104 protein-coding genes, 1 tRNA gene and 1 pseudogene (2 of these 106 running past the window's edge) are annotated in these 112940 nt (G+C 65.6%); 59 read left to right on the top strand and 47 right to left on the bottom strand.

The window, feature by feature from the left end:
- The 4 genes from P0Y43_RS26315 to rsd all read left to right on the top strand — a co-directional run.
- Window positions 1–560: the 3' portion of a uroporphyrinogen-III C-methyltransferase gene (locus P0Y43_RS26315; protein WP_275640169.1), read on the top strand. 556 nt of this gene lie to the left of the window's left edge; the window shows 560 of its 1116 coding nt (coding positions 557–1116); the start codon falls outside the window, past its left edge; the stop codon is at window positions 558–560.
- Complete coding sequence (locus P0Y43_RS26310; RefSeq protein ID WP_275640168.1) at window positions 557–1795, top strand: heme biosynthesis HemY N-terminal domain-containing protein; 1239 nt, start codon at window positions 557–559, stop codon at window positions 1793–1795. Before P0Y43_RS26315 ends, P0Y43_RS26310 begins: the two co-directional genes overlap by 4 nt.
- 239 nt (window positions 1796–2034) lie before the next feature.
- Window positions 2035–2541 carry a disulfide bond formation protein B gene (locus P0Y43_RS26305; RefSeq protein WP_275640167.1) on the top strand — a complete coding sequence of 169 codons (507 nt, stop codon included), beginning with the start codon at window positions 2035–2037 and terminating at the stop codon, window positions 2539–2541.
- A 235-nt stretch (window positions 2542–2776) separates the two neighbouring features.
- Window positions 2777–3247 carry a sigma D regulator gene (rsd, locus tag P0Y43_RS26300; RefSeq protein ID WP_275640166.1) on the top strand — a complete coding sequence of 157 codons (471 nt, stop codon included), beginning with the start codon at window positions 2777–2779 and terminating at the stop codon, window positions 3245–3247.
- A 2-nt stretch (window positions 3248–3249) separates the two neighbouring features.
- Here the strand turns inward: rsd and P0Y43_RS26295 are convergent, their stop codons facing one another.
- On the bottom strand, window positions 3250–3915 hold the full coding sequence (locus tag P0Y43_RS26295; RefSeq protein WP_275640165.1) for an FKBP-type peptidyl-prolyl cis-trans isomerase: 666 nt from the start codon (window positions 3913–3915) through the stop codon (window positions 3250–3252).
- 224 nt (window positions 3916–4139) lie between these two features.
- On the opposite strand from P0Y43_RS26295, the gene P0Y43_RS26290 reads away from it, so the two are divergent.
- On the top strand, window positions 4140–5234 hold the full coding sequence (locus P0Y43_RS26290) for an AlgP family protein (protein ID WP_275640164.1): 1095 nt from the start codon (window positions 4140–4142) through the stop codon (window positions 5232–5234).
- On the opposite strand, the gene P0Y43_RS26285 is transcribed toward P0Y43_RS26290, so the two are convergent.
- Window positions 5210–5692, bottom strand: a complete 483-nt coding sequence (locus P0Y43_RS26285; RefSeq protein WP_275640163.1) for a TIGR02444 family protein — start codon at window positions 5690–5692, stop codon at window positions 5210–5212. The two genes, P0Y43_RS26290 and P0Y43_RS26285, sit on opposite strands and share 25 nt — an antisense overlap.
- Window positions 5693–5761: 69 nt before the next feature.
- Here P0Y43_RS26285 and P0Y43_RS26280 point away from each other — a divergent pair, with 69 nt between their 5' ends.
- The 3 genes from P0Y43_RS26280 to P0Y43_RS26270 all read left to right on the top strand — a co-directional run bounded on the left by P0Y43_RS26280 (window position 5762) and on the right by P0Y43_RS26270 (window position 9040).
- Window positions 5762–7672, top strand: coding sequence for an ATP-binding cassette domain-containing protein (locus P0Y43_RS26280; RefSeq protein ID WP_275640162.1), 1911 nt, complete (start codon window positions 5762–5764; stop codon window positions 7670–7672).
- On the top strand, window positions 7672–8259 hold the full coding sequence (locus tag P0Y43_RS26275) for a mechanosensitive ion channel domain-containing protein (RefSeq protein WP_275640161.1): 588 nt from the start codon (window positions 7672–7674) through the stop codon (window positions 8257–8259). Before P0Y43_RS26280 ends, P0Y43_RS26275 begins: the two co-directional genes overlap by 1 nt.
- A 148-nt stretch (window positions 8260–8407) precedes the next feature.
- Window positions 8408–9040 carry a LysE family transporter gene (locus P0Y43_RS26270; RefSeq protein ID WP_275640160.1) on the top strand — a complete coding sequence of 211 codons (633 nt, stop codon included), beginning with the start codon at window positions 8408–8410 and terminating at the stop codon, window positions 9038–9040.
- 16 nt (window positions 9041–9056) lie between these two features.
- On the opposite strand, the gene P0Y43_RS26265 is transcribed toward P0Y43_RS26270, so the two are convergent.
- Both P0Y43_RS26265 and P0Y43_RS26260 read right to left on the bottom strand, forming a co-directional pair.
- The gene (locus P0Y43_RS26265) at window positions 9057–9809 is read right to left on the bottom strand and encodes a slipin family protein (RefSeq protein WP_275640159.1); all 753 of its coding nucleotides are present in this window, start codon (window positions 9807–9809) and stop codon (window positions 9057–9059) included.
- 2 nt (window positions 9810–9811) lie between these two features.
- Window positions 9812–11152: an NfeD family protein gene (locus tag P0Y43_RS26260; protein WP_275640158.1), complete on the bottom strand. Its 1341-nt coding sequence runs from the start codon at window positions 11150–11152 to the stop codon at window positions 9812–9814.
- 151 nt (window positions 11153–11303) lie between these two features.
- On the opposite strand from P0Y43_RS26260, the gene P0Y43_RS26255 reads away from it, so the two are divergent.
- Both P0Y43_RS26255 and P0Y43_RS26250 read left to right on the top strand, forming a co-directional pair.
- The gene (locus tag P0Y43_RS26255; RefSeq protein WP_275640157.1) at window positions 11304–11546 is read left to right on the top strand and encodes a DUF2789 domain-containing protein; all 243 of its coding nucleotides are present in this window, start codon (window positions 11304–11306) and stop codon (window positions 11544–11546) included.
- Between the two features lie 70 nt (window positions 11547–11616).
- Complete coding sequence (locus tag P0Y43_RS26250) at window positions 11617–12255, top strand: NADH:ubiquinone oxidoreductase subunit N (RefSeq protein ID WP_275640156.1); 639 nt, start codon at window positions 11617–11619, stop codon at window positions 12253–12255.
- 6 nt (window positions 12256–12261) lie between these two features.
- Here the strand turns inward: P0Y43_RS26250 and P0Y43_RS26245 are convergent, their stop codons facing one another.
- The 4 genes from P0Y43_RS26245 to P0Y43_RS26230 all read right to left on the bottom strand — a co-directional run bounded on the left by P0Y43_RS26245 (window position 12262) and on the right by P0Y43_RS26230 (window position 15769).
- Entirely contained in the window at window positions 12262–12699 is a 438-nt protein-coding gene (locus P0Y43_RS26245; RefSeq protein WP_275640235.1) for a CBS domain-containing protein, read from the bottom strand.
- A 200-nt stretch (window positions 12700–12899) separates the two neighbouring features.
- On the bottom strand, window positions 12900–13358 hold the full coding sequence (locus tag P0Y43_RS26240) for a DUF805 domain-containing protein (RefSeq protein ID WP_430540282.1): 459 nt from the start codon (window positions 13356–13358) through the stop codon (window positions 12900–12902).
- Window positions 13359–13368: 10 nt separating this feature from the next.
- On the bottom strand, window positions 13369–13728 hold the full coding sequence (locus P0Y43_RS26235; RefSeq protein WP_275640155.1) for a DUF4190 domain-containing protein: 360 nt from the start codon (window positions 13726–13728) through the stop codon (window positions 13369–13371).
- Window positions 13729–14038: 310 nt separating this feature from the next.
- Window positions 14039–15769 (bottom strand): dipeptidase, encoded by a 1731-nt coding sequence (locus tag P0Y43_RS26230; protein WP_275640154.1) that lies wholly within the window; start codon window positions 15767–15769, stop codon window positions 14039–14041.
- 332 nt (window positions 15770–16101) lie between these two features.
- Here P0Y43_RS26230 and P0Y43_RS26225 point away from each other — a divergent pair, with 332 nt between their 5' ends.
- Window positions 16102–17313, top strand: coding sequence for a tyrosine-type recombinase/integrase (locus P0Y43_RS26225; RefSeq protein WP_275640153.1), 1212 nt, complete (start codon window positions 16102–16104; stop codon window positions 17311–17313).
- Here the strand turns inward: P0Y43_RS26225 and P0Y43_RS26220 are convergent, their stop codons facing one another.
- Window positions 17314–17865, bottom strand: coding sequence for a hypothetical protein (locus tag P0Y43_RS26220; RefSeq protein ID WP_275640152.1), 552 nt, complete (start codon window positions 17863–17865; stop codon window positions 17314–17316).
- 177 nt (window positions 17866–18042) lie between these two features.
- Here P0Y43_RS26220 and P0Y43_RS26215 point away from each other — a divergent pair, with 177 nt between their 5' ends.
- The 10 genes from P0Y43_RS26215 (at window position 18043) to P0Y43_RS26170 (ending at window position 25511) form a co-directional block, all read left to right on the top strand.
- A complete protein-coding gene (locus P0Y43_RS26215; protein ID WP_275640151.1) occupies window positions 18043–18243 on the top strand; it encodes a helix-turn-helix domain-containing protein in 201 nt (66 codons plus the stop codon).
- Window positions 18240–18686, top strand: coding sequence for a hypothetical protein (locus tag P0Y43_RS26210; protein WP_275640150.1), 447 nt, complete (start codon window positions 18240–18242; stop codon window positions 18684–18686). The genes P0Y43_RS26215 and P0Y43_RS26210 overlap by 4 nt, the downstream gene beginning before the upstream one ends.
- The gene (locus tag P0Y43_RS26205) at window positions 18683–19000 is read left to right on the top strand and encodes a hypothetical protein (RefSeq protein WP_275640149.1); all 318 of its coding nucleotides are present in this window, start codon (window positions 18683–18685) and stop codon (window positions 18998–19000) included. Before P0Y43_RS26210 ends, P0Y43_RS26205 begins: the two co-directional genes overlap by 4 nt.
- Complete coding sequence (locus P0Y43_RS26200) at window positions 19000–19404, top strand: hypothetical protein (protein WP_275640148.1); 405 nt, start codon at window positions 19000–19002, stop codon at window positions 19402–19404. Before P0Y43_RS26205 ends, P0Y43_RS26200 begins: the two co-directional genes overlap by 1 nt.
- Before the next feature lie 908 nt (window positions 19405–20312).
- Entirely contained in the window at window positions 20313–20576 is a 264-nt protein-coding gene (locus tag P0Y43_RS26195) for a helix-turn-helix domain-containing protein (protein WP_275640147.1), read from the top strand.
- 77 nt (window positions 20577–20653) lie between these two features.
- Window positions 20654–21625: a phage major capsid protein gene (locus tag P0Y43_RS26190; protein WP_275640146.1), complete on the top strand. Its 972-nt coding sequence runs from the start codon at window positions 20654–20656 to the stop codon at window positions 21623–21625.
- 5 nt (window positions 21626–21630) lie between these two features.
- Window positions 21631–21798 (top strand): hypothetical protein, encoded by a 168-nt coding sequence (locus tag P0Y43_RS26185; protein ID WP_275640145.1) that lies wholly within the window; start codon window positions 21631–21633, stop codon window positions 21796–21798.
- Between the two features lie 367 nt (window positions 21799–22165).
- On the top strand, window positions 22166–22897 hold the full coding sequence (locus tag P0Y43_RS26180; RefSeq protein WP_275640144.1) for a phage tail length tape measure family protein: 732 nt from the start codon (window positions 22166–22168) through the stop codon (window positions 22895–22897).
- 14 nt (window positions 22898–22911) lie between these two features.
- The gene (locus tag P0Y43_RS26175) at window positions 22912–25233 is read left to right on the top strand and encodes a phage tail tape measure protein (protein ID WP_275640143.1); all 2322 of its coding nucleotides are present in this window, start codon (window positions 22912–22914) and stop codon (window positions 25231–25233) included.
- Complete coding sequence (locus P0Y43_RS26170; protein WP_275640142.1) at window positions 25233–25511, top strand: hypothetical protein; 279 nt, start codon at window positions 25233–25235, stop codon at window positions 25509–25511. Before P0Y43_RS26175 ends, P0Y43_RS26170 begins: the two co-directional genes overlap by 1 nt.
- 185 nt (window positions 25512–25696) lie before the next feature.
- Here P0Y43_RS26170 and P0Y43_RS26165 read toward each other — a convergent pair.
- Window positions 25697–25773 (bottom strand) — tRNA-Arg (locus P0Y43_RS26165).
- 183 nt (window positions 25774–25956) lie between these two features.
- Here P0Y43_RS26165 and P0Y43_RS26160 point away from each other — a divergent pair.
- The 8 genes from P0Y43_RS26160 to P0Y43_RS26125 all read left to right on the top strand — a co-directional run bounded on the left by P0Y43_RS26160 (window position 25957) and on the right by P0Y43_RS26125 (window position 33228).
- Complete coding sequence (locus P0Y43_RS26160; RefSeq protein ID WP_275640141.1) at window positions 25957–26706, top strand: GntR family transcriptional regulator; 750 nt, start codon at window positions 25957–25959, stop codon at window positions 26704–26706.
- The gene (locus tag P0Y43_RS26155; RefSeq protein ID WP_275640140.1) at window positions 26703–28427 is read left to right on the top strand and encodes a fumarate reductase/succinate dehydrogenase flavoprotein subunit; all 1725 of its coding nucleotides are present in this window, start codon (window positions 26703–26705) and stop codon (window positions 28425–28427) included. Before P0Y43_RS26160 ends, P0Y43_RS26155 begins: the two co-directional genes overlap by 4 nt.
- Window positions 28428–28553: 126 nt before the next feature.
- Complete coding sequence (locus P0Y43_RS26150; protein WP_008096634.1) at window positions 28554–28799, top strand: 4Fe-4S dicluster domain-containing protein; 246 nt, start codon at window positions 28554–28556, stop codon at window positions 28797–28799.
- A 122-nt stretch (window positions 28800–28921) separates the two neighbouring features.
- Entirely contained in the window at window positions 28922–30328 is a 1407-nt protein-coding gene (locus P0Y43_RS26145; RefSeq protein ID WP_275640139.1) for an ABC transporter substrate-binding protein, read from the top strand.
- 23 nt (window positions 30329–30351) lie between these two features.
- Complete coding sequence (locus tag P0Y43_RS26140; protein WP_275640138.1) at window positions 30352–31134, top strand: ABC transporter permease; 783 nt, start codon at window positions 30352–30354, stop codon at window positions 31132–31134.
- A complete protein-coding gene (locus P0Y43_RS26135) occupies window positions 31134–31991 on the top strand; it encodes an ABC transporter ATP-binding protein (RefSeq protein WP_275640233.1) in 858 nt (285 codons plus the stop codon). Before P0Y43_RS26140 ends, P0Y43_RS26135 begins: the two co-directional genes overlap by 1 nt.
- Entirely contained in the window at window positions 31988–32953 is a 966-nt protein-coding gene (locus P0Y43_RS26130; RefSeq protein WP_275640137.1) for a HEAT repeat domain-containing protein, read from the top strand. The genes P0Y43_RS26135 and P0Y43_RS26130 overlap by 4 nt, the downstream gene beginning before the upstream one ends.
- Window positions 32953–33228 (top strand): DUF971 domain-containing protein, encoded by a 276-nt coding sequence (locus P0Y43_RS26125; RefSeq protein ID WP_275640136.1) that lies wholly within the window; start codon window positions 32953–32955, stop codon window positions 33226–33228. The genes P0Y43_RS26130 and P0Y43_RS26125 overlap by 1 nt, the downstream gene beginning before the upstream one ends.
- Window positions 33229–33287: 59 nt before the next feature.
- Here P0Y43_RS26125 and P0Y43_RS26120 read toward each other — a convergent pair whose 3' ends face one another.
- Window positions 33288–34151 carry an ABC transporter ATP-binding protein gene (locus P0Y43_RS26120; RefSeq protein WP_275640135.1) on the bottom strand — a complete coding sequence of 288 codons (864 nt, stop codon included), beginning with the start codon at window positions 34149–34151 and terminating at the stop codon, window positions 33288–33290.
- The gene (locus P0Y43_RS26115) at window positions 34148–35746 is read right to left on the bottom strand and encodes an ABC transporter permease (RefSeq protein WP_275640134.1); all 1599 of its coding nucleotides are present in this window, start codon (window positions 35744–35746) and stop codon (window positions 34148–34150) included. Before P0Y43_RS26115 ends, P0Y43_RS26120 begins: the two co-directional genes overlap by 4 nt.
- A 298-nt stretch (window positions 35747–36044) precedes the next feature.
- Here P0Y43_RS26115 and P0Y43_RS26110 point away from each other — a divergent pair, with 298 nt between their 5' ends.
- Both P0Y43_RS26110 and P0Y43_RS26105 read left to right on the top strand, forming a co-directional pair.
- Complete coding sequence (locus P0Y43_RS26110; RefSeq protein WP_275640133.1) at window positions 36045–37097, top strand: ABC transporter substrate-binding protein; 1053 nt, start codon at window positions 36045–36047, stop codon at window positions 37095–37097.
- Window positions 37098–37123: 26 nt separating this feature from the next.
- Window positions 37124–38029: a TauD/TfdA dioxygenase family protein gene (locus P0Y43_RS26105; RefSeq protein WP_275640132.1), complete on the top strand. Its 906-nt coding sequence runs from the start codon at window positions 37124–37126 to the stop codon at window positions 38027–38029.
- A gap of 85 nt (window positions 38030–38114) precedes the next feature.
- Here the strand turns inward: P0Y43_RS26105 and P0Y43_RS26100 are convergent, their stop codons facing one another.
- On the bottom strand, window positions 38115–39029 hold the full coding sequence (locus tag P0Y43_RS26100) for a LysR family transcriptional regulator (protein ID WP_275640131.1): 915 nt from the start codon (window positions 39027–39029) through the stop codon (window positions 38115–38117).
- A 192-nt stretch (window positions 39030–39221) separates the two neighbouring features.
- Here P0Y43_RS26100 and P0Y43_RS26095 point away from each other — a divergent pair, with 192 nt between their 5' ends.
- The 7 genes from P0Y43_RS26095 to P0Y43_RS26065 all read left to right on the top strand — a co-directional run bounded on the left by P0Y43_RS26095 (window position 39222) and on the right by P0Y43_RS26065 (window position 48918).
- Window positions 39222–41558, top strand: coding sequence for a TonB-dependent receptor (locus tag P0Y43_RS26095; RefSeq protein ID WP_275640130.1), 2337 nt, complete (start codon window positions 39222–39224; stop codon window positions 41556–41558).
- A gap of 17 nt (window positions 41559–41575) precedes the next feature.
- On the top strand, window positions 41576–43252 hold the full coding sequence (locus P0Y43_RS26090) for an aryl-sulfate sulfotransferase (protein ID WP_275640129.1): 1677 nt from the start codon (window positions 41576–41578) through the stop codon (window positions 43250–43252).
- A 345-nt stretch (window positions 43253–43597) separates the two neighbouring features.
- Entirely contained in the window at window positions 43598–45040 is a 1443-nt protein-coding gene (gabD, locus tag P0Y43_RS26085; protein ID WP_275640128.1) for an NADP-dependent succinate-semialdehyde dehydrogenase, read from the top strand.
- 180 nt (window positions 45041–45220) lie between these two features.
- Window positions 45221–46498, top strand: coding sequence for a 4-aminobutyrate--2-oxoglutarate transaminase (gene gabT, locus P0Y43_RS26080; protein WP_275640127.1), 1278 nt, complete (start codon window positions 45221–45223; stop codon window positions 46496–46498).
- A gap of 141 nt (window positions 46499–46639) precedes the next feature.
- Entirely contained in the window at window positions 46640–47965 is a 1326-nt protein-coding gene (locus P0Y43_RS26075) for a response regulator (RefSeq protein WP_275640126.1), read from the top strand.
- 423 nt (window positions 47966–48388) lie between these two features.
- Window positions 48389–48637: a hypothetical protein gene (locus P0Y43_RS26070; protein ID WP_275640125.1), complete on the top strand. Its 249-nt coding sequence runs from the start codon at window positions 48389–48391 to the stop codon at window positions 48635–48637.
- A gap of 26 nt (window positions 48638–48663) precedes the next feature.
- Window positions 48664–48918: a DUF3077 domain-containing protein gene (locus tag P0Y43_RS26065; protein WP_275640124.1), complete on the top strand. Its 255-nt coding sequence runs from the start codon at window positions 48664–48666 to the stop codon at window positions 48916–48918.
- A gap of 60 nt (window positions 48919–48978) precedes the next feature.
- Here P0Y43_RS26065 and P0Y43_RS26060 read toward each other — a convergent pair whose 3' ends face one another.
- Together P0Y43_RS26060 and desA are read right to left on the bottom strand one after the other, a co-directional pair.
- Complete coding sequence (locus P0Y43_RS26060) at window positions 48979–49974, bottom strand: GGDEF domain-containing protein (protein WP_275640123.1); 996 nt, start codon at window positions 49972–49974, stop codon at window positions 48979–48981.
- Window positions 49975–50107: 133 nt separating this feature from the next.
- Window positions 50108–51292, bottom strand: a complete 1185-nt coding sequence (desA, locus tag P0Y43_RS26055; protein ID WP_275640122.1) for a delta-9 fatty acid desaturase DesA — start codon at window positions 51290–51292, stop codon at window positions 50108–50110.
- 148 nt (window positions 51293–51440) lie between these two features.
- On the opposite strand from desA, the gene dibA reads away from it, so the two are divergent.
- Window positions 51441–53336, top strand: coding sequence for a phosphodiesterase DibA (gene dibA / locus P0Y43_RS26050; RefSeq protein WP_275640121.1), 1896 nt, complete (start codon window positions 51441–51443; stop codon window positions 53334–53336).
- Between the two features lie 5 nt (window positions 53337–53341).
- On the opposite strand, the gene P0Y43_RS26045 is transcribed toward dibA, so the two are convergent.
- The 11 genes from P0Y43_RS26045 to tcyJ form a co-directional block, all read right to left on the bottom strand.
- Window positions 53342–54595 carry a HipA domain-containing protein gene (locus P0Y43_RS26045; protein ID WP_275640120.1) on the bottom strand — a complete coding sequence of 418 codons (1254 nt, stop codon included), beginning with the start codon at window positions 54593–54595 and terminating at the stop codon, window positions 53342–53344.
- Window positions 54592–54762 (bottom strand): helix-turn-helix domain-containing protein, encoded by a 171-nt coding sequence (locus P0Y43_RS26040; protein WP_275640119.1) that lies wholly within the window; start codon window positions 54760–54762, stop codon window positions 54592–54594. The genes P0Y43_RS26045 and P0Y43_RS26040 overlap by 4 nt, the downstream gene beginning before the upstream one ends.
- A gap of 387 nt (window positions 54763–55149) precedes the next feature.
- On the bottom strand, window positions 55150–55794 hold the full coding sequence (locus P0Y43_RS26035) for a methionine ABC transporter permease (RefSeq protein ID WP_275640118.1): 645 nt from the start codon (window positions 55792–55794) through the stop codon (window positions 55150–55152).
- Entirely contained in the window at window positions 55784–56893 is a 1110-nt protein-coding gene (locus P0Y43_RS26030; protein WP_275640117.1) for a methionine ABC transporter ATP-binding protein, read from the bottom strand. Before P0Y43_RS26030 ends, P0Y43_RS26035 begins: the two co-directional genes overlap by 11 nt.
- A gap of 1 nt (window position 56894) precedes the next feature.
- Window positions 56895–57695 (bottom strand): MetQ/NlpA family ABC transporter substrate-binding protein, encoded by an 801-nt coding sequence (locus P0Y43_RS26025; RefSeq protein WP_275640116.1) that lies wholly within the window; start codon window positions 57693–57695, stop codon window positions 56895–56897.
- On the bottom strand, window positions 57688–59079 hold the full coding sequence (locus tag P0Y43_RS26020) for an LLM class flavin-dependent oxidoreductase (RefSeq protein ID WP_275640115.1): 1392 nt from the start codon (window positions 59077–59079) through the stop codon (window positions 57688–57690). Before P0Y43_RS26020 ends, P0Y43_RS26025 begins: the two co-directional genes overlap by 8 nt.
- Window positions 59079–60260 (bottom strand): SfnB family sulfur acquisition oxidoreductase, encoded by a 1182-nt coding sequence (locus tag P0Y43_RS26015; protein ID WP_275640114.1) that lies wholly within the window; start codon window positions 60258–60260, stop codon window positions 59079–59081. The genes P0Y43_RS26020 and P0Y43_RS26015 overlap by 1 nt, the downstream gene beginning before the upstream one ends.
- A 130-nt stretch (window positions 60261–60390) precedes the next feature.
- Window positions 60391–61632, bottom strand: a complete 1242-nt coding sequence (locus P0Y43_RS26010) for an SfnB family sulfur acquisition oxidoreductase (protein WP_275640113.1) — start codon at window positions 61630–61632, stop codon at window positions 60391–60393.
- 320 nt (window positions 61633–61952) lie between these two features.
- Window positions 61953–62714, bottom strand: a complete 762-nt coding sequence (gene tcyN / locus P0Y43_RS26005) for an L-cystine ABC transporter ATP-binding protein TcyN (protein ID WP_275640112.1) — start codon at window positions 62712–62714, stop codon at window positions 61953–61955.
- Window positions 62715–62716: 2 nt separating this feature from the next.
- On the bottom strand, window positions 62717–63385 hold the full coding sequence (gene tcyL, locus P0Y43_RS26000) for a cystine ABC transporter permease (protein ID WP_275640111.1): 669 nt from the start codon (window positions 63383–63385) through the stop codon (window positions 62717–62719).
- Entirely contained in the window at window positions 63382–64176 is a 795-nt protein-coding gene (gene tcyJ / locus P0Y43_RS25995) for a cystine ABC transporter substrate-binding protein (protein ID WP_275640110.1), read from the bottom strand. The genes tcyL and tcyJ overlap by 4 nt, the downstream gene beginning before the upstream one ends.
- A 284-nt stretch (window positions 64177–64460) precedes the next feature.
- On the opposite strand from tcyJ, the gene epsC reads away from it, so the two are divergent.
- Window positions 64461–65393 (top strand): serine O-acetyltransferase EpsC, encoded by a 933-nt coding sequence (gene epsC / locus P0Y43_RS25990; RefSeq protein WP_275640109.1) that lies wholly within the window; start codon window positions 64461–64463, stop codon window positions 65391–65393.
- A gap of 345 nt (window positions 65394–65738) precedes the next feature.
- Complete coding sequence (gene betT, locus P0Y43_RS25985) at window positions 65739–67700, top strand: choline transporter BetT (RefSeq protein WP_275640232.1); 1962 nt, start codon at window positions 65739–65741, stop codon at window positions 67698–67700.
- A 132-nt stretch (window positions 67701–67832) separates the two neighbouring features.
- On the opposite strand, the gene tauD is transcribed toward betT, so the two are convergent.
- The 4 genes from tauD to tauA all read right to left on the bottom strand — a co-directional run bounded on the left by tauD (window position 67833) and on the right by tauA (window position 71429).
- Window positions 67833–68666 (bottom strand): taurine dioxygenase, encoded by an 834-nt coding sequence (gene tauD / locus P0Y43_RS25980; protein WP_275640108.1) that lies wholly within the window; start codon window positions 68664–68666, stop codon window positions 67833–67835.
- Window positions 68667–68742: 76 nt separating this feature from the next.
- Window positions 68743–69585 carry a taurine ABC transporter permease TauC gene (gene tauC, locus P0Y43_RS25975; protein WP_275640107.1) on the bottom strand — a complete coding sequence of 281 codons (843 nt, stop codon included), beginning with the start codon at window positions 69583–69585 and terminating at the stop codon, window positions 68743–68745.
- Window positions 69582–70376: a taurine ABC transporter ATP-binding subunit gene (gene tauB / locus P0Y43_RS25970; RefSeq protein ID WP_275640106.1), complete on the bottom strand. Its 795-nt coding sequence runs from the start codon at window positions 70374–70376 to the stop codon at window positions 69582–69584. Before tauB ends, tauC begins: the two co-directional genes overlap by 4 nt.
- A gap of 81 nt (window positions 70377–70457) precedes the next feature.
- On the bottom strand, window positions 70458–71429 hold the full coding sequence (gene tauA, locus P0Y43_RS25965; protein ID WP_275640105.1) for a taurine ABC transporter substrate-binding protein: 972 nt from the start codon (window positions 71427–71429) through the stop codon (window positions 70458–70460).
- Window positions 71430–71918: 489 nt separating this feature from the next.
- On the opposite strand from tauA, the gene P0Y43_RS25960 reads away from it, so the two are divergent.
- From P0Y43_RS25960 to P0Y43_RS25925, 8 genes and pseudogenes are all read left to right on the top strand, one after another.
- Window positions 71919–73241 (top strand): OprD family porin, encoded by a 1323-nt coding sequence (locus P0Y43_RS25960; RefSeq protein WP_275640104.1) that lies wholly within the window; start codon window positions 71919–71921, stop codon window positions 73239–73241.
- A 179-nt stretch (window positions 73242–73420) separates the two neighbouring features.
- Window positions 73421–74059, top strand: a complete 639-nt coding sequence (locus P0Y43_RS25955) for a peroxiredoxin (RefSeq protein WP_275640103.1) — start codon at window positions 73421–73423, stop codon at window positions 74057–74059.
- 256 nt (window positions 74060–74315) lie between these two features.
- The gene (gene ssuE, locus P0Y43_RS25950; protein ID WP_275640102.1) at window positions 74316–74909 is read left to right on the top strand and encodes an NADPH-dependent FMN reductase; all 594 of its coding nucleotides are present in this window, start codon (window positions 74316–74318) and stop codon (window positions 74907–74909) included.
- Between the two features lie 93 nt (window positions 74910–75002).
- Entirely contained in the window at window positions 75003–75968 is a 966-nt protein-coding gene (locus tag P0Y43_RS25945; protein ID WP_275640101.1) for a sulfonate ABC transporter substrate-binding protein, read from the top strand.
- A gap of 59 nt (window positions 75969–76027) precedes the next feature.
- On the top strand, window positions 76028–77176 hold the full coding sequence (gene ssuD, locus P0Y43_RS25940) for an FMNH2-dependent alkanesulfonate monooxygenase (protein WP_275640100.1): 1149 nt from the start codon (window positions 76028–76030) through the stop codon (window positions 77174–77176).
- Window positions 77177–77186: 10 nt separating this feature from the next.
- A complete protein-coding gene (ssuC, locus tag P0Y43_RS25935; protein WP_275640099.1) occupies window positions 77187–77984 on the top strand; it encodes an aliphatic sulfonate ABC transporter permease SsuC in 798 nt (265 codons plus the stop codon).
- Window positions 77971–78793 (top strand): annotated as a pseudogene (gene ssuB / locus P0Y43_RS25930) (aliphatic sulfonates ABC transporter ATP-binding protein); the annotation flags it as partial. The gene ssuC and the pseudogene ssuB, both read left to right, overlap by 14 nt.
- A 25-nt stretch (window positions 78794–78818) precedes the next feature.
- On the top strand, window positions 78819–79034 hold the full coding sequence (locus tag P0Y43_RS25925) for a TOBE domain-containing protein (protein WP_008095172.1): 216 nt from the start codon (window positions 78819–78821) through the stop codon (window positions 79032–79034).
- A 49-nt stretch (window positions 79035–79083) separates the two neighbouring features.
- On the opposite strand, the gene P0Y43_RS25920 is transcribed toward P0Y43_RS25925, so the two are convergent.
- From P0Y43_RS25920 to P0Y43_RS25900, 5 genes are all read right to left on the bottom strand, one after another.
- The gene (locus P0Y43_RS25920; protein WP_275640097.1) at window positions 79084–84228 is read right to left on the bottom strand and encodes a dermonecrotic toxin domain-containing protein; all 5145 of its coding nucleotides are present in this window, start codon (window positions 84226–84228) and stop codon (window positions 79084–79086) included.
- 86 nt (window positions 84229–84314) lie between these two features.
- Complete coding sequence (locus tag P0Y43_RS25915) at window positions 84315–84950, bottom strand: TetR/AcrR family transcriptional regulator (protein WP_275640096.1); 636 nt, start codon at window positions 84948–84950, stop codon at window positions 84315–84317.
- The gene (gene gshA, locus P0Y43_RS25910) at window positions 84950–86527 is read right to left on the bottom strand and encodes a glutamate--cysteine ligase (RefSeq protein ID WP_275640095.1); all 1578 of its coding nucleotides are present in this window, start codon (window positions 86525–86527) and stop codon (window positions 84950–84952) included. Before gshA ends, P0Y43_RS25915 begins: the two co-directional genes overlap by 1 nt.
- A 271-nt stretch (window positions 86528–86798) precedes the next feature.
- Window positions 86799–87182, bottom strand: a complete 384-nt coding sequence (locus tag P0Y43_RS25905; protein WP_275640094.1) for a PaaI family thioesterase — start codon at window positions 87180–87182, stop codon at window positions 86799–86801.
- A complete protein-coding gene (locus P0Y43_RS25900; protein ID WP_275640093.1) occupies window positions 87182–89506 on the bottom strand; it encodes a Tex family protein in 2325 nt (774 codons plus the stop codon). Before P0Y43_RS25900 ends, P0Y43_RS25905 begins: the two co-directional genes overlap by 1 nt.
- Before the next feature lie 228 nt (window positions 89507–89734).
- Between P0Y43_RS25900 and ompR the strand changes: the two genes are divergently transcribed.
- Both ompR and P0Y43_RS25890 read left to right on the top strand, forming a co-directional pair.
- Window positions 89735–90475 carry a two-component system response regulator OmpR gene (gene ompR / locus P0Y43_RS25895; RefSeq protein ID WP_275640092.1) on the top strand — a complete coding sequence of 247 codons (741 nt, stop codon included), beginning with the start codon at window positions 89735–89737 and terminating at the stop codon, window positions 90473–90475.
- Window positions 90476–90578: 103 nt separating this feature from the next.
- Complete coding sequence (locus P0Y43_RS25890) at window positions 90579–91892, top strand: ATP-binding protein (RefSeq protein ID WP_275640091.1); 1314 nt, start codon at window positions 90579–90581, stop codon at window positions 91890–91892.
- Between the two features lie 42 nt (window positions 91893–91934).
- Here the strand turns inward: P0Y43_RS25890 and rimK are convergent, their stop codons facing one another.
- Window positions 91935–92840, bottom strand: coding sequence for a 30S ribosomal protein S6--L-glutamate ligase (rimK, locus tag P0Y43_RS25885; protein WP_275640090.1), 906 nt, complete (start codon window positions 92838–92840; stop codon window positions 91935–91937).
- Window positions 92837–93319, bottom strand: coding sequence for an ATP-dependent zinc protease family protein (locus P0Y43_RS25880; protein WP_275640089.1), 483 nt, complete (start codon window positions 93317–93319; stop codon window positions 92837–92839). Before P0Y43_RS25880 ends, rimK begins: the two co-directional genes overlap by 4 nt.
- Before the next feature lie 109 nt (window positions 93320–93428).
- Between P0Y43_RS25880 and P0Y43_RS25875 the strand changes: the two genes are divergently transcribed.
- Window positions 93429–93833, top strand: a complete 405-nt coding sequence (locus P0Y43_RS25875; RefSeq protein WP_275640088.1) for an RNA-binding S4 domain-containing protein — start codon at window positions 93429–93431, stop codon at window positions 93831–93833.
- A 25-nt stretch (window positions 93834–93858) separates the two neighbouring features.
- Here P0Y43_RS25875 and P0Y43_RS25870 read toward each other — a convergent pair whose 3' ends face one another.
- Window positions 93859–94659: a phosphatase PAP2 family protein gene (locus P0Y43_RS25870; protein WP_275640087.1), complete on the bottom strand. Its 801-nt coding sequence runs from the start codon at window positions 94657–94659 to the stop codon at window positions 93859–93861.
- Between the two features lie 117 nt (window positions 94660–94776).
- Between P0Y43_RS25870 and hslO the strand changes: the two genes are divergently transcribed.
- From hslO to P0Y43_RS25855, 3 genes are all read left to right on the top strand, one after another.
- Window positions 94777–95676: an Hsp33 family molecular chaperone HslO gene (hslO, locus tag P0Y43_RS25865; protein ID WP_275640086.1), complete on the top strand. Its 900-nt coding sequence runs from the start codon at window positions 94777–94779 to the stop codon at window positions 95674–95676.
- A gap of 179 nt (window positions 95677–95855) precedes the next feature.
- Window positions 95856–97403, top strand: a complete 1548-nt coding sequence (locus P0Y43_RS25860) for a phosphoenolpyruvate carboxykinase (protein ID WP_275640085.1) — start codon at window positions 95856–95858, stop codon at window positions 97401–97403.
- Window positions 97404–97569: 166 nt separating this feature from the next.
- On the top strand, window positions 97570–98004 hold the full coding sequence (locus P0Y43_RS25855) for an acyl-CoA thioesterase (protein WP_275640084.1): 435 nt from the start codon (window positions 97570–97572) through the stop codon (window positions 98002–98004).
- Here the strand turns inward: P0Y43_RS25855 and P0Y43_RS25850 are convergent.
- From P0Y43_RS25850 to fdhD, 5 genes are all read right to left on the bottom strand, one after another.
- Window positions 97994–98650: a response regulator gene (locus P0Y43_RS25850; RefSeq protein ID WP_275640083.1), complete on the bottom strand. Its 657-nt coding sequence runs from the start codon at window positions 98648–98650 to the stop codon at window positions 97994–97996. The two genes, P0Y43_RS25855 and P0Y43_RS25850, sit on opposite strands and share 11 nt — an antisense overlap.
- A gap of 118 nt (window positions 98651–98768) precedes the next feature.
- Window positions 98769–99581: a CheR family methyltransferase gene (locus P0Y43_RS25845; protein ID WP_275640082.1), complete on the bottom strand. Its 813-nt coding sequence runs from the start codon at window positions 99579–99581 to the stop codon at window positions 98769–98771.
- Window positions 99582–99798: 217 nt separating this feature from the next.
- The gene (locus tag P0Y43_RS25840) at window positions 99799–100275 is read right to left on the bottom strand and encodes a glycine zipper domain-containing protein (protein ID WP_275640081.1); all 477 of its coding nucleotides are present in this window, start codon (window positions 100273–100275) and stop codon (window positions 99799–99801) included.
- 225 nt (window positions 100276–100500) lie between these two features.
- Window positions 100501–102846, bottom strand: coding sequence for an FdhF/YdeP family oxidoreductase (locus P0Y43_RS25835; RefSeq protein WP_275640080.1), 2346 nt, complete (start codon window positions 102844–102846; stop codon window positions 100501–100503).
- 7 nt (window positions 102847–102853) lie between these two features.
- On the bottom strand, window positions 102854–103681 hold the full coding sequence (fdhD, locus tag P0Y43_RS25830; RefSeq protein WP_275640079.1) for a formate dehydrogenase accessory sulfurtransferase FdhD: 828 nt from the start codon (window positions 103679–103681) through the stop codon (window positions 102854–102856).
- A 173-nt stretch (window positions 103682–103854) separates the two neighbouring features.
- Here fdhD and lysM point away from each other — a divergent pair, with 173 nt between their 5' ends.
- The gene (gene lysM / locus P0Y43_RS25825) at window positions 103855–104295 is read left to right on the top strand and encodes a peptidoglycan-binding protein LysM (protein ID WP_275640078.1); all 441 of its coding nucleotides are present in this window, start codon (window positions 103855–103857) and stop codon (window positions 104293–104295) included.
- A 42-nt stretch (window positions 104296–104337) separates the two neighbouring features.
- Here lysM and P0Y43_RS25820 read toward each other — a convergent pair whose 3' ends face one another.
- Together P0Y43_RS25820 and P0Y43_RS25815 are read right to left on the bottom strand one after the other, a co-directional pair.
- Window positions 104338–105702, bottom strand: coding sequence for a GTPase/DUF3482 domain-containing protein (locus P0Y43_RS25820; protein ID WP_275640077.1), 1365 nt, complete (start codon window positions 105700–105702; stop codon window positions 104338–104340).
- Window positions 105695–107086, bottom strand: coding sequence for a DUF2868 domain-containing protein (locus P0Y43_RS25815; protein ID WP_275640076.1), 1392 nt, complete (start codon window positions 107084–107086; stop codon window positions 105695–105697). The genes P0Y43_RS25820 and P0Y43_RS25815 overlap by 8 nt, the downstream gene beginning before the upstream one ends.
- Before the next feature lie 54 nt (window positions 107087–107140).
- Between P0Y43_RS25815 and P0Y43_RS25810 the strand changes: the two genes are divergently transcribed.
- Window positions 107141–107659, top strand: coding sequence for a dihydrofolate reductase (locus P0Y43_RS25810; RefSeq protein ID WP_275640075.1), 519 nt, complete (start codon window positions 107141–107143; stop codon window positions 107657–107659).
- A gap of 36 nt (window positions 107660–107695) precedes the next feature.
- Here the strand turns inward: P0Y43_RS25810 and P0Y43_RS25805 are convergent, their stop codons facing one another.
- Window positions 107696–109087, bottom strand: coding sequence for an L-cystine transporter (locus tag P0Y43_RS25805; protein WP_275640074.1), 1392 nt, complete (start codon window positions 109085–109087; stop codon window positions 107696–107698).
- Between the two features lie 245 nt (window positions 109088–109332).
- Here P0Y43_RS25805 and P0Y43_RS25800 point away from each other — a divergent pair, with 245 nt between their 5' ends.
- Window positions 109333–110388, top strand: a complete 1056-nt coding sequence (locus tag P0Y43_RS25800) for a haloacid dehalogenase-like hydrolase (RefSeq protein ID WP_430540290.1) — start codon at window positions 109333–109335, stop codon at window positions 110386–110388.
- 144 nt (window positions 110389–110532) lie between these two features.
- On the opposite strand, the gene ilvD is transcribed toward P0Y43_RS25800, so the two are convergent.
- Window positions 110533–112374 carry a dihydroxy-acid dehydratase gene (gene ilvD, locus P0Y43_RS25795; RefSeq protein WP_275640072.1) on the bottom strand — a complete coding sequence of 614 codons (1842 nt, stop codon included), beginning with the start codon at window positions 112372–112374 and terminating at the stop codon, window positions 110533–110535.
- A gap of 482 nt (window positions 112375–112856) precedes the next feature.
- Between ilvD and mgtE the strand changes: the two genes are divergently transcribed.
- Window positions 112857–112940, top strand: partial view of a magnesium transporter gene (gene mgtE, locus P0Y43_RS25790; RefSeq protein WP_275640071.1) — the beginning only. The gene runs 972 nt beyond the window's last position; 84 of the gene's 1056 nt are visible here — the first part of the coding sequence; its start codon is at window positions 112857–112859; the stop codon falls past the right edge of the window.

Genomic DNA, 112940 nt, shown 5'->3' with positions numbered 1-112940 from the left:
AACTGGCGCGCAGCCTGGCGACCCTCAACAGCACCCAGCAGCCGGACCGCACCGGCCTGTTCCTCAAGCTCGCCGCCCAGCGCGAGCAGGTCCAGCAACTCAGCGCCCAGTCGCCCGAGTTCCAGAGCGACGCCGACGCCCTCGGCGCGTTGACCGCCGACGGCGATGGCGCCAGCCGCTGGTCGCAGTGGTGGGCGGAGATCTCCAAGTACTTCCAGATCGAGTTCAATGCCGACGACAACGTGCGGCCGTTGCTCGCCGGGCAGTCGCTCAACCAATTGCGTCTGGCGTTGAGCCTGACCCTCGAACAGGCCCAGTGGGCCGCGCTCAACGGTGAGGCCAAGGTCTACAGCCAGGCCCTGGACGACGCCCGCAGCGTGCTGCTGGCCAACTTCAACCCGGACAACCCGCAAAGCAAGGCCATGCTCGACAGCCTCAACGCCTTGGCCGAGCAGCCGGTGTCGGTCGTGGTGCCGGACTTGGCCGAGAGCCTGGCCGCGGTGCAGGCGTACATCCAGCGCCGCCACCTGCCGGTCGAGGGTGAAGGGGGCAAGCCATGAAGCGCGTCTACCTGCTGGCGGTGCTGGCGATCGTCATCGCCGCGGCGCTGGGCATCGCCATCGCCAAGCACAGCGGCTACGTGCTGATCGCCTATGGTGGCTTCCGCTACCAGTCGGGGTTGTGGGCGGCGCTGGGCGTGCTGCTGGCGCTGGTGCTGGCGCTGTGGCTGTTGCGCTACCTGGTCGGCCTGGTGCTGGCTTCCACCGGCGTGGTCAACCCCTGGTCGCGGCGCAACCGCAGCCGGCGCACGCGCATCGCCCTCGAGCAAGGCCAGTTGGACCTCGCCGAAGGCCGCTGGGCCAGTGCCCAGCGCCACCTGCACCGCGCCGCCGAAGCCGAGCGCCAGCCGTTGCTGTACTACCTCGGCGCTGCCCGCGCGGCCAACGAACTGGGCCGCACCGAGGAGAGCGACAACTTGCTGGAGCGCGCCCTGGAGCGCCAGCCCCAGGCCGAGCTGGCCATCGCCCTGACCCACGCTCAGTTGCAGATGGATCGTGGTGACAGTGACGGTGCCTTGGACACGCTGCTGGCCATGCACGACCGTCACCCACACAACGCCCAGGTGTTGCGCCTGTTGCAGCGCCTGCACCGCGAGCGGGGTGATTGGCCGGCGCTGATCCGCCTGCTGCCTGACCTGCGCAAGCACAAGGTGTTGCCGGGCAACGAACTGGCCGAATTGGAGCAGCGCGCCTGGGGCCAGAACCTGACCCTGGCAAGCACCCGTGGCGAGGCGCCGCAGGCCGCGCGGCAAGCCCTGGAGCGCGCTTGGCAGCAACTGACCTCGGCCCAGCGCCAGGAGCCGCAACTGGTGCTGGCCTATGCCGAGCAACTGCGCCAGGTTGGGGCCCAGGGCGAGGCCGAGCAGGTGCTGCGTGCCGCCCTCAAGCGCCAGTACGAAAGCCACCTGGCGCGTTTGTATGGCTTGGTGCGCGGTGATGACCCGGCGCGCCAGCTGCAAACTGCCGAAGGCTGGCTCAAGGACCACCCCCAGGACCCGAGCCTGCTGCTGACCCTCGGCCGCTTGAGCCTGCAGAACCGTCTATGGGGCAAAGCGCGCGACTACCTGGAAAGCAGCCTGCGCATGGAGCGCAACCCCGAGGCTTGCGCCGAACTGGCGCGGCTGCTGGCGGGGCTCGGCGAAACCGAGCGCAGCAATCAGCTGTTCCAGGAGGGCCTGGGCCTGCTCGACGAGCGCCTGCTCGCATTGCCGCTGCCGGAAGGCGTTCACGCTTGATCGAACAAGCCCCGTTTGCGTACCGCCCAAGGTGTGCAAACGGGGCTTGTCGTTGCTGTGATTTTGACCACGCGTAGGAAAGTTAAGTTGTTGTGTTTGTCGCCAGGATAATTCCTACGTGATTTAGGAAAGCTTCGTTGTTAATCAGCGACTTGTCTGTGTGGTAGCGCCTTGAAACAAAGCGGGTCTTTCCTCTACCGTTTCAAGCCATATCACCCACACCGGAAATCTCATCGTCCATGTCGCTGGCCCGCTTGCGCAGATTGTCCTTTCTCGGTTTCGTCATGGCGCTGGCGGTGCTGTTGGGCTCGGTCGTCCTGGAAATGCGCATCGGCCTGCTGCCGTGCCCCCTTTGCCAAAGCCAGCGACTGTTCCTCGCGCTGTATGCACTGGCGTGCCTGGGAGCGGTGCTCCATGGCCCAGCGCCGTCGGCCACGCGGCGTTACCGACTGCTTGCCTTGGCGTGCGCCATGGCCGGTGCCGCGCTGGCGGCGCGCCATGTGTGGCTGCAGGGTGAGTGGTCGCCCAGCGCCGAGTGCCCAGCGTCGCTGGCGCAGGTGTTGCAGAAACCCTGGCGCGAGGTGTTGTGGCAATTGCTGGTCGGCGGCCCCGACTGCGTTTCGATTACCTGGAGCTTCCTCGACCTGACCCTGCCCGAGTGGAGCCTGCTGGCGTTTCTGCTGCTGGCGGCGCTGCCCCTGTCGCGCCTGCTGGCGTATCGTTTCCGCAACCTCGGCACGGGTTGATCCGGGGCAATCGTCCAGCGCATTGCACGACCAATGGTCCCTCGCGCGGGCATCAAAACGCTTGTATGAACTTAGTCCACTGCGTACCTTGATGGGCAGCACGCACGGGAATAATCTCCCCTGCACGGATACCGAAAACACAACTGCTCGATGCCGTCCTGCTGATGTCACCTTTGTGCCGCGGAGTTGTGGTGCGAGGTGCAGCGGCATCTACCCAGATAGGGAAGAGATTGCCATGCTCGATAGTTGCCAGAACGCTCAGGAACGGTGGGGCGGGGTTCACAAGCTGATCGACCGCTGGCTGCAGGAGCGCCAGGAGCTGGTACAAGCGTTCCGCGCCTTGCGCGATGCCAAGCCGGCCTTCGCCGACAAGGACCAGAATCGCGACTTTTGCGCGGTGCTGGTCGACTACGTGTCGGCCTGGCATTTCGAGGTCAGCGAGCAACTGGTCAGTGAGGCCAAGGCGTTTGGTGATACCCGCGGCCTTGAGCTGGCCACACAGATCAACCCGCGCATCGATGAAAGCACGCAGATCGCCCTGGCCTTCAACGATCACTGCGAAAAGGGCGAGTGCACCGACACCGAGCGCTTCGCCGAGAAACTCGGCAAGCTGGGCAGCCTGCTGCACGAGCGCTTCGAACTGGAAGACTGCCTGATCGAAGTGCTGCATACCGCGCACAAGGAAGAAGGCGCCGTGCAGGCCTGAGGTCAGGGCCCGACCGCCAGCAATTCGATCTCGAACACCAGCGGGGTGTACGGCGCGATCAAGTCGCCGGCACCCTCCGCCCCATAGGCCTGCGCCGAGGGGATCACCACCCGCCACTTGGCCCCCGCCTTCATCTTCGGCAACGCCACCTGCCAGCCTTCGATCACCGAGTTCAGGCTGAACCACTGGGGTTGTTGGTTCTGGTCGAACACCGAGCCATCCGGCAATTTACCCACGTAGCGCACCTGCACCTTGCCGCCCGTGCCGGGCTGCGCGCCGCTGCCGCTGGCCAGCTCGCTGTAGAGCACGCCCCCGGCCAGTTCATGCACACCGGTGCGGGCGCGTTCATTGGCCATGAAGCGCTTCTCGGCGGCTTGCAGTTTCTCTACCTCGGCCTGTTGCGCGGCGGCATTCGCCTGGGCTTCGTGTTGGGCGAGGATGGCTTGCATGCGCGTGCGGTCGATGCGCGGTGGCTGGCCCTGATAGGCCTGGCGCAGGCCTTCCACCAGGGCATCGAGCTGCAGGCCCGGCACCTCCTGGCGCAGGCGCTCGCCCAGGCTGGAGCCCAGGCTGTAGGCCAGGTCCTGGTCGTTGGCGGGCGGGGCGTCGGTGGCGGCGAGGGTGTGGGGTGCCAACAAGCACAGGCCGAGTATCAGATAACGAGGCACGATCAACTCCTGCGACGGAAGCGCGAAGTATGCCAGCGTTCGTTGCCGTGCAATGCGTAAATATCAGCAGCGATTTATTGGCGAACTACACTTGCACCGAGCTGCAAGATAACAACTTTGCCCAGGCATGCAACGCGGCGCAAACAATACTGTCAACATGCCCTAGCGGCGGTAGCAGCAGAAGCATAGTATGAGCCGCAATCTCGTCAGCCAGGAGGTAAGCCATGTCGGCCAAAAAGAAGCCAGTCAGTACGCCTTTGCACCTGCTCCAGCAACTTTCCGGTAGCCTGCTCGAACATTTGGAAGATGCCTGCTCCCAAGCGCTGGCGGATGCGGAGAAACTGCTGGCCAAGTTGGAAAAACAACGTGGCAAGGCGCAGGAGAAACTGCACAACGCCCGCCTGAAGTTGCAAGACGCCGCCAAGGCCGGCAAAGCCAAGGCCCAGGCCAAGGCCAAGGACGCCATCGGCGAACTTGAAACTTTGCTCGACTCTCTCAAGGACCGTCAGACCCAAACCCGCACCTATATTCAGCAACTCAAGCGCGATGCCCAGGAAAGCCTGAAACTGGCCCAGGGTGTTGGCAAGGTGCGTGAAGCCGCTGGGAAGGCGCTGGGTCTGCGAGCCGCTGCGAAACCGGCTGCGAAAGTTGCTGCCAAGCCTGCCGCTAAACCGGCGGTGAAGGCTGCCGCCAAGGCCCCGGTCAAGGCCGCTGCCGCTAAAGCCGCTGCCAAACCGGCTGCCAAAGCACCCGCAAAAGCGCCAGCTGCCAAGCCTGCCGCCAAACCGGCTGCTGCCAAGGTGCCCGCCAAGGCCGCCGCGAAGCCAGCTGCCAAGCCCGCTGCTGCGAAGCCTGCGGCCAAGCCTGCCGCCTCGAAGGCCCCGGTCAAGCCAGCGGCTGCGAAGCCTGCGGCCAAGCCGGCCGTCTCGAAGGCCCCGGCCAAGCCAGCGGCTGCGAAGCCTGCAGCCAAGCCGACTGCCGTGAAGGCCCCGGCCAAGCCAGCGGCTGCGAAGCCTGCAGCCAAGCCGACCGCCGTGAAGGCCCCGGCCAAGCCCGCTGCTGCGAAACCGGCTGCCAAGCCCGCCGCCGCCAAGCCGGTAGCGGCCAAGCCCGCTGCCAAGCCTGCCGCTGCCAAACCGGTAGCGGCCAAACCGGCTGCCAAACCGGTAGCGGCCAAACCGGCTGCCAAGCCCGCCTCCGCCAAACCCGCCGCGCCTGCAACCAGCACCCCGGCCCCGGCAGCCCAATCGACCGCGCCCGCTGCGGCACCGTCGGCCCCGGCCAGCACCCCGGCTCAGTCGCCGTCCACGGCGTCCTGAAGCTCCGTGGCCGCGACGCGCAATTGATGCAGCGCGTCGTGGTCGCAGGTCGGCTCCGGCACCAGCCAGGCCAACCAGTCACCCGTGGGCCCTTGCGGGCTCGCGGGCCATCCTTGCGCAACCTCCTCCAGCCTTGCCAGCAACGTGCGCTCGGCGTCCAGTTCCAGCTTTTTCAACTGTTCCCTTAGTACCGCCCATTGCTGGTCATGCGCGGCGTCCGCGCGCCATTGCTGGCGCAGTGCGCGCAACGGCGTCACCACGCGAGCCTGCCAGGGGCCGGCGATCGCCCGCAGCACATCGATACGCCCGGCATCGGGCAGCACTCGCCGCGCCTGCAGCCAGGTGCCGCAGAGCAGCAGGCAGACATCCGCCCCCTGCGCCTGCAACGCCAGGCAGGCTGCCTCGACCCCCGGCCGGGCATACAGGGCCACGGCGTGATTCCACAGTTCGCTTCGCATGTTCGTCTCGCGCCAGTGATCAAGTGGCCTGTGTGGCCCAATCGGAAGCTGATAGACTCCGCGACCATCATGATCAGACTATCCAACCTCACTTTACAGCGTGGTCCCCAGCGCCTGCTAGAAGGCGCCGAGATGACCCTGCACGCCGGTCACAAGGCCGGCCTGATCGGTGCCAACGGCGCCGGTAAATCCAGCCTGTTCGCCCTGCTGCGCGGCGAGCTGTCGCCCGATGCCGGGGATTGCCAACTCCCCGGCGACTGGCGCATCGCGCACATGCGCCAGGAGGTCGACACCCTCGAGCGCCTGGCCGTGGACTACGTGCTTGACGGCGACCTGCGCCTGCGCAAGGTCCAGGCCGAGCTGGCCGCCGCCGAGCAGGCCCACGACGGCAACGCCGTGGCGCGCCTGCACAGTGAGCTGGACAGCGCCGACGGCTACACCGCCGATGCCCGCGCGCGCAAGCTGCTGGCCGGCCTGGGCTTCACCTCCGAGCAGATGGACCGCCGCGTCGGTGACTTCTCCGGTGGCTGGCGGATGCGCCTGAACCTGGCCCAGGCGCTGATGTGCCCGTCCGACCTGCTGCTGCTCGACGAGCCCACCAACCACCTCGACCTCGACGCCATCCTCTGGCTGGAGGACTGGCTCAAGGGCTACCCGGGCACGCTGCTGCTGATCTCCCACGACCGCGACTTCCTCGATGCCGTGGTCGACCACGTGCTGCATGTCGAGCAGCGCAAGCTGAACCTCTACAAGGGCGGCTACAGCGCGTTCGAGCGCACCCGCGCCGAGCGCCTGGCGCAACAGCAGCAGGCCTACGAGAAGCAGCAGGCGCAGCGCGCGCACATGGAAAAGTACATCGCCCGTTTCAAGGCCCAGGCCACCAAGGCCCGCCAGGCGCAAAGCCGGATCAAGGCCTTGGAGCGCATGGAAGAGCTGTCGGCGGCGCACGTGGATTCGCCGTTCGACTTCGTCTTCCGCGAATCGCAGAAGATCTCCAGCCCGTTGCTCGACCTCTCCGAAGGCCGCCTGGGCTACGGCGACAAGGCCATCCTCGAGAAGGTCAAGCTGCAACTGGCCCCCGGCGCGCGCATCGGCCTGCTCGGCCCCAACGGCGCGGGCAAGTCGACCCTGATCAAGAACCTTGCCGGCGAGCTCGCCCCCCTCGGCGGGCGTCTGGTGCGTGGCGAGAATCTGGCCGTGGGCTACTTCGCCCAGCACCAACTCGACTCGCTCGACGACAAGGCCAGCCCGTTGCTGCACCTGCAACGCCTGGCCCCGGCCGAGCGCGAGCAGACCCTGCGCGACTTCCTCGGCGGTTTCGACTTCCACGGTGACCGGGTCGACGAGCCGGTGGTGAATTTCTCAGGTGGCGAAAAGGCGCGCCTGGCCCTGGCGCTGATCGCCTGGGAGCGTCCGAACCTGCTGCTGCTCGACGAACCGACCAACCACCTGGACCTGGAAATGCGCCTGGCGCTGACCATGGCCCTGCAGGAGTTCAATGGCGCGGTGGTGGTGGTGTCCCACGACCGTCACCTGCTCAAGAGCACCACCAACGACTTCCTGTTGGTGGCCGATGGCAAGGTCGACACTTTCGACGGCGACCTGGACGACTACAGCCGCTGGCTGATCGACTATCGCCAGCGCACGGCGCCGGTCAGCAGCGCCCCGGCCAACCCGGACAAGACCGACAAGAAGGCCCAGCGCCAGGCCGCCGCCGCCCTGCGCCAGCAGTTGGCGCCGCACAAGCGCGCCGCCGAGAAGCTCGAAACCGAGCTGGGCCAGGTGCACACGCAATTGGCCCAGATCGAGGCCGCCCTGGGTGACAGCGGCCTCTACGACAACGCCCGCAAGGACGAACTGCGCGACCTGCTGGCCCGCCAGACCAAGCTCAAGCAGCGCGAAGCCGAGCTGGAGGAGGCGTGGATGGAGGCCTTGGAAACCCTGGAAAGCATGCAGGCCGAACTGGAGGCGCTGTCCTGATGGAGGAGCTGCGCTCGTTGTTGCCGGGGCAATGGATGGATGCGTTCTGGCTGGGCTTGCAGATCCTGCTGATCCTGGCGCTGGCCTTCGTGCTGCAGCGCGTCATCGCCCGCACCTTGAGCCGCCTCGGCCAGCGCTATCCGCTGCCGCCGGAGCTGCTGGTGCCGGTGCGTGGCGGTTTGCGCTGGCTGATCATGGGCAGCGCGCTGCTGTTCGTGCTGGAGCGCATGGGGGTGTCGGCCACGGTGTTGTGGACGGCCCTGTCGGGCTTTGTCGCGGTGGCGGCGGTGGCGTTCTTCGCCATCTGGAGCGTGCTCTCCAACCTGCTGTGCGCAGTGCTGATCTTCACCGTCGGGCCGTTTCGCATCGGCGATGTGGTCGAGCTGGTCGATACCCTCGACAAGCCGGGGGTGAAGGGACGGGTGATCGCCATCAACCTGCTGTACACCACCCTGATGGAAACGCCGGAGGCGGGTGGAGCGCTGGTGCAGGTGCCGAACAGCCAGTTCTTCCAGAAGTCGGTGCGACGCTGGCGGGGAGCTGAGGCGCAGGGCGCCGGTAATGGGGTTGCGGTCGAGTCGGATTGAGCCTTCACCGGCCCTATCGCGGGGCAAGCCCGCGATAGGGCCGGCACTGACACCTGGAAACCCGGTGCCCGCCACAAATACCGCTGGTTATTTTTTCACCAAAACCTTAGCTTAACGTTTTGCAACATTCGTTCGAGCGAGGTGTGTGATGTCGATGGAAACCTGGTTGGCCTTCTTTGCCGCGTGCTGGGTCATCAGCCTATCGCCGGGGGCCGGGGCCATCGCCTCGATGTCCAGTGGCCTGCAATACGGTTTCTGGCGTGGCTATTGGAACGCCCTGGGCCTGCAACTGGGCCTGATCGTGCAGATCGCCATCATCGCCGCCGGTGTCGGTGCCATCCTCGCCGCCTCCGCCACCGCCTTCCAGATCATCAAGTGGTTCGGCGTCGCCTACCTCGTGTACCTGGCGTACCGGCAATGGCGGGCGCTGCCGATGGAGATGAGCGAAGAGTCCGCCGTGCGCCCCATCGGCAAGCCCTTGAGCCTGGTGTTCCGGGGCTTCCTGGTCAACGTCAGCAACCCCAAGGCGCTGGTGTTCATGCTCGCGGTGCTGCCGCAGTTCATCGACCCGCACCAGCCGCTGCTGGCGCAATACCTGGCGATCACGGCGACCATGATCAGCGTCGACATGCTGGTAATGGCGGGTTACACCGGGTTGGCCTCGCGCGTGCTGCGCCTGTTGCGCACGCCGAAGCAGCAGAAGCGCCTGAACCGTACCTTCGCCGGGCTGTTCATCGGCGCCGCGACCTTCCTCGCGACGCTGCGCCGGGCGCCGATCTGACTGGGCACGGCGCCCTTTACCGATCCTTGTCGAGCAGGCCCTTGAGCAGGTCGACCGGCAGCGGAAACACGATCGTCGAGCTCTTGTCCCCGGCGATCGACCCCAGCGTCTGCATGTAGCGCAGTTGCATCGCCCCAGGCTCCTTGCTCAGCATCTGCGCCGCCTGCATCAATTTCTCCGACGCCTGCAGCTCGCCCTCGGCATGGATCACCTTGGCCCGCCGCTCACGCTCGGCCTCGGCCTGGCGGGCGATGGCGCGGACCATCGACTCGTTGAGGTCGACGTGCTTGATCTCGACGTTGGCCACCTTGATGCCCCAGGCGTCGGTCTGCGCATCGAGCACCTGGCGGATGTCCAGGTTCAACTGCTCGCGCTCGGCCAGCAACTCGTCCAGCTCGTGCTTGCCGAGCACCGCGCGCAGGGTGGTCTGGGCCAGTTGGCTGGTGGCGGTGAGGAAGTCCTCGACCTGGATGATCGCCTTCTGCGGGTCGAGCACGCGGAAGTACACCACCGCGTTGACCTTCACCGACACGTTGTCACGGGTGATCACGTCCTGCGGTGGCACGTCGAGCACCACGGTGCGCAGGTCCACCCGGACCATTTGCTGGATGCCCGGGATCAGGATGATCAGCCCCGGCCCCTTGACCTGCCAGAAGCGCCCTAGCTGGAACACCACGCCGCGCTCGTACTCGCGCAGGATGCGCAACGCCGACAGCAGCAACACGCCAAGCAGCATCAGCAAAGCGCCGAAACCGAACTGAACGAACATCTCTATTCTCCTTGCGCCGCGGGCGCGGTGGCGCTGACCTCCAGCACCACGCCGTCGCGGGCGGTCACCCGCACGTGCTGGCCGGGTTGCAGCGGGGTTGCGCAACGCACTTGCCATTGTTCGCCCTGGGCCTGTACCGAGCCGCAGAACGGGTTGTCGGCCGTCACCTGGGTCACGGTTGCCAGGCTGCCCACCAGGCCCGCGTCGCCGCTGACCAGCGCGCGCTGTCGCGCCTTGATGGCCATGCCCAGCACACCACCGAGCAGCAGTGCCGAGACGCTCGCGAGGCCCACGATCAGCGCCAGGGGGATGCCGAAGCCAGGGGCATCGGTGTCCATCAGGATCACCGCGCCCACCACGAAGGCGACGATGCCGCCGAAGCCGACCACGCCGAAGCTGGGCAGGAACGCCTCGGCGACCATGAACGCCAGGCCCAGCAGTATCAGCGCCACGCCGGCATAGCTCACCGGCAGCAGTTGCAAGGCATACAACGCCAGCAGCAGGCAGATGCCGCCGATCACCCCACCGACGCCGGAGCCGGGGTTCATGAACTCGAACAGCAGGCCGTACACGCCGATCATGATCAGGATCAGCGCCACGCTGGGGTTGGTGATCACCGCCAGCAGGCGCGTGCGCCAGTCGGGCAGGTGTTCGACCACCGTAGCGCCCGCGGTCTTCAGCACGCGCGGCTGGTCGGCGGCGCTGAGGGTCTTGCCGTCGAGCTGACGCAGCAGGTCGGGCAGGTCGTTGGCCAGCTGGTCGATCACCTTCAGCCGCAGTGCCTCGCTGGCCGACAGGCTGACCGCCTCGCGCACGGCCTTCTCCGCCCAGTCGGCGTTGCGCCCGCGCAACTGCGCCAGGCCGCGGATGTACGCCGCGGCATCGTTGACCTGCTTGCGCGCCAGGGTGTCCTGCTGCGGGTCGGCCTTGCCGGGCTCCTTGTCGCCCGCGCCGATCTGCACCGGCGTGGCGGCGCCGAGGTTGGTGCCGGGGGCCATCGCCGCCACATGGCTGGCATAGAGGATGTAGGTGCCGGCGCTGGCCGCCCGTGCACCGCCCGGGGCGACGTAGGTGGCCACCGGCACGGGGCTGGCGAGGATCGCCTTGACGATCTGGCGCATGGCGCTGTCCAGTCCGCCCGGGGTGTCCATGCGGATCACCACCAGCTGCGCGCCCTGCGCATTGGCCTGCTCCAGGCCGCGCACCAGGTAGTCGGCGCTGGCCGGGCCGATGGCGTCGTCGATGTCCAGCAGCCATACGTTGCCGCCAGGCGCGGCCAGGCCCCCCGGGGCGAGGCCGAGGGCCAGCAACAGCAGCAAGCAGCGCCAGCAGCGAGCGATCACCTGTCGTCACCTGGTTAGGGCCTGTACCCAAAGTCTAGTCGTGCCTGCCGGGGCAGGGCCTAAACTTGCCAAGGGCAAGCCAAGCGAGTCGTCGCTGCCTGGGCGCTGTCTACCTTCAGGCCATTACCTGGGATACCCCCGAGGAGGAACCATGGAAGCACCGATCCATCCGTTCGCCGACCTGTTCAAGCAACTGGGCCTGCCGGACGATGCCGTGAGCATCGACCAGTTCATCGCCTCCCATTCGCCGCTGAAGAACGAGGTCAAGCTGGTCGACGCGCCGTTCTGGACCGACGCCCAGCGCGCGTTCCTTAAGGAAAGCATCAACGAGGACGCCGACTGGGCGGTACCGTTCGACCAGCTCAACGAGGCCTTGCGTCGGCCCCGCAAATAAAGCGCCGAGTGGCACCTGATGGGTGATTTGAGCGTTGCTATGCTCAGGAAAACAAAAAGGGGATGGCGCGATGAAAGATCCCTACGCACCAGGCTTCTGGTGCACCGTGACGATCCTGGGCACCCTGACGGCCGGCTACTTCTACGGTATCCGCCACACCCATCAGATGAACCAGGCGGTGCAGTTCCTGTATGCCGCCGCCGCGGTCACCGCCGCGGTGGCGCTCTGCGGCCTGGCATGGATCGCCTGGCAGCATCTGCACCTGAACAAGCGCGAAGTGGCCCAGGGCCGAACGTTGGTGACCATCTGGAACACCAAGGTCGCGCTGCGCCGCGTCGAGACCGTGTTCGACCGCTATTTCTGGGGCAGCTACTGGCATTCCGGGCGCACCTTCGAAGAGGTCATGGGCGAGCTCAAGGGCACGCCGCTGGAGCAGAGCCTCGATGCCCTGAAGCTGCAATGCCGTGAACTGGATCGGGAGGTGCACGACCATCACCACCACTGGCTGGCCAACGCCCGCGACCTCTCCAGCGTGGCCACGGCCATGGCCCGCGAACGCTATCAACTGGACTTGTGCGACCCGCAGGGGCGCGACGGCGGCAACACCGCCGTGCTCAACCGTGACCTGGAAGTGCTGGTGTACACCTGGTCGGCGCGCCTGCGCAGCTTCGACCATCAGTTGGACGAGCTGGAGCGCGCCTACCACTAGGCAGGGTCATTCGCCGCGGATGTACTGCTCCAGTTGCAGGATCAGGTTGGCCTGTTCGGCGATGGTTTCCTTGACCAGGTCGCCGATCGACAGCAGGCCGAGCAACTGGCCGTTGTCGACCACCGGCAGGTGGCGCAGGTGACGGTTGGTCATGAGGTTCATGCAGTACTCCAGGTTCTGCTTCGGCTCCACGGTGACCACCGGCGCGCTCATGATCTCGCGCACCGGCGTGGCCGCCGACGAGCGCCCCTTGAGCACCAGCTTGCGCGCGTAGTCGCGCTCGCTGACGATCCCCACCACCTGGTTGCCTTCCACCACCGGCAGCGCGCCGACGTTCTTTTCCGCCAGCATTTTCAGGGCGTCGAGCACCGAGTCATCAGGGCCGATGGTGTAGACGGTCTGATGCTGGGCTTTGCTCTTGAGGATTTGTTCGACGTTCTTCATACAGGCCTCGGTGGGTGGGAACGGCACGCTGTTGTCAGTAAATAAAGCATCGGTGAGGACGCTGTGCACGGCAATGCGGAAAACGGCATGAACCTGATTGAAAAACGTCATGAGCCACTTCCGTGAAGCTGTGTACCGACCCTAGGCACAATGAAAAAGGGCGGCCTGCAGGCCGCCCGTTCTTCTTACGCAACAGATACTCAGGCGTTGCCCTTGGGGTTCGGGCCGAAGCGGTTGTTGCCCGGGGTGCCATTCTGGATCAGGAAAACCAGGTTGACGATCGGTACCAGCAACCACCAGCCACTGTGGTCGCCGTCATGCAGCCGACGTACCGCTACGGCGATGCTCGGTACCAGGACCAATAGGCGGAACAGGCCACTGAACACCTGCGTGATGCCGAACATGCCTTCGAAAAAGCCAAGTACAAACGAGATCAGCACGCAGTACAGGGTGAACATCCAGTATTCCTTGCGTCGTGCACGGCCCTGGAATACGGCGTACTTCTTGAGCACCTCGATGAACACGTTGCCGCTGGTGACTTGGGCGCTCATGGCAACACCGGGGGATGCAGTGACAACCTGTTGTGCGCCGCAAGCTGGGCAGCTCAAGGCAGATTGATGGATTTCTTTTGCGCAGCCACGGCAGAACACCATGCTCATGGTTTTTCTCTCACAAGTGGGTAATTGACAGGGTGATGAGGCTGATCAATGACACCGTCGAAATGACAATGCCGGCCACGCCCATGCTATTGCCGGTTTTTTTCTGGTTGATGCTGACAATGCCGAGAATCAGGCCGGTAAGCGCGAACGCGCTTAGGCCGAGCATGGTTTCTTGGTCCCAGGGGCCTTCACCGACCAGCGGCAAGATGCTGAGAATGCTGAAGATCAGGGAGGTGACAGCGGTCCAAGGTGACTCACCACTGGTGGTCTGGGCTGGCAGTGCGCTGGTGAGCTGGGGGGGGGCGCCACATTGTGGGCAGGTGAGAGCTGTTTCGTGCAACTGCTTGGCGCAGCCGCGGCAAAAAACCATTGCCGTGGAGAGTCCCTTTATGGCGTCCGTGGAACGCGTCCCTTTTCGATGCCCGCGCGCACCGTGCTGCAAGGCACTGGCACGGCGGTTGTTGCACCTTGATCTGCACACGGCAGAGCGAGCGGCAACTGTGTGCAGATTACCAAATATTTCATGCGTGGCAAAATAATGGCGCGAGACATTCTGCGCCCTCAGTCAGGCCTGACGATCACGTCGGGCAAGCCAGCACCTCCAGGTCTTCCGCCGTCCTGTTCGCGGACGAGGGCCTGGAGCGCGCCGGCTCGCTTGCGCCGTAACGGTCTGGCAACGCTCAGAGCTTCGGCATCTGCCCGATCCGCGCGACCATCTCGCTGATGATCTGCAAGTCCAGCATGAACTGCTCCACGGTCTTGAACTCGTTGTCGTTGTGCCCGGTGTACTTCACCCCTGGCATCGCCAGGCCGAACTGCACGCCGTTGGGCAGGTCGTGCACCGAGGTCGCGCCCGCCGAGGTGCCGAACGCGTGCGGCAGGCCGAGGTTCTCGGTGGCCACGTCGAGCAGCGCCTTGACCCACTCGCCTTCCGGGTTGCGGTACATCGGCTCGTCGAGGGTGTACTCGAAGGCCACCGAGGTGTGGCTCTTGCGGGCCCAGTCGCCGAGCTTGTCGGCCAGCTCGTCCTTGATCGTCGCCACCGGCTTGCCTTTCGGGATACGCAGGTTCACCGCCAGCTTCAGCGCCTTCTGGTCCAGGCCGACGAAGGTCAGCGAGGCGGTCAGCGGGCCCATGAAGTCATCCTTGAAGCCCACGCCCAGCTTGTTGCCCAGGTAGTCCAGGCCCCAGTTGTCGGCGGCGTAGCGGGCGGCGTCGGTGATGTGGTTGTGCTTGAGCGGCACCTGGGTGCCCAGGCCGTTGAGGAAGTCGAGCATGCGCGCCACCGGGTTGACCCCCGACTGCGGCGCCGAAGAGTGGGCCGAGACGCCGGTCACGGTCAGCAGCACGTTCTTGCCATCGACCTTGGCGTCGACCTTGAAGTCGCCGCCATTGGCCTTGGCGTACTCGGCGCCGGCCTTCTCCAGGCGCTGGGCCAGGTCTGCCGGGTTGCTGCCGACCAGGGTCGCCACCGAGGTGCTGGGGATCTGGTTGGTGGCCAGGCCGCCGGTCAGGCTGACCACTTCCGCGCCTTGGCCGGTGGCCGGGCGACGGCTGAAGCTGGCCATCACGGTGCCGTAGCCTTTTTCGGCGATCACCACCGGGTAGCCGCCGTCCAGCGCCAGGTTGTAGTCGGGCGTGGGATTGCGGGCGAAGTAGTAGGGGATGGCGTCGCCGGTGGTTTCCTCGGTGGTGTCGACCAGCAGCTTGAACTGGCGGGCCAGCGGCAGTTTCTCGTCCTTGGCCACCTTCAGCGCGTACAGCGCGACGATGATGCCGTTCTTGTCGTCCTCGGTGCCGCGGCCGTACATGCGGTCGCCGACCAGGGTGACCTTGAACGGGTCGAGGCGGGTGCCGTCGTCGAGCTTCCAGTTCTCCGGGGTCACCGGCACCACGTCGGCATGGGCGTGGATGCCGACCACTTCCTTGCCTTCGCCGAGGGAGATCTCGTACACGCGGTTGTCGACGTTGCGGAACTGCAGGCCGAAGCTTTCGGCCAGGGCCTTGATCTTGTCGGCGATCTTGTGGAATTGCGGGTTGTCGTGCTGCGCCAGGCCATCGACGCGGAAGGTCGGAATCTCGACCAGCTCACGCAGGTTCTCGGTGGCGGCCTTGCCGTACTTGATACGGGTGTACAGGCCCAGCAGTCGGTTGATCTCGTTCTGCTGCTCGGCGCTCAGCGGCGTACCTTTGCGGTAGGCGTCCAGGGTGGCGTGCAGGTTGTCGACCTTGGCCAGGTCGCTGTTGGCAAGCTTGCCGAGGAATTGCTTGAAGTCGGCGGGGTCGCTGCCGTCGTAGGCGTTGAGGATGGCGGCGGACTGCTGTGGGGAGAGGTTGGCCTGGGCGTGGTTGGCGAACAGCGCCAGGCTGGCGAGCATCAGGGTGGTAGCGGAAAGCTTGTTAAAGCGCATGCGCATTCCTTGGCAAGGTGTTGAAAGAGGAGGCCCGTTTGTAGGAAGCGGGAAGGTGCCCACGCTAACACCAATGGCATGCGTTGCGGGAGGGTCTGGAATGCGGGGTGGCGCACAAATGAAAAAGCCCCGGGACCATGCCCAGGGCTTTCGAAGATGGCGCACTCGGCGGGATTCGAACCCACGACCCCTGCCTTCGGAGGGCAAAACGAGGCCCAGTGTTTTCGGGGTGATGCCCGGTTTCATTGGGCTCTATCGTGTGGTTGTGTATGGATATACAGGCCGGTATAGTGCTTTTTGCTGTCACCCTGCTGTCACGGATCTGGAGTGCCATGAAGACCAAGTTCACCGCCAAGCTTCTGGCCACCCTGGCGCCCCAGGAAAAGGCCTACCGTGTGCACGACACCCAGCAGCCAGGCCTGTGCATCCGGGTGCTCCCGTCCGGCCACATGAGCTACATGGTGACTTGGGGCAGGAACAAGACGGCCACTTTGGGCCGGGTGAACGTGGTCACGCTCGAGCAGGCCCGCCGGGAAGCCGCCCGGTACCTGGCAGAGGCGCATGAGCACGGCGAGCCCATGGCGATCACCCAGGCGCGGCTATCAGACGCCATGCCGACGCTGGATGCATTTCTGCGCGACCAGTTCGAGCCCTGGGCGCTGGCGCACCAGCGCGACGGTGACAACAGCGTGCGCGCCATCCGTCACAGCTTCGCCGATCTGCTGGCGCTGCCCATGGACCAGGTCACGCAGAAGCGCATCGAGCAGGTGCGCACCGGCTGGCTGGCCGCCGGCCGCTCGCCGGCCACGGCAAACCGCAACGTCACCAGATTGAAAGGCCTGCTGAGCCGTGCTGTTGAGTGGGGCGTTCTACCTGAGCACCCGCTGGCAAAGGTGAAGCGGCTCAAGGTCGACGCACGCGGTAGGGTCCGATACCTGGGCCAGGCCGAGGAGCGGGCCCTGCGCAAGGCCCTGGACGACCGCGAGGAGGGCATTCGGGTCGACCGCGACAGCGCGAACGCCTGGCGCACCGCTCGCAATCGGGAGCTGCTGCCGGATCTGCGCGCTGCCAAGTTCGCCGACCACTTGAAACCACTGGTTCTGTTGTCACTGAATACCGGCATGCGTCGCGGTGAAGTGTTCAACTTGCATTGGCGTGACGTGAACTTTCAAGGGAAGTTTCTCACGGTAGAGGGCGAAACTTCCAAGTCGGGTCAGACCCGTCATATACCGCTGAACAAAGAAGCGCTTGCAGTATTGAAAGCGTGGCGCGGCGATCTTGTGCGCGTCGGATTTGTATTCCCGGCGAAGGACGCTGGTCGGCTTGACAACGTTAAAAAGAGTTGGGAAGGCGTGTTGAAGCTGGCCAAGGTCGATAACTTCCGTTGGCACGACTTACGGCACACGTTCGCGTCGAAGTTGGTTATGGCTGGCGTAGCACTGAACACCGTCCGCGAGCTGCTGGGGCACTCGGACATAGCCATGACCTTGCGCTATGCCCATCTGGCTCCAGACACGAAGGCCGCCGCTGTAGAGCTGATCTAGTCAGTCCCAGTCGTAGGACTCTGGAAAATGGCCGGTTGCCATAGCTGAGTCAACCAAGTCGTTCATCTTGGTCCAGTTTCTTCGCACCTTTTTAAGATCGATCCCTTCACCCGTTTTCCAGAATCTTCCTGCCAGTTCATCGAATAGGGTTTCATATGCATGATTCCCTGCGGCGAACTCAATTTTGTCGGTTCCCTTGAAGTACGGATCACCGAAAATCAGATCGAATAGCGACATGTCCTTTACAGACAGGATGGACGGGAAAAGTATTGCGGTTCTGAATAGTCTAGTTGGTCCGTCCACTGACCATATAAACATCAGAAGCTCGGCGAAATGAGCACTCTGGTATTTTTCGGGGTCCAGCTTGGTATCGCCGAACTCCGTAATCTTGATTTCCTTCACAAGGAATAGGTCGCGCAAAGATCGTTCAACGATAGTGGTTAGCGAGCGGTCTTCAAGCCTCGATAGCAAGTCCAGTCCAAATTTCAAATCTGGAGCCACGCGCAGAGACAGGGTCTCGGCCTTGGTTCTGCTCGATTGCGCCTTTGCCATCCCTTATCTCCTGTGCGGTCAATCCCCCAAGCATCTCATACAGAGAAAACTGTGTCGATACGTGTGGTCAAATGTACTGCAATGTACCGCATTAGCAAAAAATGTAGACATGGCGGTACATCACGGATATGGTTTGCCATACATGTACAACATTGCATTACACGCGCTGGAGGATTCATGGAGCAAGCAACCACCGTTCAACCGCTGGCTGTTGGGCCTGATGAGGCAGCACGCCTCACCAGCCACAGCCGCAGCGCTATCTACAGCGCGATCGCCAAGGGCGAATTGCAGGCATTCAAGTCCGGGAAGCGCCGACTCATCTTGGTGAGGGAGCTGGAGACGTGGATCAATCGAGTGGCACAGGAGAACGGAAGATGAGGCACGAAATCGACGCGGTACCGGAGTTGGCGGTTCTCAAGTTGAGTGCCGAGCAGCGCGAGATCCTGGCTGATTTGATCGAGGCTGAACGCGCTCACGCGTGCCGCTGGTGGACGATGCTCAATGAGATGCGCGCCCGTGGCCAGCTTCCGGACTGGGTGAAGGGCCAGGCTGTGGGCACCCAAGGGGATCACGGCGAATGGGCGGCGGCCTGCATCGATACCAACAGCGCATTGTTCGGCAAGCGCCGTTGCATCCACACCGAGGAAGAGGGTGTGAGGGTAGAGGTTTGGGCAGGTGATGTACTGGTGGAAGTAACCCGGCGCAGGGTTCCCAAGGTAGGGGCCTGCGCCGAGTCAGTAGAGCAGTTGCAGGAGGAGGTGCGCCAACACCTTTCCGGCGAAATCGCATTGGTAGGCACCAACGAGAGGAATCCATCGTGACAGAACAGCAGAGCAAGCACAACGGCTTTACGGATAACTACCGCACGGGAGAAGTCCTCTCGCCCGCCATCCTGGCCGACTACGAAGTGTTCCACCAAAACCAGGCGCGGGAGGCATTCAAGAAGCTAGAGCGGATTCTTGCGGTGCTGATCATCCCGGCCTTGGGTCAGCAGCACCCGATATCGAAGGACCTCTACGCGCAGCTGGAGAACGTCAAGCTCGGTTCACAGAACTTCTGCTGGCGCCACCGGCATATCGGCTACGCCTACGGGGCGTCCGAGCCGAGGAAGCATGGCGCTGAATCGAGGTCCTGATGGCCAAGAGGAAGACCCGCCGCGACTCGGATTGGGGAGGTCGTGGCGCGTACATGATCCCCAGGCTGCTGGGTGAACACCCCGACTTCACGACTATGACCGGTTCGGAGCTGCGCGTTTTCATGCTGCTGCTCTCGCAGTACCGCGGGAACAACAACGGCGATCTGGCAGCCACGCACTCGATGATGGAGGAGCGGGGCGGCATGGCCGAAGGAACGCTCGCCAAATCGCTGCAAGGCCTGCAGGAGCGAAACCTGATCGTGAAGAGCAGAACGAACATGAAGGGGCGGGAAGGGGCCAGGTGCGCACTGTATGCGTTGACCTGGTTGCCAATACACGAATGCCCGGGGAAAGGGTTGGAGATCGGCCCGACGAACACCGCGTCGCGGCGGCTGGCTGGCTGATGTTTACCAGCTTCATTTTTTGAAGTCATAGGCGCGATTTTTTGAAGCCTTCCCGAGGTTTTCGAGCTGTTGAAGGCAAATAACGCATCAATTTTTGAAGCCTTACCCGCCCGTTTTAGGTAGTTCCAGCTTCAAAAATTGAGCCCCTTTATAACTATTACCACCACAGGGATTTGAAATGAGCCGAGTTACAGCAAAGCAAGCCCGGTGCAGATCGCTGGCCGATGCCGGTTGCAAGCGAGCGGGCGGTTACACGTTTCTGGTGTTCGATTGGCTTCCGTGGACTACCGCCGGTTGCTGCCGAAAGTGCGCAGTGTTCGTGAAGCCGCAACTGCTCGCCGCCCAAGCCAGCACGATGGTCGGCCACCTGCAGCTGATCGTCGACAACGTGCCCAGGCAGCTGGCCATGGATTGCCTGGAGCCCAGTGAACGGGGTGCATCTCACGGCACGGGGTGCAGATGATGCAGGGCGGCATATGGTGCCGGGGTGCATTCGTCGAGTGCTCGCCGAGGCCGCAGCGAGCCATCGTCCACCGTGGCGTGCGCGCCACAGTGTGTCGGTAACGCCACAGTGGATTGTCGAGGCAGACGTTTTGGTCCGATTCGGCTCAACAGGTCCGAATCGGCATGGCTGGCGCGAGGTAGAAGGAGGGTAGAAACGCAGAGGATTCCGCTTGATCCGAAGCGGTTCATCCCGGCGCACAGCTTGACCCGCGTTAGATCGGAATTCTTCTGCATTTCAGCAGAGCCCGCGCTTGGCAAGGCTTGCAGTGCTTTGCGCGGATCAACCATAAGAGAGGATTCGCGCCTTACCTGCGCCTTATTGGAAATCCCGCATAAATCGCCCGAGGCCGCGCCGTTGCTGGCGTGCGGGCACCTTAACGAATTAGTGATAATGGAGGATTCGAATGGCTGACAGGATGGAGGATCGCGTGTCTGCCACCGAGGCTCTGCTGGCAGCGTCCTGCCGCGAATGGGAGCTGGTGCTGGCTGGCGACCGTTCCGTGGTCGAGACTGACGCCGAACGCCTGCTGGGCTACCGTCCTGGCACGCTTCGCGCTCAGCGCACCGAGGGTACTTGCCGCATACCTCGGCGCCAGGTGGGCAACCGCTGGCGCTACCGACTGAGCGACCTGGCGCTGTACATCGAGAACGGCTACTGCGATGCGTGAATCCGCGCAACGAGCCGCCATGGATTAGGCGGTTCCAGCGCCCCAAGCTGTGCCCATCGACCCATGAGGCACAGACAATGCGAGACCCCCGAGATTACACCCGTTACGTGATGGCCAAGGCAGTAGGCGGTGGTGACCCCATGCTTGCCCTGGGCTATGCCAAAGCCCACCTAGGCCCTGACAACGCCACCGTGAAGCTGCTGCAGAAGGATGCGATGGCCAGCGGCAACCTTGGCGACGACCCTGATTTCCGCGCTGCCGGTCGGGCGTTCGTGGAGATCGTCAAGGCGCGCTCCTTGCTCGGCAAGATTCAGGCGGCTGTGGGCTTCCGCACCGTACCCTTCCACACCCCCATCCTGACCCAGCAAGCGGCCCCGGTGGCCACCTGGGTGAGTGAGGGCGGCCCTATTCAAGTTGCCTCTGGCAGCTTCGAGCGCAGCAAGCTGGTAGACCGCAAGCTGGCCGGTATCGTCGTGATGACCACCGAGCTGCTGAAAGGCACTGGCGCCACCTTCGAGTCAGCGGTTAGCCGTGAGCTGGTGCGTGGCATCGCTGCCCTGGAGGGTTCCAGCTTCATCGACCCGACCAACGCTGGTGCTGCTGGCGTATCCCCGGCATCGATCACTCACGGCATTACCCCCATCCCCGGTACCGGCAATGCAGCCAAAGACATTGCTGCGCTGCTCGATGCGTTCCAGGGCGATCTGGAGACGGCTGTATTCATCACCTCACCCGAGGCAGGGGTCAGCCTGAATGCTGCTGGCTTCCTCGGTGCTGGCGCCCTGGGCGGCGATATCGGCGGCATCCCGCAAGTCACCTCCTCGACCGTCCAGCCTGGCACGGTGGTGCTGGTGGACGCTGCTGGTGTGCTGCTGGCTGATGACGGCGTGATCATGGACACCACCGACCAAGCCACGCTGATCGATAGCGATGGCCAGCCGCTCAACCTGTACATGGAGAACCTGAGCGCCATCAAGGTGGTGCGCCACCTGAACTGGGAAGTGGCCCGTGCTGGCGCTGTGGCGCTGCTGACTGGTGCCACCTGGTAATCGCCATGGAAACCAAGGATATGGAAATGCTGGCCAAGGGGCTGGCACAAGGCCTCAAGCCCAGGCTGGACCGCATCGACAAGAGCGCGGGTGACAGCCTCGACCTGATCGAAGACCTACAAGACCGGGTGGCGAAGCTGGAGGCCCTGGTGGCCCAGCTCACAGCCGGTTGATCAATGCACAGGACAAGTCGTGAGTGTCCTCAACAACCGCGACAGCCTGCGCGCTCGCGCTCCACAGGGGCAGTTCATAAGCGAGCGGCGGCAGGCCCCGAATGGGTGGGGGGTAGGTTCGATCTCAAAACCCTTCGCGCTCGGACACCGCGCCCAACTCATTCGCAGATTTTTTCCCCCCTACAGATTTTTGTTAACACCCCCTTTAACACCTGTTAACAGCAAAACGACCCCACCACCTACCCTGCAAGCCCCGCAACCAAAGGGCTGCGACCACTAAGGCGCCTACCAGGGTGTTAAAGGCGAGGTGTTAAAATCTGTTAAAGCCGGTGTTAAAGGTGTTAACGCTTTAACACCGGAGGCCACCATGGCTACGCAATCCCTTGGCACGCTCACCCTTGATCTAATTGCCCGGATTGGCGGTTTTACTGGGCCAATAGATCAAGCAGGCCGCGCAGCCAAGAAGTCTTCTAAAGAGATGGTTGAGGCTGCCAATCAGGCAAAGTTTGCCTGGAGCGCTTTGGGTGAGGTTGCTGCTGGAGTGGTCGCGGGTCTGTCCGTCGCAAGCATTTTCGGGAGATTTGTCACAGAAACCCGAAATGCGGAGAAGGAACAGGCGCAACTGAGCGCCGTCCTTCGTTCAACTGGTCAGTCCGCTGGTTTCAATCGAGACCAACTGAATGACATGGCCGATGCCATGGAGAAGGCGACCACGTTCTCTGGCGGCGATATCAATCAAGCGCAAACCACTCTTCTCGCATTCTCTGGAGTGGTCGGTAATCAGTTCAACCGGGCGCTCCAAGCTGCAGCCGACATGGCTGCACGTACAGGAGTTTCGGTTAAAGACGCAGCGGAAACTATTGGCAGAGCTCTGGACGTGCCGTCCAAAGGCCTCACCGCCCTCAGTAAGCAAGGTTTCCGCTTCACTGATGAGCAGAAGAAGATGGTCCTGGCGATGGAGTCTACAGGGAACGTCGCGGGCGCTCAGGGCATCTTCTTCAGTCGCTTGAAGAGTCCTATGGCGGCGCCGCTGCGGCTGCTCGGGATACTTTCGGCGGAGCAATGGAGGCCCTGCAAAACACAATCTCTGGCCTGCTGACTGGAGAGGGCAGCTTGACCGCAGCCAAGGATGTGGTTGAGGTGCTCAACAAGGTTCTTGGGTCGCCTGAAGCAAAAGTTGCCCTGGAGGCGACAGCCAAGGCCGCAGTTGTCTTAGCTGGGGTGCTTTCCGTACGTCTCGCAGCCGCAGCTGCTACTGCGGCTGCCTCCTTTGTTCGGGTCCAGTACGACACGGCTCGTTATCAGGCAACCCTCGCCACAATGGCCGGCGTAAGCAGGACGACCGCCGCCGGCATTACCGCAATGAGTGTTACAGCCAGGGCGGCATCTGCGTCGATGGCACTTCTTGGCGGCCCTGCAGGGGTATTGATTGCAGCTGGTACAGCCCTGACCTACTTCACAATGAAAACGGACGATGCGCGGAAGTCGCTCATTGACGTCAGTAGGCCACTTGATGAGCTGGCCGAAAAGTTCAGGACGCTTGGGCGCGATCAAAAGGCAGCACAGCTCGCTGAGTACACGGCCGATTTCGAGCAAGCCACCCGGGACCAGGCAGACGCCTACAGCACGCTGATGAGGCGAGTGAACCGTGACCTGGGCAGTTCGCTCTTCCCCCGAATCAAGAAAGAGTTCGACGAGGCTTACGCGGCAGGGCAGCCACTGTCTGTGGTCATTGAAGACCTGTCGCGGCGTTTCCGCCTCAAGCCGGAGGCTCTGCAGGCTTGGGTGGCACAGTCGGGCGCAGTTGCTGAGGCCGGCGAGAAAGCGTCCTATGCCGCCAGCCTAGTCAAGCGCCTCACCGATGAGTTCAACGCCAACACTGCTGCAGCGTCGACGAACGCAAACACGGTTCCCGAGCGATCCAAGGTTTATGAGGATCTTTCCAAGAAGATCAGGGAGCAGCTTGTCCTCGCCGGAAAGCGCACCGAGGCAGATAAGCTTGAAGCAAAGATCAAGGCGGGCCTGGTCGATGGATTAAAGGACGGCGAGGGCGAACTGCTGGTTGCGGAGCAGCGTCGAGCTGACGCAGCAAATAAAGCAGCCGAGGCGACTAAGAAGGCCGAGGAAGACGCCAAGTCGAGGGCCAAATCAGCAGCGGAAGCACTGAAGAAGCGCGGTGTGGACGCCGAGGAAGGCTACCGCCGCCAGATCGCCCTTATCGACGAAACCATCGGCAAGCAGGGCAAGGCTACCGAGGTGGCCAAGTTGGCCTTCGAGCTGGAGACCGGCAAGCTCAAGGGGGTCAGCGCCGAGCGCCAGAAGGTGCTGGAAGGCCTGGCAGCCGAGCTAGACGCCAAGATCAAGCTGCAGAAGCAGAACCAGGAAGACCTGAAGCTGGCCACCTACGCGGCCAACCTCAAGGACAGCAACACCATCGTCCGCCAGGGCTTCGAGCTGGAGATCGCTGGCGCTGGCCAGGGTGAGAAGCTGCGCTCGCGGATGCGGGAGAACCTGGCGATCGAGCAGGACTTCGCGAAGCAGCGCAACGAGCTCTACAAGCAGTACAAGGAAGCGGACCTGCTGGGCGATCCTGATGCCAAGGCGCGGTACGACAAGGAAACAGCCCTGCTGCGGGATGCCATGGCCGAGCGGATGCAGATCCAGGAGGACTACTACCGCAAGCAGGATGAACTGCAGGGCGACTGGCTCAGCGGCGCCAAGGATGCTTGGCAGGACTACGCCGACAGCGCCAAAGATCTGAATTCGCAGATGTACAGCGTCACCAGCAACACCCTGCGCAGTCTGGAGGATCAGACGGTCAACTTCGTGAAAACCGGCAAATTCAACTTCAACGACTTCGCCGAGGGGATCGCCAACGATCTGGTGCACATGCTTGTGAAGGTGGGCCTGCAGATGGCGGTCAACGCAGCGATCGGCGACACGGCTGCGGCCTCCTCGGCTGCGCTGGCGGCGGCTACTGGTACCGCAATGGCTGCAGCCTACGCTCCAGCGGCTGCCATGGCTTCCCTGGCTTCGTTCGGTGCCAACGCCGCCCCGGCTGCTGCTGCAATCTCCAGCACCACGGCGCTGGCCAGCAGCCTGTCGCTAGTCGGCATGGCGCATGACGGTATCGACAGCGTCCCGCGCGAGGGCACCTGGTTGCTGCAGAAGGGCGAGCGGGTAACCACGGCGAACACCAGCGCCAAGCTGGATCGCACCCTGAGCGATATCCAGCAGAGCGGAGCAGGTTCTCTTGGGTCCGGCCAGGCACTCACCGTCAATCAAACCTTCAACGTCAATGGTGACGTCAGTGAAAGAACATTGTCGACGATGGCCGCCATGTGTGACCAAGCAGTAGAGCGTGCAGCCGCTCGAGTTTTTAATGACGTCAAAACCAATGGACCAATCACAAGACAGATGAGGAAATCTATCTGATGAACATCAATCAAATTGACCACAATGAACTAGTCGTCGCTATTGCGGGAGTCGTGAGCGACCAGGTGTTCAAGGTGGACACAGGGGAAAGGTCTGCGCGGGACCACGTCGAGCGGTCCGAACTGGTAGCGGTGATCATGGGGCACATAACGGCAGCCCTGTGGAACCTCGACCCCGATCTACAGCCGATCACTGCCGAACAAGCTGTAGTCAGAATGCGGCAAAACCTGATGCCGCTCCTACGCGAATTCATCAAGCCTGTAGAGGTAGGCAAGTGATCCGCAATCACCATGGGGGTGTCCTCATATTTGAGGAGACCACCTGACTTGCCAGGCTTTCGAGCGGCACTGAATCTAGTGCGTCAGGCATGAAAAAGCCCCGATATTCGGGGCTTTTTGCTGTCACGCTGCTGTCACGGCCTTGGCCTGCTGTCAGTGTGATGCCACGGAAGGGGCAGAATTCATGGCGCACTCGGCGGGATTCGAACCCACGACCCCTGCCTTCGGAGGGCAGTACTCTATCCAGCTGAGCTACGAGTGCAACGGGGCGCAATCATACCCATCTGTGTTGGTGGCGTCCATCGCCTTGATCCGTAGCTGTTTTTGCCTGTTCCGGCGCCATCTATCCATATGCCATATCGGTATTTCCCAGCCACCCCTTATGCTCGCTACTCTCTGGTCACAACTTGTTATAACAAGTCAGCCAACCAGCGAAACGAGACCCATGGCCGAACTGCTCCCCTTGTCCCCGGTACCGCTCTATACCCAGCTTAAGGAACTGCTGCGCGAGCGCATTCTCGACGGCACCTACCCACCGCACAGCCGCATGCCGTCGGAGAGCGAGCTGGGCAAAGCCTTCGAGGTCAGCCGCATCACCGTGCGTCAGGCGCTGGGCGACCTGCAGAAGGAAGGGCTGATCTTCAAGATCCACGGCAAGGGCACCTTCGTCGCCAAGCCCAAGGCGTTCCAGAACGTCAGCACCCTGCAAGGGCTGGCCGAGTCGATGACGCAGATGGGCTACGAAGTGCTCAACCGCCTGCGCAGTTTCCGCCACGTGCCGGCCAACGCCCTGGTGGCGGCGCGCCTGCAAGTGGAGGAGGGCAGCCTGGTCACCGAGATCCGCCGGGTGCGCTTGATCAACCGCGAGCCGATCTCGCTGGAGCTGACCTGGTTGCCCAAGGCCGTTGGGGAAAAGCTGGAAAAAGCCGACCTGGTCACCCGCGACATCTTCCTGTTGCTGGAGAACGACTGCGGCATCGCCCTCGGCCATGCGGACCTGGCCATCGACGCAGTGCTCGCCGACAGCGACCTGACCCAGGCCCTGGAAGTGGAAGAGGGCTCGCCGATCATGCGTATCGAGCGCCTGACCCACGCCGCCGACGGTACGCCGCTGGACTTCGAACACCTCTACTACCGCGGCGATGCCTTCCAGTACCGCCTGCGCATCGACCGCCAGAAAGGGGCCAAGCCATGAGCATCGCCACCCAGGACTACGACATCATCGTCATCGGCGGCGGCACCGCCGGGCCGATGGCCGCGATCAAGGCCAAGGAGCACGACAAGACCCTGCGCGTGCTGCTGCTCGACAAGGCCAACGTCAAGCGCAGCGGCGCCATCAGCATGGGCATGGATGGCCTGAACAACGCCATCATCCCCGGCCACGCCACGCCCGAGCAGTACACCAAGGAAATCACCGTGGCCAACGACGGCATCGTCAACCAGGCCGCTGTGCACGCCTACGCCACCCACAGCTTCGAGACCATCGAGCAGCTCGACCGCTGGGGTGTGAAGTTCGAGAAGGACGAAACCGGCGACTACGCGGTGAAGAAGGTCCACCACATGGGCGCCTACGTGCTGCCGATGCCCGAGGGGCACGACATCAAGAAGGTGCTGTACCGCCAGCTCAAGCGCGCCCGGGTGGAGATCAGCAACCGCATGGTCTGCACCCGTGTGCTGCTCGACGGCGAAGGCGCCGCCGCCGGGGTGCTCGGTTTCGACTGCCGCAGCGGTGAGTTCCGCGTGGTCCGCGCCAAGGCGGTGATCCTCGCCTGTGGCGCCGCCGGGCGCCTGGGCCTGCCGTCGTCCGGTTACCTGATGGGCACCTACGAGAACCCGACCAACGCTGGCGACGGCTACGCCATGGCCTACCATGCTGGTGCCGAGCTGGCCAACCTCGAGTGCTTCCAGATCAACCCGTTGATCAAGGACTACAACGGCCCGGCCTGCGCCTACGTCACCGGCCCGCTGGGTGGCTACACCGCTAACAGCAAGGGCGAGCGCTTCATCGAGTGCGACTACTGGAGCGGGCAGATGATGTGGGAGTTCCACCAGGAGCTCGAAGGCGGCAACGGCCCGGTGTTCCTCAAGCTCGACCACCTGGCCGAGGAAACCATCCAGACCATCGAAGAAATCCTGCACAGCAACGAACGCCCCAGCCGTGGCCAATTCCACGCCGGGCGTGGCACCGACTACCGCCAGCACATGGTCGAGATGCACATCTCCGAGATCGGCTTCTGCTCCGGGCATTCGGCCTCGGGGGTGTGGGTCAACGAAAAGGCCGAGACCAGCGTGAAGGGCCTGTACGCCGCCGGCGACATGGCCGCGGTGCCGCACAACTACATGCTCGGCGCCTTCACCTATGGCTGGTTCGCCGGGGCCAACGCCGCGCGCTACGTGCAGGGCCGTGAATTCGCCGAGGTCGATACGGCGCAGGTCGAGCGCGAGCAGGCGCGGGTGTTCGCCCCGCTGCAGCGCGAGCACGGCCTGCCGCCGGCGCAGGTCGAGTACAAGCTGCGGCGCATGGTCAACGACTACCTGCAACCGCCGAAGGTGACCAAGAAGATGGAGATCGGCCTGGCGCGCTTTGCCGAGATCGAGCGCGACCTGGCGCAGATGAAGGCCAGCAACCCCCACGAGTTGATGCGCGCGATGGAGGTGGCGGTCATCCGCGACTGTGCCGAGATGGCCGCGCGGGCCTCGCTGTTCCGCGAGGAGAGCCGCTGGGGGTTGTACCACCACCGGGTGGACTACCCCGAGCGCAACGACGGCGAGTGGTTCTGCCACTGTCACCTGAAGAAGGGCGAGGACGGAGAAATGACCAGCTTCAAGAAACCGGTCGAGCCGTACCTGATTGCGCTGGATGCCGACGAACAGACCGCCTACGACCGGCTGCGGGTGAAGGCCGATGCGGCGTGAGGCTTGACACCCTCTCGCGGGGCAAGCCCGCTCCCACAGGCACGGCGGCGCCCCTGTAGGCGCGGGCTTGCCCCGCGATCCCCTGATTCCAAAACGAGGGCCAAAAGGCCCCTAGGACCCCGTGAAATGGCCTACCAACCCCAGGAAATCTTCTTCCGCAGCAGCGCCCCGGTGACCATCGACGAAGACAAGTGCATCGCCGAAAAAGGCTGCACCGTCTGCGTCGAGGTCTGCCCCATGGACCTGTTGGCCATCAACCCAGCCACCCAGAAGGCCTACATGGCCTTCGACGAATGCTGGTACTGCATGCCCTGCGAGAAGGACTGCCCGACCGGCGCCGTGAAGGTGGATATCCCCTACCTGCTGCGCTAGCTCCGCACCCAAGCCATCCGGCGAACCACCGGACGCCCGCACCGCAAGCCCCTCGTTTCCCACCACCCAAGCCTGGTGGCGGAGACGATTCCAATACCTAAATGATTCGAGGGGAAACACCCATGCGCCTTGTAGCAACCGTGGCCGGCCTCGCGCTGGCGATCGCTGGCCTGAACGCCAGCGCCGAGACCATCCGTGTGGCCATCGGCACCCAGGACACCACCATCAACTGCGCCACCGGCGGCCTGCTGATCCGCGAGCTGGGCCTGCTCGACAAGTACCTGCCGCACGACGGCAAGTACAAGGACGCCACCTACCAGGTCGAGTGGAAGAACTTCACCAGCGGCGCGCCGCTGACCAACGAGATGGTCGCCGGCAAGCTCGACTTCGGCGCCATGGCCGACTTCCCCGGTTCGTTCAACGGTGTCGCCCACCTCGACGCCGGCAAGCGCAGCCTGTTCATCAGCGTGCTCTCCGGCAGCGTGCACGGCAGCGGCAACGGCATCGTGGTGCCGGCTTCCTCCAGCGTGCAGTCGCTGGCCGAGCTCAAGGGCAAGACCATCTCCGTGCCGTTCGCCTCCACCGCCCACGGCATGCTCTTGCGCGCCATCGCCGCCCAGGGCTGGGACCCGGCCAAGGACGTGAAGATCATCGCCCAGGCCCCGGAAATCGCCGGCTCCGCCCTGCGCAGCAACCGCATCGAAGCGCACGCCGACTTCGTGCCGTTCGCCGAGCTGTTCCCCAACCGTGGCTTCGCCCGCAAGATCTACGACGGCTCCCAGGCCAACGCGCCGACCTTCCACGGCGCGCTGGTCGATGGCGACTACGCGAAGAAGTACCCGGAAGTGGTCACCGCCTACCTGCGCGCCAGCCTCGAAGCCAACCGCCTGATCGCCGCCGAGCCCGAGAAGTACAGCGAGCTGATCGAGAAAGTCACCGGCATCGAGGCCGAGGTCAACTACCTGTTCCACGGCCCGCTCGGCCTGCAGACCCGCGACCTGACCTGGAAGCCTGAATACCGCCAGGCCGTGGCCACCTCCATCGACACCCTGAAGCTGCTGAAGAAGACCGATCGCGGCCTGGACACCCAGCAGTTCATCGACGACCAGTACATCCGCGCGGCCTTCAAGCAGGCCGGCCAGGACTACGACAAGGCCCTGAAGGACTACGCCCCGCTGCCGCTCAAGGCCAACGACGCCGCGACCGGCAAGCCGATCACCGACTTCAGCCGCCTGGCGCAGATCTGGGTGCGTGGCGAGGACAAGGTGCGCCACTACGCCTCGCCCGAGGCCGCGCTCACCGCCCTGGCCCAGCTGGAACAGGAAGGCAAGGACATCCGCGCCATCTATGCCCAGGCCGCCGACAGCGGCATCAAGCTGCTGGCCAACCAGGCCTGGTTCGTGCGCAACGGCAAGGGTGAGCTGGCCGCCTTCCTGCTCAAGGACCAGGCCGAGCAGTACGCCAAGGCCCACGGCGGCGAGACGCTGGACTTCACCGGCGCCAACCGCACCCTGGTCGCCCAGCGCTGACCGGCCCCACCCGGAGAACCCCGATGAGCCGCTCCCTCGCCCGCTGGCCCGTGCGCTTGGCCTCGCTGCTGGCCTGCCTGCTGTTCTGGCAGTTGGCCGCCAGCCACAAGCTGAACCTGGGCCTGTTCACCTTCACCTACGTGCCCACTCCGGGCGCGGTGCTCGACGCCGCGTGGCAACTGCTGGCCTCCAACGCGCTGCTGGCGCACCTGACCAGCAGCCTGTCGCGCGTGTTCGCCGGCTACCTGTCGGCGGCGCTGCTGGGCGTGGCGCTGGGGCTGCTGATCGGTCGCTCGAAGTGGGCCGAGGACACCCTGCTGCCGCCGCTGGAAGTGCTGCGGCCGATCCCGGCGGTGGCGTGGATTCCCCTGGCGATCCTGATGTTCCCGTCCTCGGAGCTGTCGATGGTGTTCATCACCTTCACCGGCGCGTTGTTCCCCATCCTGCTCAACACCGTGCACGGCGTGGAAGCGGTCGACCCGCGCCTGGTGGCCTCGGCGCGCAGCCTGGGCGCCGGGCGCTGGGCGATCCTGCGCGAGGTGGTGCTGCCGGGGGCGCTGCCGAGCATCGTCACGGGCCTTGCGATCGGCATGGGCACCTCGTGGTTCTGCCTGGTCACCGCCGAGATGATCTCCGGGCAGTTCGGCATCGGTTACTACACCTGGGAGTCCTACACCTTGCAGAACTACCCCGACATCATCGTCGGCATGCTGCTGATCGGCGTGCTCGGCATGGGCAGCAGTGCCTTGGTCAAGCGCCTTGGCGCGCTCGCCACCCCGTGGTACCGGGCGCGGAGGGCGTCATGATGAGCAGCTACCAACAGGCCCCGGAGCCGGGGCGCATCGAGGCGCGTGGCGTGTCGATCCGCCTGGGCGAGGGCCGTGCGGCGTTCGAGGCGGTACAGGCGCTGGACCTGGCCATCGCCCCGGGCGAGTTCGTCTGCATCCTCGGCCCCTCGGGCTGCGGCAAGTCCACCTTGCTCGGCGCCCTGGCCGGGCACCTGACGCCCGCCAGCGGCCAGTTGCTGGTGGACGGCCAGGCCATCGACGGGCCATCGCCCGAGCGCGGCATGGTGTTCCAGCACCACACCCTGCTGCCCTGGCGCAGCGTGCTCGACAACGTCGCCTTCGGCCTGAAGATGCAGGGCCAGAGCAAGCCTGAGCGTCACCGCCGGGCCTACGAGCTGCTGCACCTGGTGGGCCTGGCCGACTTCGCCGACCGCTGGCCGAGCCAACTCTCCGGTGGCATGCAGCAGCGTGCGGAAATCGCCCGGGTGCTGATCAACCGCCCGCGCCTGTTGCTGATGGACGAGCCCTTCGGCGCCCTCGACGCGCAGACCCGCGCGCGCATGCAGGAGCTGCTGCTGGACATCTGGACCCGCATCCGCACCACCGTGGTGTTCGTCACCCACGATATCGACGAGGCGCTGTTCCTCGCCGACCGCGTGCTGGTGATGAGCCCGCGCCCCGGGCGCTTCATCGAAGACCTGCGCCTGGATTTCCCGCGCCCACGCCGCGCCAGCCTGTTGACCAGCCCGGCGTTCACCCACCTCAAGCGTCACTGCCTGGCCCTGCTGCGCCACGAGGAAGGCCGCGAATTGCCGCGCCTGACCCCGCTCGGCCTGCCCGACAGCGACCACCCACCGCTACGGATCGCCCTATGACCGAACGAACCACCGACAACCCCGACATCCTCGACCTGCTGCCGCGCCTGAACGACGCCGATGAAGGCGTGCGGCGCATCGCGCTGATCGAGCTGGCCGACCTGGAAGACCCCGACGGCCTGCCGTGGCTCACCGATGCGCTGCTGGTCGACCCCCGCGCCGAGGTGCGCGCCGAAGCCGCGCGGCTGCTCGAAGCCTGGGAGGAGCCGGAAGTGGTGCAGGCCTTGTGCGCGGCCCTGGCCGATGCCGCCGAACCGGTGCGCCTGGCGGCGGCGCAGAGCCTGAGCGAGCTCAAGAGCCTGGAGGCCGGGCTGCTGATCTTGCCCTGGGCCGCGCATGCCGATGCCTTCGTGCGCGCCAGTGCCCTGCGTGCCCTGCGCGAGCTGCGCCTGGAAGAGGCGGCGACCCCGGCGCTGCTGGCGCTGGCGGACAGCGTTGCGGCAGTGCGCCGCGAGGCGGTGGGCATTCTGGGTTGGCTCAAGCACGAACCGGCGTTGCCCGCCCTGGCGCGCCTGGCCGGCAGCGAACCGGACACCGAGGTGCGCCGCGCCGCCATCGGCGCCCTGGGCCTGGCCCGCGATGCCCGCGTGCTGCCGGCGCTGATCGCGGCGTTGGCCGACGAGGCCTGGCAGGTGCGCGAAGAAGCCGCCACCACCTTGGGCAAGGTCGGCCATGCCGATGCCGGCCCGGCCTTGGTCCAGGCGCTGGACGACAGCTACTGGCAGGTGCGCCTGCGCGCGGCGCGTTCGCTGGGGCGCTTGCGCCATCGCCAGGCGCTGGCGGCGTTGGCCGAACTGCTCGGCCACGGCATCGCCAACCTGCGCAAGGAGGCCGCGCTGGCCCTCGGTGAGCTGGGCGACACCCAGGCCCTGGCGGCCTTGCGCGTGGCCGAAGGCGACAGCGACCCGGAGGTGCGCAAGGCCGTGCGCATCGCCCTGGCGCAGTTGCAGGGCGCGGCGTGATGAACGCGCCCAGCGCCGTGTTGAACCTGCGCAGCGAGGGCGCGTTGGCGCTGCAATGGGGCGAGGTGCGGCAGGTGATCAGCCATGCCCGCCTGCGCGGCGCCTGCCCCTGTTCGCAGTGCCGGGCGGCGCGGTTGCGCGGCGGTATCAGCCTGGTCGCCGACGGGGTGCGGGTGGAGCGCATCGAGCCTCAGGGGTACGGGGTGCAGTTGGTGTTCAGCGATGGCCATGACCGGGGCATCTACCCCTGGGTTTACCTGCGCGAGCTGGGTTGAAACCAGTGGCCCAGTCGCGGGGCGAGCCCGCGATAGGGCCCTCCCTGGCAACCCTTCAGTCACAGGGCGATCAACTCCGGCCGCAACCCCTCCACCCGCGGCGCCACCGGCTTCAGGTACCCGCCATCCCCGGTAATCTGGTGCAGCACCTTCTCGCGCAACCCATGCAGCGCCACCCCGGTGCGTAGCCGCGGGTGCGGCAGGTCCACCTCGACCACCGCCTTGATCCGCCCGGGCCGCGGCTCCAGCACCACCACCCGGTCGGCCAGGTAGGTGGCCTCTTCCGCATCATGGGTGACCAGCAGGGTGGTGATCCCCGCCCGCTCACGAATCGCCAGCAGTTCGTCCTGCAGCTGCTGGCGAGTCAGCGCATCCAGCGCGCCGAACGGCTCGTCCAGCAGCAGGATGCGCGGGCTCGCCACCAACCCTCGGGCGATCGCCACGCGCTGCGCCATACCGCCGGAAAGCTGGTGCGGGTACGCCGACTCGAAACCCACCAGGCCCACCAACTGCACGAACTCATGCACCCGCCGCGCCCGCTCGCCCTGGGTCAGCCGCTCGTTGACCAGCCCCAGGGCGATGTTCTGTTCCACGTTCAACCAGGGGAACAACCGGTGCTCCTGGAACACGATGCCGCGTTCGCCACCGATGCCGGTCACCGGCTGGCCGTCGATGCGGATGCTGCCGCTGAAGTCGGTGTCCAGCCCCACCAGCAGGCGCAGCAGGGTCGATTTGCCGCAGCCCGAGGCGCCGACGATGGCGATGAACTCGCCCTCGTTGATCGACAGGTCGAAATCGCGGATGGCCTCGAACGGCTGGCCGTCGACGCTGAAGACCTTGCCCACGCGCTCGAAGCTGACCAGCGGCGGCGTGGCGTCGGGTTGGTTGGCCGCGTGCAGGGCCGAGGTGTTGAAAGCGTTCATGCGGATCTCCAGCGCGTGGCGCGCGATTCGAGGCGTTGTCCAAGGTGGCCGAGCAGGGCGCCGACCAGGCCGATCAGCAGCATCGCCGCCATCACCTGGTCCATGCGAAACAGCTGCTGCGCGCCGAGCATCAGGCTGGCGATGCCGCCGTCCGACGGCATGAAGTACTCGGCGCCGATAGTGCCCAGCCAGGCGTAGATCAGCGACAGGCGCAGGCCGGCGAAGATCGCCGGCGCCGCCCCCGGCAGCACCAGCAGGCGCAGGCGCCGGGGCAGGTCCAGGCGCAGGGCGCGGGCGGCCTCGCCCAGCTGGGGCGACAGGCCGGCGACGCCGCGCTGGGTGGCGATGAACAGCGGGAAGAACGCCGCCAGGCCGACGAACACGCCCTTGGCCGCTTCCCCCAGGCCGAACCACGCGGTCAGCAGCGGCACCCAGGCGAACAGCGCGACTTGGCGCAGCGCCGACAGGCTCGGCCCGAGCAGGCGCTCGCTGTTGCGCGACAACCCCAGCAGCAGACCCAGCGCGAAGCCGGCACCGCCGCCCAGCGCCAGGCCGGTCAGTGCGCGGCCCAGGCTCAGGGCCATGGCCTCGGGCAGCGAGGCGTCGGCGAAGCCGGTCAGCAGGCTGCGCAGCACGTCCAGCGGCGAGGTGAGGATATTGGCGTCGACCCAGCCGAAACGGTTGCTCGCCTGCCAGGCCAGCAGCAGCGCCAGCGGCAGCAGCAAGGCGTGCCAGGTGCGTGGCGGGTCGCCCTGGCGCTGCTCGCCGGTGGCCGGCAGCGGCCAGTGCAGCAGGTTGCGCTCCAGGCGCGAGAAGCCACGGTCCATCAAGGCGCCGACCAGGCCGATCACCAGGATGCAGACGAACACCAGGTCGAGCATGAACAACTGCCGGCCCCAGACCATCAGGTAGCCGATGCCCTCGCTGGAAGCCAACAGTTCCACCGCCAGCAGCGAGGTCCAGCCGGTGGCCAGGGCCAGGCGCACACCGGCCAGGAAGGCGGGCAGGGCGGCCGGCAGCAGCAGGCGCAGGAACAGCAGGTGACGCGGTAGGCGCAGCACCGCGGCGGCTTCGTGCAGCTTGGGTTGGGCATCGCGCACGCCGACCAGGGTGTGCAGGGTCACCGGCACGATCACCGCCTTGACCAGCACCACCAGCTTGAGCAGCTCGCCGATGCCGAAGAACAGCATGAACAGCGGAATCCACGCCAGGGTGGGAATCTGCGCCAGCGCCACAAAGCTCGGCAGCACCAGTGTCTGCGCCCGCCGCGACGCACCGAGCCAGGTGCCCAGCAGCAAGCCGCCGCCGATGCCAGCCAGCAGCCCCCAGGCCAGCCGCTGCAGGCTGATCCACAGGTGCCCCCAGAGCTCACCGGTGCCGTACTCCAGTGCCGTCTGCCAGACCAGCGCCGGCGCTGGCAGGATCTGCTCGCTCATCCACCGCTGGTCACTGGCGACCGCCCACAACGCCGCGATCGCCAACGGCAACAGCCAAGGCAGGAGCCGTCGGCTGTCGTGGGAGCGGCCTTGCGCCGCGAAAGGGCCGCGCGCCGGCCCCCAGCCCCACCCCCGGCGCTTGCTCAAAGTCTCGCCCATCGGTCCCTCTCTCGAAGCGTTTCAAGGTTATGCATTTATGGAATTAAAAATTCACAAGAAATGACTTCAAGAGATAAGAACATGCAAGCCATGCATCGGGAAGGCCCTTGCCGTTGCGTTTTCCTCATATTTTCGATGCGTTTCGTGCAAGCCCTCCGCCGGCCCGCATGCCGCCTGATTTATGTCTTCTGGTTACTGAAAAATGAAGTTTTGATCTTTGTTGGCAACGCCCCGGCGCGCCTAGCTTCTGCCCAAAGCGCCGGCCATCGCCGGTGGCAGCCTGCCAAGGAGCCGTGTCATGAAAACCCCGTTGCGCCACCTGCTCACCCCCCTGCTGGCCAGCCTGCTGAGCGCCTTGCCGCTGGCGGCCCACGCCGCCGAGGGCGATAAGCCCGAGGCCATCCGCATCGCCGTGCCGGACCTCGGCGCCGGCAGCCAGCCCAGCTCCGGCGGTGGCGTGGTCGAGGTGCTGCGCGCCCAGCAACTGCTGGAAAACGAGTTCGCCAAGGACGGTATCCGCATCGATTGGCGCTTCTTCAAGGGGGCCGGGCCGGTGATCAACGAAGCCCTGGCCAACGGCCAGGTGGACTTCGCCTACCTGGGCGACCTGGCCGCGATCATCGGCAAGGCCAACGGCCTCGACACCCGGGTGTTGTCCGCCGGGGCGCGCGGGGGCAAGAGCTACCTGGGCGTGGTCCCCGGGTCGGGCATCAAGACGCTGCAAGACCTCAAGGGCAAGCGCGTGGCGGTGTTCCGTGGCACCGCCAACCAGCTGTCGTTCGCCAGCGCCCTGGCCAGCCAGGGCTTGTCCGAGCGTGAGCTGAAGATCGTCAACCTGGACTTGAACGCCGCCAACGCCGCCCTCGCCGCCAAGCAGATCGACGCCACCTGGGGCCTGGGCAACCTGCTGTCGCTGCGTGAGCGCGGGCTGGTCGAACTGCCGCTGAACTCCCGCGACCTCAAGGGCGCCGGCGGCATCCAGTCGGTGTTGGTGGGCACCGGGGCGTTCATCCGCCAGCACCCGGACCTGGTGGCACGCCTGGTCCAGGCCCAGGAGCGGGCCAGCCAGTGGCTGCGTGACGAAGACAACCGCACGGCCTATGTCGACCTCGTCGCGCGCAACGCCAACTGGCCGAAAGTGATCCTCGAAGGCGAGTTGGCCAACGAGAGCCTGGCCCATTACTTCGATCCACGCCTGGACGCCGAATTCGTCGGCTTGCTGCAACAGGGCGTCGACCTGGCGGCGAAGGAACGCCTGATCCGTCGAGGCTTCCAGGTCTCCGACTGGATCGAGCCGCGCTTCATCGACGCTGCCCTGCAATCTCAACAGGCCACCCAGGCCGCCCGCTGATACCTGACCTCGTGAGGACCACACCGATGAGCAACGCTGCATTGGCCACCGCGCCACACACCGTCGAACTCGACATCCACCCCGTCGCCGGGCGCATCGGCGCCGAGATCCGTGGGGTGAAGCTGTCCGCCGAGCTCGATGCCGAAACCGTCGAAGCGATCCAGGCCGCGCTGGTGCGGCACAAGGTGGTCTTCTTCCGCGACCAGGCGCACCTCGATGACCTGGGCCAGGAAGGCTTCGCCAAGCGCCTCGGCGAGCCGATCGCCCACCCCACGGTGCCGGTGGTCGACGGCACCCACTACCTGCTGCAGCTCGATGGCGCCGAAGGCCAGCGGGCCAACTCCTGGCACACCGACGTGACTTTCGTCGACGCCTACCCCAAGGCCTCGATCCTGCGCAGCGTGGTGGCGCCGGCCTCCGGTGGCGACACCGTGTGGGCCAACACCGCCACGGCCTACCAGGAACTGCCCGCGCCGTTGCGCGAGTTGGCCGACAAGCTCTGGGCCGTGCACAGCAACGAGTACGACTACGCCAGCGCCAAGCCCGACGTCGATGCGGACAAGCTCGAACGCTACCGCAAGGTGTTCACCTCGACGGTATACGAGACCGAACACCCAGTGGTGCGGGTGCACCCGGTCAGCGGCGAGCGGGTGTTGCAGCTGGGGCATTTCGTGAAGCGCATCAAGGGCTATTCGCTGGCCGATTCGCAGCACCTGTTCGCCGTGCTGCAGGGGCATGTGACGCGCCTGGAGAACACCGTGCGCTGGCGCTGGCGGGCCGGTGACGTGGCGATCTGGGACAACCGCGCGACACAGCACTACGCGGTGGACGACTACGGCACCCAGCCGCGCATCGTGCGCCGGGTGACGCTGGCTGGGGAGGTGCCGGTGGGCGTGGATGGGCAGTTGAGCCGGACCACGCGCAAGGGTTGAGATCCCTATCGCGAGGCAAGCCCGCTCCAGCGGTTGCGCTGAGCCCGGAGCGGGCTTGCCCGCGATTGGGCCGGCGCGGGCACCGTTAGATCTCGCCATCACACGCCATCAACTGGCGCACCAGCCCCTGCGCCAGCGGCGACAACCCATACCCCACCCGGCTGACGATCCCGTACCGGGTATAGAACGCCTCCTCCTGCCCCGGCTCCAGGTCCGCCAACTCCAACGCCACCAGCCCGCCCTCGTTCTGGTACGGCCGCAAATTGCCTCGGCAGGCGATGCCGATGGTGTCCGACTGCAACACCACGTTGAGCAGCGCATAGCCATGCTCGCATTCCACGCTGGGCAAGAAATCCTGCCGGCCGCTGAGGTCGCTGAGCACCTTGCGGATGTTCGGCGGGCGCAGCGTGGTGGCCAGCGGGTAGTCGAACAAGTCGCGGGCGCGCACCTCGGCGCGGGTGGTCAGCGGGTGCCCGGCGCGGCAGCAGAAGTACCAGCGCTGCGGGGTGAGCTTGTGCACGCGGTAGTCCGGGTCGGCCTCGAACTGGCGGGTGTCGGCGACGAAGAACTCGATCTCCTCGGCCATCAGCTTGCGGTTCAGCGCTTGCCAGTTATCCACCTGGAAACACGTGCGCGCCCCCGGGTACTCGGTGATGAAGCGCGCCACCGCCCTGGGCACCAGGCCACCCGCCGGCGCCGGGCCCGAGCCGAAGCGCACCACGCCGGTGGTGGCGCCGTTGAACTGGTTGATCTCATTGGCCAGGTTGTGCGCGCCATGCACCAGCCGCCGCGAATGCTCCAGCACCAGCAGGCCCTGGCGGGTCGGCGCCAGCTCCTTGCTGGCGCGGTCCACCAGGCGGCAGCCGACGTTGTGCTCCAACGTCTGGATGCTGCGGCTGAACGCCGATTGCGAGAGGTTCACCGCCTGCGCCGCCGCCACGAAGCTGCGGTGCTCGACGAGGGCGATGAAGTGGCGGAGTTGTCTGAGGTCGATATGCATTTTCTACATGGAAACTTTCGGTGAAATGCAATTGCTGAATGGGGTTTCGATCCTTATAAAGGGAGTTACTTATTCCACAAAATATGAATTACAAATATTTATATCTCTTAAAAAAATATAAGCCCCTCTGACCGCGATTCGGTTCCGCCAACGGAAATGCTCGCCAGGGCCCATGCCTCAAGGAGCATCCGCATGTCCCGAGTTTTCCGCTGGCCAGCGCGCGTGTCGCTGTTCGCCTTGCAACCCCTGGCCGCTGCCGTGCTGTTGGCCAGCACCGGCAACAGCTTCGCCGAAACCGCCGTCAGCGCCGCGCCGACGGTGGAGCAGGGCGCCCAGCTCGGCACCGTCACGGTCAACGCCCGGCGCCGTGAAGAAACCGCCCAGAGCGTGCCCGCGCCGATCAGCGTGCTGGGCAGCGAAACCCTGGAAACCCAGCGCATCTACCGGGTGCAGGACCTGCAACAGCTGGTGCCGAGCACCAACGTGTCCTATGTGCATGCGCGCCAGTCGAGCATCTCGATCCGTGGCCTTGGCAACAACCCGGCCAGCGATGGCCTGGAAGGCAGCGTCGGGGTGTACCTGGACAACGTCTACCTCGGCCGCCCCGGCATGGCGGTGTTCGACCTGCTCGACGTCGAGCAACTGGAAGTGCTGCGCGGCCCACAGGGCACGCTGTTCGGCAAGAACACCACCGCCGGGGTGCTGAACATCACCACCCGCAAGCCAACCTTCCAGCGCGAAGGCAGCGTGCAGTCGTCGCTGGGCGAGGACGGCTACTGGCAGACCCAGGGCAGCTTCTCCGGCCCGCTCAGCGACACCCTCGCCGGGCGCATCAGCGCCTACCGCACCGAGGACGACGGCTACGTGAAGAACGTCTACAACGGCCACGACCTCAATGGCGGCAAGCGCCAGGGCTTCCGCACCCAGTTGCTGTTCAAGCCCAGCGAAACCTTCAACCTGCGCTGGATCGGCGAATACAACGAGGAGAACTCCGACAACGGCATTCTCAGCCTGTACAGCACCGGCCCGACCCTCAATGGCGTGAACCGCTACGAAAGCCTCGCCGCCCAGGCCGGCGCCACGCTGGTGTCGGGCAAGGACCGCAAGGTCAACTTCGACGCCGACCAGCGGGTCACGGTGTTCCAGGGTGGTACCTCGGTGGAGGCCAACTGGACCCTGCCCAACGACTTCACCCTGACCTCGATCAGCGCCTACCGCTGGTGGGACTTCACCCCGCGCAACGACGACGGCCTCAACGTGGCGGCGGCCTACAACGCCGGGGTGTCGGTGCGCGACAAGCAGTACTCGCAGGAGATCCGCCTGGCGTCGCCCACGGGCGGCGTGTTCGACTACGTGCTCGGCGCCTACTACTTCAAGCAGGACCTGGACAACAAATCCTTCACCTACTACGGCCCGCAGGCGGACATCTGGAACCTCACCCCGGCCGGCGCCCTGGCCAACGTCACCACGCTCGGCAACGGCCACATCGACACCGACAGCTACGCGCTGTTCGCCCAAGGCACCTGGCACCTCACCGAGCGCCTGGACTTCACGGCAGGCGTGCGTGGCACCTATGAAGAGAAAAGCGCCTGGGTGACCCGTGACGCGCCCGTCGGCGGCACGGCGGTGACGGGTGGCGCCGCCACCGCGCGGCAAGGGCGGGTCGGCGCCTACGATTCCGGCGACCTCAACCAGTACAGCTTCGCCCCCTCCGGGTTGCTGAGCCTGAGCTACCGCTTCAGCGATACGCTGCTGGGCTACGCCAGCCTGTCCCACGGCGAGAAGTCCGGTGGCGTCAACCTCACCGTCGGCGCCGCGCCGCGGCTGGGCACCGACTCGCTGCTGGTCGGCACCGAGCGCGCCAACAATGCCGAGCTGGGCATCAAGAGCACCCTGTTCGACAACCGCCTGCAACTGAACACCAACCTGTTCTGGACCGAGGTGCACGGCTACCAGGCCAACGTCTACGACCAGGTCAACCGCGTGCAGTACCTGGCCAACGCCGGCAGCGTGCGCTCGCGCGGCCTGGAGTTCGAGGCCACGGCGGTGCCGCTGCGCGGGCTGACGGTCAACTTCAACGGTTCGTGGAACGACGTGCGCTACACCGAGTACGACGACGCCCCGTGCCCCCCGGAAGTCAGCCTGGCCAACGCCGCCGCCACCTGCGACCTGTCCGGCCACCAGGTGGTCGGCGCCTCCAAGTACATCGCCAACCTCAACGCCCAGTACAAGTGGCAACTGACCGAGCGTATCGAGCCCTACGTCACCGCCAGCTACGCCTTCCGTTCGCGCGCGGTGGGCACCATCGACGACTCCGACTACGGGCAGATCCCCAGCTACGCCATCGTCAACCTCTCCACCGGCGTGCGCCTGGACCAGGGCGACGGCGTGCTCGACCTGTCGCTGTGGGTAAAGAACGCCGGCGACAAGACCTACTTCACCAGCCTGTGGAACTCCGCCAACGGCGGCTATGCCGGCGTGCTCGGCACCCCGCGCACCGTGGGCGCCACCGCCCGTTACGACTTCTGACCGCAAGGAGCAGTGCCATGAATGCCAAGACCCAACCCCACGACCTGCCCGAAGGCGCCTGCCTCACCGCCAAGGTGCCCGACCGCGAGCAACCGTTGCTCGGCGACGTGGTGGTCAACCCCTACCGCCTGGCGCCGTTGACCGCGATCATCCGCGACGGCGGCCAGGTGCTCAGCGCCGTGCACGTGCGCGTGCTGGGCCGTGGCGAGCGCGGCGTCGATATCGCCTACGACGTCAGCGACCGCTCGTTGTGGACCTACGGCGGCATCCCGGTGTTCGGGCTGTACCCGGACCACGTCAACCAGGTGGAAGTGACCTACAAGCTCGACGGCGAACGCCTGCGCGAGCAGTTCCAGATCTACGCCCCGGCTGTGCGCCTGCCGGTGGTGGCCAGGCAGACCGCCGCCTTGCCCGAGGTCGAGCCGATCACCGTGGCGCCGGGCTTCGAGAAGCGCCTGTACCTGTTCAACCACCTGCTGGGCGAGATCCCCGGTGGCCGCGCCTTCAAGTGGAACGGCCTGGGTGGCGCCGCCGAGTGGGACCAGGTGGGCAACAACTGGATCGCCGACAGCAACGGCGACGTGCGCTGGTACCTGGACATCGAGCAGGTCCACGACTCCAACCGCCGCGACGGCCTGGGCGGCACCATGGGCTTTCAGCAGACCCGCGACGGCAAGTTGATCTGGGGCCAGGGCCAGACCTACTCGAAGTTCGACCTGCTTGGCCGGCGCATCTGGCAGCGCAACCTGCCCGACAAGTTCGCCGACTTCTCCCACGAGATCCGCGAGACCGCCCACGGCACCTACCTGCTGCGGGTCGGTACCAGCGACTACCGGCGCCCCGACGGCAAGCGCGTGCGCTCGATCCGCGACCACATCATCGAGGTCAACGAGGCCGGCGACGTGCTGGACTTCTGGGATTTGAACCGGATCCTCGACCCGTACCGCGGCGAGTTGCTGGAAACCCTGGGCAGGGCGGCGATCCAGCTGCCCGAGGGGGTGGAGAAGCAAGACAGCCTGCTGGCCAACGAACTGGCCGAGGGCGACCTGCCGTTCGGCGACACCCCGGGGGTGGGCACCGGGCGCAACTGGGCGCACGTCAATGCCATCGACTACGACGCCGCTGACGACAGCATCATCGTTTCAGCCCGGCACCAGGGCGTCGTGAAGATCGGCCGCGACAAGCAGGTGAAGTGGATTCTGGCCTCGCCCCAGGGCTGGCCGGAGCGGCTCAAGGCCAAGGTGCTCAAGCCCGTGGGCGATGACGCCTTCGACTGGGCGTGGACCCAGCACACCGCCTGGCTGACCGGGCGCGGCACGCTGACGGTGTTCGACAACGGCTGGGGGCGTGACTTCGCCCCGACCCAGCTGAGCGGCAACTACAGCCGTGCCGTGGAGTACAAGATCGACGAGGCCAAGGGCACCGTCGAGCAGGTCTGGGAATATGGCAAGGCACGGGGCGACGAGTGGTACAGCCCGATCACCTCGGTCGTCGCCTACCGGCCCGAGACCGATACCCAGTTCATCTATTCCGCGTCGGTGGGCTTCCTGACGCCGGAGAAGCTCACCACCACGGTGCTCAACGAAGTGCGCCGGGGCACCCAGGAGGTGCTGGTGGAATTGAAGGTGCACAGCCGCCAGCCGGGGAGTGTGGGGTATCGGGCGTTGGTGATTGAATTGGATAAAGCGTTCTGAGTTCGTCCCTCCGGGAGGGCCGTCGGTCCTCCTGTCATGTTTCTCCCGCACCATTCGTCTAACCTTTCGGGGCCCTATCGCGGGCTTGCACCGCGATTGCGGCCTTCATTTCACAGATGCCCCCCGGCAGGGTGTTCAACCGTTCGTTCTTTTTTTCGAACAGCCTATTGTCCAACACCCCAGCACCCGCTTAGCATTCGTTTGAGATTTCAAACGCTCGACGCCTAATATTGAACACCCGGCGCAAATGGGTGCCTGAATTCCTGACGGCCGTTCCCCCTGGGGGCGCCTTTTCCACAATCAATAATTCGCCCCGTGCCCGCACGGTGCTCAAGGGAAGCCGACATGCAGCTCAAAGACGCTCAGTTGTTCCGCCAGCAAGCCTTCATCAACGGTGAGTGGCTGGACGCGGACAATGGCCAGACCATCAAGGTGACCAACCCGGCCACCGGTGAAGTCATCGGCAGCGTGCCGAAAATGGGCGCCGCCGAAACCCGCCGCGCCATCGAAGCCGCCGACAAGGCCCTGCCGGCCTGGCGCGCGCTGACCGCCAAGGAGCGTTCGAACAAGCTGCGCCGCTGGTTCGAGCTGATGATCGAGCACCAGGACGACCTGGCCCGCCTGATGACCACCGAGCAAGGCAAGCCACTGGCCGAAGCCAAGGGTGAAATCGCCTACGCCGCCTCGTTCATCGAGTGGTTCGCCGAGGAAGCCAAGCGCGTCTACGGCGACACCATCCCCGGCCACCAGCCGGACAAGCGCCTGATCGTCATCAAGCAGCCGATCGGCGTCACCGCCGCCATCACCCCGTGGAACTTCCCGGCCGCGATGATCACCCGTAAAGCCGGCCCGGCCCTGGCCGCCGGTTGCACCATGGTGCTCAAGCCCGCGTCGCAAACCCCGTACTCCGCCCTGGCCCTGGTCGAGCTGGCCAACCGTGCCGGCATCCCGGCCGGTGTGCTGAGCGTGGTCACCGGCAGCGCTGGCGAAGTCGGCGGCGAGCTGACCGGCAACTCGCTGGTGCGCAAGCTGTCCTTCACCGGCTCCACCGAAATCGGCCGCCAGCTGATGGAAGAATGCGCCAAGGACATCAAGAAAGTATCCCTGGAGCTGGGCGGCAACGCGCCGTTCATCGTGTTCGACGACGCCGACCTGGATAAAGCCGTCGAAGGCGCGATCGTTTCCAAGTACCGCAACAACGGGCAGACCTGCGTCTGCGCCAACCGCATCTACGTGCAGGACGGCGTCTACGACGCGTTCGCCGAGAAGCTCAAGGCCGCAGTGGCCAAGCTGAAGATCGGCAACGGCCTGGAAGAAGGCACCACCACTGGCCCTCTGATCGACGGCAAGGCCGTGGCCAAGGTCCAGGAGCACATCGAGGACGCCGTCGCCAAGGGCGCCAAGGTGCTGTCCGGTGGCAAGCTGATCGAAGGCAACTTCTTCGAGCCGACCATCCTGGTCGACGTGCCGAAAACCGCCGCCGTCGCCAAGGAAGAGACCTTCGGCCCGCTGGCGCCGCTGTTCCGCTTCAAGGACGAGGCCGAAGTGATCGCGATGTCCAACGACACCGAGTTCGGCCTGGCCTCGTACTTCTACGCCCGTGACATGAGCCGCGTGTTCCGTGTCGCCGAGGCCCTGGAGTACGGCATGGTCGGCATCAACACCGGCCTGATTTCCAACGAAGTCGCGCCGTTCGGCGGCATCAAGGCCTCGGGCCTGGGCCGCGAAGGTTCCAAGTACGGCATCGAGGACTACCTCGAAATCAAATACCTGTGCATCAGCGTTTGATCGCCGGCTGAGTTTTTGCCTCTGCCAGCGGGGCGCGAGAGCGACGCTTCGCTGGTTTTTTTGACACGCGGTACCTGGTGGCCCGGGCGTTCACGGCAGTCGATCAACGAATACTGTTCGCGGATGCACCAGCCACCCCCGAATAACAGCGCCGCCAGAGCCGGCGCGAATGAGGGCATTATGAGCAAGACCAACGAATCCTTGATGCAACGCCGTGTCGCCGCCGTCCCACGTGGCGTCGGCCAGATCCACCCGATCTTCGTCGAGTCGGCGAAGAACTCGACGGTGATCGACGTTGAAGGCCGCGAACTGATCGACTTCGCCGGCGGCATCGCCGTACTGAACACCGGCCACCTGCACCCGAAAGTGGTCGCGGCCGTGCAAGAGCAGCTGACCAAGGTCAGCCACACCTGCTTCCAGGTGCTGGCCTACGAGCCCTACGTCGAGCTGTGCGAAAAGATCAACACCCTGGTCCCGGGCGACTTCGCCAAGAAGACCCTGCTGGTGTCCACCGGCTCCGAAGCCGTTGAGAACGCCGTGAAGATCGCCCGTGCCGCCACCGGCCGCGCTGGCGTGATCGCCTTCACCGGCGGTTACCACGGCCGCACCATGATGACCCTGGGCCTGACCGGCAAGGTCGTGCCGTACTCCGCGGGCATGGGCCTGATGCCGGGCGGCGTGTTCCGTGCGCTGTTCCCGAGCGAGCTGCACGGTGTGAGCGTCGACGACGCCATCGCCTCGGTCGAGCGCATCTTCAAGAACGACGCCGAGCCGCGCGACATCGCCGCGATCATCCTGGAGCCGGTGCAAGGCGAAGGCGGCTTCCTGCCGGCGCCGAAAGAGCTGATGCAGCGCCTGCGCGCCCTGTGCGACCAGCACGGCATCCTGCTGATCGCCGACGAAGTGCAGACCGGCGCTGGCCGTACCGGCACCTTCTTCGCCATGGAGCAGATGGGCGTCGCGCCTGACCTGACCACCTTCGCCAAGTCCATCGCTGGCGGCTTCCCGCTGGCCGGTGTGTGCGGCAAGGCCGAGTACATGGACGCCATCGCCCCGGGCGGCCTGGGCGGCACCTACGCCGGTTCGCCGATCGCCTGCGCCGCGGCCCTGGCGGTCATCCAGGTGTTCGAGGAAGAGCAACTGCTGGACCGCAGCAAGGCCGTTGGCGAGCGCCTGACTGCCGGCCTGCGTGACATCCAGAAAAAGCACCCGATCATCGGTGACGTGCGTGGCCTGGGGTCGATGGTCGCCGTGGAAGTCTTCGAAAAAGGCACCCACACCCCGAACGCCGCTGCCGTTGCGCAGGTGGTGGCCAAGGCACGCGACAAGGGCCTGATCCTGCTGTCGTGCGGCACCTACGGCAACGTCCTGCGCATCCTGGTGCCGCTGACCGCCGAAGACGCGCTGCTGGACAAAGGCCTGGCCATCATCGAAGAGTGCTTCGCTGAACTGGCCTGATAAAGTGTGACGCGCTCCAGAAAAAACCCGCCCAGGCGGGTTTTTTTTATGCCCAAGGCAGGCAGGGGGCGCTATCGTTGTGAAAGGACTTGCCTTGGAAGGCTACCCAAGCTGCACGTCAAGGATTACCAGGAGTTACCCATGAGCGTTGCCGACCCCACCCCCCCTCTCGTACTGATCGCCGAAGGCGACCCCTGGGTGCGCGACATGCTCAGCGAAATGCTGCTGAGCGTGCGCTGCGACGCCCAGGTCAAGGTCTGCGCCGACGGCTCCCAGGCCCTCAGCGCATTGGCCAGCAAGCCCGACCTGATCATCGCCGCGCGCGAACTGGCGGGCGTCGACGGTCTCGACCTGCTGCGCAAGGTGCGCGCCAAGCGCGACGCGCCGAGCCTGCCGTTCATCCTCATGAGCGAGCGCAGCGACAGCGCCAGCGTGAAGGAAGCGCTGCCGTTCCAGCCCACTGAATACCTGAGCAAGCCGCTGAACCTGGAGAAGCTGCGCAAGCGCCTGGAGGTGCTGCTGCTGGCCGCTGGCGAAGAGATCGCCTGCCCGGTGCCGCCGCTGCAGCCCGGTGCCCAGCTGCCGCCCTTCCTCGAACAGCGCCGCGCCAACGCCGACGGCGGCCCGTTGTTCGCCGACGTGCAAGTGGCGATCAAGCGCGCCCTCAACCCCCAGGGCCTGGACCTGCGGGTGCTGGAGCAAGAGGTGCGCAACGACCCGCAGATCACCGGCGTGCTGATCGCCGCCGCCAACAGCGCCGCGCTGCACCGCGACGCCCCGGTGCAGACCTTGCTGCAGGCGCTGAACAAGCTGGGCAGCACCCAGAGCATGAACCTGATCCTGGGCCTCACCCTCAAGCGCAGCGCGCGCCTCAGCGACCCGCTGCTGGCCGGGCATGCCACGCACTTCTGGAACCTCTCGCTGCACACCGCCGAGTACGCCCGCACCCTGGCGCGCATGCTCGACCTGGATGAAGAGCGCTGCTACTGCGCCGGGCTGCTGCACTGCCTGGGCGACCTGGCGGTGCTGCGCTGCCTGCAGGAGTGGCGCCTGGCCGGTGGCGAGCTGGACGAGGACCAGGTGCAGCTTTCGCTCAACGAATTCGGCGCCCCGTTCGGCTCGGCCCTGCGCACCCGCTGGCGCCTGCCGCTGTCGCTGCGCGAGTTGATCGCGGCGGTGTACCAGCTGGGGGGCGGGGTGTATTCGCGGGAGATCCTGGCGATGAACCTGGCCGGGCAATTGTCGCGGCTGCCGGCGAGCCAGGGCCTGGAGAAGGTCGCCAGCAGCAAGACGGCGCGGTTGTTGAAGCTGGGGCTGCCGGAGCTGCGGCGGTTGCGCAAGGAAGAGGAGGTACCGGCGGTGGTGGAGCAGCCCGCGGTGCAGGAGCCTGTGCAGGATGAGCCGGAGGTGGCGAGCGAGGAGCCGGGCCTTCTGGATGAAGGCAATGAGCAGGCGCCGCGGGATTAGGGCCAAAATGAGAAAACCGCCTTCGAGGCGGTTTCGTGGGCGGTGGTGGATGGCGGGCGCTTCGCGCCCGATCGCGGGGCCGAAGGCCTCGCGGCAATCTTCTGGCGTAAGACAAATCTGAACCTGAACCCCAACGCTACGGCCAGGATTGTTTGGGAAGTATCCTACGCGCTTTGCGGACGTGTCTGAATTGCCGGGGAAATGCCTCAGGGATAACTTCGCCGGGTCGCTCAGTTGGGCGACAGGGTGTGAGAAGCCCTGGTGTTTTCGGGAATGGCTTCCAGTCATGGCAGCCGTGTGCGAGCAGACTTCGGTCTGGCCGTGTTCCTGGAACCACGGTCTTCTCACCTCGTGCACGGCTGCCACCCTTATCTGTGAGAAGGATGAATGTGGTAGCTCCTCGAACGTTCCAGGAGTCTGACCATGAAAAAGCACGTCCCCGACCCACCCCGCCTGACCCTCGTCACCAACCCCCTCTTCACCACCCCCGTCGACATGATCCCCCCTGACGCCCTGGCCCACGCCAGCGAGTTGCTGCGCGGTGTCACGCAGATCATCGATGAATACTGCCGCGAGAACGCCGGCGAGCCCCGCGTGGCCATGCTCACCACCGCCGCGCATTCGGCCGCCATGAGCCGCGCCCTGGTCGAGCACGCGCTGACGCGCATCTGAGCCGAACGCCATCAAGGAGTGATGCGATGAACAACGACCCGAACACCTGGGCCACGGCGGGCGTCGAGACCTTCCTGGAGCTTTACCGCATACAGCCGGGCATTCCGTTCATGCAGGCGTTCGACGAGCTGTCGATGCTGCTGGGGTGCATTCGCCACCATACCTGCGAGGCGGAGATGGGCGGCGATATCCTGGCCGGCAGCTCGGCGCGGGTGCTCAGCGCCATGGCCAAGGCGTTGATCAATGATCTGGAGGTGGGGATGCAGCGGGGGGAGGTCTGAGCCTCTTGTTCTGAATGTGCCGGCCTCTTCGCGGGTTTACCCGCGAAGAGGCCGGTGAATTCACCCACGCACGATCTGGTTCTTGCCCTGGCGCTTGGCCCGGTACATCGCCGCGTCGGCGCGTGCATACAGGCTGTCCAGCGCCTCGTCCTCGTCCAGCAAGCCGGTCAACCCCTGGCTGACCGTCACGCCATAGGTCTGTTGCCCATGGCTGAAGCTCAAGCGCTGGATCTCCCGCTGCAAGCGTTCGGCCACCTGCTCGGCCACCTGCGCCGTGCAGCCGGGGAACACCGCAGCGAACTCCTCGCCCCCGATCCGCCCGAACACATCGCCCCGCCGCAGCACCGCCTTGCCACTGTCGGCGATGCGCTGCAGCACCTGGTCGCCTTCCTGGTGGCCGTAGCTGTCGTTGACCCGCTTGAAGTCGTCGATGTCCAGCAGCAGGAAGGTCAGCGGCGTGCCGTCCTGGCGGGCGCGGTCGAAGGCCTGCTCGGCGCATTCGAAGAAGTGCCGGCGGTTGCTGCTCTGGGTCAGCACGTCGGTGGTGGCCAAACGCTGCAGCTCGCCTTCGAGCTGCTTCTTCTCGGTGATGTCCTCGGCGATGCCGACGATGATCACCCGCTCGCCCTCGCGCTGCTGGTTGATGAAACACTTGTCGCTGAGCCAGCGCACCTCGCCCATGGCATTGATGATGCGGTACTCGCGGTCTTCCACGGCGCCCTTGAGCAGCACCTGGGCCAGGCTGCGCTCGGCGTAGTCGAGGTCGTCGGGGTAGATCGCGTCGCGCCATTCGTTGTAGTCGGCCAGCACCAGGCTGGCGGGGCGGCCGAAGATGCGCTCGTAGGCGGGGCTGACGTACAGCACCTGGCGGGTTTCCCAGTCGAACGCCCAGAGCACCGCGTTGACGCTGTCCAGCAGCGAGCTGTACAGCTGCTCGCGCTCGCTCAGGCGCGCCACCTCGCCCTGGGCATGCAGCAGGGCCAGCAAGGTCTGGGCGGCTTCGGGCGGCGGCGGGTGGCCGGCGGTTGGCGTGGCGATGGTCTTGACCCTGTGCACGGAGCGAATCTCTGCGAATAAGCGCGCGGGCACGAAGCGACCCGCCGCGCGGGCGATATGCACGTTCGAGTGGCAATCAGGGAAATTGTTCCGGTACGCCCACCCCGTTGCGGGGCGGGCCGATCAACGGTGCTCAGGCGGTGGTGGGGCGCAGTGAGTAGGTCTTGAGCTGGGCGGCGAAGTCACGCAGCGACTGGATGCCGCTGGCCTCGGCCTCATGTACCCAGTCTTTCATGGCGGCGAGCATGTCATGGCCGTTGGCGCTGGTGCGTGCCCAGATTTGCTGAAGGGCCAGGCGCTTCTCGTAGATGGTCTTCAGCGCCTGGCTGTGCGCCAGCATCGACTCGATGCGCACGTGGTGGCGGTCCTGCAGCAGGCTGGTCTCGCGGGACAAAAGGCGCTTGGCGCGGCGGAAGCGGTGGCGCACCGAGGCGTCGACCCGGGCCAGCTCCTGCTGCACCAGCGGCGCGATCACCAGCTTGCGGTACTGGGCCATGATCTGGAAGCGGTTGTTGAGGATGGCCATGGCGGTGTCCATGTCCAGGTGCGCCTTGCCCTCCACCCGGTGGGCGATGGGCGCTACGCGCTGCACCTTGGCCAGGCGCAGCAGGCACAGCAGGCGGATCCACATCCAGCCCATGTCGAACTCCCAGCGCTTGACCGAGAGCTTGGCCGAGTTGGGGTAGGTGTGGTGGTTGTTGTGCAGCTCCTCGCCGCCGATGACGATGCCCCAGGGCACCAGGTTGGTGGCGGCGTCGCGGCATTCGAAGTTGCGGTAGCCCACCGCGTGGCCCAGGCCGTTGACCACGCCGGCGGCCCAGAAGGGGATCCACATCATCTGCACCGCCCAGATGGTGACGCCGAGGGTGCCGAACAGCAGCAGGTCGAGCACCGCCATCAGGGCGATGCCGGCGAACTTGAAGCGCGAGTAGACGTTGCGCTCGACCCAGTCGTCCGGGCAGTTCTTGCCGTAGATGCGCAGGGTCTCTTCGTTGCGCGCCTCTTCGCGGTACAGCTCGGCGCCCTTGCGCAGCACCGTGCCCAGACCCTTGTGCACTGGGCTGTGCGGGTCGTCGGGGGTTTCGCACTTGGCGTGGTGCTTGCGGTGCACGGCGGTCCATTCGCGGGTGTTCTGCGCCGTGGTCAGCCACAGCCAGAAGCGGAAGAAATGCTTGAGCCCCGCGTTCAGCTCCAGGGCGCGGTGCGCCGAGTAGCGGTGCAGGTACAAGGTGACGCTGACGATGGTGATGTGGGTCATCAGCAAGGTGACGCCGACCAGTTGCCAGGCCGACAGGTCGAGCAGACCGTAGTACCACATAGAGGCAAAGACCCTCGGGAATACAGGGAAACAGGGGCTGATTATCCCTTGACCGGGAAATAAAACCAGTCGGCCTTTTTGATAGGAAGTCACGGGATGTTTCAGCCTCTATAATGCCCCGTCTTTTCCAAGGGCTTATCCACCCGACATGTCTGTTTCCGCCCGCGACGCCTTGCGCATGGCCGCGCTTTACCTGGTGCTCTCGATCCTCTGGCTGGCGCTGTCCGAGGTCGTATTGCGAGGCATGACCGATGACCCCCTGGCCATGGCCGTGGGTCGGCAAATCAATGTAGTGGTGTGGGTGCTGCTGAGCACGGCGCTGATCTTCTTCTCGCGCGCCCGCTTGCTGAACTTCATCGGCATCGGCGCGCGCCTGCGCGACGCTGACCGCGAGCGCCTGCGCATGGCGGCGGCGGTGTTCGACAGCACCCTCGAAGGCGTGCTGGTGACCGACCGCAATGGCCTGATCGTGCACGTCAACCGCGCCTTCATGCGCATCACCGGCTACCAGCAGGACGAAGTGCTCGGCCAGCGCCCGAACAAATTCAAGTCCGGGCGCCACGGCGCGCCGTTCTACCGGCAGATCTACGCCGCCCTGGCGGACAAGGGCGAGTGGAGCGGGGAAATCTGGAACCGTCGCAAAAGCGGCGAGATCTACCCGCAATGGCAGACGATCTGCGCCATTCGCGACGACGGTGATGAGCTCAGCCACTACGTGGCGGTGTTCAGTGACATCAGCGCGATCAAGCATTCCGAGCAGGAGCTGGCCTACCTGGCTCACCACGACCCGCTGACCGGCCTGCCCAACCGCCTGCTGTTCAACGACCGCGCCGAGCAGGCGCTGGCCTCGGCCCAGGCCAACAAGCGCGGCTGCGCTTTGCTGCTGCTCGACCTGGACCATTTCCAGAGCATCAACGACGGTCTTGGCCACACCCTCGGCGACCAGTTGCTCAAGCTCGTGGGTGAGCGCTTGCGCGAGATGCTGGGCAGCGGCGTGACCCTGGCGCGCCTGGGCGGCGACGAGTTCGGTGTGCTGTTGGAGAGTTGCCAGCAGGTTGGCCAGGCGGCGTCGCTGGCGCAGACCATCATCGAACGCCTGCGCGAGCCGTTCTGCTTCGACGAGCAACGCCTGTTCATCAGTGCCAGCGTCGGTATCAGCCTGTTCCCCAACGATGCGTTGGGCGCCGAGCAACTGCTGCGCAACGCCGATGCGGCGCTGTTCAAGGCCAAGGGCAATGGCCGCGCCTGCTATGCGTTGTACACCGAAGAATTGACCGCCCACGCCCAGCACCGGGTCGAGACCGCCGGCGAACTGCGCCGGGCGTTGGAACAGGATGAGCTGCGGGTGTTCTACCAGCCGGTGCACGACCTGTTCACCGCGCGCCGGGTCGGGGTCGAGGCGCTGGTGCGCTGGCAGCACCCGCAGCGGGGCCTGGTGCCGCCGGGGGAGTTCATCCCGATCGCCGAGCGCACCGGGCTGATCGCCGATATCGACGCCTGGGTGCTGCGCCAGGCATGCCGGCAGATGGTGCGATGGCAGGCCGAGGGGCGCGGGCTGGAATTCGTCGCGGTGAACCTGTCGAGCCGGCTGTTCGGCCAGCGTGACCTTTATCCACAGGTGGCCGAGGTGCTGCACGAAACCGGGCTGGACCCAACCCTGCTGGAGCTGGAGGTCACCGAAAGCGCGGTGATGGACGACCCGGAGGTGGCGCTGGAGCAACTGCACCGCCTGCGCGAGCTGGGGCTGCGCCTGGCCATCGATGACTTCGGCACGGGTTATTCATCGTTGCTGCGGCTCAAGCGGTTGCCGGTGCAGAAGCTGAAGATCGACCAGGGCTTCGTGGCAGGGTTGCCGCATGACGAGGATGACATCGCCATCGTGCGGGTGATCATCGCCCTGGCGCGCAGCATGGGGATGCAGGTGCATGCCGAGGGCATCGAACAGGCGGAGCAGGCGCGGTTCCTGCTGGAGCAGCAGTGCGAACTGGGGCAGGGGTACTGGTTCGGGCGGCCGGTGCCAGCGTCGGCGTTGCACGAAGGCTGAGCCGGTCAGCGCCGCAGCCTATGCGTCATGTCGCGGATCACGCCATGGACGATCCGCCGCACGAGCCTGCCCTCACCGGCACTGAAGAGGTGCGCCTGCCGCTCCAGCAGGTCTCTGGCGGTGTTCTCCACTCCTGGCACCAGCGTGTCGAGGATCCGGTTGCCCAGGGGCGTGCGTATGCCAATTTGCTCCCCGAGGCTCAGGACACTGGCGCGCGTGATGTCGCCATGGGTGCGAACGCCGTCGGGTTTCCACACCAGTTCCGCGTCCAGCCAGGGCGCGGCCGCGTCGCCATAGACCGCCGTGCACAGCAGATCGTAATGCGGTGCCAGGTAATACGCGTCCGGGCGCACGAAGAACGAAAGGTTCTTCAAGTGGGCATCGTTGTTCCCGACCAAGATGTTGAAAACCAGCCACCTGAATAGCTGCATCCGCGTCTGAGCCACGTTCCGTACCTGGTCAAGAATGGCTTGCAGCGTGTGTGGGGTCGCTTGCTGATACTTGAAGCTCTTGTCCAGCGTGAGGATCTGGCAGGCATCGAGCACATGCACGCGCTCGAGCTGATCACCGGCCCGCACCCGATCAAAACGCTCGATCAGGTAGGTGGCTTCGGGCACACGGCGCAGGGTGACCTCGGGAACGTCCAGGCCCACGGCGCGGGCAACGCTCATCACGAACCATTCATTGGCCGCGGTGGCATCATAAAGATCCCGTTGCGGGTGGTCGGGCTTGAGGATATGAGTGGAGGGAGTACTGCCGATGGGCTCGAACAGCGCACCATCGGTCATGACGATCGGCAGCTTGTGCTGGGCACCTGCCAAAGACATGCGCTTCGGCGCAGCGGTGGTCAGCGATACGCGAGGGAGGTTGCGGATGCGTTCGCTCAGTTGCGCATCCGAGAGCGGCCTCAGGCCGCTGGGTTGCGCCGTGTGTGAGTCGCTGAGCAAGGTGACCGCCCCGGCCGATTCGGCGCCGTAGTAGCCCAGCAGGCCAAAGGCATCGGCGAAGTCGATCCTTGCGTCGTTCGCCAATAAGGTTCGGGCCTGCTCTTCGGGCAGCAGATTGTCGAAGAACCACTGCACCGGACGCTGCGAAGAGGCGTCGACGATGGTGCCCCTGGCGCGGGCGAGGGCGGGTGACAGGTCATAGCCTGCGGCATTGGCGATCCACTCTGGCGTGTACTCCAGGCTCCAGACGCCCGCGTCGTCGCGCAGCATGGCGATGGCGTGGTCGTTGATGAAGACGTTGAGTGTTCTCATGGATCGGGGATGTCCACGTAGAGCCGGATGCCAAGCTCTTGCAGCACCTGCAGCACGCTGCCGATCGAGACACTGCCTTTGCCTTTCTCGATGTCCCTGAGCAGCACATGGCTTTTGCCGACGATCAATGCCAGGTCGGACTGGGTGATGCTCTGACGCTTACGCACGGTGCGTACGGCATCTCCCAAATCACTTGGGGTATGGATCTGCAGAGCGTTCATGGGGAGCCTGAGATAAACGAAAAGATAGCTTCGATTATGCAGGCGAATAGTAGGGATTCAAGTGAAACTAAGCTTTTTTTTAGTTTTAGGGCGGAGAGAGCCCAGGTGTGCAGGTAATCGAAACTATGCTTTCGATAATAGTGGATAGAAACGTTGCCCGCTCAAATTCGAAATAATATTTTAGTTCCCCTGTGTCAGAGGGTGCAGGGGCGGGCTTGGGCCTATTTGACGTTCTGCGGTGTCTGGCACGGGCTACGCCCGTGATCGCGGCACAAGGCCGCTCCCACACGTACCGCGCCGTGCTCGGGAACAGAGGCTTGCCCCGCGATGGCTTCAGCGCTTGTTCAGGCCCTTGGCCAGGCGATCCCCCCCCAACTGGATCAGCGCCACCAAGGCCACCAGCATGACGATCACCGTCAACATGATCTGGCTATCGAACCGCTGGTACCCATAGCGATAGGCGATATCCCCCAGCCCGCCCGCGCCAATCGCCCCGGCCATGGCCGAGGAGTTGATCATGGTCACCAGGGTGATGGTGAACCCGCCGACGATCCCCGGCAGCGCCTCCGGCAGCAGCACATGCCAGATGATGTGCCAGCGTCGGCAGCCCATGGCCTGGGCGGCTTCGATCAGGCCGTGGTCGACCTCGCGCAGGCTCACCTCGGCGATGCGCGCAAAGAACGGCGTGGCGGCGATGGTCAGCGGCACCACGGCGGCCCACACGCCGTAGGTGGTGCCCACCAGCAGGCGGGTGAAGGGGATCAGCGCGACCATCAGGATCAGGAACGGAATCGAACGGAACAGGTTGACGAACGCCCCCAGCACCCGGTTCAGCACAGGCGCCTCGTAGATCCCGCCCTTGTCGCTGGTGACCAGCAGCACCGCCATCGGGATCCCCACCAGCAGTGCGATCAGCGACGACACGCCAACCATCAGCAGGGTGTCGAGCAGACCTTGCAGCAAGCGATCAATCCACATAGCCCAGTACCTCCACGTCATCGGCCCAGCGCCGGGCGCGTTCGAGTAATTGATGGCCCGCCAGGGGCGAGCCGCGCACGGCCAGCACCAACTGCCCCAGGGCATGCTCGCCAATGGTTTGCACGCCGCCTTGCAGCAGGCGCACATGTCCGCCGAGGTCGGTGAACAGCGCCGACAGTTCCGGCTCGCCCAGCAGTGTCAGGCGCAATACGGTGGCTGCGTCGCGGCTGACCGGGTTGGCCCGCAGGCTGGCCTGCAAGGCGGCGGGCAGCTTGGCCTGCAAGGGTGCGAGCAGGGTGCGGGTGACCTCGTGGCGCGGCGCGCCGAATACCTGCCAGACCTCGCCCTGCTCGACCACTTCGCCGCGTTCGAGCACCACCACGCGGTGGCAGATGTCGCGGATCACCGCCATCTCGTGGGTGATCAACACGATGGTCAGGCCCAGGCGCTGGTTGATGTCGCGCAGCAGCTCGAGGATCGAGGCGGTGGTTTCCGGGTCGAGTGCCGAGGTGGCTTCGTCGCACAGCAGGATCTGCGGGTCGTGCACCAGCGCCCGGGCGATGCCCACGCGCTGCTTCTGCCCGCCGGAGAGCTGCGCCGGGTAGACATGGTGCTTGTGCTCCAACCCCACCAGCGCGAGCAGTTCGCGCACCTTGCGCTGGCGCTCGGCCTTGGCCACGCCGGCCACCTTCAGCGGCAGCTCGACGTTCTGCCACACGGTCTTGGCCGACATCAGGTTGAAGTGCTGGAAGATCATGCCGATGCGCCGACGCAGGCGCACCAGGCGCTCTTCGTCGAACGGCGCGATATCGACCTGGTCGATCAGCACCCGGCCCTCGCTGGGCTGTTCCAGGCGGTTGATGGTGCGCAGCAGCGACGACTTGCCGGCGCCGCTGCGGCCGATGATGCCGAAGATCTCGCCGCGGCGGATGTTCAGGTCGATGCCGCTCAGGGCTGGCTGGGCCTGGCCCGGGTAGGTCTTGCCCAGGCCGATGAAGCGCACGTGGGCTTCATTGACCTCCGGGCGCAGGGCCTGCTCGCGGGCTGCGGGCGGCGTGGGTTGCTCCAAGGGCGCCTTGAGGGCGCTGACGCTGCTCACCTCAGCCCTCCCAACCGGCCTGGTAGAGGTTGCCATGGGCCTTGTTCAATGCGGCGCGCACGGCGGGCGAGTGCTGGTAGATGTCGACGAACTTGGCCAGGCGCGGGTCGTCCTTGCTTTGCGGGCGGATGACGAACTGGATCACGTACTCCTTGTTCTCCAGGCCGTCGAACAGCAGCGCTGAGGTGGCGTCGAAGGTGTTGGCCAGTCGGATGTAGGCCGGGTAGCCCTGCACCAGGTCGGCGTCGTCATAGGCGCGCACCAGTTGCACGGCTTCGACCTGGAGGATCTTGAGCTTTTTCGGGTTGGCGACGATGTCGTCCTCGGTGGCCTTGTAGCCGACCCCCGGTTTGAGGCTGATCAACCCGGCCTTGGCCAGCAGTTGCAGGCCGCGGCCGCTGTTGATCGGGTCGTTGGCGATGGCCACGCTGGCGCCTTCGGGCAGCTCGGCGAAGCTTTTGTACTTCTTCGAGTACAGGCCGACGTTGTTGATGATGCCCGGCTTGAAGGGCACCAGGTCGAAGCCGGCGGCGGCCTTGGCGTTTTCCAGGAACGGGATGTGCTGGAAGTAGTTCACGTCGATGTCGCCACTGGCCAGGCTCACGTTGGGCGCGATCCAGTCGGTGAACTCGATCAGCTTCACCTCCAGGCCTTGCTTGTGGGCTTCTTCCACCGCCGCTTCCAGCGGGATGGCGAAGGCGGCGGTGGTGCCGATCTTCAAGGGTTCTGCGGCGTGCGCGGCAGCGGCGATGCCGAGGGACAGGGCGGCGGCCACGACGGGCCGGAAGAGTTTTTCAAGCATGGTGCAGGGCTCCAGTCGGGGCAGGTTTTTCAGAGGGGGTGCGGTAGTGGCTGCCGGGGTGGTCGGCGGGCAAGTGCGCGCTGTTCGCGAACAGCTTCTCGCGCAGGCTGCCGTCGGCGTAGGCGGTCTTGTAGCGGCCACGGCGTTGCAGCGCGGGGACCACCAGGTCGATGAAGTCTTCGAAGCTTTCCGGGGTGACGGTGCGGGTCAGGTTGAAGCCGTCCAGGCCGGTTTCGTCGATCCAGCCGATCAACTGCTCGGCGACCTGCTCGGGGTCGCCGACCAGGGTCACGTAGCGCCCGCCCAGGGCGTGCTGCTCCAGCAGGCGGCGGCGGGTCCAGGCGTTTTCCTGCAACTGGCGGGTCGCCGACTGGATGGCGTTGCCCTGGGTGAAGGCGATTGGCTCGTCCAATTCGAAGGCGGCGAAGTCGATGCCGGTGGACGCGGCGAAGTGCGCCACGCCCGCTTCGGGGCTGGCGTGGCGCAGGTATTCGGCGTGCTTGAGGCGGGCCTCGGCTTCGCTCGGTGCGACGATCACCGTGATGCCCATGAACACCTTCACCGCCTGCGGATCGCGGCCGGCGGCTTGCGCGGCGGCGCGCACCTTGTCGACCTGGGCGCGCGTGGCGGCCTGGTTCTGGCCGCTGATGAACACGCACTCGGCATGGTTGCCGGCGAAGGCCAGCCCGCGCGCCGAGCTGCCCGCCTGGAACAGCACCGGCGTGCGCTGCGGCGAGGGTTCGCACAAGTGGTAGCCCTCGACCTTGTAGAACTCGCCGTGGTGCTTGACCTTGCGCACCTTCTCGGGCCGCGCGTAGACGCGCTGCGCCCGGTCGGCGACCACCGCGTCGTCGTCCCAACTGCCTTCGAGCAACTGGTACAGCACGTGCAGGTATTCGTCGGCCTGGTCGTAGCGCCGGTCGTGCTCGGGCTGCTGCTCAAGGCCCATGGCGCGGGCGGCGCTGTCGAGGTAGCCGGTGACGATGTTCCAGCCGACCCGGCCGTTGCTCAGGTGGTCGAGCGTGGAGAGGCGCCGGGCGAACAGGTAGGGCGCCTCGTAGGTGAGGTTGGCGGTCAGGCCGAAGCCCAGGTGCCGGGTCACCGCAGCCATGGCCGAGACCAGCAGCAGCGGGTCGTTGACCGGCAGCTGGATCGACTCCTTGAGGGTCACGTCCAGCGACTGGCCGTAGACGTCGTAGGTGCCAACGATGTCGGCGATGAACAGGCCGTCGAACAGCCCGCGTTCGAGCAGGCGGGCGAGGTCGGTCCAGTAGGCCAGGGTCTTGTACTGGGTCGAGGTGTCGCGCGGGTGGGTCCACAGGCCGTGGTTGATGTGCCCGACGCAGTTCATGTTGAAGGCGTTGAGCAGGATCTGCTTGCTCATCAGATCGTCCCCCGGCGCGGCGGGTTCTCGCCGTTGAGGTAGTAGTTGCCGATGGCGTGGTACTTCCAGCGCACCGGGTCGTGCAGGGTGTGCACCCGGGCGTTGCGCCAGTGGCGGTCGAGGTTGTGCTCGGCCAGGGTGGCCTGGCTGCCGCCCAGCTCGAACAGCGTGGTGCCGGCGGCCAGGGAGATTTCCGTGCTGATCGCCCGCGCCTCGGCCACCGCGATGGAGGCGGCGGCGACGTTGGCGGCGCTGCTGTCTGCCTGGGCGCGGTCGAGGAACTCGCCAGCGCGTTCGAGCAGGGCTTCGGCGGCGTGCAGGCGGATGGCCAGGTGGCCGAAGCTCTTGAGGGTCAGCGGGTCGTCGCTGGCCTTGTCGACAGCGGAATCGACCCAGGGGCGGCTGCGCGTTCGCACGAAGTGCAGGGCGTCTTCGTAGGCGGCGCGGGCGATGCCGGTGTCGATGGCGGCGTGGAGGATCTGTGCCAGCGGGCCGACCGGGGTCGGGCGCTCGAAGGCGCTCTGGAACGGCAGCACGTCGGCAGCGCTGACGAAGACATCGTCGAACTGTACCGAGCCGCTGCCGGTGGTGCGCTGGCCGAAGCCGCTCCAGTCGTCGATCACCTTGACCCCGGCGCTGTCGGCGGGGATGAAGGCCAGTTGCTGGACGCCTTGCTCGTCGATCACCGAGGTGGGGATGCGCTGGGCGTAGAGCGCGCCGGTGCAGTAGAACTTGCGGCCGTTGACGCGGTAACCGTCGCCGTCGCGGGTCAGGCGGGTGGTGCGGTCGTGGGCGGTCTTGGTGCCCAGTTCGGCGAGGGCGTTGCCAAAGCGCCGGCCAGTCAGCACTTCGCCGTACAGGCGCTGTTGCTGCTCGGGGCTGCCATTCACCCGCAGCACTTCCAGGGCATAGAAGTGGTTCTGCGGGATCTGGCCGAGAGAGGCGTCGGCCTGGGCGATGCGGGCGACGACCTGGGCCAGGGTGACGTTGGACACGCCAGCGCCGCCAAAGGGCTTGGGCACGCTGATGGCCCACAGGCCGGACTGGCTGAACAGCTCGAGTTCGGCGTGCGGCAGGCGGCGCTCGCGGTCGCGCAGGGCGCTGTCGCGGCGCAGTTGCTGGGCGATTTCTTCGGCGACGGCCAGGGCCTGGGTGTCGCTGGTGATGAGTGAAGTGGTCATGGTGTTCTCCGGGCCGGGGGCCGCTGTGCGGCCCAATCGCGGGGCAGGTCCGCGCCTACAGAACAGCGCTGTGTCCGTAGGCGCGGGCTTGCCCCGCGATTGGGCTGCGCAGCAGCCCCAAGGCCGCAAATCAGATCCAGGAATGCCGCGCAGGCAGCGTGCCGTTCAGGTGGTAGGCGCCCACCGCGTGGTACTTCCAGCGCACCGGGTCGTGCAGGGTGTGCACCCGGGCATTGCGCCAGTGGCGGTCGAGGTTGAACTCGGCGAGGGTGGCGCGGCTGCCGGCGAGTTCCAGGAGCTTCTCGCTGGCCTGCAGCGAGATCTCGGTGGTCAGCACCTTGGCCTCGGCCACGGCGATCGACGCGCGTGCCGCGCAGGCGGCGTCGATGGGCGCGGCATTGACCTCGTCGAGCACCCGCGCGGCTTTGCGCAGCAAGGCCTCGGCGGCATGCAGCTCAAGCTTCAGGCGGCCGATGTCGGCGATCACGTAGGGGTCGTCGCTGGCCCGTTCGACGTTGGCGTCGACCCACGGGCGCGATTTCTCGCGCACGAAGGCGATGGCATCCTCGATCGCCGCCTCGGCGATCCCGGCGTCGATGGCCGCCTGGATCAACTGCGACGATGAGCCCTGGATGTTCGGCAGGTCGCGCTGGCGCCAGTTGTCGATCACCAGCTCGGCGTCCACCGGCACGTCGTCGAGCAGCACGGTGCCGCTGGCGGTGGTGCGCTGGCCGAAGCCGGACCAATCGTCGACGATGCGCAGGCCCGGGCTGCCACGGCGCACGAACGCCAGGCGCTGGCGGCCTTCGTCATCCAGCGCCTTGACCGCCACCCAGTGGGCGAACAGGGCGCCGGTGGAGTAGAACTTCTCGCCGCTGATGCGGTAGCCGTCGGCGTTGCGGGTGATGCGCGCCTTGAGCGTGAGGGTGTCCTTGGTGCTGCGCTCGGGGCCGGCATTGCCGATGCGCCAGCCGTCCAGCACCGAGCGGAAGATCAGCGCCTGCTGCGCCTCGGTGGCGGTCAGGCGCAGCAGTTGCAGCATGCCGAACTGGTTCTGCGGGATCTGCCCCAGCGCCGGGTCCGCCGCGCTGATGACGCGGAACACTTCGGCGATGGTTTCGAAGGAGACGTCGGGGCCGCCGAAGGCTTTCGGCACGCTGATGCTGCCCAGGCCACTGCGGGTGAACTGTTCGATCTCGGCCCACGGCAGCTTGCGCTGCTGGTCGCGGCGCGCGGCCTGCTGGCGGGCGACATCGGCCAGTTCACGGGCCGCTTGCAGGGCCTCGGCGTCGTTGCGCAACACCTTGGCCGGCAGCAGCAGGGGCGAGCTGTCGAGGTCGCTGTGGAAAAGGGTATTTGGCTGGCTGGACATCAGTACCGCTCCTTGGCTGCACTCAATGCCCTGGCGTTATGCACTGGGGTGATTGTGATCCTGACCATTCCTTACCTCACAAAATGAAATGCCGCTTCAGCTGATCGCGGCAGATGTGTGCTGGTCCGGTGGTCCGGTCTATATACCCTATGCGCTTATAAACCGTTTATGAACTAACGGTTTGGAATATGGATAGAAGTTGGGATTTGTGTTTGGCGGCAGAATGCAATCGCGGGGCAAGCCTGCTCCCACAGGTGCACCGCCGTTCCTGAGCGCGGCGGTGCACCTGTGGGAGCGGGCTTGCCCCGCGATGGCGTCGGTCAGTCCTGCGCGGCAGCCGTGCCGAGGAACTTGCGCAGGAACTGCCGCGTGCGCTCCTCTTTCGGGTTGGCGAACAGCGCCTTGGCCTCGCCCTGCTCCACGATCACCCCCTTGTCGAAGAAGATCACCCGGTTGGCGACGTCGCGGGCGAAGCTCATCTCGTGGGTGACGATGATCATCGTGCGCTGCTCTTCGGCCAGGCCGCGGATGGTCTCCAGCACCTCGCCGACCAGTTCGGGGTCGAGCGCCGAGGTCGGTTCGTCGAACAGGATCACCTCCGGCTCCATGGCCAGCGCGCGGGCGATGGCCACGCGCTGCTGCTGGCCCCCGGAAAGCCGCCGTGGGTAGGCGTCTTCCTTGCCGGCCAGGCCGACCTTGGCCAGCAGCTTGCGCCCCAGTTCGACGGCCTTGTCGCGGGGTGTCTTCTTGACGATCACCGGCCCTTCGATAACGTTGTCCAGGGCGGTGCGGTGGGGGAACAGGTTGAAGTTCTGGAACACGAACCCGGCCTGCTGGCGCAGGCGCCGGATCGCGCCCTGCTGGCTGCCCAGTGGGCGGTTGGCGTCGATGCTGATCTCGCCCACCTGGATGCGCCCGGCGTCGGGCGTTTCCAGCAGGTTCAGGCAGCGCAGGAAGGTGGTCTTGCCCGAGCCGCTGGGGCCGATGATGGCCACCACTTCACCGGGCTGGACGGTCAGGTCGATGCCGTTGAGCACGGTCTGGCCCTTGAACCGCTTGGTCAGGCCTTCTACTACGATCATCGTCAGTGCTCCTGGTCATGCTGGTTGACCCGCGCTTCCATGCGGTTCTGGAAGTGCGCGAGGACGGTGCAGAGTATCCAGTAGATCACTGCCACGGCCAGGTACATGGTGAAGACTTCGAAGGTGCGGGCGGTGATCAGCTGCGCCTGGCGGAACAGTTCGGGCACCTGGATGGTCGCCGCCAGGGCGGTGTCCTTGACCAGCGAGATGAAGCTGTTGCCCAGCGGCGGCAGCGCGGTGCGCATGGCCTGGGGCAGGATCGCCCGGCGCATGGCCTGGGTGCGGGTCATGCCGATGCTGGCGGCGGCTTCCCATTGGCCACGGTCGATCGAGGAGATCGCCGCGCGCAGGATTTCGCAGATGTACGCCGCCATGTTCAGCGACAGGCCGATCAGCGACGCCGGGATCGGGTCGAGTTCGACGCCGATCTGCGGCAGGCCGAAGTAGATCACGAACAGCTGCACCAGCAGCGGCGTGCCGCGGAAGAACGACACGTAGATCCGCGCCAGCCAGTTCAGCGGCAGGATCTTCGACAAGCGCATCAGTGCCAGGGCGAAGCCCAGCACCAGGCCGAAGAACATGCCGCCGACGCTGAGCAGCACCGTGTAACCCGCGCCCTTCAACAGGAAGGGCGTGGAGTCGATAACGAGTTGCAGGCTTTCAGGGATCATTTGGTGACATCGGCACCGAAGTATTTCGCGGAGAGCTTGGCCAGGGTGCCGTCAGCCTTGAGCTTGTCCAGCGCCTTGTCGATGGCCGCGAGCAGTTCAGGCTCGCCCTTGCGCAGGGCGATGCCCGACTCCAGGCGCGAGAAGGCTTCGCCGGCCAGTTGCGTGTCCTTGGCTTTCTGGGCGTATTCCAGGGCGGCCAGGCGGTCGATCAGGATGGCGTCGATACGGCCGTTGCGCAGGTCGGCGAACTTGCTCGGGTCGTCTTCATAGGTGCGCACGTCGGCTTGCGGGACGTCCTTCTTCACCCATTGCTCGTAGTTGGTGCCCAGGCCCACGCCGACTTTCTTGCCGGCCAGGTCGGCGGCTTTCTGGATGTTCAGCGCATCGGCCTTCTTCTTCAGGATCAGCGCCTGGATGCCGGAGATGGTGTAGGGCTCGGAGAAGTCGTATTTCTTCTTGCGCTCCTCGGAGATGGTCACCTGGTTGACGACCACGTCCAAACGTTTGGACTCCAGCGCGGCCAGGATGCCGTCCCACTTGGTCGGCTGGACCTTGGCCTTGACGCCCAGCTCCTTGGCCAGCAATTCCGACAGTTCGACCTCGAAGCCGGTCAGCTTGCCGTTTTCGTCGACGAAGCTGAACGGTGGGTAGGTGCCTTCCAGGCCGACGTTTATCACGCCTTTTTCCTGGATGGTCTTCAGTTGCTCACCGGCAAAGGCCTGGCTGAGCAGGCCGGTGCCCAGCAGCAATGCCAGGCTGGCGTTGAGAAGTGGTTTGGCGAATTTTGTCATGGCTGGCCCCGCGCTTTGTTGTGGAAGTGGTGGGTGGCGACTATAGGGTGGGCTTTATAGGTCAGGAAATAATAAAAACTTATTTTGTTATTCCTTTTCTCTGTTTCATCCCTGAAGGGCAGCGTAGAGGGTAGCCATGAACGCGGCCCCCGTCAGCACTGCTTATGCCCGACTTAGCGCAGGATGGAATAAAGCGTTGTTTTTTCCAAGGGAAGAATTTGCCGTAGAGTGGAATTTCAACACCGACGCGCCTGCGGGAGCGCGCGAACAGCCAGGAGACCACCGTGAGCGAACATCCATCCACCGGCCAATGGCAACTGCAGGGCATCGTCAGCGGCCTGCGCGGTGCCCGTGAACAATGGCGCACCCGCAACGGCCGCAGCAGCGGTGAGCAAGGCGGGCGCGAGCTGCCGTCGCGCGAGGCGGTGCGGCAGATTCTCGAGCAACTGTGCGGCGCGCTGTTCCCGATGCGCCTGGGGCCGGTGGACCTGCGCGAGGAAAGCGAGGACTTCTACGTCGGCCACACCCTCGACGCCGCGCTCACCGCGCTGCTGGCCCAGGCGCGCCTGGAACTGCGCTACGCGGCACGACAGAACAAGGCCGACCTGGCCGAGGCCGATGCCCACGCCCTGAGCCTGATCCAAGGCTTCGCCGTGGCCTTGCCGCAGTTGCGCATGCTGCTCGACACCGACGTGCTGGCGGCCTTCCACGGTGACCCGGCGGCGCGCAGTGTCGACGAGGTGCTGCTGTGCTACCCGGGCATCCTGGCGATCATCCATCATCGCCTGGCCCACCACCTGTACCAGGCCGGCCTGCCGCTGCTGGCGCGCATCAGTTCGGAGCTGGCGCACTCGGCCACCGGTATCGACATCCACCCGGGGGCGCAGATCGGCCCGAGCTTCTTCATCGACCACGGCACCGGGGTGGTGATCGGCGAGACGGCGATCATCGGCGAGCGGGTGCGTATCTACCAGGCGGTGACTTTGGGCGCCAAGCGCTTCCCTTCGGACGAGTCGGGCACCTTGCACAAAGGCCTGGCGCGGCACCCGATCGTCGAGGACGACGTGGTGATCTACGCGGGGGCGACCATTCTGGGGCGGATCACCATCGGCAAGGGCTCGACCATTGGCGGCAATGTGTGGCTGACCCGTAGCGTGCCGGCGGACAGCAACATTACCCAGGCCAATCTGCAGCTCGATTGCCAGGACAAGAATTAGGGTGTCTGGGCCGGGCCTATCGCGGGGCGAGCCCGCTCCTGCAGGTACAGCGTCGTTCTCATGGGCGGTGGTGAACCGGTAGGCGCGGGCTTGCCTCGCGATAGCGCCGGAACTGCCTCCACACTGCCGGGGTCAGTTGTTCGCCCACCCAGCGGCACTGGGTCGCATTGATTGCCGATCCATGTTTAACTTGAACGCTTGTTCAAATTAAACGCTGGTCCGCTGCCGGTGTTCAACAGGAGGATCCCCTTTGCTGAACCCGTTCATTCCGAACCTTACGTCTGTCGACGAGGTGCACGCCTGATGACTGCACCGACGCCTTCCCTTGCCAACGGCAAGGTCCGCATGAACCCCCCGGTGTTCTATTTCGCCGCCACCTTCATCCTGGTGTTCGGCCTGGTGGTCATCGCCAACCCGCAGGCGGCCGGCGAGTGGCTGCTCGCCGCGCAGAACTGGGCGGCCAACACCGTCGGCTGGTACTACATGCTGGCCATGACCCTGTACCTGGTGTTCGTGGTGGTCACCGCGCTGTCGGGCTACGGCAAGATCAAGCTCGGCGCCGACCATGACGAGCCCGAGTTCAGCTACCTGTCGTGGGCCGGCATGCTGTTCGCCGCCGGTATCAGCATCACGCTGTTCTTCTTCTGCGTCTCCGAACCCCTGACCCACCTGCTGCAACCGCCCCAGGGCGAGGCCGGCACCGCCGAGGCCGGGCGCCAGGCGATGCAGATCCTGTTCCTGCACTGGGGCCTGCACGGCTGGGGCGTGTTCGCCTTCGTCGGCATGGCCCTGGCATACTTCGCCTACCGCCACAACCTGCCACTGGCGCTGCGTTCGGCGCTGTACCCGCTGATCGGCAAGCGCATCAACGGGCCGATCGGCTACGCGGTGGACGGCTTCGGCATCATCGCCACGGTGTTCGGCCTGGGCGCCGACATGGGCTTCGGCGTGCTGCACCTCAATGCCGGCCTGGACTACCTGTTCGGCATCGACCACAGCCAGTGGGTGCAGGTGGCGCTGATCGCGCTGATGATGGGCGCGGCGGTGGCCGTGGCGGTGGCGGGGGTGGAGAAGGGCGTGCGGGTGATGAGCGACATCAACCTGTTCCTGGCCTGCGCGCTGCTGCTGTTCGTGCTGTTCGCCGGGCCGACCCAGCACCTGTTCAACACCTTGATCCAGAACCTCGGCGACTACCTCGGCGCCCTGCCGCGCAAGAGCTTCGACGTGTACGCCTACGGCGAGCAGCGCGACTGGCTGGGCGGCTGGACGGTGTTCTACTGGGCCTGGTGGATCGCCTGGGCGCCGTTCGTGGGGCTGTTCATCGCGCGCATCTCCCGGGGCCGGACCATCCGTGAATTCGTCTTCGGCGTGCTGCTGATCCCGCTGGGCTTCACCCTGGCGTGGATGTCGATCTTCGGCAACAGCGCCCTGGACCAAGTGATCAACCACGGCATGACCGCGCTGGGCCAGTCGGCGCTGGACAACCCGTCGATGAGCCTTTACCTGCTGTTGGAAACCTACCCTTGGAGCCGCACGGTGATCGCCGTGACGGTGTTCATCAGCTTCGTGTTCTTCGTGACCTCGGCGGACTCCGGCACGGTAGTGCTCTCGACCCTGTCGGCCAAGGGCGGCAACGCCGACGAGGACGGGCCGAACTGGCTGCGGGTGTTCTGGGGCGCGATGACTGCGCTGGTCACCAGTGGCTTGCTGTTCGCCGGCAGCATCGATTCGCTGAAGTCGGCGGTGGTGCTGACCTCGCTGCCGTTCTCGCTGATCCTGCTGTGCATGATGTGGGGGCTGCACAAGGCGTTCTACCTGGAGTCGCAGCGGCAGATCGCGCAGCTGCATTCGCTGGCGCCGTTCGCTGTGTCGCGGCCTGGCCGGGGCGGCTGGCGCCAGCGCCTGAGCCAGGTGGTGCACTTCCCGTCGCGTGACGAGGTGTACCGCTTCATGGACGACGTGGTGCGCCCGGCGATCGCCGAGGTCACGGCGGTGTTCGAGCAGAAGGGGCTGACGCTGATCACCCAGGACGACCCGAGCCATGACAACGTCAGCCTGAAGATCGGCCATGGCGAGGAGCAGCCGTTCATCTACCAGGTGCAGATGCGCGGGTACTTCACCCCGTCGTTCGCGTTGGGAGGGTTGGGGACACAGGAGTTGAAGAACCGGCGGTATTACCGGGCTGAAGTGCACCTGGCCGAGGGCAGCCAGAACTACGACCTGGTGGGCTACAGCAAGGAGCAGATCATCAACGACATCCTCGACCAGTACGAGCGGCACATGCAGTACCTGCACTTGGTCCGCTAGATCGCCGGGGCCGCGCTGCGGCCCATCGCGGGGCAAGCCCGCTCAGGTTCACCGCTGGCCCTGAGAGCTGCGGGGTACCTGTGGAAGCGGGCTTGCCCGGCGATGGGAGGCCGACGGCCTCCCCGGGGCACTTCAGAACGGCGCGTCGCCGAGAATCGTCGCGCGGTGCATCACCCGGCGCTGCGGCCGGTAGTCATCCACCGCGTAATGCTGGGTCACGCGGTTGTCCCAGAACGCCACGTCATTTTCCTGCCAGCGCCAGCGAATGCTGAATTCCGGCCGCGTGGCATGGGCGAACAGCAGCTTGAGCAGCGCCTCGCTCTCGTGCTCGTTCAGCTCGTTGATCCGCGTGGTGAACCCTTCATTGACGAACAACGCCTTGCGCCCGCTGACCGGGTGGGTGCGCACCACCGGGTGCGACAGCGGCGGGTTGTTGCGCCGCGTGGCTTCCCAGCGCGCCAGGTCTTCCGGGGTGCTGCCGAAGCGCTCCAGGGGGAACGACTTGGTGAAGTCGTGGGTCGCGGTCAGGCCGTCGAGCAGGGCGCGCAAGGGTGCCGACAGCGCCTCGAAGGCGGCGATGCCGCTGGCCCACAGGGTGTCGCCGCCATACGCCGGCAGTTGCTTGGCGCTGAGCACCGCGCCCAGGGCCGGGGTCGGCAGGAAGGTCACGTCGGTGTGCCAGATGGCGTTGTCGCGCACGTCGGTGACCGCGGTGTCGAGGATCAGCACCTGCGGGGTTTCCGGCACGTTGGGGTAGATCGGGTGGATGTGCAGGTCGCCGAAGCGCGCGGCGAATTCGGCCTGCTGCTGCGGGGTGAGCGGCTGGTCGCGGAAGAACAGCACCTGGTGTTGCAGCAGCGCCTGCTCGATGGCGTCACGCTGCTGGGCGGTGATTTCGCGGCTGATGTCCACGCCGCTGATCTGTGCGCCGAGGGCCGGGCTGAGAGGGGTGATGGTCAGGCTCATGTCGGACTCGAAGGGGGGCGGTTGGCGGTGTCGTTGCGGGCCTTATCGCGGGCTTGCCGCGATAAGGCCGAAAAGGTCAGTGGCTCTGCCCATGCCAGGGCACCAGCCGGCGTTGCAGGGCGCGCAGGCCCATCTCCAGGGCGAAGGCGATCAAGGCGATCAGCAGGATCCCCAGCACCACCACGTCGGTGACCAGGAACTGCGCTGCCGACTGCACCATGAAGCCCAGCCCGCTGGTGGCGGCGATCAGCTCGGCGGCCACCAGGGTCGACCAGCCAACCCCCAGACCGATGCGAATGCCGGTGAGGATGTCCGGCAACGCGCTCGGCAGGATCACATGGCGAATCAGCTGCGCCCGGCTCGCGCCCAGCGACTGCGCGGCGCGCAGCTTGGCCGGGTCGACGGTGCGCACGCCGGTGGCGGTGGCGATGGCGATCGGAGCGAAGATCGCCAGGTAGATCAGCAGCACCTTGGACAACTCGCCGATGCCGCACCAGATCACGATCAGTGGCAGGTAGGCCAGTGGCGGGATCGGCCGGTAGAACTCGATCAATGGGTCGAAAATGCCTCGTGCCACGCGGTTGTAGCCGATGGCGATGCCCACCGGCACGGCGGTCAGGGTCGCTGCCACCAGCGCCAGGCCGATGCGCCCCAGGCTGGCGCCCAGGTGCTGCCAGAGGCTGGCATCCATGTAGCCCTGGGTCAGCAGCAGCCAGGCCTTGGCCAGGATGTCGCCGGGGCCGGGCAGGAACAAGGGCTCGACCCAGCCGGCGGCGGTCACCAGCCACCAGGCCAGTAGCAGGGTGGCCAGGGTCAGGGCGCTGATCCAGCGGGTAGGCAGTGGCCGGCGTGCGCGGGCCACGGCGAGGGGCTTGGGGGTGTCGCGCTTGCCGGCGACGGGCAGGTCCAGGCTGCTCATGCGGACTCCTGCTGGCGTGTGCCCTGACGTTGGGAAAACACCCGCGCCAACACGTGCTCGCGGGTCTCGATGAAGCGCGGGTCGGACTTGATCGCCCGCGCTGGCTCGCCCGCGGCATAGCGCTGGCCGAAGTCCAGTTGCAGGCGCTCGACCACGCGCCCGGGGTTGGGTGCCAACAGCACCAGTTCGGTGGCGAGGAACACCGCTTCTTCGATGTCGTGGGTGATCAGGAACACCGGCTTGGCGGTGCGCTGCCACACCTGCAGCAGCAGTTCCTGCATCTGTTCGCGGGTGAAGGCGTCGAGGGCGCCGAACGGTTCGTCCATCAGCAGCACCCGCGGGTCGGCGGCCAGCGCCCGGGCCAGGCCCACGCGCTGCCTCTGCCCACCGGAAAGCTGCCAGATGCGCCGATCGCCAAAGCCGGCGAGGTCCACCAACGCGAGCATCTCGCGGGCCTTGGCTTCACGTTGCGCGCGAGGGATGCCGGCCAGTTCGAGGCCGAAGGCGACATTGCCCAGCACGTCCTGCCAGGGCAGCAGGGCATCGTCCTGGAACACCACCCCGCGCTCCGCGCCAGGGCCTTGCACGGGATGGCCGTCGAGGGTGATCTGGCCGTCGCTGGGGGCGACGAAGCCGGCGATCAGGTTGAGCAGCGAGGTCTTGCCGCTGCCGGAGGGGCCGAGGGCCACCAGCAGTTGGCGCGGGCCGAGGCTCAGGTTGATGTCGGCCAGCACCGGGGTGTCGGCGCCGGGGTACTGTGCGCTGATGCGCTCCAGTTCGAGCAAGGCCATGTCAGGCTCCGGTCGTTGGGGGCTACTGGGGGCGCGTTGCGCCCCTTTCGCGGTTCTACATGGGCGTGTGGCTGCCCAGGGTCAGTTAGGCAGGTACTGCGCGCTCACGTATGGCGAGTAGTCCGGCAGCACCGCCTCGACCTTGCCCTGCTGCTTGAGGAAGGTGGCCGTGTCGGTGAGCGCCTGGGTGGTCGGCGCGCCGAGGGCGCTGGCCTGGTCGGCGGCCAGCGGGTAGACGTTGCCTTCGAGCAGCAGCGGGATGTCGGTGGTTTTCGCACCGGACAGCTTGGCCAGCTTGTTGACGTTCTCGGCGTTGGCCAGCCAGGCCTTGGGGTCCTTGCGGTAGTCGGCGTAGGCGTCGAGGGTGACCTTGGCGAACGACTTGACGATCTCCGGGTGCTTGGCGGCGAAGTCCTTGCGCACGATCCACGCGTCAAAGGTCGGCGCGCCTTTCTTGGCCAGCTCGCCGGAGGTGATCAGCACCTTGCCGTTTTCCTTGGCCACGCCCAGGGCCGGGTCCCAGACGTAGGTGGCGTCGATGTCGCCGCGCTTCCAGGCGGCGATGATCGCCGGTGGCGCGAGGTTGAGGATCTGCACCTTGGACGGGTCGATGTTCCAGGTCTTCAGCGCCGCCAACAGGCTGTAGTGGCCGGTGGAGACGAACGGCACGGCGACCTTCTTGCCGATCAGGTCCTCTGGGGTCTTGATGCTGTCGCGGGCGACCAGCGCTTCGCCGGCGCCAATCTGCGTGGCGATCAGGAAGGTCTCGACTGGCAGCTTGCGGGTGGCGGCGGCGGCCAGCGGGCTGGAGCCCAGGTAGCCGATCTGCACGTCGCCGGAGGCCACGGCGGTGATGATGTCGGCGCCGTTGTCGAACTTGCGCCAGTCGATGCTGGCCTTGCTGGCCTTTTCATAGGCGCCGTCGGCCTGGGCCACCTTGGCCGGGTCGACGGTGGTCTGGTAGGCAACGGTCAGGTCGGCTGCCTGGGCGAGCCAGCTGGCGCCGGCCAGGGTCAGCGCGGCGAACAGGCGCAGCGGGGCGTGCGGGATCATGGTTGAACCTCTCGTCAGGCAATTAGGGGGGCTGGATGGCGAGAAGACTAGATGATCTAAGAAACTTAAAATAAATAACTTTTTTGCATTAGCTTAGGAGCCAATTGCTTTAAGCCCAACGCGCCGCTCAACGGCGGGCGTGAAATCGAAACGGCTGAAAAATTCACAACATTTCACGGGCGTGGCTATTGGCAAACGTTTGCAGATAACCTAAAGCTATTGCGCCCTGCGGTCGATACCTCTTTTGGCTGTGAAAGTTCAGGGGATATTCCTTAAAAATCTTAGAAATTCACAAAACGGTCATTTTGGATTTATAGGATTGTCATTATCCTGTAGCCCGGGGTGGCGGCTTAGACCAAAGTCTAGAAGCGCCCGGTAACGATTGACTTACCGGTCACGCTTTGGTGCTAAATCGCCAATCAACGGCGAGTGGGGCGATAGATCCCACCGCGTGCGACACACAAAAATTAGAACGTAGAGGAGCAATTTATGTACAAGTCCAGCCTGGCCCTGGCCGTGGCACTGGGGGTTCTCGCCCAACAAGCAGGCGCTGCCGGCTTCATCGAGGACAGCAAGGCTACTCTGAAGCTGCGCAATTTCTACATCAACACCGACAACCGTAACCAGGGCGCCACCACCAACTACTCGGAAGAGTGGGGTCAAGGCTTCCAACTGGACTACACCTCCGGCTTCACCCAAGGCACCGTAGGCTTCGGCGTCGACGCCATCGGCCTGCTGGGTATTCGTCTGGATTCGGGCAAAGGCCGTCACGGCAACGCCAGCAGCGCTAGCTACGGCGGTACCGTGTTTCCGACCGACAGCGACGGTCGTGCGGTGAATGACTTCTCCAGCTTGGGCGTAGCTGCCAAGGCGAAGATCTCCCAGACCGAATTCCGCTACGGCACCCTGCTGCCGAAGCTGCCGGTCATCAGCTACAACGACGGTCGCCTGCTGCCGCAGACCTTCGAAGGTGGCCAGATCACCTCGAACGAAATCAAGGACCTGACCCTGATCGGTGGCCAGATCGAGCACGTCAAAGGGCGTAACTCGACCAACACCGAAGGCCTGTCCCTCGCTGGCGCCAACAACGCCCGCACCGGCAGCTTCAGCAACAAGTTCCTGTACGCTGGCGCTGACTACAAGCTGACCAAGGACCTGCTGCTGCAGTACTACTACGGCAACCTGGAAGACTTCTACAAGCAGCACTTCCTGGGCGCGGTACACAGCTGGGCGATCGGCCCGGGCACCCTGAAGTCCGACTTCCGCTACTTCCACAGCACCGACGACGGCGCCAACGGCAACGACCCGGCCTACTACACCACCGGCTGGTACGGCAATGGCACCAAGGGCAAGGTCGACAACGACCTGTACAGCGCCCTGTTCCTGTACTCGGTCAAAGGCCACACCTTTGGTGGCGGCTACCAGGTCAGCAATGGCGACAGCGACTTCCCATGGCTGAACCAGGGTGACGGCTCGTCCAACTACACCATCACCGACATGCAGATCCAGAAGTTCGGTCGTGCCGGTGAGCGTACCTGGCAAGCCCGTTACTCCTACGACTTCGCCACCGTTGGTGTACCTGGCCTGACCGCCGGTGTGATCTACCTGAAGGGTGACAACATCGACTCGGCCATTGGCGACCGTAGCGAATGGGAACGTGACCTGACCCTGGCCTACGTCGTGCCGGACGGCACCCTGAAAGGCCTGGGCGTTGCCTGGCGGAACGCCGTATGGCGTAGCGACCTGGCCAGCACCACCCGTGCCCAGGACGAAAACCGCGTGATCCTCAGCTACTCCATCCCGCTGCTGTAATTTGTCTACACTGCGGATGCGCTGAACGAAAAAGCCTCGCCTTTGCGAGGCTTTTTCTTGCCTGTGATTCCGTATGCGATACGGTTATAAATAAATCGATATTTATTCTTTTTATTTTTATTCAGAAGCAGGCACATTGAACTCATCGAGACCAAAAACAGCACAAAGGAGCCCGTTTCATGAGCCTCAAACTCGGCGACATCGCCCCCGACTTCGAACAGGATTCCAGCGCCGGCAAGATCCGCTTCCACGAGTGGCTGGGCAACAGCTGGGGCGTGCTGTTCTCCCACCCGGCCGACTTCACCCCGGTGTGCACCACCGAGCTGGGCTTGACCGCCAAGCTCAAGGACCAGTTCGCCGAGCGCGGGGTCAAGGCCATCGCCCTGTCGGTCGACCCGGTCGACTCGCATCACCGCTGGATCGAGGACATTAACGAGACCCAGAACACCGTGGTCAACTTCCCGATCCTCGCCGACGCCGATCGCAAGGTCTCCGACCTGTACGACCTGATCCACCCCAACGCCAACGACACCCTCACCGTGCGTTCGCTGTTCGTCATCGACCCGAACAAGAAGGTGCGCCTGACCATCACCTACCCGGCGAGCACGGGGCGCAACTTCAACGAGATCCTGCGGGTGATCGACTCGCTGCAGTTGACCGACAACCACAAGGTCGCCACCCCCGCCAACTGGCAGGACGGTGACGAGGTGGTGATCGTGCCGTCGCTGAAGGACGAGGACGAGATCAAGCAGCGTTTCCCCAAAGGTTACCGGGCGGTCAAGCCTTACCTGCGCCTGACCCCGCAACCCAACCGTTAAACCGTCTTTGTTGCATGCTCTTAGCCATAGCAGGGATCTTCGGGCCGTTTCGACGGCCCTTTTTTCGTCTTGAGGTTTTTGGCGAAGTCAGCGGCCCTATCGCGGGGCTTGCTCGCGCATTGGGCGTCGCTATTTAAATGCCTAAATCGAATAAACAAATGAAAAAATATGATTTCTAGATATATGTGCCGAACTGCTAATGTCGAAGCCATCCACAGGGGCCAGACCCCGGAACCGAATCGAAGGAAGCGCTGCAATGCTGGTTGTTTCTATCGGGGGTAGCCCCAGTACCCGTTCACGCTCCGGCGTGCTGCTCGAGCGCTCGCGCCAGTGGCTGCAGGGCCGTGGCGTGGAGGTGGTGACCTTCCAGGTCCGCGAGTTCCCCGCCGAAGACTTGCTCCATGCACGCTTCGACAGCCCGCAAGTGCAGCACTTCCAGCAGCTGCTGGCCCAGGCCGATGGCCTGGTGGTAGCCACCCCGGTGTACAAGGCCTCGTTCGCCGGCGCCCTGAAGACCCTGCTCGACCTGCTGCCCGAGCGCGCCCTGGAACACAAGGTGGTACTGCCGATCGCCACGGGCGGCAGCATCGCCCACATGCTGGCCGTGGACTACGCATTGAAACCGGTGCTGTCGGCACTCAAGGCGCAGGAGACCCTGCAAGGGATCTTCGCCGACGACAGCCAGGTCGCCTATGGCGAAGGCAACCGCCCCGCCCAGTTGGCCCCGGCTTTGGAAGAACGCTTGAACGACTCGCTGGAAACTTTCCACGGCGCCCTGGCGCGCCGGCCCAAGCCCGTCGCCCCAGGCCTGCTCAACGAACGCCTGATCAGTGCCCGCTGGAGCATCTGACCCGGCCACACCGCGTTACCGTTTTTCCACCTTACTCGCCCGCCAACGAGGCAAGCAGGTGCAACCCGAACCTCATTCGCACAGGAGAGCGCCATGCGCACAGTCTTCTTGCGTCGTGGTGTGGTCGCCCTGTTTGCGGCGGCTGTGTCCTTCGGCGCCATCACCCAAGCCCAGGCCGAGAGCCTGCGCATCGGTTACCAGAAATACGGCACCCTGGTGCTGCTCAAGGCCAAGGGCTCGCTGGAGAAGCGCCTGAAGGAACAGGGCATCGACGTGCAATGGACCGAGTTCCCCAGTGGCCCACAGCTGCTCGAGGGGTTGAACGTCGGCTCTATCGACTTCGGCGTAACGGGCGAGACCCCGCCGGTCTTCGCCCAGGCTGCCGGTGCCGACCTGCTCTACGTCGCCTATGAGCCGCCTGCGCCGCACAGTGAGGCGATCCTCGTGCCCAAGGGCTCGCCGATCCAGTCGGTGAAGGCGCTCGAGGGCAAGAAAGTCGCGCTGACCAAAGGCTCCAACGTGCACTACCTGCTGGTGCGCGCCCTCGAGGATGCAGGCCTCAAGTACAGCGACATCCAGCCTGTGTACCTGCCGCCCGCTGATGCCCGCGCCGCTTTCGAGCGTGGCAGCGTCGATGCCTGGGCGATCTGGGACCCCTACCAGACGGCTGCCGAGCAGCAGTTGCAAGCCCGTACCCTGCGTGATGGCAACAGCCTGGTCGACAACCACCAGTTCTACCTGGCTACTCGCAACTATGCGACCCAGCACCCGGCGGTGATCAACACCCTGATCGACGAGGTGCGCGCCGTAGGCGAATGGGCCCAGACCAACCCGCAGGAGGTGGCCGACCAGGTCGCGCCGCTGCTTGGCCTGCCGACAGACATCACCCTGATCTCGGTCAAGCGCCAGGGCTACGGCGCCGCTGCGCTGACCCCGGAGGTGGTGGCCGCGCAGCAGAAGATCGCCGACACCTTCCACGGCCTGAAGCTGATTCCCAAGCCCTTGAGCATCAAGGACGTGATCTGGACACCCCCGGCCAAGGTCGCCAGCGCGCCTTGAACCCTTCGCCCGCGCCGGGGCGCCGCCCCGGCTGAGCCACCCTTGAGGAGACAACTCCAATGAGCCTTAACATCTTCTGGTTCCTTCCCACCCACGGCGACGGCAAGTACCTGGGCACCTCCGAGGGCGCGCGCGCCGTCGACCACGGCTACCTGACGCAGATCGCCCAGGCCGCTGACCGCCTCGGTTTCGGTGGTGTGCTGATCCCTACCGGGCGTTCCTGCGAGGACTCTTGGCTGGTGGCCGCCTCGCTGATTCCGCTGACCCAGCACTTGAAGTTCCTGGTCGCCCTGCGCCCAGGCATCATTTCGCCCACTGTGGCCGCGCGCCAGGCCGCGACCCTCGACCGCCTGTCCAACGGCCGTGCGCTGTTCAACCTGGTGACCGGCGGTGACCCTGACGAGCTGGCCGGCGATGGCCTGCACCTGAACCACCAGGAGCGCTACGAAGCGTCGGTGGAGTTCACCCGCATCTGGCGCAAGGTGCTCGAGGGCGAAGTGGTCGATTACGACGGCAAGCACATCCAGGTGAAGGGCGCCAAGCTGCTCTACCCGCCGATCCAGCAGCCGCGCCCGCCGCTGTACTTCGGCGGCTCCTCCGACGCCGCCCAGGACCTGGCCGCCGAGCAGGTCGAGCTGTACCTGACCTGGGGTGAGCCACCGTCCGCCGTGGCCGAGAAGATCGCCGCCGTGCGTGCGAAGGCCGCCGCCCAGGGCCGCGAAGTACGCTTCGGCATCCGCCTGCACGTGATCGTGCGGGAAACCAACGAAGAAGCCTGGGCCGCCGCAGACCGCCTGATCTCGCACCTGGACGACGACACCATCGCCCGCGCCCAGGCCTCGCTGGCACGCTTCGACTCGGTCGGCCAGCAGCGCATGGCCGCCCTGCACGGCGGCAACCGCGACAAGCTGGAAGTCAGCCCCAACCTGTGGGCCGGCGTCGGCCTGGTGCGCGGCGGCGCCGGCACCGCGCTGGTCGGCGACGGCCCGACCGTGGCGGCACGGGTCAAGGAATACGCGGACCTGGGCATCGACACCTTCATCTTCTCCGGCTACCCGCACCTGGAAGAGTCGTACCGCGTCGCCGAGCTGCTGTTCCCGCACCTGGACGTGCAGCGCCCCGAGCAGCCGAAAAGCGGTGGCTACGTCAGCCCGTTCGGCGAGATGGTGGCCAACGACATCCTGCCCAAGTCCGTGTCGCAGAGCTGAGGGCCAAGCCATGAGTCGTGCAACTTCCTCCACCCTGTCGCAGCGCCTGGCGCCATGGGCCTTGCCCGTGCTGCTGCTGGCGGTGTGGCAACTGGCGGTCAGCGCCGGGTGGCTGTCGACGCGCATCCTGCCGGCACCGAGCGCGGTCATCGGTGCCGGGGTCGAGCTGGTGCGCAGCGGCGATATCTGGTCGCACCTGGCGATCAGCGGCTGGCGCGCCGGCGTGGGCTTCCTGATCGGTGGCAGCATCGGCCTGTTGCTGGGCTTCATCACCGGCCTGTCGAAGTGGGGCGAACGCCTGCTCGACAGCTCGGTGCAGATGATCCGCAACGTCCCGCACCTGGCGCTGATTCCGCTGGTGATCCTGTGGTTCGGCATCGACGAGTCGGCGAAGATTTTCCTGGTGGCGTTGGGCACGCTGTTCCCCATCTACCTCAACACCTACCACGGCATCCGTAACGTCGACCCGGCCCTGGTGGAGATGGCGCGCAGCTACGGGCTGTCGGGCTTCGCCTTGTTCCGCCAGGTGATCCTGCCCGGTGCGCTGCCGTCGATCCTGGTGGGTGTGCGCTTCGCCCTGGGCTTCATGTGGCTGACCCTGATCGTCGCCGAGACCATCTCGGCCAATGCCGGCATCGGCTACTTGGCGATGAACGCCCGTGAGTTCCTGCAAACCGACGTGGTGGTCCTGGCCATCGTCCTGTACGCCGTGCTCGGCAAGCTCGCCGACCTCGCCGCCCGCGGCCTGGAGCGCGCCTGGCTGCGCTGGCACCCGGCCTACCAACCGGCGAAGAAGGAGGGCGCATGACTGTGCTCAAGGAACAACCGCCGCGCTTGTTGCGCGGCATCCCCCTGGCCGCCCAGGGTCTGCGCAAGACCTTCGGCAAGCGCGAGGTGCTGCGCGGCATCGACCTGCACATCCCGGCTGGCCAGTTCGTCGCCATCGTCGGCCGCAGCGGCTGCGGCAAGAGCACCTTGCTGCGCCTGCTGGCCGGGCTCGACCACCCCAGCGCAGGCGACTTGCTGGCGGGCGCCGCGCCCCTGGTGGAGGCCCGCGAGGAAACCCGCCTGATGTTCCAGGACGCGCGCCTGTTGCCCTGGAAGAAGGTGATCGACAACGTCGGCCTGGGCTTGTCCGGCAACTGGCGGCCGCGCGCAGTGGAAGCGCTGGATGCGGTGGGCCTGGCCGACCGCGCCAACGAGTGGCCGGCGGCATTGTCCGGCGGCCAGAAGCAGCGCGTGGCCCTGGCCCGGGCGCTGATCCACCAGCCGCGCCTGCTGCTGCTCGACGAGCCCCTGGGCGCGCTGGATGCCCTGACCCGCATCGAGATGCAGCAACTGATCGAGCGCCTGTGGCGCCAGCACGGCTTCACCGTGCTGCTGGTCACCCATGACGTCAGCGAGGCCGTTGCCGTGGCCGACCGGGTGATCCTGATCGAGGACGGCGCCGTCGGGCTGGACCTGACCGTCGACCTGGCCAGGCCCCGGTCGCGCGGTTCGCAGCGCCTGGCGGCGCTGGAAAGCGAAGTACTCAACCGTGTTCTGTCCGTCCCGGGCGCTGCGCCCGAGCCGGAGCCTGTAGCCCCTCTGCCCACGCAACTGCGTTGGGCGCACTGAACCCCGAAGCCAAAGGAAGCATGCCATGACCATCAAAGCCATTAACGTTCGCAACCAGTTCAAAGGCACCGTGAAGGAAATCCTCGAAGGCCCGGTGCTGTCGGAGATCGACGTGCAGACCGCCTCCGGCATCGTCACCTCGGTGATCACCACCCGTTCCGTGAAGGAGCTGGAATTGCAGGTGGGCAGCGAAGTGATCGCCTTCGTGAAATCCACCGAGGTGTCCATCGCCAAGCTGTGATGGCGAACGGGGGCGCTGTGCGCCCCCATTGCGCGGCCGCCGGTTGCCCTTAGCTTGCGGCGGGTCGCAACCCACCGAACAAGCCGTTGGCCTGGCTTTCGTTAAGGGCGCCTCGCCAGGCGTTGACCCGTTGGTTACGCTCGCTGGCCAACTTCAGGTGCCCGGCCTCCAGGCGGGCGAATCCGTTGCCGGGCCGCTTCTTGAAGTGGAAGTGGGCGTACCAGAGTGGTGCGTTGGTGCGGATGTCATCGATGCGGTATTCCTCCAGGTATTCGATTGCCTGCCCTTGCTTGTTCTTCGCTGGCTCCAGTGTGCGTGACCAGTGGATCGCCACTTCCCCCTCGTTGTGCAGGTAGTCCAGGTGGCCGAAGGCCGGCTGCGTCGTGACCTTGATCTGCTCGATGCGTAGCTGCTTGCCCAACCTCTGCAGGTCGGCTGCCGCTTGCTCAAGGTCGCGCACCACACGGCGTTGTGCCTCGGTCAAAGCAGCACCCGCCTTGTGGCCGATATCCTGCGCGAGGTCCTTGAGCGTGATGGCGTAGCCGTCGGCGAGGTCCTGCAGGCTGGCCGGCGTCATGTTCATATTCTTGTAGTGGTGTAGCTGAGCTTGCTGCTTGGCGATATCGCCCAGGCGCTTCCTGGCACTGGCCATCAGGGATGGCAAGGCGGCCGCGGAAACCGGTTGAGCGGTGATGGTCGGCTGCCATTTGTTGTCGGCCGTGCGCGTGAACGAGGTAGGCGCCTCCTGGGTCAGGTCGTTACCGACCTGCATGTGTGGCTGGCCATCGACCGTCACCTCATGGCCGATCAGCAGTTGCTGGTCGACGGTCTCGAACGGGCGCGGCCTGCTCGTGCCACGCGGTCGCGCCGGTGCCCTGCGAACGGGGGCGGACGCGGCGAGGGCGCTGTCGACCTCCTCGATCAGTTTGGCCAGTTCCCCACGCATCCGCGCGGTGCTCTGCGGGGTGACGAACGCCGGGAAGTCGTCCTGCCAGCTGGTCATGTGGTTGTCGAAACGCTGGTAGCGCGCCTTGACCTGCTGCAGGAAGCGATGCTCCTGGGTGCGGCTCAGGTTCGCCAAAGCCAGGTCGTGATGACTGAACAACTGGCTGCGCAGGGCGGTGAGTCCGCGATTCACCTGGCGCAACGCGAACAGGAACTCGTCGCTGGGCGCCGCCGGCAACCTGATGATGCCGGCCGCCTCTATGGACAGGCGCACCACCCGGTAGCCGTTCGGGTCCAGTGGCATGTTCAGTTTGTCGAGCTCCAGCAGGTAGGTGGTGAGGTTGGCGCCCTGCACCTTGTTCCTGAGTGTCGCCGCGCGGCGGAATTCGCCTTCCAGCTGCCCCAGCGAATGCGCCATGTCGCCTTGGGCGCTGCGCAGCGCCTTCAGTTGAGCGAGCGGGTCGGTGGATGTTTCGAGCGCATGTTGCAAGCGCCTGACGTGATCGAAATGCCCTTGCATCTGGAACTGGTACTGGCGGATGAGGCCTGGGTGCTGGTTGACCAGGTTGAATGCCAGGCCATCACGCAGGCGGCGTTGATTGCTGCCTGCCAGGGGCCTGGTGTCGCGCAAGCGCTCCAGGCTTTGCTCATGGAAGGTCACGAAGGCTTGCAACTGCTCGGTATAGGCGCGCTGTGCCTGCAGGGCAGCGGGGTGCGTGAGGGACTGGTGCTCGTCGATGGCGCTCATCAAGACACCCTGGCTGGCGGTGACCTTGCGTTGCTCGGCAAGGCGCCGGAGGTCGATCTCGCGAACCAGCTGTTCCGGTGAGAGCAGTGCAGGTTGTCGCCCAAGGTAGCCGCGCAGGTTCTCCCAACCTTGTTGGTACAACCTGCCGAGGTACGCCCCGCCGCCGGCCAGCCCATTGTCGACCAGCCGACCGCTGAGGCTGCCGTGGGGCTCCCAACTGCCCAGCTCGCTCAGCCGCACCGGCTGCTTGTAGCTGCGCGCCGCGCTGCCCCTGAGTCGCCAGGTTTGGTAGGTTGCGTCCCACTCGACCTGGTAATGCACACCTTGGTGCAGGATGTAGTCGGCGCCACTTTCGACATGGCGGTAGACCCCCCGGCCATAAGCTGCAGGGTGGTTGATCCAGGGCCCGATAGGCGCATCGCTGGCGTAGCCGTCGAAGGGGTGGGGGCGAGCCTGGCGGGTTACCACGGTCGGGTGCAGCCCTCCCAGGCGTTGGCGATCGTGTGTACGCACCTTGGCTTTGGTGGCGCTCGGCAACGCCGCAGTGCCCAGGTCCAACAGAGCATCGACCAGCGACAGGAACATGCTGTTCAGGTGTTCGATACCCGCTCCAGGGTCGCTGCGCAGGAAGGCCTCGACGCCCGCGTTGGCGGCGTGCCAACCGTCATACAACGCCACCAGCGCACCGATGCCTGGAACGAAACCGATGGCGAGCTTGAGGTAGTCGTAAACCTGTCCGTGGCGAATCGCCTGGTCTTCCAGGTACAGCTCGGCCTGGCTGCGGGACGAGGCGCGGTGCTCGTTGATCAGGCGGCCCATCAGCAGGTTGGCCTGGATCTCGGCGAGCGGCTCCGAACGTGCGATGCCCACCCCGATGAACCCGGAAAACTGCTTCAACAGCGCCTGGTCGATGTAAGACAGGTGAGCGCTTGTCTCGGCGTCGAGCGGGCGGCTGGCGAGGTAGCTGCGCATGGCACTGTCGGTGGCCATGTCTTCCAGCGCTTCGCAGGCTGCCTGGCGGCTGTCGTGCTGACTGACGACCTTTCCATTCGGTGCATCGGGTAGCAGCAGCAGACGCGGCCCGTTGGCGGGCTCGAGCAGGAACAGGCCGGAAAGGGTAACGCGCTGGCTGCTGCCGTCCGCAGCGGTACCCGGCCTCAGGTCAAGGGCATGCTGCTGGACCGTGCGCGGGCGTGACGGGTCTAGTTGCTCCTGGCAGAACAGCTCAAGCACCTGCTGGCCTGCCGCGTCCAGAGTGGTGGGGCGACTGAGGGCGAGGATTCTCAACTGGTGCTCGAACGGGGCCTTTAGGGTCTCTCGGCGCCATTGCGCTTGCCATTCGGTCTGTTGGGTGTCGCCGTTGAAGGCGCTGAAGATTTGCTGTTCATAGGCTCCGGCGAGGTCTAGCGTCTTCACCAGGTTGGCAACGGCGGAGCGGTCCAGGCGCTGCGCCAACGTTGGGGTGGCCGAGGCGTCATCGATGACGATGTTGGCATTGCCCAGGCGCAGGGTCAGGTCGTCGTCCAGTGCCCAGAGCAGGAACGCCTCCAGCGGCACTTGGCTACGCTCGGCACTGAACGTGACGATCTCCTTGTAGGCATGGCCCATGCCCGACTCCGGCAGAGGCACCCGTTGCTTGCCGGTACGGTCGGCGATGTCCAGGGTGATGGCCGGGACCTGGGTCAGCGCATATGTGCTACGCAGGTGGGCGTGCAGTTGAGTGCGCGCGAAGTGCCCACGCTCTGGCAGGTCTCTGGCCAATAGCTGGCTGGACGCTCGCATGGCGCCGCGCAAGGCGTCGAACCCCGTAGCCAATGCGCTGCGCTGGGCGTTGTCGAGGTGGGCCAGCGAGTGCAGGTGGGGGGGCAGGTTGGCGGTGCGGTTGCGTTCGGCGAGCCGCTCGAACGCTTGGAGCCGCGCGCCATTGCGGTTGTTGCCGAGCTTCCAGCGCAGTGCCTGGCGCGAGGCGTCGTCGGGCTGGCTGAGCAGGGCCAGCAGCGTTTGTGTCAGGTAGTCGAAGGCATGGTTGCTGATCGGCACGCGGACCAGGGTCGGCCTGGTGTCGGTGCGCTCGAGTCGCTCGACCAGTGCCTCGCTGTCTTGTGGCCAGGCACTTTCCAGCAGCGCTTCCGGCCAGGCGCCGTACAGGGTGTTCAACAAACGTTCGAACAGCTGTTCTTCGCTGTCGTACGTGGCCAGGCCGCCGTCCTGGCCTGGCTTGTAGAGCAGCACGGTGGTGTCCGGGGTGGGTGCGTCGTTCGTGGGCAGCGCCTGGAGGGTCATGAAGCCGCTCAGCATCCATGCGCGGTCGCCCAGCACCAGCTTCAGCGCACTGGGCAGGACCGGGCGCTGGAGGCTTGGCTCGGGCCTTTCCACCAGCTCGCGGACCCATTGCAGGTGGGGCTCGCCGAGTTCGCCGAGTAGCTGCTGGAATTCGGCTTCGAGCAACAGGTTGTTGGCGAAATGTTGGCTGAGGTGCTCGAAGCGGCTCTGGTCGCCATGGGGCTGGCCCCAGGTTTGCGAAGTCGGTGTTTCAGGAAGCGCGGCCAGCAGTTTTTGCAAATCGGCATCCTGCGTGTCCAGTTTTGCCTGCTGTGCCCGCAGGGTGGCCATGCGTGTCGAGGTCGGCTCGGTGTCGTTGCCCAGGTAGTTGGCCAGCAACTGCTCCTGCCGAGCGATGCGCTGCTTGCACCAGCCGAGCGGCAGGCGCGCGTCAAGCGTGTCGAAGTGCACCTCTTCCGCGGCCAGGGCCTCGTCGGTGCTGACCAGCAAGGCCAGGCTTTCGGCCAGGGCGTCGGGCAGCGCCTCCTTCAGGGCCGGTGTGTAGGTGGTTTGCTGCTCGGCGCCGCTCGCCAGGAGGCTGCGCAGAAGGCTGTCGATGCCGTCGCCGGTCAGCGCCGTGGCCTGGATGAACGTGCTGTCGCTGTCGGCCGCCAAGGGTACCGGCGGGTTGCTCCACAGGCGTCCGCGGTGCTCGTGTGCCCACTGCCGCAGCGTGGCCTCGTTGTGGAAGGCGCGCACGGGGTTGTTGGCTTCTGGCCGATACATCAACCAGGGCGCGTCGTCGCTGTCGGGCTGGATCAGCAGCGCGCCCGGGCAAATGCCGATGCTCGGCCCCGGCTGCCGCCACTGTAACTGGGCGTATTGGCGGGTACTGTCCAACTGGCCCGCTGCCCAGCCTTTGGCGTCTAGTCGGCCAAGCCCGTAGTTCAGTGCCAGGGTGCTCTGGAAGTGTTCGCGCAGTTGTTGTTCTGCATAGGCCCTGCGCGAGACCGGTTGGCCAGGCATGCGGGCGTCCCAGTAGCTCGCGGGCGCTGATGGGGCCTGGTCGAACAGCGCCTGCAGTGTCTTGGCCGCCAGGCGTCGGCGCTCGTTGGCCTGTGTCAAGGCATTGCCGCGTCCAGCGCCGATCCAGTCATCGGTCGGCAGGGCGGTTTGGCTCAGGAATTCACCGAGTGCGGTGGGAAGGGGGGCCGCTGGGGAGGGAGTGGGTTGTGTCATGGTCATGTTCCACGTTGGTCTGAGGGCTGTGGGTGGCACTCATTTCAACGTCTGACCGAGGCGATACTGCGTTATATGTTGCTGCGTCAGTGGGGCGAGCGCTTTGCCAGGAACGGCGGCAGGTACAGCCCCAGGTATGCTTCGAACACCCGCATGCCTTCCTCGGCCATGCGTGGGGTGATCTGTTCGTGCAACTGCATCGAACGGGCGTAGACCCGGTCGCTCAGTTCCATCGCCAGGGCGAACACATCGACCTCGGTGGGCATCGTCGGAAGCTGGAAGTGCTGGTCGAACAGCGTGTGCATCAGCTTGCCCAGCTCCAGGTCGTGCTGGCGGTCGGCCTGGACCACTTCGCTCAGGCCGTGCTGGGCGAGGATCAACTGCCGGGCGGCGGCGTCCTCGTTGTAGATGTCGAGCATGCGCTGTTCGATAAGCCGCGACAGGTCATGCCAGGTATTCAACGCGCGGTTGTCGATCGGCGCGCCCAGGGCGTCGCGGAAGGCTCGGTGCACATCGCTGGTGAGCGCTTCGAGCAACGCCGGCACGCTGGCGAAGAAGTGGTACACCGAAGAGGGCGGGATTTGCGCCCGTTCGGCCACGCTGTAGATCGACAGACCCGCCACCCCGTGCTCGGCCAACAGCTCACGGGCCGCGGCGAGGATCGCGTCGATCCTCGCCTGGCTGCTGGCGCGTGGCTTGCGCGGGGTGGCGCTACGGTTCATCAGTTGCTGATCGCCAGGATGCTGGCCTGGTAGGCGCCGACGAACAGGTCGAAGTCGCCGACTTCCTGTTGCTCCAGGCGCGTCTGTTCGGCCAGGGACTCGCGCGCCAGGGCCTCGAACGCCTGCTGGCGCGCGGCGGGCAGTGGCTGCTCGCGGAAGTTCTTGGCATGCAGGCGGCTCTGGCGCAGGGAGAACTCGATGAAGCTCTCGTCGTGCTCGGTCATGCGGGCCAGTACCTGGGCCGAAGGGGTCAGCTCCGGGTCGTCGACCTTGGCTTGCTGGGTGCGCAGGGCCTGGGCGTGCTCCTGGCCGCCATTGGCTTGGTCGAGCAGCTCGGCCAGCGGCAGGATGCGCGCTATCAGCTCGCTGGCCCATTCCTTCAGTGCCACCGGCTGGCCGTCACGGCGCAGTTCCAGACCTGGCCTACGGCCTTCCTTGACCACGGTGAGGAAGTTGTCGGTGGCCTGGCCGCATTCGCCGTTTTCCAGCAGCGGGCTGTCGTTCAGCGCGCAGTACAGCAGGAAGGCATCGAGGAAGCGCGCCTGCGGCAGGTCGATGCCCACCGGCAGGAACGGGTTGATGTCCAGGCAGCGCACTTCGACGTACTGCACGCCACGGGCCATCAGGGCCTGGATCGGCCGCTCGCCGGTGTAGGTGACACGCTTGGGGCGGATGTTCGAGTAGTACTCGTTTTCGATCTGCAGGATGTTGGTGTTCAGTTGCACCCACTCGCCATCCTTGTGCGTGCCGATCTCCACGTAGGGCGGGTAGGGCGTGCCCACCGCCTTGCGCAGGCTGTCGGTGTAGCTGGCGAGGTTGTTGTAGCACGGCGTCAGGCCGGCCTGGGCGTTGCTCTGATAGCCCAGGTCGCTCATGCGCAGGCTGGTGGCGTAGGGCAGGTAGAGGGTCTGCGCGTCGAGTTCCTCGAGCTGGTGCGGGCGCCCGCGCAGGAAGCCTTTGTCCAGCGCTGGCGAGGCGCCGAACAGGTACATCAGCAGCCAGCTGTAGCGGCGGAAGTTGCGGATCAGCGCGATGTACGCCGCCGACTGGTAGTCGCGGTCGCTGCCTTCACCGTCCTCGCTCGCCTTGAGCAGCGGCCACAGGGCCTCGGGCAGCGAGAAGTTGTAGTGGATGCCGGCGATGCACTGCATGGTACGGCCGTAGCGCAGGGCCAGGCCCTTGCGGTAGACATGCTTGAGCTTGCCGATGTTGGAGCTGCCGTACTCGGCGATCGGGATGTCCTCCTCGGCCGGCAGCGTGCAGGGCATCGACGGGCTCCACAGGTATTCGTCGCCAAGTTGGCCGCTGACGAAGCGGTGGATGTCTTCCAGATTGTCGAGCACCTGGGCCGGGTCGGTCAGGGCTGGGGTGATGAACTCCAGCAGCGACTCGGAATAATCGGTGGTGATCTGCTCGTTGGTCAGCGCCGAGCCCAAGGCCTCCGGGTGTGGGGTCTGGGCCAGGCGACCTTCGTCGGTCACGCGCAGGCATTCACGCTCAATGCCGTGCAGGCACTGCTTGAGCAGGGGGAGATTGGCGCCGAGCAGGCTCAGGCGGCGGTTGAGGAGGTCGCTCAAGATGGATTCCTTCACGCGTCAGTCGCCCCAATATGGGGGTAGAGTTGACGGTCTACAAGGGTAGGGACAAAGGAACTGGCGTTGTCGCCTGGTTTACGCGGTTCCGGTGGTCACGGCGCTGAATCTTCGAGGGAGCGGCGGGCCCTTTCGCGGGGCAAGCCCGCCCCTACAGGTAAATGCGAAGCCTTGTAGGAACGGGCTTGCCCCGCGATGGGGCGCGCAACGGCCCGGATCAATGCCAGCGAAAATACCGCAGATGCCCCACCGGGAGCTAGAGAACCGCGAAGGTTCCCTGCGCCTTGGCCACCAGCTTGTCGCCCTGGACTACGTCGGCGTCGACCACCAGTGTGCGCCGCCCTGCGTGCAGCACCCGCGCGGTGCACAGCACCTCGCCCTCGCTGACCGCGCGCAGGTAGTTGATCTTGCATTCGATCGTCACGCTCTGCTGGTCGAAGCCATGGCTGGCCGAGCAGGCCAGGCCCATGGCGATGTCCACCAGGCTGAAGATCGCCCCGCCGTGCAGCTTCTGGCCGCGGTTGCGCAGTTGCGGCTCGAGCGCCAGGGCCACCGTGGCGACCCCGTCCTCCAGGTGTTGCAGGCGGCAGCCGAGCAGTTGGCTGAAGGCGCTCTCGACGTACTCCTTCGGAACGTCCATCACTTCTTCTTCAACTGCTTGGCGTTGGCGAACAGCGACGCCATGGCATTGTTGGCCGGTGCCGCAGTGGCGGTTTCACGCGGGCGGGGCGCCTGCTGCGAACGGTTGCCGCCCTGGCCGCGGCCACCGCCACGGTTGCCCTCGACTTTCTCGCCCGGGGTGTCGCCCATGCGCATGGACAGGCCGATGCGCTTGCGCGGAATATCCACCTCCATGACCTTGACCTTGACCACGTCGCCGGCCTTGACCGCTTCGCGCGGGTCCTTGACGAACTTCTCCGACAGCGCCGAGATGTGCACCAGGCCGTCCTGGTGCACGCCGATGTCGACGAACGCGCCGAAGTTGGTGACGTTGGTCACCACGCCTTCGAGGATCATGCCCGGCTCCAGGTCCTTGAGGTCCTCGACGCCGTCCTGGAACGACGCGGTCTTGAACTCGGGGCGCGGGTCGCGGCCCGGCTTGTCGAGTTCCTGAAGGATGTCGGTGACGGTCGGCAGGCCGAAGGTCTCGTCGGTGAATTGCTTGGGGTCCAGGCGCTTGAGGAAGCCGCTGTCGCCGACCAGCGAGCGGATGTCGCGGCCGGTGTCGGCGGCGATGCGCTGCACCAGCGGGTAGGCCTCCGGGTGCACCGCCGAGGCGTCCAGCGGGTTGTCGCCATTCATCACGCGCAGGAAGCCGGCGGCCTGCTCGAAGGTCTTCTCGCCCAGGCGGCTGACCTTCTTCAGCGCCGCGCGGGTGGCGAACGGGCCGTTGGCGTCGCGATGCGCGACGATGTTCTGCGCCAGGGTCGCGTTGAGGCCGGAGATCCGCGTCAGCAGCGCCACCGAGGCGGTGTTGACGTCCACGCCCACGGCGTTCACGCAGTCCTCGACCACTGCGTCCAGGCCACGCGCCAGTTTCACCTGCGACACGTCATGCTGGTACTGGCCGACGCCGATGGATTTCGGGTCGATCTTCACCAGTTCGGCCAGCGGGTCCTGCAGGCGGCGGGCGATCGACACGGCGCCACGGATCGAGACGTCCAGGTCGGGGAATTCGCGGGCGGCCAGTTCCGAGGCCGAGTACACCGAGGCGCCGGCCTCGGAGACCATGATCTTGGTGAGCTTCAGCGCCGGGTACTTCTTCACAAGTTCCGCGATCAGCTTGTCGCTCTCGCGGCTGGCGGTGCCGTTGCCGATGGCCACCAGCTCCACCGCGTGCTTGGCGCACAGGGCGGCGAGCACGGCGAGGGTGCGGTCCCAGTCGTTCCTTGGCGCGTGCGGGTAGACGGTGGCGGTGTCCAGCAGCTTGCCGGTGGCGTCGACCACCGCGACCTTGCAGCCGGTGCGCAGGCCCGGGTCGAAGCCCAGGGTGGCGCGCGGGCCGGCCGGGGCGGCCAGCAGCAGGTCGTGCAGGTTGTGGGCGAAGACGTTGATCGCCTCGCCTTCGGCATTGTCGCGCAGCTCGCCGAACAGGTCGGTTTCCAGGTGGGTGTAGAGCTTGACCTTCCAGGTCCAGCGCACCACCTCGCCGAGCCACTTGTCGGCCGGGCGGTTGCGGTTTTCCAGGCCGAAGTGGCTGGCGATCATCACCTCGCACGGGTGCAGGGTGCCGGGCAGCTCTTCGCCGACCTTGAGCGAGGCGCTCAGCACGCCTTCGTTGCGCCCGCGGAAGATCGCCAGGGCGCGGTGCGACGGTGCGTTGCGCAGCAGTTCGTCATGGGCGAAGTAGTCGCGGAACTTGGCGCCTTCCTCTTCCTTGCCGGCCACCACGCGGGCGCTGAGCACCGCGTCCTGCTTGAGGAAGTTGCGCAGCTTGTCGAGCAGGGCGGCATCTTCGGCGAAGCGTTCCATGAGGATGTATTTGGCGCCTTCCAGGGCGGCCTTGACGTCGGCTACGCCCTTCTCGGCGTCGACGAAGCGTGCGGCTTCGGTCTCCGGGGTCAGTTGCGGGTCGTCGAACAGGCCGTCGGCCAGCTCGCCGAGGCCCGCTTCCAGCGCGATCTGGCCCTTGGTGCGGCGCTTTTGCTTGTACGGCAGGTAGAGGTCTTCGAGGCGGGTCTTGGTGTCGGCGAGCTTGATTTCGCGGGCCAGCTCCGGGGTCAGCTTGCCTTGCTCCTCGATGCTGGCCAGGATGCTGGCGCGGCGCTCGTCGAGTTCGCGCAGGTAGCGCAGGCGCTCTTCCAGGTGGCGCAGTTGGGTGTCGTCCAGGCTGCCGGTCACTTCCTTGCGGTAACGGGCGATGAAAGGCACGGTCGAGCCTTCGTCCAACAGGCCCACGGCCGCTTCGACCTGTTGTGGGCGCACGCCCAGTTCCTCGGCGATACGGCTGTTGATGCTGTCCATAAAACCACCTGACAAATAGTGAATACACGGCCGCGGGTGGGCGCTCAGGCCCGGCGGCGCTGGATGAAAGGCGCGCATTATACCCATCGCGCCCGGCTTGCGGTGATGGCGCGAGGCCAGTTGCCCATGGCCCGGAAGTGGCACCAGGGGAAAAATCTGCTAACAATGCACACGGCACGCCGCGCAGTGGCTACGCCATAATGCGCAGCGATCTAAGAGGAGTTATTCATGACCGGCACCGCAAACAATGCTGAAGGCGAAAAGATTCTCATCGTGGACGACGACCCAGGGCTGAGCAGCCTGCTGGAACGTTTCTTCACCAGCAAGGGCTTCCGCGCCCGCGCCGTGCCCAATGTCGAGCAGATGGACCGCCTGCTGGCCCGTGAAGTCTTCAACCTGGTGGTGCTCGACCTGATGCTGCCCGGCGAGGATGGCCTGTCCGCCTGCCGTCGGCTGCGCGCGGCGAACAACCAGATCCCGATCATCATGCTCACCGCCAAGGGCGACGAGCTTAGCCGCATCAAGGGCCTGGAGCTGGGCGCCGACGACTACCTGGCCAAGCCGTTCAACCCCGACGAGCTGGTGGCCCGGGTCAAGGCCGTGCTGCGCCGTCAGGCGCCGAGCGTGCCGGGTGCCCCCGGCAGCGAAGACGAGACCGTCACCTTCGGCGACTACGAGCTGTCGCTGGCTACCCGCGAACTCAAGCGTGGCGAGGAAGTGCACATGCTCACCACCGGTGAGTTCGCTGTGCTCAAGGCCCTGGTCATGCACGCCCGTGAACCGCTGACCCGCGACAAGCTGATGAACCTGGCCCGTGGCCGGGAGTGGGATGCGCTGGAGCGTTCCATCGACGTGCAGATCTCGCGCCTGCGCCGGATGATCGAACCCGACCCGTCCAAACCGCGCTATATCCAGACAGTCTGGGGCGTGGGGTACGTCTTCGTGCCGGACGGAAACGCCGGCAAGTGAGCCGGCGCCAACGCGCGACAGGGCGACCCGGTTGGGTCGCCCTGTTTGCGTCTACGGTTCTCGGTATTACCCATTCGCTACCCGCATCGTGCAGTTGCCCTGAATGAAAACGCCTCTCTGGTTCCCGCAAAGCTTCTTCGCCCGCACACTGTGGCTGGTGCTGATCGTCGTCCTGTTCTCCAAGGCGCTGACCCTGGTGTACCTGCTGATGAACGAGGATGTCCTGGTCGACCGCCAATACAGTCACGGCGTGGCGCTGACCCTGCGCGCCTACTGGGCGGCGGACGAGGAAAACCGCGACAAGATCGCCGAGGCGGCAGGGTTGATCCGCGTGACCGGCTCGGGCGTGCCGGAAGGCGAGCAGCACTGGCCCTACAGCGAGATCTACCAGCGCCAGATGCAGGCCGAACTGGGCGAGGACACCGAGGTGCGCCTGCGCGTGCACGCGCCGCCGGCGCTGTGGGTCAACGCGCCAAGCCTGGGCCCGGGCTGGCTGAAGGTGCCGCTGTATCCGCACCCGCTGCGCGGGCAGAAAATCTGGAATGTGCTGGGTTGGTTCCTGGCCATCGGCCTGTTGTCCACCGCCTCGGCGTGGATCTTCGTGCGCCAGCTCAACCAGCCGCTCAAGCGCCTGGTATTCGCCGCCCGGCAGCTGGGTCAGGGGCGCAGCGTGCGCCTGCCGATCAGCGACACCCCCAGCGAGATGACCGAGGTGTACCGCGCTTTCAACCAGATGGCCGAGGACGTCGAGCAGGCCGGGCGCGAGCGCGAGCTGATGCTGGCGGGGGTATCCCACGACCTGCGCACACCGCTCACCCGCCTGCGTCTTTCGCTGTCGCTGATGGCCAGCGACCACGACCTGACCGACGATATGGTCCGCGATATCGAAGACATGGACGCGATTCTCGACCAGTTCCTGGCGTTCATCCGCGATGGCCGTGACGAGCCGGTGGAGGAGGTCGACCTGGGCGACCTGATCCGCGAGGTCGTGGCGCCCTACAACCAGCCGCAGGAGCGTGTGCGCCTGTGCCTGGAGCCGATTCCACCGTTCCCGCTGCGGCGGGTGTCGCTCAAGCGCATGCTCGGCAACCTGATCGGCAATGCGCTGCACCATGCGGGCAAGGGCGTCGAGGTGGCGGCTTATGTGTCCGGTGAGCAGGGCGCGCCGTACGTGGTGCTCAGCGTGCTCGACCGTGGCACGGGGATCGACGAATCGGAACTGGAAACCATCTTCAACCCGTTCATCCGCGGCGACCGCGCGCGTGGGGGCAAGGGCACCGGGCTGGGTTTGGCGATCGTCAAGCGCATTGCCGCGCAGCATGGCGGCAATGTCGAACTGCGTAATCGGTCCGGTGGCGGGATCGAGGCGCGGGTACGCTTGCCGCTTGGGCTGTTGCTGCCGCGCGACGCCGTGTGACGCCAATGCTGCCGCCGCGCCGACTGGGCGCGGTGGCGTTTTTCAGCCTTTGCCTTTGGTCCGCGTCTGGTTCGGCCCGCCATTCTTCTCCAGGTGCTCGATGATCATCCCGGCCACGTCCTTGCTGGTGGTGACCTCGATCCCCTCCAGCCCCGGCGAGGAATTCACCTCCATCACCAGTGGCCCGTGATTGGAGCGCAGGATATCCACACCGGCCACGCTCAGCCCCATCACCTTGGCCGCGCGAATGGCGGTCATGCGTTCTTCGGGGGTGATCTTGATCAGGCTGGCCACCCCGCCCCGGTGCAGGTTGGAGCGGAACTCACCCGGCTTGGCCTGGCGTTTCATCGACGCGATGACCTTGTCGCCGACCACGAAGCAGCGAATGTCGGCGCCGCCGGCTTCCTTGATGTACTCCTGAACCATGATGTTCTGCTTGAGCCCCATGAACGCCTCGATCACCGATTCGGCCGCCTTGGTGGTTTCGCACAGCACCACGCCAATGCCCTGGGTGCCTTCGAGCACCTTGATCACCAGCGGTGCGCCGTTGACCATCTGGATCAGGTCGGGGATGTCGTCCGGAGAGTGGGCGAAGCCGGTGATCGGCAGGCCGATGCCGCGCCGTGACAGCAGTTGCAGCGAACGCAGCTTGTCACGCGAGCGGGCGATGGCCACCGATTCGTTGAGTGGGTACACGCCCATCATCTCGAACTGGCGCAGCACCGCGCAGCCATAGAAGGTCACCGAGGCGCCGATACGCGGGATCACGGCATCGAAGCCCTCCAGCGGCTTGCCGCGGTAGTGGATCTGCGGCTTGTGGCTGGCGATGTTCATGTAGGCGCGCAGGGTGTCGATCACCACCATTTCGTGGCCGCGCTGGGTACCGGCCTCGACCAGGCGGCGGGTGGAATACAGGCGCGGGTTGCGCGACAGGATGGCGATCTTCATGCAGCACCTGTGACAGGGGAAAGGGTGGCCGGGAAGGCCGGTTTGTCCTGGACGTACTTCAGGCCCGGGTTGACCACCAACTGGCCATGGATCAGCGCCTTGGAGCCGAGCAGCAGGCGATAGCGCATGTTCTTGCGACAGGCCAGGGTGAACTCCACCTCCCACACCCGGTCGCCCAGCGCCAGTGGCGTGCGGATCACGTAGCGGGTCTGGGCCTGGCCGTTGGAGCTCTTGATGGTCTTCATGGTCACCAGTGGCGCCTCGCAGCGTCGGTGGCGCAGTTGCACCACCGAGCCCAGGTGGGCGGTGAAGCGCACCCAGGGTTGGCCGTCGCGCTCGAAGGTCTCGACCTCCGTGGCGTGCAGGCTGGAGGTGCTGGCGCCGGTGTCGATCTTCGCGCGCAGCCCGGCCAGGCCGAGGTCGGGCAGGGCGACCCACTCGCGCAGGCCAATCACTGTCAGATGGTCAAATGTTTTCACGAAGCACACCCTGCGAATGAGGTGGTGAACTGTAAGCACGGCGCGGACTTTTTGCATCCGCCAGTTACGGTAGTACAGTTCCGTTAAAGACAGAATTCGAGGGAAGGGTATGGCAGGCAAGTCTGACGAAGACGACAAGGTACGCTTGGACAAATGGCTCTGGGCGGCGCGCTTCTACAAGACCCGGGCCCTGGCCAAGGCGGCCATCGAAAGTGGCAAGGTGCATTGCCGTGGCGAGCGCTGCAAGCCGGGCAAGGAGCCGCGGTTAGGGGATGAGTTCGTGCTGCGCACCGGGTTCGACGAACGCACCGTGGTGGTCAAGGCGCTGTCGGTGGTGCGGCGGGGCGCGCCGCAGGCGCAGGCGCTGTACGAAGAGACCGAGGACAGCGTGCGCCGCCGCGAACAGGCGGCCGAGCTGCGCAAGGCCGGCGCCATGGGGGTGACCACCGACGGGCGTCCGACCAAGAAGCAGCGGCGGCAGATTCATCAGTTGCAGGGCAGCTACGAGGCGTAGGGCTGCGTGGCAGCCCCTGTATCGATCAGTGCCTGCGGATCACGCTCAAGCGCCCGGCCAGCGGCACCTTCTCTAGCATGCCGAACAAGGGCTCGGTCCAGCGCACCAGCGCCGAACTGGCCCGTGCCGCCAGCGGCGTATGCACGGTCCAGCCCAGCGCCAGCAGCGCCATGCCCAGGCCACCGATGTAGTCGTCCTGACCCCAGTGTGCGCCCGCCACTAGCCGTGGAAGCATGAACAGCCCGGCCAGCCCCCAGATCACCAGCTTCTGCACTGCGCGCCGGCTGAACATCCCCATGAACAGCGCCCAGAGCAGCAGCACCGAGGCATGGTCACCGGGGAAGCTCTTGCTGGAGCGGTCCTTCAGCTCCCAGTGGGCCTCCAGCTGTGGGTAGTAATTGCTCAGGCGAATGGCGTCCTCGAACACCATCGACGGGCTGTCGTGTTGCCACCCCGATGCATCCACCCACTTGGAAAACAGCGCGCGCACCACCACTAAGAGGATCAGGCTGACGAGAAAGCCGAACAGCGCCCGGCGCACCTGGCAGGCCTCGAACACCCAGTCGCCGCGGATCAGCAGGCTGAGCAGCACCAGGCCGACGACGATGTCGAAGGGGCGCAGGCTGCCGAGTGTCCACACATAGCGCCAGGCGCTGTTGTCGGCCAACGGGCCGTTGAGGCTGTGGAACAGCCACTCGTCGAAAGTCAGGCACAGGATCTGGCCAAACGGCCATAACCAGAAACACAGTAAGGCAAGGGGCAGCAGGGTGCAGGCTGTCAAAGGTCCCCAGGACCACTTGTGTTGGAACAGTGGTCGATTCTCCATAAACTACCTCTATTGCATGCAGCGAAATGTGAGCGCGGTAATACGCTCTGCGAAGGCCTTCTCAGGCTCTTGCAACATTTTGTCATTCCTTCAGCATTTTTCAGATAGCCAGAAGCCATGAGCGATTTACCTGATACCGATTTCACCCAACGTTTCATCTTCGACGAGCGCGATGTGCGCGGCGAGTGGGTGGCGCTAGATCGCAGCTACGCCGATGTGCTGGCTCGTCATCCCTACCCGCAACCGGTCGCCGAGCTGCTTGGCGAGCTCATGGCGGCGACCGCGTTGTTGGTCGGCGCGCTCAAGTTCGACGGCTTGCTGATTCTGCAGGCGCGTTCGCAAGGGCCGATTCCCTTGCTGATGGTGGAATGCTCCGGTGAGCGCGAAATCCGTGGCATGGCGCGTTACGAGGCAGAACAGATTCCCGCCGCTGCGACGCTGGAGCAACTGATGCCCGGCGGCCACCTGACCCTGACCATCGACCCGGTCAAAGGCCAGCGGTATCAAGGCACCGTGGAACTTGACGGCGCAAACCTGTCTGAATGCTTCACCAACTATTTCGTGCAGTCGCAGCAGCTGAACACCCGTTTCTGGCTCGACGCCAAGGACGGCAAGGCCCGTGGCCTGCTGTTGCAGCAACTGCCACGCGACCGTCAGCCGGACGACGAAGAGCGCGAAGAAAGCTGGCAGCACGTGGTCGCCCTGGCCGGTACCCTCAAGCCAGAAGAGTGGGCACTGGACAACGAAACACTGCTGCACCGCCTTTATCACGAAGATGCCGTGCGCCTGTTCGATATCCAGCCCCTGCGTTTCCACTGCAGTTGCTCACGCGAACGTTCCGGCAACGCATTGGTCAGTCTTGGCGAGCACGATGCGAAGGCGTTGGTGGCGGAATGCGGCGGCACGGTGGAGATCGACTGCCAGTTCTGCAACGAGCGTTATTTCTTCGATGCCAACGACGTGGCGCAATTGTTCGCTGGTGGTGGCACGGACGAAGCGTCGGAAACTCTTCACTGAAACGCTTCACTACAGGAGATTTTCCTGTCTAATCGCGCGAAAGCGCAGTTACGACAGGAGGGGCCTACTTTTTTTGGGCGTTTCTGGCATAATCCGGCCACTTTTTTCGCTGTAGTAGTTTTAGACAAGCAACTACAAAACGTTTGGAGCACTCGGCCTCGGGCCGGATGGGGTATCTCATGACGCAAGCCAACAACACCGTGTACACCGACCTGACCGTCGATGAGCTGGTAAAAGAAGCGCTGTCCCGCGGTGAAGGCGTGCTGGCCGATACTGGCGCACTGGTCGTCGAAACCGGCCACCGTACCGGTCGTTCGCCTGTTGACCGTTTCATCGTCGAAGAACCGTCCACCCAGGACGCCATTGCCTGGGGCCCGATCAACCGCAAGTTCCCGGCCGACAAGTTCGATGCCCTGTGGGCGCGCGTCGAGGCGTTCAACAACGCCCAGGATCACTTCGTGTCCTACGTGCACGTAGGGGCCGCTGCCGAGCACTACCTGCCGGTCAAGATGACCACCCAGACCGCCTGGCAGAACCTGTTCGGCCGTTGCCTGTTCATCAACCCGGAGAAAGGCCAGTTCAACCCGGCCGGCCGTGAGCAGTGGCAGATCCTCAACGTCGCCAACTACATCTGTGATCCAGAGCGTGACGGCACCAACTCCGACGGTTGCGTGATTCTCAACTTCGCCCAGAAGAAGGTGCTGATCGCCGGCATGCGCTACGCCGGTGAAATGAAGAAAGCCATGTTCTCGGTGCAGAACTTCCTGCTGCCTGCCGCCGACGTGCTGCCGATGCACTGCGCCGCCAACATCGGTGAAGAGGGCGACGTGACCCTGTTCTTCGGCCTGTCCGGCACTGGCAAGACCACCCTGTCGGCCGACGAGAGCCGCTACCTGATCGGTGACGACGAGCACGGTTGGGGCGAGGGCGTCGTGTTCAACATGGAAGGCGGCTGCTACGCCAAGTGCATCGACCTGTCCGAGAAGAACGAGCCGGTCATCTGGAAATCCATCAAGCACGGCGCGGTACTGGAGAACGTCGTTCTCGACGCCAACCAGCACGCCGACTACGCCGATGTCAGCCTGACCCAGAACAGCCGCGCCGCCTACCCGCTGGAGCACGTCGCCAAGCGTGCCGAAGCCAACCTGGGTGGTGAGCCGAACGCGGTCATCTTCCTGACCTGCGACCTGACCGGCGTATTGCCTCCGGTGTCGATCCTGAACAACGAGCAGGCCGCGTACCACTTCCTGTCCGGTTACACCGCGCTGGTCGGTTCCACCGAAATGGGTTCGGGCGGCGGCATCAAGTCGACCTTCTCCACCTGCTTCGGCGCGCCGTTCTTCCCGCGTCCGGCTGGCGAGTACGCCGAGTTGCTGATCAAGCGCATCAACGGCTTCGGCTCGAAGGTCTACCTGGTCAACACCGGCTGGACCGGCGGTGGCTACGGTGTCGGCAAGCGCTTCAGCATCCCGACCACCCGTGGCGTGATCGCCGCGATCCAGAGCGGCGCGTTGGTCGGTGCCGAAACCGAGCACCTGGACATCATCAACCTGGACGTGCCGAAGGCCGTGCCGGGTGTCGAGACCGAGCTGCTCAACCCGCGCAACACCTGGGCTGACAAGGCCGCCTACGACGAAGCCGCCAAGGGCCTGGCCAAGCTGTTCACCGAGAACTTCAAGAAGTTCGACGTTTCCGACGCCATCAAGGCCGCTGGCCCGCAGCTCTAAGCGGTCGCCGGTTCGGATGACGAAGCCGCCCCTCGGGGCGGCTTTTTCGTTTGTCTGGAAGGGGGGGCTGGCGCTGCTGGCCCCGCGATTGCGTCGGTATGTGCGCCCCGAGTCCGGGGATTTCTGATTCACTTACACAATCCCTCCGATGAACTGAGCACAGCCCATGAGCGAATCTCTAGAACGCCCGGCCTTCCAGCACTTCCACCCCATCCTCACCCGCCCCCAGGACAACGACCTCAACGGCCACTTGGCCGGCGCCACCGTGCACGGCTATTTCGAGACCGCCATCCAGGCCTTCCTGGTCGAACAGGCCGAGCTGGACCTGCGTGACGGTGCGCTGGCCGGCTTCGTGGTCAGTTCGGCGGCGGATTTCTATGCGCTGCCGGGCTTCCCAGACGTGCTCGAAGTGGGCCTGGGCGTAGCGCGCCTGGCCGGCAGCACGGTGGAGTACCGCCTGGCGCTGTTCCGCCCCGGCGAGCCGCAGGCTTGTGCGGCGGGTACGGTGGTTCAGGTGTTCGTCGAGCGCGCCAGTGGCCGACCAGCGCAGTTGCCCGAGGCGCTGCAGTTGATTCTGGCGGGGCTGTCGCTCAATCGTTGAGGCGGATGATCCCCTCGCGCACGGCGAACAGCACCAGGCCGGGCACGTCGTGGATCTGCAGGCGGTGCATGATCTGCGAGCGGTGCGCCTCGATGGTCTTGATGCTCAGGCCCAGACCGTCGGCGATCGAGCGGGTGCTCTCGCCACGGGCGATCAGGCGCAGGATTTCCAGTTGGCGTGTGGTCAGCGGCACCTGCACGTTGCCTACCGGGCGCTTGCGGTTGTGCTTGAGGGCCTGGCTGATAACTAGGGGCAGCACCGCCGACGACAGGTACTGGCCGCCGCCCCGCAGTGCCTGCAACGCCTGTTCGAGCTCAGCGACGCTGGCGTTCTTGAGCAGGAAACCCTGGGCGCCGAGTTGCAGGCAGCTCATCACGTGTTCCAGTTCGGAGCGCGCGGAGAACATCAGCACACGGGTGGCCGGGGCGCGGATGAACAGCTCCTGCAACACCTGCTGGCAATCCAGGGCGTCGCTGTTCATGTCCAGCACGATGATGTCCGGCTTGAGCTTTTCCGCCATCGCCACGGCGCTCATGCCGTCACTGGTGTCCCCCACCACGGCGTAGTCTTTCTTTTGTTCGAGCAAGGCGCGCAGGCCGGCGCGGAAAAGAGGCGAGTCGTCGGCAAGCAGGATTCGGCAGGGCATGGTTCAAGGCCTGTTTCGCTAGGGAAGTGGGGCGGCAGGCCTGCTCGGTCCGGAAGCGCACTGCCGCGCGGGCGCGCGATCAGTCCTTGTCTGCCGGTCAGTGCGGCAGTGCTGTTCATCATAGGCGTTCGAATACCGACGGCAGTAGTGGGCGCAGCGGCAGGTCCAGCCCGTGGATGCTTTCGCTGTGGCCGATCACCAGCACGCCCCCCGGGCGCAAGTGCAGGACCACGCGCCGCAGCACATCGGCCCGGTGTCGCTCGGTGAAGCTGGCGAGCAGGTTGCGCAGGACGATGACATCGAACGCGCCCAGTGCCGTGGGCAATGGGTGGATCAGGTTGATCGTCTCGAAGCGTACCTGTTCGCGCAGCGCCGGGGCGATGCGCAGACGGCCGGCCATGTCGTCGACACCGCACAGGCAGTGGCGGCCGAGCCAACCGTCGGGGAAGTAACGCGCCTGTGCGATGTCGTAGACGCCGACGTTGGCCTGCTGCAACAGTGCCCCGTTGCAATCGCTGGCCAGCACCTCCCAGCCCGCGTATGGGGCGTGTTCGGCGCAGACCATGGCCAGGCTCCAGGCTTCTTCACCGCTGGCGCAGGCGGCGCTCCACAGGCGCGGAGGGTGGCCCAGGCCAGGCAGCCAGCGGGCGAGGAATTCGAAGTGACGGTGTTCCCGGAAGAAATAGGAGTCGTGGGCGATCAGCAGGCCTAGCAGGTGTTGTTGTTCGTTATGGAGCGGGTCGCTGTCGAGCAGGTCGAGGTAGCTATCGAAGTCCGCCAGGCGCAGGGCGCGCAGGCGTTTGTGCAGGCGGCTGGCGATCAGCGTGCGGCGGTCGTGCGCCAGGTGCACGCCGGTGGCATGGACGACCCTGTCGCGCAGGCGCTGGAAGTTGGCGTCGTTGAGCAGAGGAGGGCGTACGGCAGCGGTCATCCGGCAGCCTTCAGGTGCCCGGGCCGTCCTGTTGGATCGACGATGATCGTGCGCATTCCCTGCGTCCCGCGTGTGATTGTGGATATAGGGGATGATAACTAGTGGCAACTTGCCTCCATATCGGGGCCACCCCTAATCCTCAGGCTTTGCCGGCATGCAAAAGGCCCCGCCGGGTCGGGCGGGGCCTTAGGTGTGCGACGTAAGCCGTGTGGGCCGATCAGTGGCGCCAGTGGCGCTTGTGCTTGCGGTGGCCGTAATGATTGCCACGGTCCCAGTGGCGGCGGTCGTCGTAGCCACGGTTGTAGCGGCGTTCACGGCGTTCGTCATCGTCGGCCTTGTTGCCCATGTAGTTGCCCAGCGCACCACCTGCGCCACCGCCAGCGGCGGCGCCGATGTAGCTACCGGTGGTACCGCCGACCTGGCGACCGATCACGTTGCCGCCGGCCGCACCCAAGGCGCCACCGATGGCGGCTTCGCCACGCTGGCGCTTGTCGGCACCGACCGCGCTGCCTGCGGCGCCGCCCAGGCCCGCGCCGATCGCCGAGCCGGTGCTACCGCCGATGGACTGGCCGACCACCGAGCCGAGTACCCCACCCAATGCGCCGCCAATGCCGGCCTCGGTGGTGCCGCCTGCCATGGCAACGCCGCTGAGCAGGCCGAAAGACAACAACAGAATCGAGGAGTACTTCTTCATCAAGAGAGCCTCAGAGGGAAGACGACGCGAATTTGAGGCTCGGCGAGGCGGCTGGCAATGGAAATCCGACGATTGGCACGAGTTGTACACAATTTGCTAAGTTGCTGATTTTGTTGTGAAACTTTTCCTATTTTTGTAGGTCTTAGGCTACTTGAGACAGAAAAGCCCCGGCCGTTTGGCCGGGGCTTTTTCGTTGTGGCGGGCCCCATCGCGGGGTGGCCGATGTCAGATGATCCGCCCATCCCCCCGCGCCGCTTCCAGCTTGATCGCAATGAACTTCGAGGTTGGCGTGTGGCTGCCGTGGCCGATGCTCTCCAGCGGCACCAGCGGGTTCACCTCGGGGTAATAGGCCGCCGCCTGCCCCGCCGGAATGTCGAACGCCAGCAGGGTGAAACCGTGCACCCGACGCTCGTGCTCATCGCCCCACAGCGAGACGATGTCGACCTTCTGCCCCGGTTGGAAGCCCAGGCGAATGATGTCGGCCTCGTTGACGAACAGCACCTCGCGCTGGCCGCGTACACCGCGGTAGCGGTCGTCCAGGCCGTAGATGGTGGTGTTGTACTGGTCGTGCGAGCGCATCGATTGCAGGATCAGGTCCGGCAGTTGGCCGCTGGCGCGCACGCGCTCGTCCAGCAGGCTGTCGGGCAGCAGGTTGGGCTTGAAGTTGGCGCGGCCGCTGGTGGTCTTCCACTGACGGCTGCCGGCGCTGTTGCCCAGGTAGAAGCCACCCGGCAGGTTCAGGCGCTGGTTGAAGTCGGTGAAGCCCGGGATGGTGTCGGCGATCAGGTCGCGAATGCGGTCGTAGTCGGCCACCACCCAGTGCCAGTCCACCGGTTGCGCGCCCAGCGTAGCGGCGGCAATGCCGGCGACCACTGCAGGCTCCGAGCGCATCTGCTTGGACAGTGGGCGCAACTGGCCGTTGGAGGCGTGGACCATGCTGAACGAGTCTTCCACCGTCACCGCCTGCGGGCCGTCGGCCTGCAGGTCGATGTCGGTGCGACCCAGGCACGGCAGAATCAACGCCTGCTGGCCGTGGATCAGGTGGCTGCGGTTGAGCTTGGTGCTGATGTGCACGGTCAGCGCGCAGTTGCGCAGGGCCTGGGCGGTGCGCTCGGTGTCCGGGGTCGCCTGGGCGAAGTTGCCGCCCAGGCCGATGAACACCTTGGCGCGGCCTTCGAGCATGGCGTGGATCGCCTCGACGGTGTTGTGGCCGTTGTGGCGCGGCACCGGGAAGCCGAAGCGCTTTTCGATGGCATCGAGCAGGAACGCCGGTGGGCGCTCGTTGATGCCCATGGTGCGGTCGCCTTGCACGTTGCTGTGACCGCGCACCGGGCACAGGCCTGCACCGGGCACGCCGACGTTGCCGCGCAGCAGCATCAGGTTGACGATTTCCTGGATGGTCGGCACCGAATGGCGGTGCTGGGTGATGCCCATCGCCCAGCACATGATCACCCGCTTGCCACGGCAGTACATGCGCGCGGCCAGCTCGATATCGGCCATCTGCAGGCCGGACTGTTCGAGGATCCGCTCCCATGGCGTGGCATCGACCACGGCCAGGTACTCATCGACGCCATGGCCGTGCTCGGCGATGAACACGTGGTCGAACACCGCCGGCTCGCCCTTGGCCTGGGCCTCGCGCTCCCATTGCAGGAGGAACTTGGCCATGCCGCGCAGCAGTGCCATGTCGCCGCCCAGGGCCGGGCGGAAGAACGCGGTGTTGGTCGGGCGGTCGGTGTTGGTGAGCATCTCCAGCGGGTTCTGCGGGTGCTGGAAGCGCTCCAGGCCACGCTCCTTGAGCGGGTTGACGCACACCACCTGGGCGCCGCGCTTCACTGCGTCGCGCAGCGGGTCGAGCATGCGTGGGTGGTTGGTGCCAGGGTTCTGGCCCCAGACGAAGATCGCGTCGGCGTGCTCGAAGTCATCGTAGGTGACCGTGCCCTTGCCCACGCCGACGCTCTGGCCCAGGGCCACGCCACTGGCCTCGTGGCACATGTTCGAGCAGTCGGGGAAGTTGTTGGTGCCATAGGCGCGCACGAACAGCTGGTAGAGGAACGCCGCCTCGTTGCTGGCCCGGCCGGAGGTATAGAACTCGGCCTGGTCGGGCGACTCCAGCGCGTTCAGGTGCTGGGCGATCAAGGCGAAGGCGGCCTCCCAGTCGATCGGCTTGTAGCGGTCGCTGGCCGGGTCGTAGACCATCGGTTCGGTCAGCCGCCCCTGGTACTCGAGCCAGTAGTCGCTCTGCTCGAGCAGCGCACTGACGCTGTAGCGGGCGAAGAAGGCGGCGTCGACGCGGCGCTTGGTGGCTTCCCAGTTGACCGCCTTGGCGCCGTTCTCGCAGAACTTGACCATGCCGCTTTCCGGCGAGTCGCCCCAGGCGCAGCCGGGGCAGTCGAAGCCGCCGTTCTGGTTGGTCTTGAGCAGGGCGCGGATGTTCTTCAGCGCGTTGTCGCTGCCGACCCAGGCTTTCGCCACGCTGCGCAGCGCGCCCCAGCCGCCGGCAGGGCCGGGGTAGGGCTTGTAGCGGGGTGTGGAGGCGGGGGCGTTGTCGGGAAGTTTTTCGAACGAGGTCACGGCTGTGCTACTCCGACGCAGGGCTGAACACCCGAGGTGCGCTGTGCTTGGGCAAGTGGATGAGGTTGAGGTTGTGCTTGCGCGCCCATTGCAGGGCAAGGCCGGTGGGCGCGGACAGGCTGACCAGGGTCTGGATGCCGGCGCGCAGCACCTTCTGGATCAGTTCCAGGCTGCAACGGCTGGTGACGATGGCCAGGCCGCCGTCGGTGTCGATGGCGCGGCGCAGCAGGGCGCCGATCAGCTTGTCCAGGGCGTTGTGCCGGCCGATGTCTTCGCGGCCCAGCAGCAGCTCGCCGTGGCGGTCCATGAACAGTGCTGCATGCACCGCGCCACAGTGCTGGCCAAGGGGCTGGAACGCATCGATGCGCTGGCGCAGGTCATTCAGCCAGTGCGCCGGCGGCAAGGGCGCGCCCGGCAACACGCTCAGTTCCGGCAGGGCCTGCTCCAGGGCCTCCACGCCGCACAGGCCGCAGCCACTGGTGCCGGCCAGCTGGCGGCGCTGGTCCTTGAGGTTCCAGAAGGCGCGGCTGGAGATCTGCAGGTCGGCGTACAGCGCCGAACCGCTGCCGGAGAGCTTCACGTCGTAGATTTCAGCGAGGCTGGCGACGATGCCACTGCCGACGCTGAAGCCCACCGCGAAGTCTTCCAGGTCGGTGGGGCTGACCAGCATCACCGCCTGGTTCAGGCCGTTGTAGACGATGGCCAGGGCCACTTCTTCGGCCAGGGGCGTGCTGTCGCTCGCCTGGTCGGTGAGCTGGACGTACTCGTAGGTGTTGCTGGCGTCAGGCAGCGCCAGGGAAGTGGGCGCCGCGCAGACCGGTGGCTTGCTGTTCATCGAGGCGCAATTCCGGCGGCTTTTTACCTGCACAAGCCTAGGCTCGCGGGGCTGCGGCGTCTAATCGCTAGGGTCTATGCCGTGATAGAGCGCATCGATGGGCGGCCGGGGCGGGGAGGGTAATCCTGGCCTAGACTCGTGGGTTCCGAGGACACATCAACAAGGAGCACGTCATGAGCCTGTTCAGTTTCGTGAAGGAAGCCGGCGAGAAGTTGATCGACCTGCTGACCCCCGGCAACGCCAACGCCGAGGAGCAGTTGAAGAAGCATGTGGAGGTTGTCGGCCTGGGCAATCCGAACATCAGCGCCACGGTGGAAGGCGACAAGGTCATCCTGAAGGGCGAGGTGGCCAGCCAGGAAGAGAAGGAGAAGATCATCCTCGCCGCCGGCAACATCGCCGGGGTGGCGTCGGTCGACGACCAGATCACCGTGACCGGGCCGGTGGCCCAGGCGGCGCGGTTCGTCACCGTGAAGTCGGGGGATACCCTCAGTGCCATCGCCAAGGCCGCGTATGGCGATGCGAACCAATACGACAAGATCTTCCAGGCCAACAAGCCGATGCTCAAGCACCCGGACAAGATCTACCCAGGGCAAGTGTTGCGGATTCCTGATTGACGCAGGCAGTGGCGCCATCGCGGGCTTGCCCCGCGAGAGGGGCTACAGCTGCGTCAACAGCGCGTCCAATTGCTCCTGGCGCTGCGCTTGGTTCACCTGCGCCCCGGGGTTGAGCGTCGACCACTGCGGATGCGCCCGCGCCTTGCCCAGCGCCTCCGGCAGCTTGCCTTCGCGCCAAGCCTTTTCCTCCGGCTCGCCCAGGCGAATGCTGTCTTGCGCCGCGTGGCCGCGACCGTCCAGCGCCACCATCAGCTGCTGCTGGCGCAACGCAAGCAGGCGCAGCACGTTGTCGTCCACGGTCAGCTCGCGCTGGCCCTTGAGCTTGCCCATCAGCCGCGCGCCATAGTTGCGCGCGGTCTGCAATGCGCCACCGGCGATCGCCCCGGCCAGGGCGGCGGCGCCGAGGGTCAGGCCGCCGACCAGCAGGTCGACCCCCGCCCCTGCCGCCGCCCCCGCCGCCACACCGCTGCCCAGGCGCACACCCAGCAGCTTCAAGGTTTCGGGGTTGAACAGGTCGTCGCCCCAGCGGCCATCGAGCAGCGGCAGGTCGCCGGCCTTGGCGTCCTCGCGGCGGAAGGCGTAGAGCTTGAGCAGCGCCTCGACGCAGCGCTGCTCGCACTGGCGCACGTCCTGGCGCAGGGCCTCGATGGCGCGGGCTTCGGCGGCAGGCTCGGCCTCGACACTGCGCCGGCAGGCGGCGCAGTCGAGCAGCAACTCGGCGATCAGGCGCTTGCCGCTGTGCTGGCGGGCCAGGCGCTGGGCCTGCTGGTCGTCGATCAACCGTTGCAAGGCTGGGCGTGCGTCCTCCAGCAGCAGGGCCAGGCTTTCGTAAAGGCGGCGTTCGCCGTCCTCCGGCGGGGCCACGCTGTCGAACCGCACCAGCGCGTGCAGGCCCAGGCGTGCCAGGGCCTCGCGCCACTCCGGCTCGCGGTGCTGGTGGCTGGCGACGAAGTTCAGCACCGGCAGCAGCGGCTTGCCGCAACCGGCCAGCACCTCCAGCTCGTCGCGGTACTTGGCCAGCACCGGCTCGCGGGCGTCGATCACGTAGAGTCCGGCATTGCTCGCCAGCAGTTGACGCAGCACCTTGGCTTCCTGCTCGAAGCGCTGGCGCGCCTCGCTGCCCTGGAGGAAGCGCTCCAGCCGCGCCGGGCCGTCGAGGCGCTCGCCAGGGCGCTCCAGGCGTTCCAGGTAGTCGAGCAGGGCGATGGCGTCTTCAAGGCCCGGGGTGTCGTAGAGCTCCAGCAGCGGCTGGCCGTCCACCGACAGCCGCGCGCCCTCCACGTGGCGGGTGGTGCTGGGGCGGTGGGAGACTTCGCCGAAGCCGACGTCACGGGTCAGGGTGCGCAGCAGCGAGGTCTTGCCGACGTTGGTGTGGCCAACCACGGCCAGTTTCAGTGGCTCAGTCATGACCGTGCTCCAGCCAGGTCAGGGGCGAGGTGTCGGCGTGGGTCAGGCCGAGGCGGTCGAGGGCATCGTGCCAGTCGCCCAGGCGTGCGGCGTCCAACGCCTGGCCGGGCAGGCCCTGGAGCAGCCAGACACGCGTGGCGCCGGCATTGCGCGCCAGCTCGGCGAGCAGCGCCAGGCTGCCACGGTCCGGTGAGCGGCGTGGGTCGCAGGCGATGGCCAGGCGCGCCGGGGGAAAGCGGCCGAGTTGTTCGAGCAGCTTGTTGCGCGACTCGCGGCTGTCGAGCACGCCGGCATGGGTGACGGCCTTCGGCAGGGCCGGGGGCCAGGGGCGCTGGTCGTCCAGTTCCAGGCCGACCAGCAGGGCGCCGCTGCTGCCGCTTTCCAACTGCCCGGCCTGGAAGCGCGGCAGGGCGTCCGGCGCGGCGTCCTGCACGCCGAGGCGTTCGCTGCGCGGCATCAAGGTGTCGCGCAGTTGGGCATAGCCGGGCAGGCTCACATCCAGCGCCAGGCGCGCGCGGCCCTGGTGCCAGCGCCACAGACACAGGGCGGCGAGCAGCAGGCGTGGCAGCAGGCCGTACACCAGCACCACGCCGAGCAGCCAACTGGCCCAGGCCTGACGTGCACCGTCGAGCACCGGCAGGGTAGCGCCGCTGGCGCGGATCATCGCTTCGTCCGGCACGGCGAAGCCGAGCAGCGAGGGCAGGGCGCCCAGGGTGTTGGTCAGGGTGATGAAGGGGGCGGCGGCGAGCAGGGTGGTTTCCCAGACGAAGCCGTAGCGCCGCGCGGCCAGCAGCGCCAGCAGCATGCCCAGCGCCGCGAGCATCGCCAGCAGCCACAGGCCATGCACCAGCAGGCCGAGCAACCAGCGGCTCAGGCGCTGGCGTTGCAGCAGCACCAGCAGCGCGGGTGCGAGGTGCGCGGCCTGGGCGTCGCGCGCCAGGCGTTCGCTCAGCCACAGCCACACACGGCCCAGCGCCGCGCCCTGTTCGCCGGCGAGGCAGAGGCCCACCGCCCAGCCGAGCAGCAGCAAGAGGTTCAGCCCCAGCAGACTGCCCAGGGCCCAGAACACGTTGACCGGGCGCTGGCCATCGCCGAGGGCGGCCAGGCCCAGGCCGGCGCCGCTGAGCGCGGCGACGATCGCCAGGGCCAGCAGCGCCAGGCGCGCGCCTTGCTTCCAGTGGCGCAGGGCCTGCGTCATGCCATCGCGTTCGGCCAGCCACAGGGCGCGGCTTTGCAGGCGCGCCGCCAAGTCGCCACCCTGCTGGCGGGCGCGGCGGTTGGCTTCCTGGTCCTCCAGGGGGCCGGCGTGTTCTTCACGCAGGCGCACCGCTTCGGTGAGCCAGCGCTTGTCCAGTTCGGTCGGTGCAGTCACAAGCGATTCCATTGCACGGGTCAGGGCAGAAGCATAACCCACGTGCCCGGTGCTATCCTCGCCGGCATGAAGACATCACTCCCCCTCAGCCTGATCGCGGCCCTCGCCGAGAACCGCGTCATCGGCATCGACAACTCCATGCCCTGGCACCTGCCGGGGGATTTCAAGTACTTCAAGGCCACCACCCTGGGCAAGCCGATCATCATGGGCCGCAAGACCTGGGACTCGCTCGGCCGTCCGCTGCCGGGCCGGCTGAACCTGGTGGTCAGCCGCCAGCCGGGGCTGGAGCTGGCCGGCGCCGAGGTGTTCGCTTCGTTGGAAGAGGCCTTGGTGCGCGCCGAACAATGGGCGCGCGAGCAGGGCGTCGACGAGCTGATGCTGATCGGCGGCGCGCAGTTGTATGGGCAGGCGCTGGAGAAGGGGTTGGTCAGCCGCATGTACCTGACCCGCGTCGAGTTGTTGCCGAAGGGCGATGCGTGGTTCCCCGCCTTCGACCAGGCCGAGTGGCAGTTGGCCTCGAGCGCGCCACAAGCACCCGAGGGTGAAGGCCCTGCCTACCACTTCGAGGTCTGGAACAAGGCCTGACCTTGCTTGGGGCCGCCGCGCGGCCCCAACCATTCCTCAGGAATGGCTCAATTGCGCATGCTCATCGTCGGCCAGCACCTGCTGGTCGGTCTGCTTGAGCAACTGGCTGGTCACCACCCCGGCGGTCATCGACCCGTTCACGTTCAGCGCCGTGCGGCCCATGTCGATCAACGGCTCCACCGAAATCAGCAGCGCCACCAGTTCCACCGGCAAGCCCATGGCTGGCAGCACGATCAGCGCAGCGAAGGTCGCGCCACCGCCGACCCCGGCGACACCCGCCGAGCTCAGGGTGACGATGGCCACCAGGGTGGCGATCCACAGCGGGTCGAAGGTGTCGATGCCCACCGCCGGGGCCACCATCACCGCCAGCATCGCCGGGTACAGCCCGGCGCAGCCGTTCTGGCCGATGGTCGCGCCGAACGAGGCGCTGAAGCTGGCGATCGACTGAGGCACGCCCAGGCGCCGGGTCTGCGCCTCGATGTTCAGCGGAATGCTGGCGGCGCTGGAGCGGCTGGTGAAGGCGAAGGTCAGCACCGGCCAGACCTTGCGGAAAAAGCGCAGGGGGCTGACACCCGTGAACGCCAGGATGATCCCGTGCACCACGAACATCAGGCCCAGGCCGAGGTACGACACCACCACGAAGCTGCCCAGCTTGAGGATGTCGTCGAGGTTGGAGTTGGCCACCACCTTGCTCATCAGCGCCAGCACGCCGTAGGGGGTGAGCTTCATCACCAGGCGCACCAGGCGCATCACCCAGGCCTGCAGGGTGTCGATGGCCGACAGCGCGCGCTGGCCTTTGTCCTGGTCATCCTTGATCAACTGCAGCGCGGCCAGGCCCAGGAACACGGCGAAGATCACCACGCTGATGATCGAAGTCGGCTTGGCCCGCGCCAGGTCGCCCACCGGGTTGCTGGGGATGAACGACAGCAGCAACTGCGGCACGTTGAGGTCGGCGACCTTGCCGGCGTAGTCGCTGTTGATGGTCGCCAGGCGTGCGGTCTCCTGGGCGCCGGCCACCAGCCCTTCGGCACTGAGGCCGAACAGGTTGGTCAGGACGATGCCGATCAGCGCGGCGATGGCGGTGGTCAGCAGCAGCGTGCCAATGCTCAGCACGCTGATCCGCCCCAGCGATGAGGCGTTGTGCAGGCGCGCCACGGCGCTGAGGATCGAGGCGAAGATCAGCGGCATGACGATCATCTGCAACAACCCGACATAGCCGTTGCCGACCAGGTCGAGCCAGGCGATGGTGGCCTTGAGCACCGGGTGGCCGGCGCCATAGATCGTGTGCAGCACAAGGCCGAACAGCACGCCCAGCACCAGGCCCAGCAGGACCTTCTTGGCCAGGCTCCAGTCGGTGCGGCCGGTTTGCGCCAGGCCCAGCAGCAGGGCCAGGAACGCCAGCAGGTTGAGGGAAAGCGGCAGGTTCATTGAAGCTCCAGGAAAACAGTAGGGGCATCGCTTCTGCTGAGCGATTGCGAACGGAAATGCTAACAGTCTGAAAACAAACGAATTTATACCTAAAGGGAATTTAGATAGTCGTTTATGGAATATGGCGGCGTCGCGCTTGGCAATGAACGCGACGTTGTAGGGTGTTTCAAGGTCGCTCTCGGATGACGGCGTGTCACAGTCTTTGACTAGCGTTAACCGACCACTTCTCGGGAGAACCACACATGATGTCCGTTCCGAAAGCCCTGGTCGGCGGGCTGGCCTTGTTGTTGAGCGCCAGCACCTGGGCCGCCACCGAACTCAAGCACTGGCCAGCGGAGGCTGCAAAGCAGCTTGACGCGATGATTGCCGCGAACGCCAACAAGGGTAACTACGCGGTCTTCGACATGGACAACACCAGCTACCGCTACGACCTCGAAGAGTCGCTGCTGCCGTTCATGGAGAACAAGGGCCTGCTCAGCCGCGACAAGCTCGACCCGTCGCTGAAGCTGATCCCGTTCAAGGACACCGCCGAGCACAAGGAGAGCCTGTTCAGCTATTACTACCGCCTGTGCGAAATAGACGACATGGTCTGCTACCCCTGGGTGGCGCAAGTGTTTTCCGGCTTCACCCTCAAGGAGCTGAAGGTGCAGGTGGACGAGTTGATGGCCTCCGGCAAGCCGGTGCCCAGCACCTATTACGAAGGTGACCAGGTCAAGCGCATCGAGGTGCAGCCGCCGAAGGTCTTCACCGGGCAGGCCGAGCTGTACAACAAGCTGATGGAGAACGGCATCGAGGTGTACGTGATCTCCGCCGCCTCCGAGGAGCTGGTGCGCATGGTCGCCTCCGACCCCAAGTACGGCTACAACGTCAAGCCCGAGAACGTGATCGGCGTGAGCCTGCTGCTCAAGGATCGCCAGAGTGGCCAACTGACCACCGCGCGCAAGCAGGTGACCGACGGGCACTACGACCCGAAAGCCAATGAGGGGTTGGAGCTGACGCCCTACCTGTGGACCCCGGCGACCTGGATGGCCGGCAAGCAGGCGGCCATCCTCACCTACATCGACCAGTGGAAGAAACCGGTGCTGGTCGGTGGCGACACCCCCACCAGTGATGGCTACATGCAGTTCCATGGCGTGGACGTGGGCAAGGGCGGCATCCACCTGTGGATCAACCGCAAGGCCAAGTACATGGACCAGTTGAACGGAATGATCAAGCACAATGCCGAGGCCCAGGCCCGCGAAGGGCTGCCGGTGACGGCGGACAAGAACTGGGTGATCGTGACGCCGGAGCAGATTCAATAAGCGATGGACTGGCTGTGCGGGCCCGGCCCGCTCCTACAAGGTCACCACTGCCGCTGTAGGCGCGGGCTTGCCGCGCGATAGGGCCGCAACAGGCATAAAAAAACCGGCGCAAAAAGCGCCGGTTCTTCATTTCCCAACCAGGCCTCACAGCCCGTCGAGCATCGCCTTGTTACGCACCGCGCCCTTGTCGGCACTGGTCGCCAGCAGGGCATACGCTTTCAGCGCGGTGGTCACTTTGCGTGGACGCGCTTCAACCGGTTTCCAGCCTTTCTTGTCCTGCTCCACACGGCGCGCCGCCAGTTCCTCGTCGCTGACCAACAGGTTGATCGAGCGGTTCGGGATGTCGATCAGCACCTTGTCGCCGTCCTGCACCAGGCCGATGGCGCCGCCCGCTGCCGCTTCCGGCGAGGCGTGGCCGATCGACAGGCCCGAGGTGCCGCCGGAGAAGCGACCGTCGGTGAGCAGGGCGCAGGCCTTGCCCAGGCCCTTGGACTTCAGGTACGAGGTCGGGTACAGCATTTCCTGCATGCCCGGGCCGCCTTTCGGGCCTTCGTAGCGGATGATGACGATGTCACCGGCCTTCACCTCGTCGGCGAGGATGCCGCGCACGGCGCTGTCCTGGCTTTCGAAGATCTTCGCGGTGCCCTCGAAGACATGGATCGACTCGTCGACACCGGCGGTCTTCACCACGCAGCCGTCCAGCGCGATGTTGCCGTACAGCACGGCCAGGCCGCCTTCCTGCGAGTAGGCGTGCTCGACGCTGCGGATGCAGCCTTCGGCGCGGTCGTCGTCCAGGGTGTCCCAGCGGGTCGCCTGGCTGAACGCCACTTGGGTCGGGATGCCTGCCGGGCCAGCCTTGAAGAAGGTGTGCACGGCTTCGTCATCGGTCTGGGTGATGTCCCACTTGGCGATGGCTTCTTCCAGGCTGGGGCTGTGCACGGTCGGCAGGTCGGTGTGCAGCAGGCCGCCGCGGGCCAGCTCGCCGAGGATGCTGATGATGCCGCCGGCGCGGTGCACGTCCTCCATGTGGTACTTCTGGATGTTCGGCGCCACCTTGCACAGCTGCGGCACCTTGCGCGACAGACGGTCGATGTCGCGCAGGTCGAAGTCCACCTCGGCTTCCTGGGCCGCGGCCAGCAGGTGCAGGATGGTGTTGGTCGAGCCGCCCATGGCGATGTCCAGCGTCATGGCGTTCTCGAACGCCTTGAAGTTGGCGATATTGCGCGGCAGCACCGAGGCATCGTTGTCGTGGTAGTAGCGCTTGCACAGCTCGACGATGGTGCGGCCGGCGGTGAGGAACAGCTGCTCGCGGTCGGCGTGGGTGGCCAGGGTCGAACCGTTGCCCGGCAGGGCCAGGCCCAGGGCTTCGGTCAGGCAGTTCATCGAGTTCGCGGTGAACATGCCGGAGCACGAGCCGCAGGTCGGGCAGGCGCTGCGCTCGTACTCGGCGACCTTCTCGTCGGAGGCGCTGGAGTCGGCGGCGATGACCATCGCGTCGACCAGGTCCAGGCCGTGGCTGGCCAGCTTGGTCTTGCCGGCTTCCATCGGGCCGCCGGAAACGAAGATCACCGGGATGTTCAGGCGCAGGGCGGCCATCAGCATGCCGGGGGTGATCTTGTCGCAGTTGGAGATGCACACGATGGCGTCGGCGCAGTGGGCGTTGACCATGTACTCCACGGCGTCGGCGATGATCTCGCGGCTCGGCAGCGAGTACAGCATGCCGTCGTGGCCCATGGCGATGCCGTCATCGACCGCGATGGTGTTGAATTCCTTGGCCACGCCACCGGCGCGCTCGATCTCGCGGGCGACCAGTTGGCCCAGGTCCTTCAGGTGCACGTGGCCCGGGACGAACTGGGTGAACGAGTTGGCGATGGCGATGATCGGTTTCTTGAAGTCTTCGTCCTTCATCCCGGTGGCGCGCCAGAGGGCACGGGCACCCGCCATGTTGCGGCCCTGGGTGGAGGTCTTGGAACGGTAATCAGGCATGAAGCACTCCTGGCGGCTATATCAGGTCACGTAGTAGGGAAGTGAGCTTCTCTTGTCCTTTGTGCCCTAGGTCGGTTGCCGCTGGCACGGATGGGGCCGAAGACAGCGCGGGATCGCCACGTGCTTGGCCAGAGCTCATAAACCCGCCGGGGGATGTCTGGCGATGAATAGGCCGATTCTACACCGCTGGCGCGGCGAGGGAATGACGATGTGTCTGGACGGTGGTTTTCGTCATGTGAACATTGCCCTGTAGGACATCTCCGAAACACCTGGCCGGCGGTGTTCTAGCGCGGTCACTGCACCTATCATCCCTGCGCCGCATGTGCGGCATCACGAGCCAATACCTCAATGGACCTACCCAGTTTCAGTTCATCGCGAACCTGCAATCTGGCACTGAGCGCGCCGTCGCCAGGGCATCCGGAGGCTTGAGCCCGTGTGGCTGGGCTCTGCGGGCGCCTGCCTCGGCGCCTGGAGAACCTCCCATGCAATACCCCACCGACACCCTCGCCACCCCCCTCGACCTGCGCCAGGCAGCCCAGGCCCAGCGTGATCGCTTCCTGCAGCCC

The sequence above is a fragment of the Pseudomonas entomophila genome, assembly GCF_029193575.1.
In the GTDB taxonomy this organism is placed as follows: domain Bacteria; phylum Pseudomonadota; class Gammaproteobacteria; order Pseudomonadales; family Pseudomonadaceae; genus Aquipseudomonas; species Aquipseudomonas entomophila_G.
The sequence above is the reverse complement of the archived record's forward strand: the minus strand, read 5'-3'. Positions and strand labels throughout refer to the sequence as shown.

Coding starts and splice junctions, on each gene's coding strand:
- ssuE (WP_275640102.1), top strand. CDS start 74,316: ATGCTGGTTGTTTCTATCGGGGGTAGCCCCAGTACCCGTTCACGCTCC.
- P0Y43_RS25845 (WP_275640082.1), bottom strand. CDS start 99,581: ATGACCGCTGCCGTACGCCCTCCTCTGCTCAACGACGCCAACTTCCAG.
- ssuC (WP_275640099.1), top strand. CDS start 77,187: ATGAGTCGTGCAACTTCCTCCACCCTGTCGCAGCGCCTGGCGCCATGG.
- P0Y43_RS26185 (WP_275640145.1), top strand. CDS start 21,631: ATGGAAACCAAGGATATGGAAATGCTGGCCAAGGGGCTGGCACAAGGC.
- P0Y43_RS26180 (WP_275640144.1), top strand. CDS start 22,166: ATGGCTACGCAATCCCTTGGCACGCTCACCCTTGATCTAATTGCCCGG.
- P0Y43_RS26160 (WP_275640141.1), top strand. CDS start 25,957: ATGGCCGAACTGCTCCCCTTGTCCCCGGTACCGCTCTATACCCAGCTT.
- P0Y43_RS26095 (WP_275640130.1), top strand. CDS start 39,222: ATGTCCCGAGTTTTCCGCTGGCCAGCGCGCGTGTCGCTGTTCGCCTTG.
- P0Y43_RS25915 (WP_275640096.1), bottom strand. CDS start 84,950: ATGAACCGTAGCGCCACCCCGCGCAAGCCACGCGCCAGCAGCCAGGCG.
- hslO (WP_275640086.1), top strand. CDS start 94,777: ATGAGCGATTTACCTGATACCGATTTCACCCAACGTTTCATCTTCGAC.
- tauD (WP_275640108.1), bottom strand. CDS start 68,666: ATGAGCCTGACCATCACCCCTCTCAGCCCGGCCCTCGGCGCACAGATC.
- P0Y43_RS26090 (WP_275640129.1), top strand. CDS start 41,576: ATGAATGCCAAGACCCAACCCCACGACCTGCCCGAAGGCGCCTGCCTC.
- P0Y43_RS26270 (WP_275640160.1), top strand. CDS start 8,408: ATGTCGATGGAAACCTGGTTGGCCTTCTTTGCCGCGTGCTGGGTCATC.
- P0Y43_RS26280 (WP_275640162.1), top strand. CDS start 5,762: ATGATCAGACTATCCAACCTCACTTTACAGCGTGGTCCCCAGCGCCTG.
- P0Y43_RS26105 (WP_275640132.1), top strand. CDS start 37,124: ATGAGCAACGCTGCATTGGCCACCGCGCCACACACCGTCGAACTCGAC.
- P0Y43_RS26100 (WP_275640131.1), bottom strand. CDS start 39,029: ATGCATATCGACCTCAGACAACTCCGCCACTTCATCGCCCTCGTCGAG.
- tauC (WP_275640107.1), bottom strand. CDS start 69,585: ATGAGCAGCCTGGACCTGCCCGTCGCCGGCAAGCGCGACACCCCCAAG.
- P0Y43_RS26250 (WP_275640156.1), top strand. CDS start 11,617: ATGAAAGATCCCTACGCACCAGGCTTCTGGTGCACCGTGACGATCCTG.
- ilvD (WP_275640072.1), bottom strand. CDS start 112,374: ATGCCTGATTACCGTTCCAAGACCTCCACCCAGGGCCGCAACATGGCG.
- betT (WP_275640232.1), top strand. CDS start 65,739: ATGAACCCCCCGGTGTTCTATTTCGCCGCCACCTTCATCCTGGTGTTC.
- P0Y43_RS25860 (WP_275640085.1), top strand. CDS start 95,856: ATGACGCAAGCCAACAACACCGTGTACACCGACCTGACCGTCGATGAG.
- P0Y43_RS25850 (WP_275640083.1), bottom strand. CDS start 98,650: ATGCCCTGCCGAATCCTGCTTGCCGACGACTCGCCTCTTTTCCGCGCC.
- P0Y43_RS26195 (WP_275640147.1), top strand. CDS start 20,313: ATGGCTGACAGGATGGAGGATCGCGTGTCTGCCACCGAGGCTCTGCTG.
- tcyJ (WP_275640110.1), bottom strand. CDS start 64,176: ATGACAAAATTCGCCAAACCACTTCTCAACGCCAGCCTGGCATTGCTG.
- P0Y43_RS25800 (WP_430540290.1), top strand. CDS start 109,333: ATGTCCGTTCCGAAAGCCCTGGTCGGCGGGCTGGCCTTGTTGTTGAGC.
- P0Y43_RS26285 (WP_275640163.1), bottom strand. CDS start 5,692: ATGCGAAGCGAACTGTGGAATCACGCCGTGGCCCTGTATGCCCGGCCG.
- P0Y43_RS26170 (WP_275640142.1), top strand. CDS start 25,233: ATGAACATCAATCAAATTGACCACAATGAACTAGTCGTCGCTATTGCG.
- dibA (WP_275640121.1), top strand. CDS start 51,441: ATGTCTGTTTCCGCCCGCGACGCCTTGCGCATGGCCGCGCTTTACCTG.
- tcyL (WP_275640111.1), bottom strand. CDS start 63,385: ATGATCCCTGAAAGCCTGCAACTCGTTATCGACTCCACGCCCTTCCTG.
- P0Y43_RS25840 (WP_275640081.1), bottom strand. CDS start 100,275: ATGAAGAAGTACTCCTCGATTCTGTTGTTGTCTTTCGGCCTGCTCAGC.
- P0Y43_RS26215 (WP_275640151.1), top strand. CDS start 18,043: ATGGAGCAAGCAACCACCGTTCAACCGCTGGCTGTTGGGCCTGATGAG.
- P0Y43_RS26290 (WP_275640164.1), top strand. CDS start 4,140: ATGTCGGCCAAAAAGAAGCCAGTCAGTACGCCTTTGCACCTGCTCCAG.
- P0Y43_RS25945 (WP_275640101.1), top strand. CDS start 75,003: ATGCGCACAGTCTTCTTGCGTCGTGGTGTGGTCGCCCTGTTTGCGGCG.
- P0Y43_RS26220 (WP_275640152.1), bottom strand. CDS start 17,865: ATGGCAAAGGCGCAATCGAGCAGAACCAAGGCCGAGACCCTGTCTCTG.
- P0Y43_RS25920 (WP_275640097.1), bottom strand. CDS start 84,228: ATGACACAACCCACTCCCTCCCCAGCGGCCCCCCTTCCCACCGCACTC.
- P0Y43_RS25905 (WP_275640094.1), bottom strand. CDS start 87,182: ATGGACGTTCCGAAGGAGTACGTCGAGAGCGCCTTCAGCCAACTGCTC.
- P0Y43_RS25960 (WP_275640104.1), top strand. CDS start 71,919: ATGTACAAGTCCAGCCTGGCCCTGGCCGTGGCACTGGGGGTTCTCGCC.
- P0Y43_RS25875 (WP_275640088.1), top strand. CDS start 93,429: ATGGCAGGCAAGTCTGACGAAGACGACAAGGTACGCTTGGACAAATGG.
- rimK (WP_275640090.1), bottom strand. CDS start 92,840: ATGAAGATCGCCATCCTGTCGCGCAACCCGCGCCTGTATTCCACCCGC.
- lysM (WP_275640078.1), top strand. CDS start 103,855: ATGAGCCTGTTCAGTTTCGTGAAGGAAGCCGGCGAGAAGTTGATCGAC.
- P0Y43_RS25890 (WP_275640091.1), top strand. CDS start 90,579: ATGAAAACGCCTCTCTGGTTCCCGCAAAGCTTCTTCGCCCGCACACTG.
- P0Y43_RS26015 (WP_275640114.1), bottom strand. CDS start 60,260: ATGACCACTTCACTCATCACCAGCGACACCCAGGCCCTGGCCGTCGCC.
- P0Y43_RS26265 (WP_275640159.1), bottom strand. CDS start 9,809: ATGTTCGTTCAGTTCGGTTTCGGCGCTTTGCTGATGCTGCTTGGCGTG.
- P0Y43_RS26230 (WP_275640154.1), bottom strand. CDS start 15,769: ATGCGCTTTAACAAGCTTTCCGCTACCACCCTGATGCTCGCCAGCCTG.
- P0Y43_RS26255 (WP_275640157.1), top strand. CDS start 11,304: ATGGAAGCACCGATCCATCCGTTCGCCGACCTGTTCAAGCAACTGGGC.
- P0Y43_RS26245 (WP_275640235.1), bottom strand. CDS start 12,699: ATGAAGAACGTCGAACAAATCCTCAAGAGCAAAGCCCAGCATCAGACC.
- P0Y43_RS26150 (WP_008096634.1), top strand. CDS start 28,554: ATGGCCTACCAACCCCAGGAAATCTTCTTCCGCAGCAGCGCCCCGGTG.
- P0Y43_RS26200 (WP_275640148.1), top strand. CDS start 19,000: ATGGCCAAGAGGAAGACCCGCCGCGACTCGGATTGGGGAGGTCGTGGC.
- ssuD (WP_275640100.1), top strand. CDS start 76,028: ATGAGCCTTAACATCTTCTGGTTCCTTCCCACCCACGGCGACGGCAAG.
- P0Y43_RS26155 (WP_275640140.1), top strand. CDS start 26,703: ATGAGCATCGCCACCCAGGACTACGACATCATCGTCATCGGCGGCGGC.
- P0Y43_RS25805 (WP_275640074.1), bottom strand. CDS start 109,087: ATGAACCTGCCGCTTTCCCTCAACCTGCTGGCGTTCCTGGCCCTGCTG.
- P0Y43_RS26045 (WP_275640120.1), bottom strand. CDS start 54,595: ATGAGAACACTCAACGTCTTCATCAACGACCACGCCATCGCCATGCTG.
- P0Y43_RS26125 (WP_275640136.1), top strand. CDS start 32,953: ATGAACGCGCCCAGCGCCGTGTTGAACCTGCGCAGCGAGGGCGCGTTG.
- P0Y43_RS25900 (WP_275640093.1), bottom strand. CDS start 89,506: ATGGACAGCATCAACAGCCGTATCGCCGAGGAACTGGGCGTGCGCCCA.
- P0Y43_RS26235 (WP_275640155.1), bottom strand. CDS start 13,728: ATGGTTTTTTGCCGCGGCTGCGCCAAGCAGTTGCACGAAACAGCTCTC.
- P0Y43_RS26240 (WP_430540282.1), bottom strand. CDS start 13,358: ATGAGCATGGTGTTCTGCCGTGGCTGCGCAAAAGAAATCCATCAATCT.
- P0Y43_RS26120 (WP_275640135.1), bottom strand. CDS start 34,151: ATGAACGCTTTCAACACCTCGGCCCTGCACGCGGCCAACCAACCCGAC.
- P0Y43_RS26275 (WP_275640161.1), top strand. CDS start 7,672: ATGGAGGAGCTGCGCTCGTTGTTGCCGGGGCAATGGATGGATGCGTTC.
- P0Y43_RS26075 (WP_275640126.1), top strand. CDS start 46,640: ATGAGCGTTGCCGACCCCACCCCCCCTCTCGTACTGATCGCCGAAGGC.
- tauA (WP_275640105.1), bottom strand. CDS start 71,429: ATGATCCCGCACGCCCCGCTGCGCCTGTTCGCCGCGCTGACCCTGGCC.
- P0Y43_RS26065 (WP_275640124.1), top strand. CDS start 48,664: ATGAACAACGACCCGAACACCTGGGCCACGGCGGGCGTCGAGACCTTC.
- P0Y43_RS26010 (WP_275640113.1), bottom strand. CDS start 61,632: ATGTCCAGCCAGCCAAATACCCTTTTCCACAGCGACCTCGACAGCTCG.
- P0Y43_RS26310 (WP_275640168.1), top strand. CDS start 557: ATGAAGCGCGTCTACCTGCTGGCGGTGCTGGCGATCGTCATCGCCGCG.
- P0Y43_RS25820 (WP_275640077.1), bottom strand. CDS start 105,702: ATGACTGAGCCACTGAAACTGGCCGTGGTTGGCCACACCAACGTCGGC.
- P0Y43_RS25810 (WP_275640075.1), top strand. CDS start 107,141: ATGAAGACATCACTCCCCCTCAGCCTGATCGCGGCCCTCGCCGAGAAC.
- gabT (WP_275640127.1), top strand. CDS start 45,221: ATGAGCAAGACCAACGAATCCTTGATGCAACGCCGTGTCGCCGCCGTC.
- P0Y43_RS25925 (WP_008095172.1), top strand. CDS start 78,819: ATGACCATCAAAGCCATTAACGTTCGCAACCAGTTCAAAGGCACCGTG.
- P0Y43_RS26135 (WP_275640233.1), top strand. CDS start 31,134: ATGAGCAGCTACCAACAGGCCCCGGAGCCGGGGCGCATCGAGGCGCGT.
- P0Y43_RS26140 (WP_275640138.1), top strand. CDS start 30,352: ATGAGCCGCTCCCTCGCCCGCTGGCCCGTGCGCTTGGCCTCGCTGCTG.
- P0Y43_RS26070 (WP_275640125.1), top strand. CDS start 48,389: ATGAAAAAGCACGTCCCCGACCCACCCCGCCTGACCCTCGTCACCAAC.
- rsd (WP_275640166.1), top strand. CDS start 2,777: ATGCTCGATAGTTGCCAGAACGCTCAGGAACGGTGGGGCGGGGTTCAC.
- gabD (WP_275640128.1), top strand. CDS start 43,598: ATGCAGCTCAAAGACGCTCAGTTGTTCCGCCAGCAAGCCTTCATCAAC.
- P0Y43_RS25855 (WP_275640084.1), top strand. CDS start 97,570: ATGAGCGAATCTCTAGAACGCCCGGCCTTCCAGCACTTCCACCCCATC.
- P0Y43_RS25815 (WP_275640076.1), bottom strand. CDS start 107,086: ATGGAATCGCTTGTGACTGCACCGACCGAACTGGACAAGCGCTGGCTC.
- P0Y43_RS26020 (WP_275640115.1), bottom strand. CDS start 59,079: ATGAGCAAGCAGATCCTGCTCAACGCCTTCAACATGAACTGCGTCGGG.
- P0Y43_RS26145 (WP_275640139.1), top strand. CDS start 28,922: ATGCGCCTTGTAGCAACCGTGGCCGGCCTCGCGCTGGCGATCGCTGGC.
- P0Y43_RS26110 (WP_275640133.1), top strand. CDS start 36,045: ATGAAAACCCCGTTGCGCCACCTGCTCACCCCCCTGCTGGCCAGCCTG.
- P0Y43_RS26225 (WP_275640153.1), top strand. CDS start 16,102: ATGAAGACCAAGTTCACCGCCAAGCTTCTGGCCACCCTGGCGCCCCAG.
- P0Y43_RS26025 (WP_275640116.1), bottom strand. CDS start 57,695: ATGCTTGAAAAACTCTTCCGGCCCGTCGTGGCCGCCGCCCTGTCCCTC.
- tcyN (WP_275640112.1), bottom strand. CDS start 62,714: ATGATCGTAGTAGAAGGCCTGACCAAGCGGTTCAAGGGCCAGACCGTG.
- fdhD (WP_275640079.1), bottom strand. CDS start 103,681: ATGAACAGCAAGCCACCGGTCTGCGCGGCGCCCACTTCCCTGGCGCTG.
- tauB (WP_275640106.1), bottom strand. CDS start 70,376: ATGGCCTTGCTCGAACTGGAGCGCATCAGCGCACAGTACCCCGGCGCC.
- ompR (WP_275640092.1), top strand. CDS start 89,735: ATGACCGGCACCGCAAACAATGCTGAAGGCGAAAAGATTCTCATCGTG.
- desA (WP_275640122.1), bottom strand. CDS start 51,292: ATGTGGTACTACGGTCTGCTCGACCTGTCGGCCTGGCAACTGGTCGGC.
- P0Y43_RS26115 (WP_275640134.1), bottom strand. CDS start 35,746: ATGGGCGAGACTTTGAGCAAGCGCCGGGGGTGGGGCTGGGGGCCGGCG.
- P0Y43_RS25870 (WP_275640087.1), bottom strand. CDS start 94,659: ATGGAGAATCGACCACTGTTCCAACACAAGTGGTCCTGGGGACCTTTG.
- P0Y43_RS25955 (WP_275640103.1), top strand. CDS start 73,421: ATGAGCCTCAAACTCGGCGACATCGCCCCCGACTTCGAACAGGATTCC.
- P0Y43_RS26130 (WP_275640137.1), top strand. CDS start 31,988: ATGACCGAACGAACCACCGACAACCCCGACATCCTCGACCTGCTGCCG.
- P0Y43_RS26035 (WP_275640118.1), bottom strand. CDS start 55,794: ATGTGGATTGATCGCTTGCTGCAAGGTCTGCTCGACACCCTGCTGATG.
- P0Y43_RS26190 (WP_275640146.1), top strand. CDS start 20,654: ATGCGAGACCCCCGAGATTACACCCGTTACGTGATGGCCAAGGCAGTA.
- P0Y43_RS26210 (WP_275640150.1), top strand. CDS start 18,240: ATGAGGCACGAAATCGACGCGGTACCGGAGTTGGCGGTTCTCAAGTTG.
- P0Y43_RS26305 (WP_275640167.1), top strand. CDS start 2,035: ATGTCGCTGGCCCGCTTGCGCAGATTGTCCTTTCTCGGTTTCGTCATG.